This window comes from Nocardia sp. AB354 (genome assembly GCF_049538315.1).
GTDB lineage: Bacteria > Actinomycetota > Actinomycetes > Mycobacteriales > Mycobacteriaceae > Nocardia > Nocardia nova.
In genome coordinates this window covers 56,570-171,912 of sequence record NZ_JBMVFU010000013.1, presented here as the reverse complement: position 1 = coordinate 171,912, position 115,343 = coordinate 56,570, and the positions used below count along the sequence as shown (strand labels likewise).

The following is a 115,343-nucleotide window of genomic DNA, read 5'->3' as shown; positions in this document are numbered from 1 at the left end:
CATCGTGCCCAGCACCGCGGGCGTGATGATGGTGTGGGTGACCTGCTCGGTGCGCAGCAGTTCCGCCAGCTCCGGGCCACCGATGATCTGCGGCGGCGTGATCACCAGCGTGGCGCCGATGTAGAACGCGCACACCCACTCCAGCACCGACGGGTCGAAGCTGGGCGAGCAGATGTGCAGGAACCGATGCTGCGGCTCCAGGCCGTACAGGCTCGTCGCCACATCCGCCAGGCCGCCGAGACCGGCGTGGGTCACGGTGACACCCTTGGGCTTACCGGTCGAGCCCGAGGTGTAGATGACATAGGCCGGATGCGCCATCTGCAACGGAGTGCGCCGATCGGCGTCGGTCACCGGCGCCGCCGACTGCGCGGCGCACAGCTCGTCGGTCGCGGGGTCGTCGAGGACCAGCCATTCCACGTCGCCGGGCAGGTCGCCGACATACGCCGAACCGGTGATGCCCAGCAGCGCACCGGAATCGGTGAGCATATGCCGCACCCGATCCTCGGGATAGTTCGGATCCACCGGCACGTGCGCGCCACCGGCCTTGGTGACGGCCAGGACGGCCAGCACCATCTCGTAGGAACGCGGGAAGGAGACCGCGACCAGTTGCTCGGGTCCGACACCGCGTTCGATCAGCACCCGCGCCAGGCGCGAGGACCGGTCGTCGAGTTCGCCGTAGGTGATCGATTCACCGTTGTAGCGCACCGCGATTCGATCGCGGCCGAGCCGGACGCCGTGGCTCATCAGATCCGGCAGCAGTCCGGTGGCCATCACCTCGTCGCCGTGGACGTGAGTGAGCAGCTCGTACTCCTCGGCGGCCAGCAGCGACAGATCGCCGACCGGGGTCTGCGGCTGCCCGACGATCGCCTCGAGCAGGCGGGTGAACCGCTGCGCGAAGACCTCCACCGTGGCGTCGTCGAAAAGGTCACGCGCGTAGGAGAATTCGGCGTACATGCCGTTGCGATCGTCGTCGGATTCGCGAACCGTCAGCGACAGATCGAATTTCGCGGTGTCGACGTCGAAATCGAGCGCCGAGACGTGCAATCCGGGCAATTCGAACGTGCTCTCGGGCAGGTTCTCGAACGACAGCGCCACCTGGAACAGCGGATGCCGCGCGGTGGAGCGCTCCGGATTGAGCAGTTCGACCAACCGCTCGAACGGGATGTCCGCGTGCGCGAAGGCCTGCAGGTCCGCGTCCTTGGCGTGGCTCAGCAGCTCACCGAAGGTCAGCTCGCCGCGCACGTGGGTGCGTAGCACCAGCGTGTTGACGAACATGCCGATCAGATCGTCGAGTTCGGCCTCGCCGCGGCCCGCGATCGGGGTGCCGATCGCGATGTCGTCGGTCCCCGACATCCGCGCCAGGAACAGTGCGAGTGCGGTGTGCACGACCATGAACAGCGTCGCGTTCTGCTCGCGCGCGGTGCGCTGCAGTCCCTCGTAGAGCTCGGTACCGATCGGGAACAGCACCCGCCCGCCCTGGAACGACTGCACGGTCGGCCGCGGCCGGTCCGCGGGCAGGTTCAGCTCGTCCGGAATTCCGGCCAGCGCCTGCCGCCAGTAGTCGGCCTGGGCGCTGAGCAGGCTCTCCGGATCGTCCTCGGAGCCGAGCAGATTGCGCTGCCAGATGCTGAAGTCGGCGTACTGCACCGGCATCGGCGCCCACGCCGGTGCCGCACCCTCGGCGCGCGAGGCGTAGGCCACCATCAGATCCCGGGTCAGCGGGCCCATCGACCAGCCGTCGGCCGCGATGTGGTGCGCGACGAAGACCAGCACGAAGTCGGTGTCGGTGACCTGGAACAGACGGATGTGGAACGGAATCTGCGTGGTCACGTCGAAGCCGGTCGTCACCGCGGCGGTGACGGCCTCGACCACGCCGGACTCCTCGATCCGCACCGGCTCGAGATCGATCGCCACCTCGGCCGGCGACAGCACCCGCTGCACCGGACCGGCGGCGGTCTCGGGGTAGACCGTCCGCAGGATCTCGTGGCGTGCGATGAGATCGGCGACCGCCTCGCGCAGCGCGGACACATCCAGCGCGCCGGAGAGCCGGATCGCTACCGGGATGTTGTCCACCGACGAGGTGGTGTCGAACTGGTTGAGGAACCACATGCGGTTTTGCGCCAGCGACAGCGGGATGTGGTCGGGGCGCGGTCCCGCCGTCAGCGGCGGGCGACCGCCGGCACCGGCCTGCTGTTCGACCTTGGCGGCCAGCCCGGCCACCGTCGAGGATTCGAACAGCGCCCGCACCGGCACCCGGGTGTCGAGCAGCGCACCGAGGCGCGCGGCGACCTGAGTGGCCAGCAGCGAGTTACCGCCGAGGGCGAAGAAGTCGTCGTCGGCGCCGACGCGCTCGACCGACAGCACATCGGCGTACACCGAGGCGACCGCCTCTTCGATCGGCGTCGAGGGCGCCCGGAAGGCGGTGGTCTCGAATTCCGGTTCGGGCAGTGCGCGCCGGTCGAGTTTGCCGTTGATGTTCAGCGGCAACGCGTCCAGTTCGACGAAGGCCGAGGGCACCATGTACGACGGCAGCGCCGCGTTCAGCGCCGCCTTCACCGCGTCGATGTCCAGGCTGTCGCCGGCCGGGACCAGATACGCCACCAGCCGGTCGCCGATGCGCGGGTCCGACTTCGCCAGCACCGCGACCTGCGCGACCTCGTCCAGGCCGAGCAGCGCCGACTCGATCTCGCCGAGTTCGATGCGGAAGCCGCGGATCTTGACCTGGAAGTCGGTGCGGCCCTGGTATTCCAGTTCGCCCCGGGCATTCCAGCTCACCAGGTCACCGGTGCGGTACATCCGGGCGCCCGGCTGGAAGGGGTTGGCCACGAACCGGTCCGCGGTCAGATCCGGCCGCGCGAAGTAGCCGCGGGCCAGCTGCGCACCGGCCAGATACAGCTCACCGGAGACGCCGTCCGGCACCGGGTGCAGACGTGAATCCAGCACGTAGACCTGGCTGTTCCACTCCGGCGCACCGATCGACACCGACTGCTGTTCGTCCGCGGTGACGCGATGGCTCGTGATCGAGACCGCGGCCTCGGTCGGGCCGTACAGGTTGAACAGTTCGGCGGCGTTGTCGCGGCGGAACCGCTGCGCGGTCGCACCCGGCAGCGCCTCACCGATCGCCAGCACGCGACGCAGCGAATTCGTCAGCATCCCATCGGATTCGGTGAGCAACGCGTCCAGCATAGAGGGCACCACGTGCAGCGTGGTGACCGTTTCGCGGGCCATCAGCTCGTTGAGGTAGGCCGGATCGCGGTGGCCGTCCGGCGCCGCGATCACCAGGCGTCCACCGGAGACGGCCGCGGACCAGAACTCCCAGACCGACAGGTCGAAGGTGGCCGCGGTCTTCAGCAGCACCGAATCCTCGGCGCCCAGGCCGAATTCGGCGATCTTCCACAGCAGCTGGTTGACCACCGCGGCGTGCGGAACCGCCACACCCTTCGGCCGCCCGGTGGAACCGGAGGTGAAGATGACGTAGGCGGTGTGCTGCGGCAGCAGCGGCGCGACCCGCTCGTCGTCCTCGATCGGCGAATCGTCACCCGCGGTGTCGATGTCGTCGACCCGGACCACCGGTGCGACATCGGTCTCGAATCCGGCGTCGGCATCGGTGAGGACACACACCACGTCGGCGGTGTCGAGGATGTAGCCGGTGCGTTCGGCCGGCTGATCCGGATCCACCGGCACATAGGCGCCGCCGGCCACCGTGACCGCGTACATCGCGAGCACCAGATCGACCGAGCGGCGCATCGCCAGCGCGACCCGCGACTCCGGTCCCACACCGAGCGAAATCAGGTGCCGTGCCAGCACATTCACCCGCCGGTCGAGTTCGGCGTAGGTCACCCGGGTGCCGTCGGCGCCGACCAGGGCGTCGCGCTCGGAGTAGGTCTCGACCGTCGCGTCCAGCAGCGACGCCAGCGTCGCCGACCGGTCCACCGGGTGCTCGGTGGCGTTGCGAACGGAGATCAGCGCACCGCGTTCGGCGGCGTCGAGCAGATCGATATCGCCGACCGCGGTATGCGGTGCGGCCACGAACGCGCCCAGCATCCGCACGAACCGATCCACGAAGCCCGCCACCGTGTCGTGGTCGAACAGGTCGGTCGCGTAGGTGAAGAATCCGGTGATGCCCTCGGGCGCACCGGTCTCGCTGTAGCGGTCGGTGGCGATCAGGTGCAGGTCGAACTGCGAGAGCTGGGTATCGAAGTCCAGTCCGCTGACCCGCAGGCCCGGCAGCTCCAGCGTGGCCTGCGCCAGGTTCTGGAACGACAGACCCACCTGGAACAGCGGATGCCGCGCGGTGGAGCGTACCGGGTTGAGCACCTCGACCAGCCGCTCGAACGGCACGTCGGCGTTGGCGAAGGCCTGGATGTCGATATCGCGCTGCCGTCCCAGCAGTTCGGTGAAGCCGGCACCGGCGTCGACCTGGGTCCGGAACACCAGGGTGTTGACGAACATGCCGATCAGATCGTCGAGCACGGCCTCGCCACGACCGGCCATCGGGGTGCCGATGGCGATGTCGTCGGAGCCCGACAGCCGCGACAGCAGGACCGCCAGCGCGGTGTGCACGACCATGAACAGCGTCGCGCCCTCGGTGCGGGCCAGGTCGATCAGCGCCCTATGCAGTTCGGCATCGATGCGCACCTCGACCTTGCCGCCGGCGAAGCTCTGTACGGCCGGACGCGGGCGGTCCGATGGGAGATCGAGCTGATCGGGCAGCTCGGCCAGCGCCTGCTTCCAGTACGCGACCTGCTTGGAGGCCAGCGAATCCGGATCGTCCTCACTGCCCAGCAGTTCGCGCTGCCAGATGCTGTAGTCGGCGTACTGAACCTCCAGCGGGGCCCAGTTCGGCGCCAGCCCGGCCGCGCGGGCGGCGTAGGCGGTCATCAGATCGCGAGTCAGCGGGCCCACCGACGAACCGTCGCCGGAGATGTGGTGCACGACCATGGCCAGCACGTATTCAGCGGTGCCGCTTGCGGTTTCGGTGTCGGGACGGACCTCGAACAGCGCGACCCGTACCGGCACCTCGGTGGTGACGTCGAAGCTGGTGTTGATCAGCGCGACCACCTCGGACTCGACCGCGGCGGCATCGACCACGCGCAGTTCGAGCTCCGGAATCGCCTGGGCCGCGGGCAGGATCACCTGCACCGGGCCCTGGTCGGTCTGCGGGTACACGGTCCGCAGAATCTCGTGGCGCGCCACCAGATCCGCCATCGCGGCCCGCAGCGCCGAGACGTCCAGCGCACCGCTCAGCCGCACCGCGATCGGCACGTTGTAGGCGGCCGAGGCGGTGTCGAAGCGGTTGAGGAACCACATCCGCTGCTGCGCCAGCGACAGCGGGATCCGCGACGGTCGCGGCGCGGCGGTCAGCGCGCGGCGGCCGCCGGCGTCGGCATGGTGCTCCACGCGGGTGGCGAGCGCGGCGACCGTGGAGGCCTCGAACAGCAGGCGCACCGGCACCCGGGTGTTCAGCGCCTCGCCCAGGCGCGCGGCGACCTGTGTGGCGAGCAGCGAGTTGCCGCCCCACGCGAAGAAGTCGTCGTCGCGGCCCATCGTGCCGGATTCCTTGCGCAGCACATCGGCGAAGGTATTGGCCACGATCTGTTCGATCGGGGTCACCGGCGCGCGGAAGACGGCCTTCTCGAAGACCGGTTCGGGCAGTGCGGCGCGGTCCAGTTTGCCGTTGGCGTTCAGCGGCAGCGCGTCCAGCTGCATGAACACCGACGGCACCATGTAGGACGGCAGCTGTTCGGCGAGTGCGGCCTGCAGCGCCTGCTTGTCCAGTTCGGCGGCGCCGACCACGTAGGCGACCAGGCGATCGCCCAGATTCGGATCCGCGTGCGCGACAACAGCGGTCGCGGTCACGACCGGCTGCCGCAGCAGCACCGCCTCGATCTCGCCGAGTTCGATACGGAACCCGCGGATCTTCACCTGGAAGTCGGTGCGACCCCGGTAGTCCAGTTCACCCCGGTCGGTCCATGCCACCAGGTCACCGGTGCGGTACATCCGCGTGCCCGGCGCCCCGAACGGATCGGCGACGAACCGGTCCGCGGTGAGATCCGCGCGCCCGAAGTAGCCGCGCGCGAGCTGCGCACCGGCCAGGTACAGCTCACCCGGCACACCCACCGGAACGGGCCGCAGCCGCGAATCCAGCACGTACACCCGGCTGTTCCACTCCGGCGCGCCGATCGACACCGACTGGCGGTCGGCGGTGGTGACGCGATGGCTGGTGATCGAGACCGCGGCCTCGGTCGGGCCGTACAGGTTGAACAGCGCGGCCTCGGCGGTCTCCAGGAAGCGCTGCGCGGTCGCGGCCGGCAGCGCCTCACCGATGGCGAGCACCCGCTTCAGCGACGAGCTGAGCATGCCTTCGCTCTCGGTGAGCAGGGCGTCCAGCATCGACGGCACCACATGCAGCGTGGTGACGGCGGTCCCGAGCATCAGCTCGTTGAGGTAGGCCGGATCGCGATGCCCCTCGGGCGCGGCCACCACGAGGCGGCCACCGCAGGCGGCGGCGGTCCAGAACTCCCACACCGACAGGTCGAACGTCGCCGCGGTCTTGAGCAGCACCGAATCACCGGTGCCGAGGCCGAATTCGCCGATCTCCCAGCGCAACTGGTTGACGATCGCGCCGTGCGACACCACCACGCCCTTGGGGCGGCCGGTGGAGCCGGAGGTGAAGATCACGTACGCGGCGTTGGCCGCGGTGAGCTCCCGCAACCGCTCCCCCGCGGTGATCGGCGCCGCCGAATAACCGGAGAGTTCGAGTCCGTCGAGTTCGATCACCGGGCGCTGCGGAGTCCAGCGCAGCGCGCTCTCCCCGTCCTCGTCGGCGGTCGCCGCGACGGTGGCCGAGGTGGTCAGCACACAGGCGGGGGCCGCGGTCTCGAGGATGTAGTCGATGCGTTCGGCGGGCTGGCCCGGGTCGATCGGCACGTAGGCCGCACCGGCCTTGGCCACCGCGTACATCGCGACGATCAGCTCCACCGAGCGGCCCAGTGCCAGCGCCACCCGGTCCTCGGTGCCGATCCCGCATTCGACGAGATAGCGCGTCAGGCGATTCACCCGCGCGTCGAGGTCGCCGTAGGTCAGCACCTGCTGCGCCGTCCCGGTGGCCTCGGTGTCGACCACCAGCGCGACCGCGGTCGGGTCGGCGGCGACGGTCGCATCGAGCAGCGACACCAGGGTCGCCTCGGTGTCGATCGGGTGGGCGGTCTCGTTCCACCGCCGCAGGATGCGCTCGTTCTCCGCGGGATCGAGCAGGTCGATATCACCGACCGGGCCGGACACGTCCGCGATCACGGCGTCGAGGACCCGGACGAACCGGTCCGCGAAGCCCTGCACCGTCGACTCGTCGAAAAGGTCGATGGCATAACCGAATTCGGTGATGATCTCGGCCGGCGAACCGTCCTCGGCGTAGCGGTCGTAGAGCGTCACGTGCAGATCGGTCTTGGCCAGCTGGGAATCGAAATTCACCGCGCTCACCGACAGACCGGGCAGCTCCAGCGCGGTCTCGGCCAGGTTCTGGAACGACAGGCCCACCTGGAACAGCGGGTTGCGCGCCGTGGACCGCACCGGGTTGAGCACCTCGACCAGCCGCTCGAACGGCACGTCGGCGTTGGTGAAGGCCTCGAGGTCGCGCTCGCGCACATCGGCGAGCAATTCGGCGAAGCTCGCGTTGCCGTCGATGCGGGTGCGGAACACCAGCGTGTTGACGAACATGCCGATCAGATCGTCGAGTTCGCGCTCGCCACGCCCGGCGATCGGGGTGCCGACGGCGATGTCGTCGGTGCCCGACAGGCGCGAGAGCAGCACGGCCAGCGCCGCGTGCACGACCATGAACAGCGAGGCGTTGTTGGCGCGCGCCAGCTCGTGCAGGCGGGCGTGGCGCTGCGGGTCGATCTCGAAGCGAATCGCCTTGCCCTGGAACGACTGGGCCGGCGGACGCGGGCGGTCGGTCGGCAGTTCCAGCTGATCCGGCAGCCCGCCGAGGGCGGCGGTCCAGTAGGCGACCTGCTGGGCGGCAATCGATTCCGGATCCTCCTCGGATCCGAGCACCTCGCGCTGCCACAGCGCGTAGTCGGCGTACTGCACCGGCAGCGGCGTCCACTGCGGCGCCTCGCCCTGCACGCGTGCGGCGTAGGCCGCCATCAGATCCCGGGCCAGCGGTCCCATCGAGGAGCCGTCGGCGGCGACGTGATGGACGGTGAAGGCGAGGACGTGTTCCTCGGCCGACTGGTCCCCGCCGGTGATCCGGAACAGCGCGACCTTCAGCGGCACCTCGGCGGTGACGTCGAAGGTGGTCATCGCGAATTCGATGATGCGGTCGAGCAATTCGTCCTCGGCCACCGCCACCGGCTCCAGCGGGGGCGCGGTTTCGGTCGCGGGCAGGATCACCTGGTGCGGGCCGTCCGCCGAGCGCGGGTAGGTGGTGCGCAGCACCTCGTGCCGGGCCAGGACGTCGCCGAGCGCGCGTTCCATGGCCGCGACATCGAGCGCGCCCGACAGCCGCACCGCGAGCGGAATGTTGTCCACCGCGGAGGTGGTGGTGTCGAACTGGTTGAGGAACCAGTAGCGCTGCTGCGCCGGCGAGAGCGGAATCCGTTGCGGCCGTTGCCCGGCCACCAGCTTCGGCCGCGTCCGGCCGGATCCGGCGCCCTGCTCCAGGCGCGCGGCCAGGGCGGCGACGGTCGACGCCTCGAACAGGTCGCGCACCGCCAGCTGGGTGTCGAGCGCGGCGCCCAGGCGCGCGGTCACCTGGGTGGCGATCAGCGAGTTGCCGCCCAGTTCGAAGAAGTCGTCGTCGAGACCGACCCGGGGCACACCCAGCACATCGCTGAACGTGCCGGCCACGATCTCCTCGATCGGGGTGGCCGGGGCGCGGAACTGCCGGGCCTCGAACACCGGCGCCGGCAGCGCCTTGCGGTCGAGCTTCCCGGAGGCGTTGAGCGGGAAGGCGTCCAGCACCACGAAGGCCGAGGGCACCATGTAGCCGGGCAGCGCCTCGCCGAGTTCGGTGCGCACCGCGTCGGGGTCGACGACGGCGCCGGTCGCGGGCACCACGTAGGCGACCAGCTGATCGCCGAGCCGGTCGTCGGAGCGCACGACCACCACGGCCTGCGCGACGGCGTCGACCGCCACCAGTGCCGATTCGATCTCGCCGAGCTCGATGCGCAGACCGCGCAACTTCACCTGGAAGTCGGTGCGGCCCAGGTACTCCAGTTCGCCGCCGGCACTCCAGCGCACCAGGTCACCGGTGCGGTACATCCGCTCACCGTCGCCGAACGGGTTGGCCACGAACCGATCCGAGGTCAGATCGGCGCGCGCGACATAGCCGCGGGCCAGCTGATCACCGGCCAGGTACAGCTCACCCGCGACGCCGGTCGCGACCGGGTGCAGCCGCGAATCCAGCACGTAGACACGGGTGTTCCAGACCGGACGGCCGATCGGCACCGCGACCGTGTCGGCCTCGGTCACCTCGTGATAGGTGACGTCGACGGCGGCCTCGGTCGGGCCGTAGAGGTTGTGCAGCCGGGAGCCGGTCAGCTCGATCAGGCGCTGGGCGGTGACCGCCGGCAGCGCCTCACCCGAGGCGAAGACCCGGCGCAGCGTGGTGCAGTCGGCGCCGGAGGCGTCCAGCGCGGCGACGAAGACCGACAGCATCGACGGCACGAAGTGCACGGTGGTGATGCGCTCGGCGTCGATCAGTTCCGCCAGATAGGCCGGATCGCGGTGGCCGTCGGGCTTGGCGACGACCAGGCGCGCACCGACCTGCAGCGGCCAGAAGAACTCCCACACCGACACGTCGAAGGTGGCGGGCGTCTTCTGCAGCACGACATCGTCGAGGTAGAGGTCGTACTCGTCCTGCATCCAGGCCAGGCGGTTCACGATCGCGGCATGGCTGACGGCCACGCCCTTCGGCCGCCCGGTGGAACCGGAGGTGAAGATCACGTAGGCGGTGTTCGCGGGACGCAGCGGGGCGATGCGGTCGGCATCGGCCACCGGATCGTCGGCGTACTCGGTCAACTCCAGACCGTCGATCGCGACGACCGGTACGTCCGGCCGCGCCGCGAGCGGGCTGTCCGCGGTGGTCAGCACGCAGACCGGGTTCGCGGTCGCCAGCACGTATTCGGTGCGCTCGGCCGGATGGTCGGGGTCCAGCGGCACATAGCCGCCGCCCGCGACCGTCACCGCGTACATGCCGATCACCAGTTCCAGCGAACGCCGCATATGCAGCGCCACCAGCGAATCCGGGCCCACGCCCTGCTCGATCAGGTAGCGGGCGAGCCGGTTCACCCGGGCCGCCAACTCGCCGTAGGACAGAGTTGTCCCCTCGAACGTCAGCGCCGGCTCGTCGGGATCGAGTTCGACCTGCCGATCGAACATCGAGGCCAGCGTCAGCGCGACGGTACCGGCCGCCCGGCCGAGAACGACGCGGTCGACGTCGTAGGCGGTGGCGTTCCAGTTGTCGACGATGGTGCGCCGCTCGACGGTGTCGAGCAGGTCGATATCGCCGAGCGCGGCGGCGGGGTCCGCGGTCACCGCGTCCAGCATCCGGACCAGGCGATCGGCGAAGGCCGCGACCGTCCGAGCATCGAACATGTCGGTGGCGTAGGCCAATTCGGCCGACATGCCTTCGGCGGAACCGTCGGCGGCGAAGCGCTCGGTGAGGTTCAGGTGCAGATCGAATTTCGCGGTCAGCACATCCAGTGGCAGGCCGCTGACCTCCAGATCCGGCAGCGCGAACGAGGCCTCGCCGGTGTTCTGGAACGACAGCATCACCTGGAACAGCGGATGCCGCGCCTGCGAACGCGCCGGGTTCAGAATCTCCACCAGCCGCTCGAACGGCAGATCCGCATGTCCGAACGCGGCGAGATCGGATTCCTTGGTGCGCGCGAGCAATTCGGTGAACGACATCGCCGGATCGACACTGCTGCGCAGCACCAGCGTGTTGACGAACATGCCGATGGCATCGTCGAGCGCGGCCTCGCCACGGCCCGCGACCGCGGTGCCGATGGCCAGATCGTCACTGCCGGACAACCGCGCCAGCAGTGCCGCGAAGGCCGCGTGCGTGACCATGAACAGGCTGGCGCCGTGGGTGCGGGCCAGCGCGTTGAGCCGGTGTACCAACTCGGCGTCGAGCGAGAATTCGTGCACGCCACCGCGATACGTGGCGACCGCGGGTCGCGGACGGTCGGTGGGCAGATCCAGCTGGTCTGGCAGACCGGCCAGATGCTGCGACCAGTACGACACCTGCTGGGCGATCAACGATTCCGGATCGTCCTCGGAACCGAGCGTTTCGCGCTGCCACAGGGCGTAATCGGCGTACTGCACCGGCAGCGGCGCCCAGCCCGGCGCGGCGCCCTGCGAGCGCGCCGCGTAGGCGAGCATCACATCGCGGGCCAGCGGCCGCACCGACCAGCCGTCACCGGAGATGTGGTGGACGACGAAGACCAGCACGTAGTCCGGCGCCGGTTCACCCGCGCCGTTGCCGCTCGCATGTTCGACGCGGAACAGCTTGGCGCGCACCGGAACCGCGGCGGTGACGTCGAAGCCGGTGAGGACCAGTTCGCGCACCCGCTCGGGCAGTTGCGCCTCGGTCACCGGTTCGGCGTCCAGTTCCACCGCGTCGCGGTCGGCGGGCAGGATCACCTGCACGCCCTGGCCCTCGGAGGTTTCCGGGTAGACCGTGCGCAGCACCTCGTGGCGTTCGATCACATCCGCGACGGCCTCGCGCAGGGCGTCGACGTCGAGCGCGCCGGTGAGCCGGACCGCCATCGGGATGTTGTTGACCGCGCTGGCGGTGTCGAAGCGGTTGAGGAACCACATCCGCTGCTGTGCCAGCGAGAGCGGAATCTCCTCCGGTCGCGGTCCCGCCACCAGGGCGCGGCGGCCACCGGACCCGGCGTGGGTCTCCAGCCGGGCGGCGAGCGCCGCCACGGTCGGCGCCTCGAACAGCGTCCGCACCGGGATGCGGGTATTCAGCGCCTGGCCCAGGCGGGCCACCACCTGGGTGGCGATCAGCGAATTGCCGCCCAGTTCGAAGAAGTCGTCGTCGAGACCGACCGGCCGGGCCTCGGTGTCGATGCCCAGCACCTCGGCGATGGTGGCGGCGACGATCTCCTCGACCGGTGTGGTCGGGGCGCGGAATTCCCGTGCCTCGAATTCCGGTGCGGGCAGCGCGCGCCGGTCCAGCTTGCCGTTCGCGCTCAGCGGCAGGGCGTCGAGCACGACGATCGCGGCCGGAACCATATAGGAGGGCAGCCGCGCCGCCAGTTGCGCGCGGATCGCGTCGAGATCGAGTTCTCCGGCGCCGGCAGCGGGCACGACATAGCCGACCAGCTGCTCGCCGATCCGCTCGTCGGAGCGCACCACGGCCACCGCCTGCGCGACCGAATCCTGTGCGGTGAGCGCGGATTCGATCTCGCCGAGCTCGATGCGCAGACCGCGCAACTTCACCTGGAAGTCGGTGCGGCCCAGATATTCGATGGCCCCGTCGGCGCCGCGGCGCACCAGGTCACCGGTGCGGTACATGCGGGAACCGCTGCCGCCGAACGGATTCGCGACGAAGCGGTCCGCGGTCAGGTCGGTGCGGCCGAAGTAGCCGCGCGCCAGCTGAGCGCCGGCCAGATACAGCTCACCGGCGACGCCGGCCGGAACCGGATGCAGCCGCGCGTCCAGGATGTAGGCCTGTGCGTTCCACACCGGCAGGCCGATCGGCACGGCTCCCGCGATATCCGCGGCGACCGGCATGGCGGTGGCGTGCACGGTGAACTCGGTGGGGCCGTACAGGTTGTGCAGTTCGGCGGTGCCGATGCGGCGGTAGGCCTGCGCGGCGTCGGCGGTGAACGCCTCACCCGCGATGAGCAGGGTGCGCAGCGAGGACACCTCGGCGGCGGTCCCGGCGTGCACGCTGTCGGAGAACACCGACAGCATCGACGGCACGAACGAGGTCATCGTGACCTGCTGGGCCGCGATCACCTCGGCGAGATAGCCGGGATCGCGATGGCCGTCCGGCGCGGCGATCACCAGGCGCGCGCCCGTGGCGGTCGCGCCGAACAGCTCCCACACCGACACGTCGAAGGTCGGCGGCGTCTTGAACAGCACCACCTCACCCGCGCCGATGCCGTATTCGGTGGTGATCCAGCGAATCTGGTTCACCACCGCGGCCTGCGAGACCGCCACACCCTTCGGCCGTCCGGTGGAACCGGAGGTGAAGATCACGTAGGCGAGGTGCTCCGGCCGCAGCGGGGCACGCCGTTCGGTGTCGTCGAGTTCGCCGTCGGCGTAGCCGGACAGATCCAGCTCGTCGATGCGCACGGCGGTCGCCGCACCCTCGAGCGCGCGGTCGATGTCCGCGCCGTCGCGTGCTGTGGTGAGCACGGCGATCGGTGCGGCGGTGTCGACCACGTAGCGAATGCGCTCACCCGGCTGTTCCAGATCCAGCGGCACGTAGGCGCCACCGGCCTCCAGCACCGCGTAGGCGGCCACCACGAGGTCGAGCGAACGCCGCATGCCCAATGCCACCCGGGTATCCGGGCCCACACCGGCCTCGACCAGATACCGGCCGAGTCGCTGGGCCCGCGCCGCGAATTCGGCGTAGGTCAGCGTGACGCCGGCCTCGGGGTCGACCACCGCGACCGCGCCGGGGGTCTGTTCGACCTGGGCGTGGAAATCGGCCAGCAGGGTGGTGGCGCCTTCACGGCGCACCGGCAGATGACGTGCCGTGTTGTTCCAGCCACGCAGTTCGCGCGCCGCCTCGGCGGGAGCGAGCAGATCGATGTCGCCCACCCGGGCCGCCGGTTCGGCGACCACGGCGGTCAGCACCCGCACCAGGCGATCGGCGAAGCCGGCGATCGTCTCGTCGTCGAAAAGGTCGGTGGCGTAGACGAATTCGGCACTGATACCGCCCGCCGCGGTGGTGCCGTCGGCCGTCTCGGCGGTCTCCTCGGTGAGCACCAGCTGCAGATCGAACTTCGCGGTATCGATCGGCAGTTCCACACCACTGACCGTCAGTCCCGGCAGTTCCAGGGCGCTGCGGCCGGTGTTCTGGAACGACAGCATCACCTGGAACAGCGGATGACGCGCCTGCGAACGCGCCGGGTTCAAAATCTCCACCAGCCGCTCGAACGGCAGATCCGCATGCCCGAAGGCGGCGATGTCGGTGCTGCGCACCGACTGCAGCAGATCGGTGAAGCTCGCACCGCCATCGATCTCGGTCCGCAACACCAGGGTGTTGACGAACATGCCGATCAGATCGTCGAGCGCGCGCTCACCGCGGCCGGCCACCGGCGTGCCGATGGCGATATCGGCCTCCCCGCTCAGCCGCGACAGCACCAGTGCCAGCGCCGCGTGGGTGACCATGAACATGGTCGCCCCGCGGGTGCGGGCCAGTTCGGCGAGGCGGGCGTGCACGTCGGTGTCGATGTGGAAGGTGTGCGTCGCGCCGCGGCCGGAGGCGACCGCCGGACGCGGCCGGTCGGCGGGCAGATCGAGCTGTTCGGGCAGTCCGCGCAGCGCGTCGCGCCAGTAGTCGATCTGGTCGGCGATCACCGATTGGGGATCGTCCTCGCGGCCGAGCACCTCGCGCTGCCAGAGCGCGAAGTCGGCGTACTGCACCGGCAGCGGCGCCCAGGCCGGTTCGCCGCCCTCGACGCGCGCACCGTAGGCGGTCATCACGTCGCGGGTCAGCGGGCCCATCGAGAAGCCGTCGGCGGAGATGTGGTGCACCACCAGGGCCAGCACGTGTTCGGTCGGGCTGACCTCGAACAGCCGGGCCCGGAACGGCACCTCGACGGTGACATCGAAGCCGGTGCCGACCAGCTCCGAAATCCGTTGCGGCAGTTCGGCTTCGGTGACGTCGATCGGAGTGAGATCGGGGATGACCTTCGAGGTCGGCACGATCTCCTGGTACGCGGTCCCGTCCACCTCGGGGTAGCGGGTGCGCAGCGATTCGTGGCGCGCCAGCACATCGGCGACCGCGATCTGCAGTGCCTGCCGGTCCAGCAGGCCCGACAGCCGCACCGCGGCCGGGATGTTGTCCACCGCGGATTCGGGATCGAAGCGGTTGAGGAACCACATCCGTTGCTGCGCCAGCGACAGCGGCACCAGCTCGGGCCGGTGCTGCGGCACCAGCGTCGCGCGACCACCGGCGCCGGAACGGGTTTCGGCCCGCGCCGCCAGGCCGGCGACGGTGGAGGCCTCGAAGATCTCGCGCACACCCAGCTGGGTGTCCAGGGCCGAGGACAACCGGGCCGCCACCTGGGTGGCGATCAGCGAGTTGCCGCCGAGGGCGAAGAAGTCGTCGTCCAGGCCGACCCGGTCCACGCCGAGCACCTCGGCGAAGGTGCCCGCGACGATCTGCTCCACCGGGGTGACCGGGGCGCGGAACACCGCCGCCTCGAACACCGGGGCGGGCAGCGCCTTGCGGTCCAGCTTGCCGGACGCGTTGAGCGGGAATTCGTCGAGCACCATCACCAGCGCGGGCACCATGTAGCCCGGCAGCTGCCGGCCCAGTTCCTCGCGCACCGCTTCGGCGTCGACCGGAAGTCCCGGCGTGGCAACGACATACGCCACCAGCTGGTCACCGGTGTGCTGGTCGCCGCGGACCACGACGACGGCCCGGTCGATCTCGTCGAGCCCGGTCAGCGCCGTCTCGATCTCGCCGAGCTCGATGCGCAGGCCGCGCAACTTCACCTGGAAGTCGGTGCGGCCCAGGTAATCCAGTTCTCCCTGTTCGTTCCAGGCCACCAGGTCACCGGTGCGGTACATCCGCTCGCCGGCCGGAGCACGACCGGCGGGCCCGGAGGCGGTAGCGGAGCGTGACCCCGCAGGGCCCTCGGGAGTGCCCCCATCCGACACAGCGAACGGGTTGGCCACGAACCGGTCCGAAGTCAGATCCGGACGCGTCACATAGCCGTGCGCGAGCTGGGCGCCCGCCAGATACAGCTCACCCGCGACACCCACCGGAACCGGCCGCAGGCGCGAATCCAGCACGTAGACACGGGTATTGAAGACCGGGCGGCCGATCGGCACGGAATCGACATCGGCATCGGTCACCTCGTGATAGGTGACGTCGACCGCGGCCTCGGTGGGGCCGTACAGGTTGTGCAGCGCGGCGCCGGTGAGCTCGCGCAGACGCTGCGCCGACTTGGGCGCCAGCGCCTCGCCGGAGGCGAACACCAGGCGCAGGGTGGTGCATTGCGCGGCCGCCGCCTCGGCGACGAAGACCGCCAGCATCGACGGCACGAAGTGCGTGACGGTGACGCCTTCGCCGACGATCACCTCGGCCAGGTAGGCCGGATCGCGATGGCCGTCGGGCCGGGCCACCACCAGCCGCGCGCCGATCTGCAAGGGCCAGAAGAACTCCCACACCGACACGTCGAAGGTCGCGGGCGTCTTCTGCAGCACCACGTCGGCGGGCGTGAGACCGTATTCGGCCTGCATCCACGCCAGCCGGTTGACGATCGCCGCGTGCGGCACCGCGACGCCTTTGGGGCGGCCGGTGGAACCGGAGGTGAAGATCACGTACGCGGTGTTGGCCGGGCGCAGCGGGCCGCGGCGCTCGGCGTCGGCGATCGGGTCGATCGAGTAGCCCGACAGGTCCAGCAGATCGATGCGCACCTGCGCGGTGTCGATCTCGAGGTCGTCGCCGGAGGTCAGCACGCAGACCGGGTCCGCGGTGGCCAGGATGTATTCGGTGCGCTCGGCCGGATGGTCCGGATCCAGCGGCACGTAGGCGCCACCGGCGGCGGTCACGGCGTACATGCCGACCACCAAGTCGAGCGAACGCCGCATACCGAGTGCCACGAAGGTGTCCGGGCCGACGCCGCGCTCGATCAGCCAGCGGGCCAGTGCGTGCACCCGGGCCGCGAAGTCGGCGTAGGACAGACCTGTCCCCTCGAAGCTCACCGCGGTGGCGTCGGGCGTGCGCTCCACCTGCGCCTCGAACAGCGAGACCAGGGTGGCCGAGCCGTCGACCTCGTGGTCGGTCGAATTCCATTGCGACACCACGAGTTCGCGTTCGGCGGGCTCGAGCAGTTCGATATCGCCGGCGCCGATCGCGGGCTCGCCCACGATGGTGGTGAGCACCCGCAGCAGCCGGTCGGCGATGCGGCGCACCGCGTTCTCGTCGAACAGATCGCGCAGATAACCGGCCCGGATCCGGAGCGTGGAACCCAGCGAGGCGATCAGGCTCAGCGGATAGTGGGTGGCGTCGGTGGCCTCGAGTCCGGCCACCGCCATACCGTCGATATCGGCGGCCTGACGCTGAATGCCCTCGGCATCCACCGGATAGGACTCGAACACCACCAGGGTGTCGAACAGCCCGCCGACGCCGATCGCGTCCTGGATATCGGCCAGGCCGAGGTAGTGGTGGTCGAGCAGATCCGCCTGCTCGCCCTGCACCCGGGTGAGCAGCTGCTCGGCGGATTCGGCGGCATCCAGGCGCACCCGCACCGGCACGGTGTTGATGAACAGGCCGACCATGGATTCGACCCCGGCCAGCTCCGGCGGGCGGCCCGAGACGGTGGTGCCGAACACCACGTCGTCGCGGCCGGTCATGCGACCCAGCACGATGCCCCAGGCCGTCTGCAGCACCGTGTTGGCCGTGACGCCGAGGCGCGCGGCGAATTCGGTCAGCCGCGCGGTCTGCGCGGAGTCGAGTTCGAAGACGTACTCGTCCGACAGCGCCGTGATCTCGCGACCGGCGTCGGGGCGCGCCAGCAGGGTCGGTTCGGAGATGCCGTCGAGGGCATCGGTCCATGCCGCCAGCGAGCCCGAATGATCCTGCTGGGCAACCCATTCCAGGAAGTGCCGGTAGGAGCGCACCGCCGGCAGCGCGCCGGAGTCGGCGTGCGTGGCGTAGAGCACCAGCAGATCCCGCATGAGCAGCGGCATCGACCAGCCGTCGAGCAGGATGTGGTGGTTCGAGACGACCAGCGACCAGCGCTGCTCGGCCACCCGGATCAGGGTGAACCGGATCAGCGGCGGCGCGGCCAGGTCGAAGCGGCGGGTCCGGTCGGCCTCGATCAGATCGGCGGCCTCGCCGGTCTCGCGGCGGTCGTGTTCGGCCCAGGTCGCCCGCACGCCGTCCAGCACGACCTGCACCGGATGGCCCTGTGCGTCGGTGACGAAGGCCGTGCGCAGCGTCTCGTACCGATCGATCAGAGCCTGTGCGGCACTGCGCAACCGGGCCGGATCGACGCGGCCGGTGAGGTCGAGGACGGCCTGACCGGTGTAGACGTCGACGGAGGCGGCGGCCAGTTCGGCGTGGAACAGCAGACCGGCCTGCAGCGAGGACAGCGGCCACACCTGCGAGATCTCGCCGAAGCGCCGCTCCCAGCCGTCGATATCGCTCTGGCCGACGCGCACCAGCGGGAAGTCCGACGGGGTGTGCCCACCCGCACCGGCCGATTCCGCGTGCCGCGCAACGGCTTCCAGCGCCCGCGTCCAGAGTTCGCCGAATTCGCGTATGGCGTCGGCGTCGAGCAGCGTGGTCGGATAGCCGATCCGCGCGGTCAGCCGGTCGCCGACCACGATGGCGTTGATGTCCAGCGGTGCCATCGCCGGCATATCGGCGTCGTAGTCGCCGGCCAGTTCGCCGAGTTCCGGGGCGGGAATCCAGCCGAAGCCGCGCAGCGCCTCGGGCACCGCGTTGTCGGAGACCCGGCCCAGATAGTTGAAGCTCACCTGGCCCGGCATCTGCTCGGGCAGCCGGTCGGCGGTGCGCGGGTTCAGGTAGCGCAGCATGCCGTAGCCGAGGCCCTTGTCGGGCACGGCCAGCAGCTGTTCCTTGACCGCCTTCACGACCCGGCCCATCGCCGGGCCACCGGTCAGCGCCGCGTCGATGTCGAGACCCGACAGGTCGAAGCGGACCGGGAAGATCGCGGTGAACCAGCCGACCGTGCGGGACAGATCCGCGCCCGGGACGACGTCCTCTTCGCGGCCGTGGCCCTCGAGGCGCACCAGCGCACTGTCGGCCCGCTCGTCCGAACCGGCGTGCGCGGCACGCCATTTCGCGACGGCCAGCACCAGCGCGGCCAGCAGGCCGTCGTTGATTCCACCGTGGTAGAGCGCCGGCACGGCGGTCAGCAGGGCCTTGGTGACCTCGGGCGAGACCTCCACCTCGACCTTGCCCGCGACCCCGGCCACATCGACGGCGGGATCGAACGGCCGCTCGGTGAGCAGCGGATCCGGACCGTCGACGACCGCACGCCACCAGTCGAGTTCGTCGTCGCGCTCGGCGGCCGCCCGCTCGAGCGCATGCGACCAGGTGCGCATGCTGGTCGGCGGTGCGGCCAGCTCCGGCGTCTGTCCGGCCGAGAGCTGTCCCCAGGCGGTGACGAAGTCGGGCACCAGGATGCGCCAGGACACACCGTCGATGACGAGGTGGTGGGCGACCACGATCAGGCGTCCGGTCCGGTCGGCGGCCGAGGGCTCCAGCCAGGCGAAGCGCACGACCACGCCGGCCTCCGGATCGAGCCGGTCCAGGCTCGCGTCCAGGGCCGCGGTCGCGATCTCGAACAGCTCCGAATCGGTTGCGGCGGGGTCGAACTCGGTGCGATCGAGCAGTGATGCGATATCGACGGTGCCCGGCGCGGCGGTCTCCACGATCCATTCCGCACCCGCGTGCCGGCGCAGCCGCGCCCGCAGCATGTCGTGGCGGTCCACGACGGCGGCGACGGTGGCGAGCAATCCGGCCCGGTCGATGCCGATCGGCAGTTCCAGGGCCAGCGCCTGATGGAACCGGCCGAACGAACCGGACCGCTCCACCATGAACCGGGCCACCGGAGTCAGCGGCATGGTGCCGACGCCGCCACCCGGCAGCTCGGCCAGCACAGGCACCGAATCACCCTGTCCGGCAGCGGATTCGGCGACCATCGCCAGTCCGGACACGGTGCGCTGTTCGAACACGTCGCGCGGGCTGAACACCACACCGCGCGCCTTGGCCCGCGACACCAGCTGAATGGAGACGATCGAGTCACCACCCAGTGCGAAGAACGAATCGTCGATGCCGACGCGCTCGATGCCCAGCACCTCGGCGAACACCTCGGCGATGGCCTGCTCGACCGGTGTCCGCGGGGCGCGGAAGGCGGTATCGGTGGCGAACTCCGGCTCCGGCAGCGCCTTGCGATCCAGCTTGCCGGCCGGGGTCAGCGGCACCCGGTCGATGACCATGATCGACGAGGGCACCATGTAGCCGGGCAGCCGCTGTTCCAGATGGGCCGTCACATCGGCGACATCGATCGGCTCACCCGGGACCGCGACGACATACGACACCAGCGAGGTGGCGCCCGCGCCGCGGGTGTGGCCCACGGTCACCGCGAAATCCACGGCGTCGTGGGCGGTGAGCGCCGCGTCGATCTCGCCGAGTTCGATGCGGAAGCCGCGCACCTTGACCTGGAAGTCGGAGCGGCCGACGTATTCGACCTCACCCGTGTGGTTCCACCGCACCACGTCACCGGTGCGGTACATCCGCTGTCCGGGCTCGTAGGGGTTGGCCACGAAGCGCTCGGCGGTCAGGCTCGCCCGCGCGTGATAGCCGCGGGCCAGCTGCACACCGGACAGATACAGCTCACCCGCGACACCCACCGGAACCGGCCGCAACCGGGCGTCGAGGACCAGCGACTGCATACCGCGGATCGGACCGCCGATGGTGACCGGATCGCCCGCGGCCAGCGGATCGCTGATGTTGGTGGCGATGGTCGCCTCGGTCGGACCGTAGGCGTTGTGGAACCGGCGCGGCGACCCGTCGGGGGTCACCGACCACTTGGCGACCTGTTCGGCGGTGACCGCCTCACCACCGGCGATGACGACCCGCATCCCGGCCAGATCGGCGGGATCGAGGGTGGCCAGCACCGACGGGGTGATCAGGGCGTGGGTGACGCCCTCGCGGGCGATCAGCTCACCGAGTTCGCTGCCGCCGTAGGTACCCGGCGGCACCACGACCAGCGCACCGCCCGCACCGACGGCGAGCAGGAATTCCAGGATCGAGGCGTCGAAGCTGGGCGAGGCGAAATGCAGTGCGCGCGAATCGGAGTCGAGCCGGTAGCGCTCGTTCTGCTCGGCGCGGAAGTTCGCCAGACCGGCATGGGTGACCACCACGCCCTTGGGCACACCGGTGGAACCGGAGGTGTAGATGACGTAGGCCGGATGGTCGACGCGCAGCGGGCGGACCCGGTCGGCGTCGGTGATCGCGGCGGCGTCGTAGCCGTCGAGTTCGATCTCGTCGAGAACCAGCCAGTCCACCGACTCCGGCAGATCGTCGCGCACCGCGGCCACGGTCAGGCCGACGGGCGAACCCGAATCGGTGACCATGTGATCGATGCGGTCGGCCGGGTACGCGGGGTCGATCGGCACGAACGCCGCACCCGACTTGGTCACCGCCCATTCGGCCAGATAGCTCTCGGCCGAGCGCGGCACGGCCACCGCGACCAAGTCCTCGGTCCCGATCCCGCGCTCGATCAGCAAGCGCGCCAGGCGATTCGACCGCTCGTCGAGTTCGCGGTAGGTGAGGGTGCGCCCGTCGGCGATCACCGCGGGAGCCTGCGGGTCGCGCGTCGCGGCCTCGGCCAGCATCTGCGGCAGGGTCGACGCCGCGACCGCCGGACCGCCCGTGCGCGCGAGCAGGTCGGCGCGCTCGGAGGCCTCGAGGATGTCGACCGCGCCGACGGCGATGCGCGGATCGGTGGCGACCGCGCGCAGCACCCGGATCCAGCGATCGGCGATCTCGGAGGCGGTCTGCTCGTCGAACAGATCGGTGGCGTAGACGAGGTTCAACGCCATGCCGTTGGCGGCCGCGCCGTCGGCGTCGCCGACCCGTTCCGACAGCGTGAACTGCAGGTCGAAGCGGGCGATGTTCTCCTCCCGCTCGACCGTGGACACGGTCAGGCCCGGCAGCTCGAGGCTCGCGCGGTCGAGGTTCTGGAAGGCCAGCATCACCTGGAACAGCGGGTTGCGGGCCTGCGAGCGCTCCGGCGCCAGCAGTTCCACCAGCCGCTCGAACGGCACGTCGGCATTGCCGAAGGCCTCGAGGTCGGTGTGGCGGACCCGCTCCAGCAGTCCGGTGAACGACTCGTCGGGGTCGATGCCTGTCCGCAACACCAGGGTGTTGACGAACATGCCGACCAGATCGTCGAGCGCGGCCTCACCGCGGCCGGCGATCGGGGTGCCGACGGCGATGTCGTCGGTGCCCGACAGATGTCCCAGCAGCACCGCCAGGGCCGCGTGCATCACCATGAACAGCGACGAACCCTGTTCGCGCGCAACGCCTTCCAGCGCGCTGATGAGTTCCGGCGTCAGGGTGCGATGCAGTTCGGCGCCGCGCAGCGAGGCGATCGCCGGGCGCGGACGGTCGGCGGGCAGGGCCAGCTCTTCCGGAATTCCGGACAGCGAGCGCTGCCAGTAGTCGACCTGGCGGGCCAGCAGCGACTGCGGATCGTCCTCCGAGCCCAGCACCTCGCGCTGCCAGATCGCGAAATCGGCGTACTGCACCTCGAGCGGCGCCCAGCCGGGGGCGCTGCCCTGCGTGCGGGCGGTGTAGGCGGTCATCACGTCGCGCGCCAGCGGGGTCATCGAGAACCCGTCCGCGGCGATATGGTGCACGACCACGACCAGCACGTGTTCGTCGCTGTGCACCTGGAACAGCCGGGCGCGCAGCGGAACCTGTTCGGCGACATCGAATCCCGCGGAGGCGAAATCCGTCACCGCGGTGGTCAGATCGGCGTCCGAGACCGGGTAGGCGCGCAGATCCAGCACGATCTGCTCGGCCGGCACCACCAGCTGCATCGGCGTGCCGCCGTGCTCCGGATAGCGAGTGCGCAGCGACTCGTGCCGGCGCACCACGTCGAAGACGGCCAATTCCAGTGCGGCCGTGTCGAGTTCACCGGACAGCCGGACCACCAGCGGCAGGTTGTAGGCCGCCGAGGAGGTGTCGTACTGGTTCAGGAACCACATGCGCTGCTGCGCGAACGACAGCGGCACCGGTTCCGCGGCGGCGCGCGGACGCGCGATCAGGCGCGGGCGCGCCTCGCCGCCGGTGTGGGTTTCCAGCCGTGCGGCCAGCGACTCCACGGTCGAGGCCTCGAACAGCGCGCGCACACCCACCGTCGTCCCCAGCGCCGCCCCGACGCGGGAGACGACGCGGGTGGCGATGAGCGAGTTGCCGCCGAGCTCGAAGAAGTCGTCGTCGAGCCCGACCCGTTCCACGTCGAGCACCTCGGCGAAGACCGCGGCCACGATCTCCTGCACCGGGGTCTCCGCGGCGCGGAAGGCGCGCGACTGCACCGCGGGGGCGGGCAGGGCGCGGCGGTCCAATTTGCCGTTGACGGTCAGCGGAATGCGGTCCAGCACCACGAATGCCGAGGGCACCATGTACGCGGGCAGCCGTTCGGCCGCACCGTCGCGCACGACGTCCAGCGCCGGTTCGGTCCGACCGGCCGGGGGCACCACATAGGCGACGATGCGCTGGTCGCCCGGCTGGTCCTCGCGCACGACGACGGCGGCCTGCGCGATCCCGGGCTGCGCCAGCACCGCGGCCTCGATCTCGCCGAGTTCGATGCGGAAGCCGCGCACCTTGACCTGGTCGTCGGCGCGGCCCAGATATTCCAGTTCCCCGAAGCGGTTCCAGCGCGCCACGTCACCGGAGCGGTACAGCAGCGTGCCGGGCTCGCCCAGCGGATCGGCGACGAAGCGGGCGGCGGTCAGATCCGGGCGGCCCAGGTAGCCGCGCGCCAATTGCGGACCGGCGACATACATCTCGCCGGCGACGCCGACCGGAACCGGATGCAGCCGGTCGTCGAGGACGTACACCCGCAGTCCGGCGATGGCCCGGCCGACCACCGAACCCGTTGCCGCGGCGATGGTTTCGGCGTCGAGCACCCGGTGCGAGACATGCACCGTGGTCTCGGTGATGCCGTACATGTTGACCAGGCGCGGCGCGGTGTCGCCGTGGCGGGCCACCCAGTCCGCGAGCCGGCGCAGCTCCAGCGCCTCACCGCCGAAGACCACGTAGCGCAGGGCCAGCGGCTGCCCACCGGCCAGGCGATCGGCCTCGGCCAGCTGATAGAACGCCGACGGGGTCTGGTTGAGCACCGTCACACGTTCGCGGCGCAGCAGTTCCAGGAACTGCTCGGGCGAGCGCGAGGTGTAGTAGTCGACCACGACCAGCGTGCCGCCGAACAGCAGCGGGCCCCAGATCTCCCACACCGAGAAGTCGAAGGCGAAGGAGTGGAACATCGTCCACACGTCCTCGGCGCCGAAGCCGAATTCGCGATCGGTATTGGCGAACAGCCGCACGACGTTGCGGTGCGCGACCGCCACGCCCTTGGGGCGTCCGGTCGAGCCGGAGGTGTAGATGACGTAGGCGATATTGCTCGCCGACAGCGGGGCGTTGCGATCGGCATCGGTGATCGGGCCCTCACCCGCGTCCACCAATTCCGGTGTCTCCGCGCCGAATCCGTCCATCAGGACGGTCGGCAGGCCGGCCGGCAGCTCCACCTCGGTGCTGCCGTCCACGATCACCCCGGCCGGACGCGAATCCGCGAGCACGTAAGCGATGCGTTCGGCCGGATAGCTCGGATCGATCGGCACATAACCCGCGCCGGACTTCACGACCGCCAGCAGAGCCACGACCAGATCCAGCGAGCGCGGCAGCACCACCGCGACCAATGTCTCGGGGCCGGCGCCGTCGGCGATCAGCCTGCGCGCCAACTGGTTCGCGCGCCGATCCAGCTCCTCGTAGGTGAGCTGATCGGCGCCGAACTTCGCCGCCACCCGGTCGCCGTGCTCGGCGACCGCGGCGTCGAACAGATCCGACAGCGTCACGGCCCGGTCCGCGAACCGTCCGGTGCCACCGTCCGCACCCGCCGAGACCCAGCGCTGCGAGACGTCCAGCCGTTCGCCCTCGCCGAGCAGATCGATATCGCCCACCACCGTGGCGGCGGCGGTCTCGGTGACACTGGCCGCGGTGGAGCTGCCCTCGGTGACGCTGCGCAGGATCCGCAGCAGGCGGTCGGAGAAAGCGGCGACGGTCTCGGGATCGAACAGATCGGTGGCGTAGGTCCACGACAGCGCCAGCCCGGCGCCGTCGGCGGCGTCGCCGACGGTCAGCTGGATATCGAATTTCGCCATTCCCGGATCGGCGTCGACGACCGCGAGATCCAGGCCGGGCAGGGCGGCCGTGGTGGCGTCGCGCTGTCCGGTGGCCTCGAAGGTCAACGCCACCTGGAACAGCGGGTGATGCGCCTGGGAACGCACCGGGCTGAGCACGTCGACCAGCCGCTCGAACGGCACGTCGGCGTTGGCGAAGGCCGCCAGGTCGGTCCGGCGCACCTCGGTGAGCAGTTCGGCGAACGTCGCGTCCGGGCGCACCGGAGTGCGCAGCACCAACGTGTTGACGAACATGCCGATCAGATCGTCGAGCGCGCGTTCACCGCGGCCCGCGATCGGCGTGCCGATGGCGATGTCGGTACTGCCCGACAACCGCGCCGCCCAGGTGGCCAGGGCCGCGTGCATCAGCATGAACAGCGTCACGCCGTGGGCGCGCGCGTAGTCGGTGAGCCGCGCGTGCAGATCGGCGTCGATCGAGAACTCATGTGTCGCACCGGCATTGGTGGCGATCTCCGGGCGCGGACGATCGGCCGGCAGTTCGATCTGCTCGGGCAGATCGCGCAATTGCTCGGACCAGTAGGCGATCTGGCGGGCGGCGACCGATTCCGGATCGTCCTCGGCGCCGAGCACCTCGCGCTGCCACAGCGCGTAGTCGGCGTACTGCACCGGCAGCGGCGCCCACTGCGGGGCCTCGCCGCGCGAGCGCTCGGAGTAGGCGGCGACCACATCGCGCAGCAGCGGGCGCAGCGAGAAGCCGTCCCCGGCGATGTGGTGCATGACCAGCACGACCACGTGGTCGCGCGGGCCGAGCTCGAGCAGGGTGGCCCGGAACGGGACCTCGGCGGTCACGTCGAAGAAGACGTTGACCAATTCCGCCACGCGCGAGGGCAATTCGCCGGCGTCCACCGATTCGACGGAGAGTTCGACACCGGCGGCGTGCGCGGATAGCACCCGCTGGTAACCGTCACCGGCCACCTCCGGGTACACGGTGCGCAGCGATTCGTGCCGCGCGACCACGTCACGCACGGCCGCGGCGAAAGCCTCGCGGTCCAGCGCGCCGGTCAGCCGGATCGCGACCGGGATGTTGTTCACCGCGGTGCGGTTGTCGAACCGGTTGAGGAACCACATACGCTGCTGGGCCGGGGAGAGCGGCACCAGCTGCGCGGTCTCACCGTCCGGCAGCGCGACGGGCTCGGGCCGCGGCTGGGCGGTCAGCGCGAGCCGCCCGCCCTGTCCCGCTTGGGTTTCCAGGCGCGCGGCCAGGGCCGCCACCGTGGAGGCCTCGAACAGGGTGCGGACCCCGACCTCGGTGTCGAGCGCCGCGCCCAGCCGGGCCGCGACCTGGGTGGCGAGCAGCGAGTTGCCGCCCAGTTCGAAGAAGTCGTCGTCCAGGCCCACCCGGTCCAGGCCGAGAATCTCAGCGATCACATCGGCGACGGACTGTTCCACCGAGGTGCTGGGCGCGCGGAACACCTTGGCCGCGAACGTCGGCGCCGGCAGCGCCTTGCGATCCAACTTGCCGGAGGCGTTGAGCGGGAAGCTGTCGAGCACCACGAAGGCCGCCGGCACCATGTACGCCGGAAGCTGTTCGGCCAGTGCGGATTTCACGGCATCCACCGCGATCTCGGCGCCCGGCGCGGCGATCAGGTAGGCGACCAGCTGATCGCCCGTGCGATCATCGGAGCGCACCACCACCACGGCCTGACCCACCGATGCGACGGCGGTCAGCGCGGATTCGATCTCACCCAGCTCGATACGCAGGCCGCGCACCTTCACCTGGAAGTCGGTGCGGCCCAGATACTCGAGCTCACCGGCCTCGGTCCAGACCACCAGGTCGCCGGTGCGGTACATGCGCGCACCGCCGCCGAAGGGATTGGCCACGAAGCGGTCCGCGGACAGATCCGGCCGGGCCACATATCCGCGCGCCAGCTGGGCGCCCGCGAGATACAGCTCACCCGCGACACCCACCGGAACCGGCTGCAGCCGCGCGTCCAGGACGTAGACCTGGGTGTTGAACACCGGCGCACCGATCGGCACCGACGCCACGTCCGCGTCGACGACCTCGTGATAGGTCACGTCGACCGCGGCTTCGGTCGGGCCGTAGAGATTGTGCAGGCGAGCGCCGGTCAGGCGGCGCAACTGCTGCGCGGTGGTGCCGGGCAGCGCCTCACCCGAGGCGAAGACGTTGCGCAGACCGGTGCATCCGGCCGCGGCCGGCTCGGCGACGAAGACCGCGAGCATGGACGGCACGAAGTGGGTGACCGTCACGCCCTCGCGCACGATGACCTCGGCGAGATAGGCCGGATCGCGATGGCCGTCCGGCCGGGCCACCACGAGGCGCGCGCCGACCTGCAAGGGCCAGAAGAACTCCCACACCGACACGTCGAAGGTGGCCGGGGTCTTCTGCAGCACCACATCGTCGGCGGCCAGGCCGTACTGGGCGTGCATCCACACCAGGCGGTTCACGATCGCGGTGTGCGGAACGGCCACGCCCTTCGGGCGGCCGGTGGAGCCGGAGGTGAAGATCACGTAGGCGGTATTGCCCGGACGCAGCGGCGCGGTCCGGTCGGCATCGGTGAGCGGCGCGTCCGAATATCCGGACAGCTCGAGCCGGTCGATACGCACCTCGGGCGCGATATCGCTTGCGGTGGAGACGTTTTCGCGCAGACCGGCACCCGAGGTCAAGACGCAGACCGGGCGGGCGGTGTCGAGGATGTAGTCGGTGCGCTCGGCCGGATGATCCGGATCCAGCGGCACGTAGGCGCCACCGGCGGCGGCCACGGCGTACATGCCGACCACCAGATCGATCGAGCGTCGCATACCGAGGGCGACCAGCGACTCGGGTCCGACGCCCTGGTCGACGAGCCAGCGGGCGAGCCGGCGCACACGGGCGGCGAACTCGGCGTAGGACAGACTCGTCCCCTCGAAGATCACCGCGGTCGCGTCCGGGGTGCGCGCGACCTGGGCCTCGAACAGCGAGACCAGCGTCGCGGCGGCATCGTCGGACACCGTCGGCAGGGCAGCGTCGATGGGGAATTCGGTGTCGTTCCAATGCCGCAGCACCAGAGCGTGTTCGGTGGCGTCGAGAATCGGCAGGGCGCCCACGGCGACCGACGGATCGGCGGCCACGGCCTGCAGCACGCGCAGGAAGCGACGGGCGAGCGATTCGGCGAACGCCTCGTCGAACAGATCGGTCGCGAAGACCAGCTCGGCGTCCATCGCGGCGTCCGCACCGGCACCGCCGGCGGCCCCGGCGCCGACCGGCCCCTCGCTCAACGTCAGCTGCAGGTCGAATTTCGCCGTCTGCGCGTCGATTCCGAGTTCGGCGACCGTCAGCCCGGGCAGTTCCAGGGCGGTGCGGCCGAGGTTCTGGAAGGACAGCATCACCTGGAACAGCGGGTGCCGGGCCTGCGAACGGGCCGGGTTGAGCACCTCGACCAGGCGCTCGAACGGCACGTCGGCGTGGGCGAAGGCCGACAGGTCGCGCTCGCGGACCTGGGCCAGCAGTTCGGTGAACCGCGCGCCCGGGTCGACCTGAGCGCGCAGGACCAGGGTGTTGACGAACATGCCGACCAGGTCGTCGAGGGCTCGCTCACCGCGACCGGCGACCGGAATACCGACAGCGATGTCGTCGGTGCCGCTCAACCGCGCCAACAGCGCGGCGAAGGCGCCGTGCACCACCATGAACAGCGTGCTCTGCTGTCCCTGGGCGACCCGGCTCAGCCCGTGGACGAGCTCACCCGGCACCCGGAAGCGGTAGGTCCCGGCCTCGTAGGTGGCCACGGCCGGCCGCGGGCGGGTCGACAGCCGCAATTCGTCGGGCAGGCCGTTGAGCGCGTTGTGCCAGTAACCGAGTTGTTCGGAGATGACCGACCGCGGATCGTCCTCCGAGCCGAGCGATTCCCGTTGCCACAGCGCGTAATCCGCGTACTGCACGGGCAGCGGCGCCCAGCCGGGCTCCGATCCCGCGGTGCGGGCCAGGTAGGCGGTCATCAGATCGCGCACCAGCGGAGTCATCGAGAAGCCGTCGGTGGCGATGTGGTGGACCACCACGACCAGCACGTGATCGGCCTCGCCGAGGCGGTACAGCCGCAACCGGGTCGGCGGCACCGCGGTCACGTCGAAACCGCGGCCGACGAATTCGGTCAGCGCGTCGAGCAGATCCGCCTCGGTCGTATCGACCACGTCGAGGTCGGGCACGGCGCGGGTCGAGGGCAGGATCTGCTGGTAGGCCAGGCCCTCGTGGGAGGGGTAGATCGTGCGCAGCGATTCGTGCCGGGCCACCACGTCCGCGATCGCGGTACGCAGCGCGTCGATATCGAGTTCGCCGGTCAGCCGCACGGCGGCCGGGATGTTGTTGGTCGCCGAATCGGTGTCGAAGCGGTTGAGGAACCACATCCGCTGCTGTGCCAGCGACAGCGGCGGGAACTCCGGGCGCGTGCGAGGCGTCAGCGCCTGGCGCACACCGGATCCCACCTGGGATTCGACGCGCGCGGCCAAGCCGGCCACCGTGGGCGCCTCGAAGACCGTGCGCACCCCGACCTCGGCGTTCAGGGCGGCGCTCAGCCGCGCCACCACCTGGGTGGCGATCAGCGAGTTGCCGCCCAGATCGAAGAAGTCGTCGTCCACACCGACCGGACGCTCGCTGGTGTCCAGGCCGAGCACGTCGGCGAAGGTCGCCGCGACGATCTCCTCGACCGGCGTGGACGGCGCCCGGAATTCGCGGGCCGCGAACACCGGCTCCGGCAGCGCGCGCCGGTCCAATTTGCCGTTCGGGTTCAGCGGCATCGCGTCGAGCGTGACGATCGCGGACGGAATCATGTACGACGGCAGCAGCTGCGCCAGATGTGCGCGCAGCCCCTCGAGGTCCACCACGCCGCCGGCCGGCACCACATAGGCGACGAGCTGATCGCCCAGGCGCGCGTCCGAACGCACCACCGCGACCGCCTGGGCCACGGATTCGTGTGCGACGAGGGCGGATTCGATCTCCCCGAGCTCGATGCGCAGACCGCGCACCTTCACCTGGAAGTCGGTGCGGCCCAGGTACACGATCGCACCGTCGGCGCCGCGGCGCACCAGGTCACCGGTGCGGTACATCCGGGAGCCGTAGTCGGCGAACGGATTCGCGACGAAGCGGTCGGCGGTCAGGTCGGCACGGCCGACATAACCGCGGGCCAGCTGATCGCCGGCCAGATACAGCTCACCCGCGACACCCGGCGGCACCGGATGCAGTCGCGCGTCCAGCACGTAGGCCTGCGCGTTCCACACCGGCAAACCGATCGGCACCGCGCCGCGGACGCCGTCGGCCACCCCGGCGTGGGTGGCGTGCACGGTGAATTCGGTGGGGCCGTACAGGTTGTACAGCTGTGCCGTGCCGACCCGCCGGAACGCCTCGACGGCATCGGAGGTGAAGGCCTCACCGGCGACGAACAACGCCCGCAGCGACGCCAGCGCGGAACTGTCGACCGCACCGGAGAAGACGGTGAGCATCGAGGGCACGAACGAGGTCATGGTGACCTGTTCGGCGGCGATCACATCGGCGAGATAGCGCGGATCGCGATGCCCGTCGGGGGTGGCCACGACCATCCGGCCACCGACCGACAGCGGGGCGAACAACTCCCACACCGAGACGTCGAAGGTGGCGGGCGTCTTGAACAGCACCGCATCGTCGGCGCCGATGCCGTATTCGCCGGTGATCCAGCGGATCTGGTTCACCACCGCGGAATGCGGGACGGTCACGCCCTTCGGGCGGCCGGTCGAGCCGGAGGTGAAGATCGTGTACGCCGGATTCGACGGACGCAACGGGGCGAGACGGTCCGCATCGGTCAGCGGCTCGTCGGAGTAGTCCGCGAGGTCGAGCTCGTCCAGGCACAGGACCGTACGATCACCGGCCTCGACGTCGGCCGCGTTCGCCGAGGTGGTCAGTACGCAGACCGGTTCGGCGGTTGCGAGGACGTAGCCGATGCGGTCGGCGGGCTGATCCAGGTCCAGCGGCACATAGCCGCCACCGGCCTCGAGCACCGCGTACATGGCGACCACCAGGTCCGTCGAGCGGCGCAGTCCCAGCGCCACCCGCGCCTCGGGGCCCACGCCCGCCTCGACCAGCCGCCGCGCCAACCGGCGCACGCGGGCCCCGAATTCGGCGTAGGTCAGGGTCTCGCCGGCCTCGCGGTCCACCACCGCGACCGCCTCCGCGTGGGTGCGGGCGGCCTCGGCGAACAGCTCGGGAAGCAGTGTCGCGGAACCGATCTCGCGCGAGGTGTAGTTCCACTCGCGCAGTTCCCGATCGGCCTCGAGCGCGTCGATCAGCGCGATGTCACCGATGGGGCGGTCCGGATCGGCCACCACCGCGGCCAGCACCCGGTCCAGGCGCTTGGCGAATCCGGCGATCGTCGGCTCGTCGAAAAGGTCGAGCGCATAGGAGAACTCGGCGGACATACCCGCCGCCGCCCCTTCGGCGTCCGGCGCCTCCTGCAGGGTGAGCTGCAGGTCGAATTTCGCCAGCCGGGCGTCGTAGTCGATGCCGTTGACCGACAGGCCGGGCAACTCCAGGCTGGCGTGGCGGATGTTCTGGAAGGCCAGCATCACCTGGAACAGCGGATGCCGGGCCTGCGAACGGGCCGGGTTGAGCACCTCGACCAGCCGCTCGAACGGCACGTCGGCATGGGCGAAGGCCTGCAGATCGGTATTGCGGGCCTGGGCCAGCAGTTCGGCGAAGGTCATTGCGCCGTCGACGTTCGTGCGCAACACCAGCGTGTTGACGAACATGCCGATCAGATCGTCGAGCGCGGCCTCACCGCGCCCGGCGACCGGGGTGCCGATCGCGATATCGGAGGTACCCGACAGCCGCGCCAGCAGGATCGCCAGCGCGCCGTGCACCACCATGAACGGCGAGGCGTTGTACCTGCGGCCGAGGTCGGCCAGTCGCCGCTGGGTTTCCGGCGAGATGACGAACGAATAGGTGCCACCGCGATACGTCGCGACCGCCGGGCGCGGCCGGTCGGCGGGCAGCACCAGTTCGTCGGGCAGATCGGCGAGTTCGCGGGTCCAGTACCGAATCTGGTTGGAGATCAACGAGTTCGGATCGTCCTCGGAACCCAGCACCTCGCGCTGCCACAGCGCGTAGTCGGCGTACTGCACCGGCAGTTCGGTCCAGGCCGGCTGCTCCCAGTTGGTACGCGCGGCGTAGGCGACCATCACGTCGCGGGCCAGCGGATGCATCGACCAGCCGTCGGCGGAGATGTGGTGCACCACCATGCCCAGCACGTACTCGGTCTCGCTGATCTCGAAGAGCCGGGCGTGCAACGGCACTTCGTTGGTCACGTCGAACGACATGGAGGCCAGTTCGACCAGGTGGTCGATGAGATTGTGCTCGGTCACCGGCACCGGGGTCAGGTCCGGCACGATCTGCGCGGCGTCGAGCACCACCTGCACCGGCGCACTGCCGGTCTCCGGGAACACCGTGCGCAGCGATTCGTGACGGTCGATCACGTCGATGACCGCGACCTGCAGCGCGGCCACGTCCAGTTCACCCGACAGCCGCATGGCGACCGGGATGTTGTTGACCGCCGAGGAGGTGTCGTAGCGGTTGAGGAACCACAGCCGCTGCTGTGCGAGCGACAACGGCACTTGTTCGGGGCGTTCCCGTGCCACCAGCGACTTGCGCGCACCGTCGCCCGCATGCGATTCCACTCGCGCGGCCAGCGCGGCCACGGTGCTCGCCTCGAACAGCATGCGCAACGGGACGCGAGTGTCGAGCGCGTTGCCCAAGCGCGAGGCCACCTGGGTGGCGATCAGCGAATTGCCGCCGAGGTCGAAGAAGTCGTCGTCCGCGCCGACCCGGGCCACGCCCAGAACCTCGCCGAAGGTCTGGGCGACGATCTCCTCGATCGGCGTTGCCGGAGTGCGGAATTCGCGCACCTCGAACACCGGCGCGGGCAACGCTTTGCGGTCCAGCTTGCCGGACGGGTTCAGCGGCAGCGCGTCGAGCACCACGATCGCCGAGGGCACCATGTACGCCGGCAGTCGCCGGTGCAGCGAAGCCTTGATGTTGTCGATGTCGACCGGGCCGGCCGGTGTGACCGCGTAACCGACGAGCTGATCACCGGCGACGGTGTCCAGGACGAGGACCACGGCCTGGTTCACCGCCGGATGCTCGGTGAGCGCGGCCTCGATCTCCCCGAGTTCGATGCGCTGACCGCGGAACTTCACCTGGAAGTCGGTGCGGCCGATGTATTCCAGCACGCCCGCGCGACCGACCTCGGGTGCGTCCGGTTCGGTCCAGCGGACCAGGTCACCGGTCCGGTACAGCCGTGATCCGGGCGGGCCGAACGGGTCGGCTACGAATCGATCGGCGGTCAGGTCGGGGCGGCCGTGATAGCCGCGCGCGACCTGCACCCCGCCGAGGTACAGCTCACCGGGCACCCCGACCGGAACGGGAGACAGACCCTGGTCGAGTACGTAGGCGCGCGTGTTCCACACCGGGCGGCCGATGGGCACCGTGGCGGGGGCGACGGTGTCCAGGTGCCATGCGGTCGCGTGCACGGTGAATTCGGTCGGGCCGTACAGGTTGTGCAGCGCGGCGGTGGAGAACTGCCGGAACGCGGTCACCGTCGCCGGCGGCAGCGCCTCTCCGGCGACGAGAACGGCACGCAGCGAGGCACATTCGGCCGGAACCGCGGCACCGACGAAGACCGACAGCATCGACGGCACGAACGACGTCATGGTGACCCGATGACGACCGATGATCTCCGACAGATACACCGGATCGCGATGCCCGTCCGGTGCCGCGATGAGCATCTTCGCACCGACCGCCAGCGTGCCGAACAACTCCCAGACCGACACGTCGAAGGTCACCGGGGTCTTCTGCAGCACCACATCGGCCGGCCCCATGCGGTATTGCGCGGTGATCCAGGCGATCTGGTTCACCACGGCGGCATGTGCGACCGCGACACCCTTCGGACGGCCGGTGGAGCCGGAGGTATAGAGCACGTATGCGGTATTGCTCGCCCGCAGCGGGGCGAGTCGATCGGCATCGCCGACCGGGGTCGGCGGATAGTCGTCCAGGTCGACGGTGTCGACCGCGATCACCGGGATGTCGCTCGCGGCGACCCCGTCGTCGGTGGTCGTCAGCAGGCAGACCGGGCCCGAGGAGGCCAGCACGTAGTCGGTGCGCTCGGCCGGATGGTCGGGGTCCAGGGGCACATACCCACCACCGGCGGTCATCACCGCGTAGATCGCGACGAGCATATCCACCGAACGCCGGATACCGACGCCGACCAGCGACTCCGGTCCCACGCCGAGGTCGATCAGCTTGCGAGCCAAACGATTGACGCGCGCGTCGAATTCGGCGTAGGTGAGCTCGATCTGCTCCCCGCCGTCCTCGCGCATGCCGCCGTCGAACAGCACGGCGAGCTCGTCGGGCCGCTGCCGAACCTGCTCGGCGAACAGATCCAGCACCGTCGGAGCCGAAACTCCGTGCGCGGTCTCGTTCCAGCCCGAGAGCACCGTGACCCGTTCGGCATCGTCGAGCAGATCGATCTCACGCACCGCCGTATCCGGGTGCGCGGCAACAGATTTCAGGATCCGCAGATAGCGTTCGGTGAATTCGGCGACGGTCGGCGCGTCGAACAGATCGGTGGCGTAGGAGACCTCCGCAACCATCCCGGCGGGCGCACCGGAGCCGGAACGCTCCTCGGTGATGGTCCACTGCAGGTCGAATTTGGCGATGTCGACGTCCAGTTCGTCGGCGGTCACCGACAATCCGGGCAGTTCCAACGTGGCGTGCGACATCTCCTGGAACGACAGCATCACCTGGAACAACGGATGCCGCGCCTGCGAGCGGGTCGGGTTCAGCACCTCGACCAGTCGTTCGAACGGCACGTTGACGTGCGCGAATCCGGCGAGGTCGACTTCCCGGGTCTGCGCCAGGAATTCGCTGAACGCGATGCTGCCCTCGACCTCGGAACGCAACACCAGCGTGTTGACGAACATGCCGATCAGGTCGTCGAGCGCCTGTTCACCGCGACCGGCGACCGGCGTGCCGACAGCGATATCGCTGGTACCCGACAACCGGGCCAGCAGAACGGCCAACGAGGCGTGCATGACCATGAACAAGCTGACGCCGTGGGCACGCGCCAGTTCGACCAATTGCCCATGCAATTCGGCGTCGATGGCGAAATCGACCCGGCGGCCGCGGAAGCTCTGCACCGGCGGCCGCGGGCGATCGGCGGGCAATTCCAGCTGATCCGGCAGACCGGCCAAAGCCTCTCGCCAGTACCCGATTTCGCGGGCGGCGATGGAATCCGGATCGGCCTCCGAACCGAGCAGTTCCCGCTGCCAGAGGCTGTAGTCCTGGTACTGGACCGGAAGCGGTGACCACGCGGGCGCCGAACCGGCCGCACGCGCCAGATATGCGGCCGCGACGTCGCGAGCCAGGGGACCGAAGGAGAATCCGTCCGCGGCGATGTGGTGAACGACGAAAGCGACCGCGAAGTCCCGCGTGCCATTGTCGTGGCCGGCGGAGATCTCGAATATCCGCACGCGGATCGGCAGTTCCCGAGACACATCGAATCCGGCGGACGCGAAGGCCGCCAGCGCATCGTGCAGATCCGCCGCGTCGATCGGCTCCACCTCGATACCGAGGTCGACCTGTTCGGCCGGAATAACGAACTGATAGCCGCCCGCGCCGGACTCGGGGAAGATGGTGCGCAGCGATTCCTGCCGCTCCACCACGTCGCGCAGCGCGGTCTGCAGCGCGTCGATGTCGACGGTGCCACTCAGCCGCACCACGAAGGGCAGGTTGTAGGTGGGTGCGGCGGGGTCGAACTGGTTGATGAACCACATCCGCTGCTGTGCCAGCGACAGCGGAACCCGGTCCGGGCGATGCTGCGCGACCAGCGGCGGACGCGCCGCGAATTCGCCGTCGGCGCCGTGTTCGGCCGCAGCGTCGGCCCGGGCCGCGATACCCGCCACGGTGGGCGTCTCGAACAGCGCGCGCACACCCAGCTGCACGCCGAAGGCGGCGGAGATGCGCGCGACGACCTGGGTCGCCACCAGCGAGTTGCCGCCGAGGTCGAAGAAGTTGTCGTCCACGCCGACCCGGGGCTGGCTCAGTACGTCGGCGAAGACGCCGGCGACGATCTCCTCGGCCTGCGTGCGGGGGGCGCGGTAACCGGTCGCATCGGCGCTGAACACGGGTTCGGGCAGCGCTTTGCGATCCAGCTTGCCGGAGGTGTTGAGCGGGAACGCGTCCAGCACCATGATCGCGGCGGGCACCATGTAGCTGGGCAGCTTCTCGGCCACGAACCGGGTGAGATCCGCCGAATCGATCGAATATCCCGGCGCCGGAACGACATACGCGACCAGCTGCTGACCGGTCGCGGTGTCGACCACCAGGACGACGGCCTGGCTGACCGCCGGATGGGCGAGCAGATCGGTTTCGATCTCGCCGAGCTCGATGCGCTGGCCGCGGAACTTGACCTGGAAGTCGGTACGGCCGATGTACTCCAGCACACCGGTCCCGTCGGCCTGCCGGCCCCAGCGCACCAGGTCACCGGTGCGGTACATGCGCTCGCCGGTGCTCGAGAAGGGATTGGCGACGAACCGATCCGAGGTCAGATCGGGCCGGCCGCGGTAGCCGCGGGCCAGCTGCCGTCCACCCAGATACAGCTCACCCGGGGCGCCGATCGCAGCCGGACGCAACCGCGAATCCAGCACGTAGACATCGACATTCCATTCCGGGATACCGATCGGGACCGTGGTGGTGTCGGCGGCGGTGGCCTCCCAGTAGGTCACCGAGACCGCAGCCTCGGTGGGGCCGTAGAGGTTGTGCAGGCCGGCGTCCGGGTTGATCGCCCGGAACATCGCGGCGGTCTCCGGCGGCAGCGCCTCACCGATGACGAAAACCGCACGCAGCGAATCACATTGACCCGCGCTGGCGTGCGAGGCGAAGACCGTCAGCATCGACGGCACGAAGTCGGTGACGGTCACCGCGTGCCGCTCGATCATCTGCGCGACGTAGACCGGATCGCGATGCCCGTCCGGATCGGCGACCACCAGTTTCGCGCCGACCATCAGCGGCAGGAAGTAACCCCACAGCGAGACGTCGAAGGTGGTGGCGGTCTTCTGGAGATAGACGTCGGCCTCGGTCAGGCCGTATTCGTGCAGCATCCACAGCTGCTGATTGACGATGGCGTGGTGGGTGACCGCGACGCCCTTGGGCCGGCCGGTCGAACCGGAGGTGTAGATGACGTAGGCGGTGTTGTCCGCGCGCAGCGGCGCGAGCCGGTCGGCGTCGGTGATCGGCGCATCGGACACACCGGTGGTGTCGAGCGTGTCGATCTGCACCTGCCGCACCGAATCCGGCAGGTCCACCTCGTCGGTGGAACTGGTCAGCACGCACACCGGGCCCGCGCTGTCGAGGATGTAGGCGGTGCGCTCGGCCGGATGATCCGGATCGATCGGCACGTACGCGCCACCGGCCTTCAGCACCGCGTGCATGCCGACGACCAGATCCAGCGAACGCCGCATGCCCAGTGCCACCAGCGATTCCGGGCCCACACCGTCGGCGATCAGGGTCCGCGCCAGGCGGTTGACCCGGGCGCCGAATTCGGCGTAGGTCAGCGTCTGCCCCTGGAAGTCGATGGCGGTCCGGCCGGGCGTGCGCGCGATCGCGGCGTCCAGCAGGGCCGGCAGCGTGGTGGTCGGCACCTCGTGGACGGAGCGGTTCCAGCCGGTGACGGTTTCGGCCCGCTCGACGGCCGTGGTGATCGGCAGACCCCACAGCCGCTCCTGCGCATCCGCCTGCAGGAACCGGTCGAAGAATTCGAGGAAGCGCGAATGATGGTGGCGCGCTTCGTCTTCGGTGTAGAGGTTCGGGTTGGTCTCGAAGTCGATCCGAGACCGCGCGCCGCCCTCGGTCTGATAGAAGTTGACGCCGAGATCCTCGATGGAACCGGTGGAGAGCACATGCAAGCGGCCCGGCGTGCTGCCGAGTACCAGCTCGTCCTGGAACAACATGATGTTGACCCAGGGGCCGAAGAACTCCTTGGTCACCACTCCGTCGCCGCTGCCCGATTCCCGGCCGGCGGCGGCACTGTCACGGCGAATGTCCTCGTGCCGGTACCGCTGGTGACGCAGCGCGCCCGACACCTCCACCTGCACCGACTTCAGCAGGTCGGTGACGGTGGTGTCGTGGCCGACGCGCAGGCGCAGCGGGACGATGTTCGAGGTGGCCCCGCCGGAACGCCGCATCACCGCGGTGGTGCGCGCAGTGACCGGAAGGCTCAGAATGACGTCCTCGGCGTCGGTCCACTGCGCCAGATAGGCGGCGAAACCCGCGATCAGCAGGGCGGCCGGCGAGGAGTCGTGGCGACGAACGGCCTCGGCGAGCAGGTCGTTGCGATCGTCGGACAGAGCGGCGCCGACCACGTCGTTCAGCGGGGCCGGGGCGGCATTGCGGCCGGTGAGGCTGGTGCCCTCCTCCAGACCGGCCACCCGCTCGGCCCAGTACTGCTTATCGCTCTCGAAGCGGGTGCTGTCGCGGTAGGCGAATTCGGATTCGACCAGGTCGCGCAGGTCGGAGGCCTTCAACGCGGCGGGCTCGACGCCGTTGCGATAGGCGGTGTAGCGCTCGGCGATCCGGTTGACCTGGTTCACCGCGCCGAAGCCGTCGAGCACGATGTGATGGGCACGCGAGTACCAGAACCAGCGGTCGTCGGTGAGCTGCAGGGCGGCCGAGCGGACCAGGCGGTCGGTGATGATGTTCAGCGGGCGGCCGTAGTCGGCGCGCATCCACTCGTGCGCGGCCGCTTCCGGATCGGCGGCATCGCGCAGATCGATGTGCTCGACGCCGTCGGTGTCGCCGAGGGTGTGATCGACGTACTGCAGCGGCTCGCCGTCGCGTTCGACGATGCGCACGAAACCGGAGCCCAGCTCGTGGGACGCATCCAGGCTGGCGCGCGAGAGCACCTCGACGTCGACGTCACCGTCCAGGTCGACGTACTGGGCGATCGTGATCGGCACCTGGGGGTCCAGGTGCTGGGCATACCAGATTCCGAGCTGCGCCGGCGACAGCGGGAACAGTTGATCCCCGGATACTGCCGCGGGCGTTACCTCGCCGCCAGCTTCGCCGTTTCCGCCGAAATCCAGCCGGTCCAACCCGTAACCTCGCTTCCGGAACGCCACGCAGCGCTCCCCGATGGCACACCGATGCCGACGCTCACCTCATCCGAGCGTGGCGTCCGGCATTCGGGGCTCACTTCGATTGCAATCAGACAAAAATGTTCATAGGACCTATCCGTCCGTCGGGCCGATCTTGTTACATGGGCCCGACCACACCCACCGGCCACGGATCGGCCTCGTTTCGAGATTCGCTGATGAACACCGAACCAATCTACCGCCAGGTACCGACAATCAGCCAAGAAGGGCGATAGCGCTCCGACATCACCACTGCACTCCGTTGTCCCCGCCACCTCGACGTTCGATCCGCTGCTGGGAACCTACCGGGAATCGCCCGTCCCGAGTGACCGAAATCGCGGTGCGCGAGGGGGTCACGCGCCGGGCCCGGATACCGGGTGCCGCTCCCGTCCGGGGTCGTACAGATGGGATTGCGCACAGTCGAGCGCCGGAGTCAGGGCGCGCCCGACCAGGACCACCGCGGCCTGCCGCAGTCCGGCCGCCTCGACCTGGCCGGCGATATCGGCGAGCGTCCCGCGCAGAATCCGCTGCTGCGGCTGACTGGCCCGGTAGACCACCACGGCCGGGCAATCGGCGCCGTACTCCTGCGCCAGCTCAGCGGCCAGCTCGCGAATCCGCGTGATCGCCAGATGCAGCACCAGACTGGCCCGGGTCCGCGCGAAATTCGCCAGCGCCTCGGACTCGGGCATCGCGGTCGAGCGCGCCTGCGTCCGCGTCAGCACCACCGACTGCGCCACCTCCGGCACCGTCAGCTCGCTGCCCAGGACCGCGGCCGCCGCCGCATACGCCGGGACCCCGGGCGTCACATCCCAGGAGATACCCAGCCCGTCGAGCCGCCGCGCCTGCTCGGTCAGCGCCGAATAGATCGACGGATCCCCCGAACACAGCCGGGCCACATCCTTACCCTCGGCGTCGGCCCGCGCACAGTGCGCGACGATCTCGTCCAGATCCAGCCCCTGGGTATCGATCAACTCCGCCTCCGGCGCGCAATGCGCCAGCACCTCGGGATCCAGATACGTCCCGGCATACAGGCACACCGGAGATTCCCGCAGCAGCGCCACCGCCCGCAGCGTGAGTAGATCGGCCGCCCCGGGACCCGCTCCGATGAAATGCACGGTCATGCCCGGAGTCTAGGTGCCCGCCCGATCCCGCAACCCTCAGCCCAGCCGCCCGAGCTCGATGGTGAGCGGGCAGGGCGACGTGGTCCGGAACGTTCCGGTCGCTTCGCCTTCGTCCACATACCCGAGTTCTTCGGTGAGCCGGAATACCAACAGGCTCAGCGGCTCGTTGAGGTCGATGATCCAGTAGTGCGCGATGCCGGCTTCGGCGTATTCGCTGCGCTTGGTCACCGTATCGGTGCGATGCGAGCCCGGGGAAACGATTTCGACGACGAGCACCGCTTCCGACGTGCGAAGAATGCCGCCGGAGGTACGGACTCGTTCCAGTTCGGCACGCGTCACGACGATCAGATCCGGTCGCCTGACGGTGGCGGGTTCGTCCGGCGGGACCAACCCCAGATCGACGTCGACGTCCGGCACGGCCACCAGATCGTCCGGCAGCTGCGCGAACAACTGCATATACAGTTGCGCGCCGGCGATATTGTGCGCCGGTGTCGGTGACGGCGACACGACGAGTGCCCCCTCCTGCAACTCCCAGCGATGCCGGTCGTCTTCGGGGAGCGCCACGAAATCGGAGAGCGTCAGCAGCCGTTGCGGATACGAAAAGGCTGTCACCTCAGCTCCTCACCTCGTCTTCATGGTCGCCCCATTGTCCCACGGCGTGCATTCGAAACGGTGGAACCGAAGGATGGGTGGTCCTCGCGCCACACACCCACAGTGGAGGTGCGGAGCGAGCAGCTGCGCCGCGTGTAGAACTTGTTGCAGTGCAAGCTTTTTCAACGACGCGGCCGTCCTGCTCGACGGCGGTGTTCGGTAGCCCGCGGGCGGTCTCGGTGCCGTTCGCAGGGACAGCTCCCGCGCTCGATTCGCCGGTTCTTCCCCGCCCCCGGCCGGCTATCCGGTCATGTTCAGCCCCCCGAGGATCTTGTCCGGGCGTACCCGCACGACCAGCTCACCGGGGACGGCGTTGCGGGTGCCGAATTCCTCGGCGCGGTCCGGGCCCATGTACCGCGCGGCGATGGCGGTCGCGGTGCGCAGGAGTTCGGCAGGATCCTCGGAGAGGGTGGCGACGCCCTGCACCTGGAAATAGGCGTACGGCGGTTCGTCCAGGTCCACGCAGAGGGCGACGCGGGGGTCGCGAGCCAGCGCCTTGCCCTTGGCGGTGGTTTTGCCGGTGTTGAAGACCAGGTCGTCGCCGTCGAGGATGAACCACACCGGATTGACGATCGGGCGGCCGTCGGAGGCGACCAGAGCCAGTTTGCCGGTACGGGTTCCGGCGGCGAGGAATTCCCGCACTTCGGGATCGGTAATGGAAGGCATGAGCTCACCCTAGGAAGCGGCGGCGTGTGCGCGGGCCCCGACACGCGCCGAGCGACACGGCCGCGATCAGCGAGCCCCGCACGGTTCAGATGGCCCCGCGCTCGCGCGCTCGCGCCACCGCCGACGTCCGCGATTTCACGCCCAGCTTCGAATAGATGTGCACCAGATGGGATTTCACCGTCGTCTCGCTGAGGAACAGGTGTTTGCCGATATCGCGGTTGGAATGACCGTCGGCGACCAGGCGCAGCACCTCGATCTCGCGGGCGCTCAGGGTGGTGTCCGGTTTGCGGACGCGGGTCATCAGTTTGGAGGCGACCGAGGGCGAGAGCACGCTCTCCCCCGCCGCCGCGGCGCGCACGGCGGCGAGGAGTTCGGGCGGCGGGGTGTCCTTGAGGATGTAACCGCAGGCACCCGCCTCGATGGCGCCGAGGATATCGGCGTCGGTGTCGTAGTTGGTCACGACCAGGGCGTTCGGCGGATCGGGCAGGGCGCGCAGGGCCAGGGTCGCGTCCACCCCGGATTTGCCGGGACCGAAGCGCAGATCCATCAGCACCAGATCGACGTGCGTGGTGGCGCAGAAGGCCACGGCCTCCTCGGCGGTGGCGGCCTCCCCGACCACCGTGATGTCCTCGCCGGAATCCAGCAGGGCCCGCAATCCGGCGCGGACGATGGCGTGGTCGTCGGCCAGCAGGAGACGGATCACGGCAGCTCCTCCCGCGAGATGAGCTCGGCCGCAGCGGTTTCCGAGTCGTGCAGCGGAAACGACACGGTGACGGCGGTATGCCCCGGCTCGGATTCGACGTCCATGACACCACCCTGCTGTTCGACGCGGCTGCGCATGGCGTTGAGGCCGAAGGTGCCGCCGCCGAAGACCGCCGGATCGATACCGACGCCGTCGTCGACCACATCGAGATGGACGGCGTCGTCACCGTAGGTGAGCGTGATCCGCATCCGATCGGCGTGCGCGTGCCGGACCACATTCGACACCGCGCCCTGTGCCACCCGCACCAGCGCGGCCTCGACGGGCATCGGCAGCCGCATCGGCGTCCCCTCGACCACCGTGCGGGCGCTCAGCCCGGGGCCCTCGGCGCGCCGGGCGATCCGCTCGAGCGCATCACTCAGCGATTGCCCCTCGAGCACCGCCGGGGTGAGGTCGCCGATCAACTGCCGGGTCTCGACCAGATTGTCCGCGGCGGTCTCGCGGGCGAGCCGGATCTGTTGCAGCGCGGGATGATCCGGTGCGTCGCGTTCGGCGGCATGCAGCAGCATCTGGATGCTGGACAACCCCTGGGCGACGGTGTCGTGGATCTCCTGCGCGAGCCGTTCACGTTCGGCGAGTTTGCCGGCGGTGCGTTCGCGTTCGGCGAGAGTGGCACGGGTGGAGAGCAATTCGTCGATCAACTGCTGGCGATCGGCCGCCTCGCGGAACAGCGCCCGATAGCCCAGGCCGATCGCGATCGCCACGATCGCGCCCAGGACCGGCCCGGCGATTCCGGGAACCGTCCACCCCTCGTGCAATCCCCAGCCGACCACCGAGACGGTCGTGGCGGCGACGACCGCGGCCAGTCCCCACAGTCGCGGTAGCAGATGCAGATACAGGAAGAACAGTCCGAACACCAGGTAGACGGCCTCCGGAACCAGCACGATCAACGCCAGCCACAGCGCCGTGAGCCCGCCCAGCCACACCCGCGCGGCGACCGGACGCCCGCGCAGCAGCCCACCCGCGAAATAGACGAGCAGGAACAGCGCCGCGAGCACGATCACCGCGACGGTGGGCCGGGGGCCGTCGTCACCGGGCACGGCCGCGCGCACCATCACCACGACCACCAGCGCCGTCATCAACACATGCAGTCCGACCTGCAGTGCGGCGAAGACGGGGGTGAGTGGAGAGCGGTGCACGCTGCCAGCTTATGCGCGGTTACCGGGTCGGCATCCATCGAAAGGTGGATTCGGCACCCCATCGTCGGGCGGTCGCGAAGTGTCCGCGCAGGCGATGTCCACCGGCGGATTCATCGCGAAGGTGGAGATATGTTCGTCGCACTGAGAGATCTGCGGGCCGCCCGCGGCCGATTCCTGCTCATCACCCTGGTCGTCACCATGGTGGCCCTGCTGGTGAGCTTTCTGAGCGGACTCACGGCCGGCCTGGCGCATCAGAATATTTCCGCACTCGAGCGGCTGGCCGGCGGCAGCGTCGTATTCGCCGATACCGGCGCCGATCCGTCCTTCGATTCCTCGGCGCTGACCAGCGAACAGGTCGAGCGCTGGCAGCGAGCCGGAGGAAGCGTCGATCCGGTCGGCATCAGCCGTAGCCAGGCCGTCCGGGAGGGATCCGCACCGGCCCAGGTGGCGATATTCGGCGTCGACGGCAAGGCGTTCGGCAACGAGGTGGCTACCGGCCCCGGCACCGTCGTGCTGAGTCAGGCCGCCGCCGAAGACCTCTCGGCCGGCGCCGGTGATCGCGTGTCGATCGGCGGCGGTACCTTCACGGTCGCGGCAGTCGGCGACGACGACTGGTACGCGCACACCCCGGTGGTCTGGACGACGCTGTCCGACTGGCAGCAACTCGATCCGCGCGGCGGGGCCGCCACGATTCTGGTCGCCTCCGGGGTGCCCGATACCGGTGCGGTGAACAGCGCCGCGCACACCCGCACGACGAGTGTCGACGGCGCATTGCAGGCGATCGGGTCGTATCGGGCCGAGAACGGTTCGCTCACGCTGATGACCGTGATGCTGTTCGTGATCTCCGCCCTGGTGATCGGCGCCTTCTTCACCGTCTGGACCATCCAGCGCACCGCGGATATCGCGACGCTGAAAGCGCTGGGCGCCACCACGACCGCAATGGTTCGCGACGCCCTGGGCCAGGCGCTGATCGTGCTGCTCCTCGGAGTCGGCGTCGGTGTCGGGGTGACCGCACTGGCCGGGGCTTTCATCGGCGGGACGGTGCCGTTCGTGCTCAGCGCGGCCACGACCGTGGTGCCCGCCCTCGCCCTGATCGGGCTAGGTCTGCTCGGCGCCGTGTTCGCCCTGCGCTTCCTGGCCACCACCGACCCGCTCACCGCGCTCAACCAATCTCGCTGATTCGATTACCGCACAGGAGCTTTCGATGACCACCACCCTGACCGTCTCCGATCTCACCCTCACCTTCCCCGACGGCGCCGGCCGCATCACCGCCCTCGACAAGGTGTCATTGACCGTGCGCGGCGGCGAGATCGCGGCCATCACCGGTCCGTCGGGATCGGGCAAATCGAGTCTGCTGGCCACGGTGTCGACATTGGTCCGCCCGGATTCGGGCCGGATCCTGCTCGATACCGACGACGGCAGCGTCGACCTCGCCCGAGCGTCCCGGCGCGAGGCCACCACCCTGCGCCGCGAACGCGTCGGGATCGTCTTCCAGCAGCCCAACCTCATCCCCGCCCTCACCGCGGTCGAACAACTCGAGGTGATGCAGCACCTGGGTGGCCACACCGTCGTCTCACCGCGCCTGCGACGCCGAACCAGGGACAAGGCGATGGATCTGCTCGACGCGGTGGGGCTGCGCGGCCACGAGAAGAAGCGCCCGGCTCAGCTGTCCGGCGGTCAACGGCAACGCGTCGACATCGCCCGCGCGCTCATGCACGACCCCGCCCTGCTGGTCGTCGACGAGCCCACCAGCGCCCTCGACCAGGAACGCGGGGCCGCCGTCATCGACCTGATTCTCGGGGTCGTCCACACCCACGCCGCCGCCACCCTGCTGGTGACCCACGACCGCACCCACCTGCACCGCATGAACGCGGTCTACCGCATGGTCGACGGCCGGTTGTCGATGGAGGAGGCCGGAGAGCTCGCCGCCTGATCACCCGCGGCCCGGATGCGGTGTGCCGCGCGTACTCGGCGGCCACCGAGCGGCAGCGCACCGCTTCCGCGGCTCGGCCTACTTCGCCCGTTTCCGGGCCGGCACCTCGGCGTACCAGGTGAGCAGATCCGCATTGTCGACCGCGCTGCGTTCGACCACCCGATCCGGGTCCGCACCCTGGAACAGTTTCTTGATCGGCACCTCGAGCTTCTTGCCGGTGCGGGTGTGCGGAATGCCCGGGGCGGCGATGATTTCGTCGGGGACGTGGCGCGGTGAGACCTCGGCGCGGATCGTCGCGTTGATGCGCTGTTTCAGCTCGTCGGTCAGTTCGGCGCCCGGGGCGAGGGTGACGAACAGCGGCATCCAGTAACCGCCGTCGGGCTGTTCGGCGCCGATCACCAGGGCCTCGGCGATCTCCGGAAGTTGTTCCACCGCTTGGTAGATATCGGCCGAGCCCATCCGGATGCCGTGCCGGTTCAGCGTCGAATCGGAGCGGCCGTGCACGACGATGCTGCCGTGATCGGTGACGGTGATCCAGTCGCCGTGCCGCCAGACGCCGGGGAACATCTCGAAATACGCTGCGCGATAGCGTGTTCCGTCGGGATCGTTCCAGAACGACACCGGCATGGAGGGCATCGGGGCGGTGATCACCAACTCCCCGACCTCGCCGCGCACCGGCCGGCCCGATTCGTCCCAGGCATCCACCGCGGCGCCGAGAAACGGCACCGACAGCTCGCCCGGCCACACCGGCACCGTGCGCACGCCGCCGATGAACGCGGACACCACATCGGTGCCGCCGCTGATCGAGTTCACCTGCACTCGCTCACCGACGTTGTCGCGCAACCACAGTGCCGACGACGGCGGCAGGGACGACCCGGTGATGCCGATCGTGCGCAGCGCCGAGAGATCGTGGTCGCGTCGCGGCACCACACCGGCCTTGATGCACGCGAGCACGTAGCCGGGGCTGGTGCCGAGCACGGTGGTGCCCGTGCGCGCGGCCAGGTCGAACAGCGAATCGGCGTGCGGATAGGTCGGACTGCCGTCGTAACAGATGATCGTCGCACCCACCAGCAGGCCGGCGACCTGGAAGTTCCACATCATCCAGCTGGGGCTGGTGTACCAGAAGAAGACGTCGCCGCGGCCGATATCCGATTGCAGCGCAGCGGCTTTCAGATGTTCGAGCAGGACGCCGCCGTGCCCGTGCACGATCCCCTTCGGCAGCCCCGTGGTGCCGGAGGAGAACAGGATCCAGAGTGGATGCGCGAAACCGACGGGCTCCGTGGACAATTCAGCGCCCTCCGGCGGAGCAACCGCATTCCAGTCCAGGGCGTCGGGCACCGCACCGCCGAGGCGCGGCACCACGACGGTGGCGCGAACGGTCGGCAGCCCGGCCCGCAGGGCGGCGATATCGTCACGTTTGTCGTGCGTTTTCCCACCGAAGTGGTAACCGTCGGCGGTGACCAGCACGGCCGGCTCCAACTGCCCCAGCCGATCGAGCGCCGCCTTGGCCGAATAGTCCTGCCCACAGGCACTCCACACCGCGCCGATGCTGGCCGCGCCGAGGAAGGCGATCACGGCCTCGGGGATGTTGGGCAGATAGCCGACGACTCGATCGCCGAGTCCCACCCCGAGTTCGCGGAGCGTCGCCGCGAAGGAGGCGGTGCGGCCCAGCAGTTCCGCCCAGGAGATCTCGGTCAGGCCGCCCTGTTCGCCGGCGTAGACGATGGCGGGCCGGTCGGTGCGGGCGTGGCGGGCGATCTGATCGACGTAGTTCAGCAGCTGCCCCGGAAACCATTGCGCGCCTGGCATTTCGGTACTCGCCAGCACGGTGGCCGGCGCGCCGCCGAGTTCGAAGTACTCCCACAGCGCGCCCCAGAACCCGGCCAGATCGGTGATCGACCATTCCCACAGCGAGTGATAGTCATCGAATTCTCGTCCGGTCCGGGCCCCGACGAATCGGGCGAAATCGGCGACCCGCGCCGTTTCCAGGTCCCCGGCGTCGGGCTCCCACTGCGGTTGCGTCATGACTCTCCTAGATCTACCGGGCCCCGGCACGCTGCAGAATGCGCTCGGCGTGCCGGATCACCGGGCCGTCCACCATGCGTCCCTCGAAACTGAACACACCGCGATTGTTGGGCACCTCCGCGAGCACCCGGCGGGCCCAGTCCACTTCCTCGTCCGCCGGCGCGTAGGCGGCCCGGATCACCGCGAGCTGCTTGGGATGGATGGCGACCTTGACGTCGTAGCCGACCGCCACCGCCTCGCCGGATTCCGCGCGCAACCCGTCGAGGTCGGCGATATCGAGGTACACCGAGTCCAGCGCGATCTTGCCGTACGCCTTCGCCGCCAGCAACGCGGTCGAGCGCAGCTGCCGTGCCACATCGCGATAACCGCCGTCGGCGCGGCGGCTGGAATTGCCGCCGAGTCCGGCGACCAGATCCTCCGCCCCCGCCATCGAGGCGATCGCATTAGGCGCGGCCATGACCTCTTCGGTGCGCAGCGCGCCCAGCGGCGATTCGAACAGCGCGAGCACCTCGTAGTCCGACAGCAGTGAGAGCTGTTGTGCCGATTCGCATTTCGGCAACATGATGCGACGGTAGGAGGTCGAGGCCAGCGCGGTCAGGTCCGCGTCGAAATCGTGCGTACCGGCCGCGTTGACCCGGACCACCGTCCGCTCCGGATCGAGCGGCGTGGCCATCAGCACCTCGCGCGCGGCCTCCTTGTCCCCGGCCGCGACGCCGTCCTCCAGATCGATGATCACGACGTCGGCCGCGGCGGCGGCCTTCTCGTAGCGTTCGCCCCGGTCGGCGGGGCAGAACAGCCAGGCCGGGCCCGGGATTTCCCAGTTCATCCGCTCTCCTACTCGCCGTCCGGGCGCATCCGCATCAGGGTTTTGCGGACCGCGGTGGCCACCACGTCGCCGTGCTGGTTGCGCCCGGTGTGCGCGAAGGTCGCGATCCCTTCGCCCGGACGGCTTTTCGACTCACGCTTGGCGGTCACCAGGGTTTCGGCGTACAGGGTGTCGCCGTGGAACATCGGCTTCGGGAAGGCGACCTCCGAGAAGCCCAGATTGCCCACGATGGTGCCTTGCGTCAGCTGCGCCACCGACAGGCCGACCAGCGTCGACAGCGTGAGCATCGAATTGACGAGTCGCTGATTGAACGGGGGCAGACCGTCGGCGAAGGCCGCGTCCAGATGCAGCGCCTGGGTATTCATCGTCTGCGTGGTGAACGCGACGTTGTCCGCCTCGGTGATGGTGCGCCCGGGCCGATGTTCGTACAGCACACCGATTTCCAGCTCCTCGAACCACAGCCCGCGCTGCACCACCCGGCGCACCGGCTCCATCGGCTCGCTCACAGTCCCAGCTCCCGTCCGATCAGCATCAACTGCACCTCGGTCGTGCCCTCGCCGATTTCCAGAATCTTGGAATCGCGATAGTGCCGGGCCACAGCATATTCGTTCATGAAGCCGTAGCCGCCGAAAATCTGGGTGGCATCGCGGGCGTTGTCCATCGCGGCCTCGCTGGCGACCAGCTTCGCGATCGCGGCCTGCTTCTTGAACGGCTTGCCCGCCAGCATCAAGGCCGCCGCGTCGTAGTACGCGGTGCGCGCGGCGTGCGCCCGCGCCTCCATCCGGGCGATCTTGAACGCCACCGCCTGGTTGCGGCCGATGGTGCGGCCGAACGCCTCCCGCTCACCGGCGTAGCGCACGCTCTCGTCGACACAGCCCTGTGCCGCGCCGACCGACAGCGCCGCGATCGCGATCCGGCCCTCGTCCAGGATCCGCAGGAAGTTGGCGTAGCCGCGGCCGAGTTCACCGAGCAGATTCGACTGCGGCACCCGGACGTCGGTGAAGCTCAGCGGATGGGTGTCCGAGGCGTGCCAGCCGACCTTGTTGTAGGCCGGTTCGGCGACGAAGCCGGGGGTGTCGGTCGGCACCAGGATGGTGGAGATCTCCTTCTTGCCCTCCGACTCACCGGTCACCGCGGTCACGGTCACCAGCCGGGTGATATCCGTGCCCGAATTGGTGATGAACTGCTTGCTGCCGTTGATGATCCAGTCGTCGCCGTCGCGGACGGCGGTGGTCCGGGTGCCGCCGGCATCGCTGCCCGCACCGGGTTCGGTGAGTCCGAAACCCGCGAGGGCGCGCCCGGAGGTCAATTGCGGCAACCACTGCTGCTTCTGCGCCTCGTTGCCGAACCGGTAGATCGGCATGGCGCCCAGCGACACCCCGGCCTCGAGCGTGATCGCCACGCTCTGGTCGATCTTGCCGAGTTCCTCGAGCGCCAGGCACAGCGCGAAGTAGTCGCCGCCCATACCGCCGTACTCCTCCGGGAACGGCAGGCCGAACAGACCCATATCCGCCATGCCGGAAACGACCTCGTACGGGAAGGTATGGGCCGCATCGTGTTTCGCCGCCACCGGCGCGACGACCTGATTCGCGAAATCGCGAACGGTCAGCGCCAGATCTCGGTACTCCTCCGGCAGCGTGCCGGTGGACAGGAAATCGCTCATGCCTGTGCCTCTTTCTGCTCGGTGTCCGCCTGCTCGGTGTCCGATTCCTCGGTGTCCACGACGGGCTCGGCGGCGATCCGCGCCAGGACCTGTTCGACCTGCACCTGGTCGCCCGCCGCGACCAGCAGCTCCACCTTTCCGGCGACCGGCGCGGTCAGGGTGTGTTCCATCTTCATCGCCTCGACCACCACCACCGGGGTGCCGGCGGCGACCTCGGCGCCCGGGGCCACGTGCACCGCGATCACCGAACCCGGCATGGGGCTGAGTATTTCGGCGTCGGTGAGCTGTTCGTCGCCACCGCGCACACTCGGTTCGGCCACCTCGCGCACCGCCGCGACGCCGTCGGCGCCGGCCACCCAGATCGGGCCGCCGTGTTCGGCGACCCGGTAGCGCAGCCGGATCCCGTCGAGGTCGATCGTCAGCACCGCGTCGTCGCGCGCGGCGGTCAGCGAGCGCGGCTCCCCGGCGTCGACCGCCACCCACGCGTCGGCGGGGGTGCCCGTGATCGCCACGTGCACGACGCGGTCGCCGCCCTCGAGCCGCAACACCGTGGGCGCGGCGGTGCCGATGCGCCAGCCGTTCGGGATGTCCCACGGGCCGCGCGGCGCATCCGGCCACGCCCGCAGCCAGCGCGCCACCGCCGCCGCGACGAACTGGTCGTCCGTGGCCGGTGCGGGGCGGAAGTCCCCGGCGCGCCGGTCCAGCAGTCCGGTGTCGAGATCACCGCGCAGCACATCGGGATCGGCCAGCAGGAAGCGCAGGAAGTCGGTGTTGGTCCGCACGCCGAGCACCTGGGTGTCGGCCAGTGCCTGATCGAGCCGGGCGATCGCGGTCGCGCGATCGGGGCCGTGCGCGATCACCTTCGACAGCATCGGGTCGTAGTCGCTGCCGATCACACTGCCGGTGCGCAGCCCGGAATCCACCCGCACGCCCGGCCCCTGCGGCTCGGCCAGCGCCAGCACGGTTCCGCCGGTGGGCAGGAAGTCGCGGCCGGGATCCTCGGCGTAGACGCGAGCCTCGACGGCGTGACCGGTGAGCTGGATATCGTCCTGTTCGGCGACGATCTTCTGCCCGGCCGCCACGCGGACCTGGCATTCCACCAGATCGACCCCGGTCACCAGTTCGGTCACCGGATGTTCGACCTGCAGCCGGGTGTTCATCTCCATGAAGAAGAACTCGTCCGGCCGGTCGGCGGAGACGATGAATTCGACGGTGCCCGCGCCCACGTAGTCGACGCTGCGCGCGGTGTTGCAGGCGGCGGCGCCGATCCGGGCCCGCGTCTGCGGGTCCAGCAACGGCGAGGGCGCCTCCTCGATGACCTTCTGATGCCGGCGCTGCAGGCTGCATTCCCGCTCGCCCAGATGCAGCACGTTGCCGAATTGGTCGGCGAGGATCTGCACCTCGATATGCCGCGGTGTGGCGACGAACCGCTCCAGGAACAACGTGTCGTCACCGAACGCCGCGGCGGCCTCCCGGCGCGCGCTCACCAGCGCCGCGGGCAGATCGGCGGGAACGTCGACCCGGCGCATCCCCTTGCCACCACCGCCCGCCGACGGCTTGACCAGCACCGGATAGCCGATTTCGGTTGCGGCCGAGATCAATTCGTCGTCGGTGAGACCGGGCCGGGCGATACCGGGCACGACCGGCACCCCGAAGTCGGCGACCGCGGTCTTGGCCGCGATCTTGTCGCCCATGATCTCGATCGCCCGCACGGGCGGACCGAGGAAGACGATGCCGGCCTTCTCCAGTGCGGCGGCGAACGCCGAATTCTCCGACAGGAAGCCGTAACCGGGATGGACGGCTTGTGCACCGGAGCGCACGGCCGCGTCGACCACCCGCTCGATATCGAGATAGCTCTGCCGCGCCGGGGCCGGTCCCAGCCGCACCGCGACATCGGCCTCGGCCACGTGCCGGGCGGCGACATCGGCGTCGCTGTAGACCGCCACCGAGCGAATACCCATGGCGCGCAACGTGCGGATCACGCGCACGGCGATCTCGCCGCGGTTGGCGACCAGCACGGTGTCGAAGGGCACCGGGTGAGATTTGTTCAGCATAGTGATCACATCCGGAATACGCCGTAGGAGACAGGTTCGAGAGGCGCCTGCGCACAGACCGACAGCGCCAGGCCGAGCACGGTTCTGGTATCGGCGGGATCGATGACCCCGTCGTCCCACAGCCGGGCGGTGGAGTAGTACGGATTGCCCTGGTGCTCGTACTGTTCCCGGATCGGCGCCTTGAACTGCTCCTCCTGTTCGGCGCTCCAGGAATCACCGAGCTGATCGCCGCGAACGGTGGCCAGCACCGAGGCGGCCTGCTCACCGCCCATCACCGAGATGCGGGCGTTCGGCCACATCCACAGGAAGCGCGGCGAATACGCCCGCCCGCACATCGAATAGTTGCCGGCGCCGTACGAACCGCCGATCACGACCGTCAGCTTCGGCACCCGCGCGCACGCGACCGCGGTCACCATCTTCGCGCCGTGCTTGGCGATACCGCTCGCCTCGTAGTCGCGCCCGACCATGAAACCGGTGATGTTCTGCAGGAACACCAGCGGAATGACCCGCTTGTCGCACAATTCGATGAAATGCGCGCCCTTCTGGGCGGATTCACCGAACAGCACACCGTTGTTGGCGACGATGCCGACCGGATGGCCGTGGATGCGCGCGAAGCCCGTGACCAGGGTGCGGCCGTACTCGGCCTTGAATTCCTGGAATTCACCGCCGTCGACGATCCGCTCGATCACCTCGTGCACATCGTAGGGCGTGCGCAGGTCCACCGGAACCACGTCGTAGAGCTCCGACTGCGGGGCGATCGCGTCGACCGGCGCGGTGATCTCCCACGGACTCGGCGACTTCGGCGCGAAGGTGCCGACGATGCGGCGCACGATGCGCAGCGCGTCCTCGTCGCTGTCGGCCAGATGGTCGGTGACACCCGAGGTGCGCGAATGCAATTCGCCGCCGCCGAGTTCCTCCGCGGTGACCACCTCGCCGGTGGCCGCCTTCACCAGCGGCGGCCCACCGAGGAAGATCGTGCCCTGATTGCGCACGATCACCGCCTCGTCGCTCATCGCGGGGACATAGGCGCCGCCCGCGGTGCAGGACCCGAGGACCGCGGCGATCTGCGGGATTCCCTTGGCGCTCATGGTCGCCTGGTTGTAGAAGATCCGGCCGAAATGTTCGCGGTCGGGGAAGACCTCGTCCTGATGCGGCAGATGCGCGCCGCCGGAGTCCACGAGGTAGATGCACGGCAGATGGTTCTGCAGCGCCACCTCCTGGGCGCGCAGATGTTTCTTGACCGTCATCGGGTAATAGGTGCCGCCCTTGACCGTCGCGTCGTTGGCGACGATCACGCATTCCCGGCCGGACACTCGTCCGATACCGCCGATCACCCCCGCGCCCGGGCAGTCGTCGCCGTACATGCCGTCGGCCGCCAGCGGCGACAGTTCCAGGAACGGACTGCCGGGATCCAGCAGCCGGTCCACCCGCTGGCGCGGCAGCAGTTTGCCGCGCGCCAGATGCCGCTCGCGGGCCCGCTCGGGTCCGCCGAGCGCACTCGCCGCCAGCTTCGCGCGCAGCTCGTCGAGCAGCGCCAGATGTGCGGCACGATTGCCGGCCTGCACGTCCTGCGTCAGGGTCATCACGCCATCCTGCCCATTCGGTTAGTGGCCAATAACTGGAAACTAAGATAATCTTCGTTAACTGAAATGTCCAGGCGTGCCGGAAACCGGACCCGCCGAACGCCGCCGACCTGCGGAGGGGAGCCCGATGAGCAGCAGTGAGGCCATCGCTCCCACGCGCCGGGAGCAGCTCAAGGCGCAGCGGCGGCAACAGTTACTGGAGGCCGGGGCGCGGCTCATCGCCGACCGCGGCTTCCCCGGGGTGCGGCTCGACGACCTCGGCGCGGCGGCCGGTATCAGCGGGCCGGCGGTCTACCGGCACTTCCCCAACAAGGAAGCCGTCCTGGTCGAATTGCTGGTCGGAATCAGCACCCGGCTGTTCGAGGGCGGCAAGGCCGTCGCCGAACAGGCCGAATCCCCGCGCACGGCACTGGCGGGATTGATCGAGTTCCATCTCGACTTCGCCCTCGGCGAGCCCGAACTCATCCGTATTCAGGATCGGGACCTGGAAAGCCTGCCCGAATCCGCGCGGCGGCAGGTGCGCCGCCTGCAGCGGCAGTACGTGGAGATCTGGGTCGGGGTGCTACGCGGCCTGCACCCGGAACTGGACGAGACCGCCGCGCGGGTCAAGGCGCACGCCACCTTCGGCCTGATCAACTCCACACCGCACAGCGCCTCCCCCACGCTGGCCGGACGGGCCCGGCCCATTCTGCGCGAGATGGCCTGGGCCGCGCTGAGCTGAGGGCCGAGGGCCCGAGCCCGAGCGGCCTAGTCGCGACGGAGTTCTGCCTCGGCGGTCGAGAGGACGGCGCTGACGCCCAGATAGACGGCGGGGATCAGCGCGAGGGTCCAGGCGGCGGCGAAAAGTGGTGTGGCGACCTCGAATTGGGAGTGCCAGCGCACCCGGGTGCCGGACGGATGGTCGTCGAAGGTCACGGTTCCGTCCTGACGTCGCAGCGGCGGGAGCGATTTCAATATGCGATAACGAAACAGTCGCGGCGGGTCGTAGTCGACGACCTCCTCCGTCAAGCGCAGCAGCGGCGTCACCAGCAGCCGCACCGCCCCCACCCCGTGTTCGGAGACATTGCCCGGACGGACCGGAGTGACCCGCCGGATCGCCGGAACGCGCTGGTAGTTGGTGGCGTCGGTGATCCAGTCGAAGACGTCGGCGCGGGGTGCCCGGATGATCCGTTCCAGGTCCAGCGTGCGCATCGAGAGTCCCTTCGCTACCGCGGTGTCGTATGAATTCCCGACCGGCGGGGATGCCGGATCGGTGCCGAGTGCCAGCGCAGCGTACGGCGGGGCGGGCACCCGCTGCCAGTGACGAGAGTCGAAACGATGCTATTTCGATACGAGCAAGCGATCTGGTCATTCGCCCAAGCTGAGTGGTATCCGAGAAAAGATGAATCCGGTCGGTATTTGCTTGCGACAGAATGCTTTTCATTCGCGCCGGGATACCCCGGTGGCCCGGGCGCCGGCGGCGATAGGACACAATTGTCGAGACCCGGTCCGAGCTCGGCCTTCGCCACCGCGGCGATCCCCCGCAGGTCTCCCGGAACCGGCGGTAACACCGGACAGCCGGAAATCGTCCGGTGACTACCATGGCATTCATGAGTGCCGAGGAGTGCCGCCGCACCACAGACAGGCCGGAACCGTGAGCGTAGAGCGCGGCACCGCGAGCCCCGCAGAACAGCCGGCAACAAAGCCACAGGAGCGGGTGATTCGCCGTCGCCCGAAGAATCGGCGTGCCCAGATCGCCGCGACCTCGGCGGCGGCGTTCGGCTCACTGGGCTATCACGGGGTCAGCATGGAGGACATCGCCTCCCGCCTCGGCATTTCCTCGGCGGCCCTGTACCGGCACTATCCCAGCAAGTACGCCCTGTTCCGGGAGGAACTGCTGCGGCTCGGCGCGCTGACGGTGGAATCGACCACGGTGGATCCGGAGGCCGCGGACCTTCCGGTGCGGCAGCGGCTGGCCGGCGTGCTCGACGCCATGATCGCCGCGACCATCGCCAACCGCCCGACCGTGACGTTGGCGCGGTGGGAGGGCCGCTATCTCGACGACACCGATCGCGCGACGCTGGACGAGCAGTTCACCACCTCGATCCGCGCCCTCGCCGACCTGCTCGGTGAATTGCGCCCGGAACTGCCCCGGCGCGACCGGCTGGTGCGCGCGGTGGCGCTGCTCAGCATCGTCAGCAGCATCGGCGACCACCACGCCACGCTTCCGGTGAAATCGCTTACCGCGGTGCTCAATTCGGCCGCATGGGCGATCATCGGCGCCGAACTACCGGACGCCGCGCCGGCGGCGGCCACACCGCGGTCGGTCGAGATACCGCAGTCGTTCAAACACGAACTGCTGCTGAAGAAATCGGTGGAGCTGTTCCACCAGCGCGGCTATCCCAATGTGAGCGTGGAGGATATCGCGACGGCCGCGGATCTGTCCGCGGCCTCGGCCGTCTACCGGTATTACCGCAGCAAGAGCGATCTGCTCGCGGCCGCGTTCCGGCGGGCGGCGGATCGGGTGTCGGGCGCGATCGGCCCGGCCACCGCCTCGTCGAAATCTCCCGCCGAGGCACTGTCGAAGCTGATCGACCTGTATGTCACCGGGTCGTTCGAAGAACGCGAATTGACCTTCGTCTATTACGCCGAGTTCAGCCACGTTCCGCCCGAGGAACGCACGGTGCTGCGCAATATTCAGCGGTTGATCGTGGCCGAATGGGTGAAACTGCTGGTCGCGGTGCGGCCGGAACTGTCCGAGGCACAGGCGCGCATTCTGGTGCAGGCCGGATTCGGGCTCGTGGTGGATCTGGGCCGGGTCTTCGGCGACGACGAGAACCTCTGCCCGCCCGAGCGCGTCATGGCCCTGATGGAGGTCGTGCTGTTCGGGTCGCCGCGCCGGGAGTGACCCGTCAGCCGGTCACGCGCGGCCACGGGTAGAGCGCGAGGTGGATGAGCAGGATCGCCAGCAGTCCGAGCAGCAGCGCGGCGACGAACCCCGCGCGATGCTCGAGGTAGCCGATCGTGCGAAACAGGGTGGGAAACGGCACTTCCCGCGCGAAGAACATCGACAGCACGCTCGGCAGGATCACCCACATCACCGCGATGGTTCCGTAGAGCACATAGGCGCCGGTGAAGGTCCCCGGATCGACCGCGCGGGCTCCCCCGGCGAAGGCGACCGCGGCGGCCAGCGCAGCGCAGGCCAGCACCAGATAGCCACCCATCCCCTCGGTGCGCACGGCATCGGGGTCGGGCGTGAGCCGGCCGTTGGCCGTGGTCTGCCGGCCCGCGACCGTGGCCGGTTGCTGCGGCGGCATCGCCAGCTGCGGTAGCGAGTAGTAGGCCAGCACCACGATCACGAAGACGACCACGAGCCGCACCCACGAATGCCCGTCCTCGAGGTGGCCGATCGTCGCCGAAATCGTCGGCCAGTCGGCCAGATCGAAAACCGCGGCCAACTCCGGGACCGCGATGACGATGCCCGCGAGCCCCCACATCAAATATCCCCAGAACTCCGCCGAGCGCCCGGCGACCGTCGGCGCGCTCGGGGTTGCGGTAGTGACCTCCGTCATACTCCTGGTGTACCACCGCGCGGGCACGCGGGGGCAACGACGGGGAATCAGCTGGGCCGCAACATCGGCGGGTGCAGAACCTGCGCGGGCCCGGCGCGATAGAGCTTGGCCGGACGACCGCCGTCGCGGGTGGTGGTGGCGCCGGTAGCCAGGACGAAACCCGGTGTGGTGGTGACCTTGCGGTGGAAATTGCGCGGATCGATATCGGTGCCCCACATCACCTCGTAGACCCGGCGCAGTTCGGCCACCGTGAATTCGCGGGCGCAGAAGGCGGTGGCCAGCGGTGTGTATTCCAGTTTGGCGCGGGCCCGCTCGACACCGTCGGTGAGAATGCGGCGATGGTCGAAGGCGATGCGGCCGCGCTCGGCGAGCAGTTGCTCCACCGACCAGATGCCGGCCGCCGTGGCCTGCGAACCCGCTTGCGGCGCGGGCAGATTCGGCGCCAGCGCCAGATACGCGGTACTGATGACCCGGCCGCGCGGATCACGGCCGGGTTCACCGTAGGTCGCCAGTTGCTCCAGATGCATGCGGTCGCCGCGAATTCCGGTCTCCTCGCGTAGCTCCCGTACCGCGGCCGCGGAGAGGCTTTCCTCGGGACGGACGAACCCTCCCGGCAGCGCCCATCTTCCGCGATAGGGTGCGTAGAGGCGCTGGACCAGCAGCGCGCACAGCGTGTCGTTGGCAGTGTGGCGGGCGCCCAGGGTCAGAACCACCAAATCGACCGCGACCGCTGCATTGAGGCGAAAACCACTGCCCATGACGGGCATTGTAATCGTCAGTCTGACGATAAAAACGCGGCGGTGAATTCCTCAGCTCGCGGCGACGAAAGTGAACGGGCCGAATTCCCCGACATGTCCGAGGATCCAGTCCCAATGTGAAACCGGGTCGACGACCACACCGGCCTGCAGCAGTAACCGCCAGCCGAGCTCGTCGTGCTCCCAGACGTCACCGTCGGCGTCGACATAGAGCCCACGGGTGACCGGCTCCGGTTCCGTGACGGAATTCTCGCCCGTGTGCGCGAAGGCGCCCAGCGTCCCCTCGTCCGGGCGGTCCGCATGAATTCCGCCGCCGACCAGGGCGTGATCGGCCAGTTGCGCGACGGCGCGGGCCATGGCCACGAATTGGCCCGCCGGCACCGCGATCACCTCGTCGGTCCGCATGAACAGTTCTCCCGCCTGATCGTCGTCGTGAAAGAGGGCCACGATGTCCGGCACGGTGGGCCGGGGACGGATCCTGTTCTGACTCATGATTTCTCCTGCCCTGCGCCACCGAATTCCGTTACCGCGTTCTGTGACGTTCGAACCATTCGAAACCTCCCCATCCATCAGGTTTGTGAGCGTCAGCCTCGTCCATCCCACTTCTGGTTCACTTCCGGTCGAATCGGGCGGCAAGCAATTGACCGATATCGAGAGCAATTCCGAAGTTGCGATGAAATATACGAGCCGAGGATGGTCATCCGACCGCGAAACAGCGGTTCGCCGACAAAGTCACAATTGCATTACAAGCCGCTCACCTCGCCACTCAGTATCGAACCACGTGTGGCACAACCTGGAACAGCCGGAACGTGATGCACAACACACGGACGCCGGAAGTACCACACGGAATGGATATAACGATTTGGCAACCATGAAGCTAACCACAGACAGCGCCGAAAATTTAGAGTAGAGATTCTGATTTAAATCAGATGCCCAGCGTAATGGCCGTCCGTCGGCTACTGAACGGGACGGGCCATGGGGAAGGTGTCCGGATGTCACGGTTGCAGGGGGCATGGCATGGCTGATCGGCGCATCCATGTCCTCGGGCCGATGCACATCGCACTCGACGGAACACCCATCCGCCTCGCGGGCCGGCTCACCCGAGCCCTCCTGGCGCGCTTGGTGATCGCGCAGGGCCGCGCCGTGTCGACCGATCGGCTGGTCGACGAGTTGTGGGACGGGGAACCCCCACCCAAGGCGACGTCGGTGCTGCAGGTGCACATCCACAACCTGCGGCGGGTGTTCGAACCCGAACGTCCCGCCCGCGCGCCGGCGACGGTGGTGGTGTCGGAGGGACTCGGCTACGCGCTGCGGTTGCGCGACACCGAAGTCGACGCCTGGCAGTTCGAATCGCTCCTGCACGAATATCTGCAGGTGAGCAGCGGCGCCCATGCCCCCGAGGCGGCCACCCGCACCCGCATGCTGGATATCGCGCTGGCCTGCTGGAACGGACGCGCGCTGGAGAGTTTCGCCGATTGCGGCTGGGCGGCGGCCGAGGCGGCGCGGCTGACCGATCTGTATCTGACCGCCGGTGAATTGCGCGCACAGGCCGCGCTGGAACTCGGCCGCACCACCGAGGTGATCAGCGGCCTGCGGCGCACCGTCGAGGACCGGCCCGACCGCGAGGAGAGCGTGCGGCTGCTCGCCCTCGCGCAATACCGGCTGGGACAGCAGACCGAAGCGCTGGCGACGCTGCGGCGCACGGCGGAATTCCTCACCCGGGAAATGGGACTGGATCCGGGGCGTCGCATCCAGGAATTGGAGACCGCGATCCTCAACCAGGCGGTTCCGGTGCTCGAATCCACGCTGCCGACCGCGCCCATCGCGGTGCGCGCCGACCTCGTGCGCGACATCGAGCGATCGCCCGAGCCGAATGAGCGAGCCGACAGCGCGACCGCACTCGGATACCCGGTGCAGCGCAAGGTCGTTCTGGAGGCGGCGTGCGAGGCGATCGAACACGGCGCCCGGGTGGTGTGGATCTGCGGCGGCGCGGGATTCGGCAAATCGGCGCTGGCCGAGGCGGTCGCCACCGAACTGCGCCGCCGCGACTGGGTGGTCGCGCCCGGACGCTGCCCGGAAGTGGACGGGGCGCCGCAAGCGTGGGTCTGGGCCGAGGTCGCCGCGAGGTTCGGCGCCGATCTGACCTCGCGGCCGGTTCTCGGTGGGGCGTTCGAGATCTCCCGGGTGATCGCCGACCGCTGCCGCAAGGCCGTCGCCGACGGTCCGGTCGCCCTGGTGCTCGAGGATCTGCACCGCGCCGACGAGGCCACCCTGCAGATCCTGCGCCAGGCCGTGGCCTGGCTGCACGACCAGCCGCTGCTGATCATCGCCACACTGCGCGAGGTGGAGGCGCCGCCGGCGGTGCGGGCCGCCGTGGCCGCTCTCGCCGATCCGACCGCCGCGCATATCGAGCTCACCGGTGTCGATCTGGACGGGACGTGTGCCATCGCACGGGCCGCCGGACTCTCCGGTCTGGATACCGATCTGCTCGCGCTGTTGCACGAACGCACCGGCGGTAACCCGCTGTTCCTGCGTGAGCTCACCGCCGCGATGGCCGTCGGTGGCGATGTCCACGATCTGCCGCCGAGTGTGCGAGGGGTGATCGAACTGCAACTGGCGCGGATGCCGGATGCGGTCCGCGAGGTGCTCGAGTACGCCGCCGTCTGCGGGGAGCGGGTGGAACCAGCGACGCTGGTGGCGCTGACCGAACGGACCGAGGACGAGATCATCGGACTCGTCGGCACCGCCGAACTGGCACGGCTGGTGATCATCGATCCCGCGGGGCGAATCATGTTCGCGCACGCGCTGATCCGCGACACGGTCTACGCCGGGATTCCGCAGCTGCGACGGACGCGGATGCATCAGGGGGTGCTCACCCTGTTGGGCGGCTGCCGGCCCGACGACGTCCGTGCGGTCGAGGTGCTGGCCCATCACGCGGTGCGGGCGGCCACCGCGAGTACCGCCGATTCCGCGGTCGACTACATCACGACGGCGGCACGACACTGTGTCGAGCGCGGTATGCGCGCGGACGCGGCACCGCTGTGGCGCACGGTGATCGAATTGCGGCGGCTGGCCGGGCACGAGGATCCCGATGCCTCGCCCGCGGATCGGGTCGCCTGCGTGGACGCCTACTGCGAACTGGTCACCGCCTCCGCGTACGCGGGGCGCATCGCCGCGGCCCGCGACGCCCGGGAGCAGGCGCTGCGGCTGGCCACCGAATTGGGCGACGGGGAGTTGGTGGTGCGGGCGCTGACCAGTTGGCGCGCCCCGGTGGTGTGGGCGATGCGGGACTGGAGATGGTCGAATCCGCGGCTACGGCGGGCACTCGCCGTGGCCTCCGCCCGCGACCAGCCGGTGGCCACCCAGGTTCGTCTGCTCACCACCGCCGTCTTCGAATCGAGCCCGGCCGCGCACCGGCTCGCCCACACCCGTGCCCACGCGGCACTCAAGCTGGCCCGCAGTACCGGCGACGCCGAATTGCAGTGCCTGGCACTGAACGCGCTGACTCATCTGGTGCTCGACGGCCATTCGGGCGACGACCTGGGACACCGGGCCGCCGAGCTGGAGCGTCTCGCCACGTCGGCTGATCTGCCCCAATACCGCGCTCTCGCACACTATCTGCGCTTCCGCACCGCTTGCCAGAACGTCGACCTGGCCGAGGCGGGACGCCAAGCGGCCCTCGCCCTGGACTTCGCGGGCACGGCACAGGTGCGGCCGTTGGCGACCATCCTCGGATACTTCCGCGCGGCCACCGAGATCCTGCGCGGCGATATCGGCCGGGCGGCGCACTATTTCGACGAATGCAGCTCGGCGGGAAAGGATTCCGGCTTCCCCGAGGGCGACGAGGCAGCCCTGATCGCGTTGCTGCCCCTCGGCTGGGCGCGCCGCGATCTGTCGCCCGCAGTGGACTGCCTCGCCGAAATCGAGGCCGCCCTCCCCGGGATGCTCACCCAGATCTACATCGTCGCGCTCCTCGACGCCGGCGAGCGCGCCGAAGCCGCCGCGCTCTTCCACCACGGCCCCGAGGTCGACGAGCACTTCTATCCGGTCATGATGCGGGCCCACCGCGCCCGCGCGGCGATCGCCCTCGGTTCCACCGCCGACTGCGCCGAACTCTATCGCCGGCTCCTGCCCGCCGCCGGAACCGTCGCCGGCCTCGAAACCGGTTTCACGCCATTGGATCCCGTGGACGAGATCCTCGCCGAACTGGCGACCGCGTGCGGCGACGGGGTCACCGCGGCCAAGCACCGGGCCGCCGCCACGCGGCTGCGCGAACGGATTCGCAGGCAGCTCGCCAAGAACAGCGGTCTGTTGTGAATCACCCGGCGGCGTAACCGCTTTCGTGCGCCCCCGGTGGGGCGACGGCGTCTCCCGCGCGCCGCTCCCGTTTTCCGCGGGCGATCTCGGTGGCGAGGGCGTCGAGGGGATTCGCCAGCCGGTGCAGCGGGTCGAGCAAGGTGGTCAGCCAGGTTCTGGCGATCTCCACGCCGTCCGCGTCGAGGCGGTAGTACCGCCGGGTGCCCTCGGCGCGGACGGTGACCAATCCGGTGTCGCGCAATATCTTCAGGTGCTGCGACACCGCGGGCTGGGAGATCGTCGTGGTGGCGCGGACCGCCTCGACCAGCGCGCCGGCGGAGTGCTCGCCGGCGGCCAGCAGTTCGAGAATGTGACGGCGCACAGGGTCGCCCAGCGCATCGAAGATGCGGGCGGGTGGGACGGTCATCGAGCTTCCGGGGTGTCCTCTGGTTCGGTGGTGTAGAAGGCGAAGGTCTGTTCGGCGGCGGTCCGGGCCGCGGCAGGGTCGTCGCCGTCGGCGATCGCGGCCTCACCCCACGCAGTGGCGGCGGTGCGGATGAATGTACGGCCTTCCGCGGTGGTGTGCAGCGTGAGCGCCACGGTCTGATCCACCGGCTCACCGCTGTCCACATGCATCCCCAGACCCAGCAGGGCGAGGTCCCAGCCCACCCCGACCGCACCGGGCCCGAACTGCGTCCACATAGCCGGATCGATCGGCGCCTCGTGCTCGAGCTTCAGTTCGGTACCGTCGTCGGCGGGGCCGAGGGTGACCTCCAGCCAGGAGATCTGCGGGCCCATCTCCCAGGTGACGGCGAAATGCTTCGGCGCGTCACAGCGTTCGACCACGCCGTTGGCGTTGCCCTCGAGCTGATAGCGGCCGCCGACCTCCAGCGAGCCGCTGATCGGCAGGAACCAGCGCGGAATGCGTTCGGCGTTGGTCAGCGCGTCCCACAGATCCGCCTGATCGGTGGGATAGCTGCGGCGGGCGACCGCGATCCTGGTGGCGGCGCCGTCGCGAGAGCCGGTGCGGACCTCGCGCGTGACCAGACCCGCGAGGGCGGCGGGATCGGAGAGCAAGGGCATGACATACCTCCTTCTATAAGTTACAACTTATATTAGCAGGCGGGCCGCGCCGATGCGAGGAGAACGTGAACGCCGCGACGTGCCGGTGCAGGGGAGGTTCGGATGGCACGCCGCGGCGCGACGCATTCAGTTGGCTTGTAGGCGCATGGCCTCGATCAGCGACTTCGGGCGCATATCGGTCCAATGCGATTCGACATAGTCGAGGCAGAGCTGACGCAGACAAGGGCCGTGAGCGATCGTCCATCCGCTCGGCACGGCCGCGAACACCGGCCACAACGAGTGCTCGCCTTCATCGTTGGTCAGGACGTAGAACTCGGCGTCGTCATCGTCGAATGGGTTGCTCATTCGATTACCTTTCGTGCGGAACTGTGTCCGGCGCGGTGACTCCACCACCGCACCGGGTGATGGTGCGGGCCCGCGATGTCCGGGCCCGCACCGCGATCAAGCGCCCGGTGTCACCGACACCGCCGATCCGGTGGAGAGCAGGTTCGCGAGGGCGGTGAAGATGCTGCCGAGGCCGGAGCTTCCGGTATCCATCAGTCGATAATCCTTTCCGGGGCGATTTACTTCGGGGTGTAGGCGAGGCTGGAACCGGAGCTGAGGAAGCTCAGGATCTGGGTGAGGATCGCGGTGTAGTCGGTGCCTGTCATACTTTCTTCCTTCTTCCTTTCACGGTCGCGAACCGCGAACGCCGGACCGGCGCCCGAGGGCCGCACGGAACTTGATCGGTTCCGGGCTGATGAGGCGAAAAGCGATGCGGATCAGTCTGTTTCGCCGTTGTTCAGGTGTTCGCTCAGCACCGCGCCGATGCGTCGCAACGGTTCCGCGGACGTCATGCGCCAGTGGGTGGTGGGCAGGCGGTGGCGCCGCACCGCGCCGCTGACCGCCGATATCCACCCGTCGGCGCCCGGCTCGCTCGAGGCGTCGCGGGCGGCGACGAAGTACGTCAGATCGCCTCGATAGATCCGAGGCCGATAGGCGGCGGCCAGATCGACCGATTCCAGCGCCGCCTCGAGGACGGCGGTGATCCGATCCCGGCCCAGCGACGCGAACGGTTCGGGCAGCATGTCGAGGAGCGCGCCTCGATCCTCCGGCAGGGCGTCGCCGAAGTCCTCGATCCGCTCGCCCAGCAACCCGCCCAGCAGTTCCGGCAGCGCCACCGGCTCGAACTCGTCGGCATCGGGCTCGCCGAGCCGGCTGTCCATCACGGCCAGCAGTTCGACCCGCTCACCCTCGTCCTGCAACTGCACCGCGACGGCATGGGCGAGCACGCCGCCGAGCGACCAGCCCAGCAGGTGATACGGACCGTCCGGCTGCACCGAGCGGATCGCCTCGACATAGCGCCGCGCCCACTGCTCGACGGTGCCGGGCAGGTCCTCCCCGCTCAGCGCCGGCGATTGCAGACCGTAGAGCGGCCGCTCCACCGAGGCGGCCAGGCCGGCGAACGACCAGGCGACACCACCGACGGGATGCACACAGAACAGCGGCTCGCCGATACCGCTGCGCCGCAACGGAAGCAGCACGTCGAAGGCGGCAGCGAGATCGATATCGCCTGCGGCCCGGTCGAGTTCGGCCAGCACGGCCGCAGGCGTCGGCGCGGTGAACAGCGTCAGCACCGGAACCTGTTGCCCGAGTGCGGCAGTCAACCGGGCCGCGAGCGTGGTCGCCGAGAGCGACGTGCCGCCGAGTTCGAAGAAGTTGTCCTCCAGGCCGAATCGCTGCACACCCAGCACCTGCGCGAAGCTCTCACAGACCAGCGTCTCGGCCGCGGTCCGCGGAGCGCGGAATTCGCGCACCGCGCGCGGCGGCGCCGGGAGGGCACGGCGTTCGAGTTTGCCGGACGCGCTCACCGGAAGTTCGTCGAGCACGACCACGACCGCCGGAACCATGTACGCGGGCAGATGCCGCGCGAGTCCGGCACGCAACCGATCGGTGTCGACGGTGTGCCCGGCCTCGGCGACCACATAGGCCACCAACTGCTGGTCCATGCCGTTGGCGCCGCGGACCAGTGCGACGGCCTGGGCGACCTCGGGCTGTGCGACCAGCGCCGCCTCGATCTCCCCGGGCTCGATCCGCAGCCCGCGCAACTTCACCTGGAAGTCCGAGCGGCCGCGGTACTCCAACTCGCCGTCGGCAGTCCACACCACCAGATCGCCCGTGCGGTACATGCGTTGCCCGCCCGCTGCGCCCATGCCCCCTGACCCACCCGCTGGGCCCATGCCCCCTGACCCGCCCGCAAAGGGGTCGGCCACGAACCGGTCCGCGGTCAGATCGGGGCGTGCGAGATATCCGCGCGCCAGCTGGGTCCCGGCCAGGTACAGCTCGCCGGTGACACCCGCCGGCACCGGGCGCAATCGTGAATCCAGCACGTAGACACGGGTATTGAAGACCGGGCGGCCGATCGGCACCGTGGCGGTATCGGCATCGGTGACCTCGTGGTAGGTCACGTCCACCGCGGCCTCGGTGGGCCCGTAGAGGTTGTGCAACCGGGCGCCGGTCAGGGTCCGCAACCGCTGCGCGACCGCCGGCGGCAGCGCCTCGCCGGAGGCGAAGACCCGCCGCAGCGAGGTACCCGCACCGGCCCCCGATCCCGCGACGAACGCCGCGAGCATCGACGGCACGAAGTGCGCCGTGGTGACCGATTCGGCCGCCACCAGGCGGGCCAGATATTCCGGATCGCGATGCCCCTGGGGTGCGGCCAGCACCAGCCGGGCACCGATCTGCAACGGCCAGAACAACTCCCACACCGACACGTCGAAGGTGACGGGCGTCTTCTGCAGCACCACGTCGTCGGTCTGGAGCCGGTATTCCGACTGCATCCACACCAACCGGTTCACGATCGCCCGGTGGCTGACCGCCACGCCCTTCGGGCGCCCGGTCGACCCGGAGGTGAAGATCACGTAGGCGATGCCGTCCGGCCGCAACGGACACACCCGGTCCGCATCGGTCACCGCGGCGTCACTGTAGTTCGCGAGGTGCAGCCGATCCAGCGCGATCGCGCCGTCGATCGTCGAATCATGCAGTCCCAGCACGCATTCCGGCGCCGCGGTGTCGAGGATGTGACGAATCCGCTCGTCCGGCTGATCCGGGTCGATCGGCACATAGGCGGCGCCGGCCTTGATCACCGCGTAGACGGCGACCAGCAGTTCGACCGAGCGCGGCAGTGCCACCGCCACCCGCTGCTCCGGGCCGATCCCCCGGCCGATCAGATACCGGGCCAGCCGGTTGCTCCGCGCATCGAATTCCGCATAGGTCAGAACTCGTTGTGCGGCACCGGTTCCCGCGCGATCCTCGGCGAGCGCCACCGCCTCGGGATGCACGGCCACCGCGGCCGCGAACCGGGCGGTCAGCGTGTGCGGATGGTCGCTGCCGAAGACCGGCGGCAGATCCCGGGAAGTGTCGTTGTAGTCGACCAGCATGCGGGTGCGTTCGGCGTCGTCCAGCAGGTCGATATCGCCGATCGCCACCTCGGCGTCGGCGGCGACCCGGTCGATCACCCGCAGGAACCGCCGCACGAACCGCTGCACCGTGGCCGCGTCGAACAGGTCGGTGGCGTAGGTAACGGCGGCCGAGATGCCCGCCGGGGCGCCCTGCTCGTCGTAGGTGTCCGTCAGATACCAGTGCAGATCGAATTGCGATGTGCGCGTGTCGACATCGAGTTCGCTCACCGTCACGCCGGGCAACCGCACCTCGGCCCGAGTCAGGTTCTGGAACGACAGGCCCACCTGGAACAGCGGATGCCGCGCCGTCGACCGGACCGGGTCGAGCAGTTCCACCAGTCGTTCGAACGGCACATCGCTGTTGGCGAAGGCCGCCAGATCCGTCTCTCGAACCTGGTCGAGCAGCTCGGCGAACGACGCCTGCGGCGCGACCCGGGCGCGCAGCACCAGCGTGTTGACGAACATGCCGACCAGGTCGTCGAGTTCCGCCTCACCCCGGCCGGCGATCGGCGCGCCGACCGCGACGTCGTCGGTGGCGGCGAGCCGGGCCAGCAGGACCGACAGCGCGGCGCGGACCACCATGAACAGCGAGGCGTGGCGGGTGCGGGCCAGCCGGTGCAGGGCCGCATGCCGCTCGGCGCCGATCTCGAACGTCAGCGCCCGGCCGCGCAGCGACTGCACCTTCGGGCGCGGTCGATCCGCCGGCAGCGCCAGCTGTTCGGGCAGGTCCGCGAGGGCGGTCCGCCAATGCGCGAGCTGACCCGCGACCAAGGATCGCGGATCGTCCTCCGCGCCGAGCAGCTCGCGCTGCCACAGTGCGTAGTCGGCGTACTGCACCGACAGCGGGGACCACTGCGGCGCCGCACCGGCCGTGCGCGCGGCATAGGCGGTCAGCAGATCCCGGACCAGCGGCGCGGCCGAGGCGCCGTCGGCACAGATGTGGTGCATCGACAGCACGACGATGTGCTCGGACGTATCCGTCACCCGCAGCAGCGCGGCTCGCACCGGAATGTCGGAGGTGACATCGAATGGGCGCGAAAGCATCTGCGCGACTTCGGCTTCCACCTCGGTGGCGATCACCGAACCGACCGTGAACTCGGCGTCGGCGCCGGCCAGGATCTGCTGGAACGGTCCGTCGTCACCCTGCGGATAGACGGTCCGCAACACCTCGTGCCGTTCGACCACATCGGCGAAGGCGAGCTCCAGTGCGGCGGCGTCCACCGCACCGGTCAGGCGCACCGCGAACGGCACGTTGTAGGCCGCGGAGGTCGGGTCCATGCGATTGAGCAACCACATCCGCTGTTGTGCCGGTGACAGCGGGATCCGTTGCGGCCGAGTCCGTGCGGTGAGCTCGACCCTCGTCGTCCCGGCATGGGCGGCGAGCCGTTCGGCCAGGGCACGCACCGTCGGCGCCTCGAACACCGTGCGCACGGGGATCCGGGTCGCGGTCCGAGCGCCCAGGCGCGCGACCACCTGGGTGGCGATGAGCGAGTTGCCGCCGAGTTCGAAGAAGTCGTCGTCGGCGCCGACCCGTGGCACCCCGAGCACCTCGGCCAGGACCGCGGCGACCAGTCGCTGTTGCGGTGTGGCCGGTTCGCGGTAGGGCCGCGCCCGGAACTGTGGTTCCGGCAACGCCTTCCGATCCAATTTGCCCACCGGGGTGAGCGGCACGCGGTCGAGGACGACGATCGCGGCCGGCACCATATGCGACGGCAGACCGCGCGCGGCATAGGCGGTCAGCTGCTGCGGATCGACCGAACGTCCCTGCACCGCACGCACATACGACACCAGCGCGGTGGCGCCGGCCGGAGTCTCGCGACCCAGGGTGACCGCGAAATCGATATCGTCGTGGCCGGTGAGCACCGCGTCGATCTCGCCGAGTTCGATGCGGAAGCCGCGCACCTTGACCTGGAAATCGGTGCGGCCCAGATATTCCAGCTCCCACTCGCCCTCGCCGCCGACGATCCAGCGGACCAGGTCGCCGGTGCGATACATCCGGGTTCCCGGCGTGCCCCACGGGCAGGCGACGAAACGTTCGGCGCTCAGCCCCGCCCGGGCGTGGTACCCGCGGGCCAGGGCGTCGCCCACCACGTACAGCTCACCCGCGACACCGGGCGGCACCGGCTGCATCCGCGCGTCGAGTACCAGCGTCGTCGTGCCCGGCACCGGGGTGCCGATGGTGATCGGCACGCCCGCGACCAGGACCGCGTAGGCCGAGGAGATGGTGGCCTCGGTCGGCCCGTAGCTGTTGACGAAGCGGCGGCCGGGCTGCCACTTGGCCAGCAGTTCCGGCGTGGTCGCGTCACCGCCGGCGCCGACGACCTCGAGGTCCGGCAGTCCGGACGGATCGACGGTGGCCAGCATGGCCGGGGTGATCATGGTGTGGGTGACCCGCTCGGCGCGCAGCAGCTCGGCGAGTTCCTGTCCGCCCAGCACCGACGGCGGCGCGATGACCAGGGTGGCTCCGCTGCCGAAGGTCAGCAGCCACTCCTCCAGCGACTGATCGAAACTCGGCGAGCAGACGTGCAGGAAACGGTGCCGCGGCTCCACCCGGCACAGGCGGGTGGCATGGGCGGCGAGATTGGCGACCCGTCGGTGCGTGACCGTGACGCCCTTGGGCAGGCCGGTCGAACCCGAGGTGTAGATGGTGTAGGCGGCGTTGTCCGGGCGCAGCGGACGGATGCGATCGGCATCGGTGATCGGATCGTGGGAACGGGCCGCGCAGGCCGCGGCGGTGGTCTCGTCGTCGAGCGCCAGCCAGGTGGTGGCCGTGGGCAGGTCGGCAGCGAATTCCCGTGTGGTGATGCCGATTACGGCAGCCGAGTCGACCACCATATGCCGGACTCGATCCGGCGGGTAGCTCGGATCGACCGGCACGTACGCGCCGCCCGCCTTCGCGACCGCCCAGACCGCGGCGATCATCTCGTAGGAGCGCGGCAGCGCGATCGCGACCGCGCGCTCCGGCCCGACGCCCGCGTCGATCAGCATCCGGGCCAGCTGCGAGGACTGCCGATCCAGCTCCCCGTAGGTCACCGATCGACCGTCGATGCGCACCGCGATCCGGTCGGCGCCGTGCCGCAGGCCGCGAGTGAAGATCTCCGGCAGCAGGCCGTCCGCGAGCACCGGGCCGCCGTCCATCCGGGTGAACTGCTCGTATTCGGGTGCCGACAGCAGCGGCAGGCTGCCGACGGCCCGCTCCGGGGTGGCGGCCACGGCCGTGAGCAGTCCGGTGAAGCGCCGGGCGAACGATTCGACCGTGGTGTGGTCGAACAGATCACGCGCGTACGACAGGTCGGCGAGCAGTCCCTCTCCGGTCTCCTGCACGGTCAGCGACAGATCGAATTGTTCGGCGTCGAAATCGAAATCGACGGCCTCGACCCGCAGGCCGGGCAGTTCGAAATCGCGCTGCGGCAGGTTCTGGAAGGTCAGCATCACCTGGAACAGCGGATGGCGGGCCGTGGAGCGCTCCGGATTCACCAGCTCGACCAGTCGCTCGAAGGGCAGATCGGCGTGTCCGAACGCCTGCACATCGGTATCGCGTGCGCTGCGGAGTAATTCGGCGAAGGTCGCCTCGCCCGGAACCCGGGTGCGCAGCACGAGGGTGTTGACGAACATGCCGACCACATCGTCGAGTTCGGCCTCGCCGCGGCCCGCGATCGGGGTGCCGACCGCGACGTCGTCGGTCCCGGCCATGCGTGCCACGAACAGCGCCCACGCGGCATGCACCACCATGAACAACGTCGCATTGTGGGCGCGGCCCAGCTCGGCCAGATCCGCGCGCAGCTGCTCCGAGATGGGGAACACCACCCGTCCGCCGCGTGCGGACTGCACCGCCGGACGCGGGCGATCGGCGGGCAGATTCACCTCGTCCGGCAGACCGGCCAGGGCCTCGCGCCAGTAGCGCGCCTGCGTCGAGATCAGGCTCCGCGCATCGTCTTCCGAGCCCAGCACCTGCCGCTGCCACAGCGCGTAATCCGCGTACTGCACCGGTAGCGGCGTCCAGTGCGGAGCCTGGCCGGCGCTGCGCGCGGCGTAGGCGAGCATGACATCGCGGGTCAGTGGCCGCATGGACCAGCCGTCGGCGGCGATGTGATGCACCACGAACACCAGTACGTGTTCGTCTGCCGAAAGGCGCAGCAGCGCAATGCGAATCGGCACCTCGGTGCTCACGTCGAAGCCGGCCGAGGCCAGTTCGGCGATGCACGCCGCGACCTCGTCGGCGCCGACCGGCCGCGGGGTGAGGTCCGCGCCCGCCTGCGCGGCGGGCAGGATGTGCTGCACGACACCGTGGGCCGTCTGCGGATACACGGTGCGCAACACCTCGTGCCGGCCCAGGACGTCGAGCACCGCCTGCTGCAACGCGTCGACCCGCAGCTCACCGCGCAGCCGCACGGCGGCGGGCACGTTGTAGGCCGCGGATTCGGGTTCGAACTGGTTGAGGAACCACATCCGCTGCTGTGCCAGCGACAGCGGCAGCGCCTCGGGCCGCGGTCCGGCGGTCAGCGCCGTGCGACCACCGGAGCCGATGTGGCCGTCCACGCGCACCGCGAGCGCGGCCACCGTCGAGGCCTCGAACAGCAGCCGCACCGGAATCCGGGCGTCCAGGGCCGCGCCGAGGCGGGCGGATACCTGGGTGGCCAGCAGCGAGTTGCCGCCGAGGGCGAAGAAGTCGTCGTCGGCGCCGACCCGGGGCGCCCCCAGCACGTCGGCGTAGATATCGGCGATCGTCTGTTCCACCGGGCCGGCGGGAGCGCGGTAGGCCGTCGCCTCGAAGACGGGGCGGGGCAGCGCGGCCCGGTCCAGTTTGCCGTTCACCGTCAGCGGCAGCGCCTCGAGGACGACGAACGCCTCGGGCACCATGTAGGACGGAAGTGTCCGGGCCAGAGCCGCTTTCACCTCGGCGATATCGACATCACCGGCGGACGGGACGAGATACGCGACCAGTCGATCGGCGGTGCGCGGATCCGATACGGCCAGCACGGCGGCCTGCGCGAGCGCCGGCAGCGCGAGCAGCGCTGCCTCGATTTCCCCGAGTTCGATGCGGAAGCCTCGCACCTTCACCTGGAAATCGGTGCGGCCCCGATATTCGAGTTCGCCGGCCGCGTTCCAGGCCACCACGTCGCCGGTGCGATACATGCGTGCTCCGGATTCGAACGGGTCGGCCACGAACCGTTCCGCGGTCAGATCGGCGCGTCCGTCGTAGCCGCGCGCCAGCTGCGCACCGGCCAGATATAGCTCACCGGGCACGCCCACCGGCACCGGCAACAGCCGCGAATCCAGCACGTACACCCTGCTGTTGGCCTCCGGACGACCGATCGGAACGGTCACCGTGTCGGCGTCGTCGACCGCGTGGGCGGTAATCGAGACCGCGGCCTCGGTCGGGCCGTAGAGGTTGTACAGGCGGGCGGAACCGGCGCGGCGCACGCGCTGCGCGGTGGTCGCGGGCAGGGCCTCGCCGATGGCGAGGATGCGGCGCAGCGAGGCCGGCAGGCGTCCGCCGGAGGCGGTGAGCAGCGCGTCGAGCATCGACGGGACGACATGCAGCGTGGTCACCCGCTCGCGCCGCATCAGCTCGTCGAGGTATGCGGGATCGCGATGGCCGTCCGGGGCGGCGACCACGAGCCGGCCACCACAGACGGCGGCGGACCAGAACTCCCACACCGAGAGGTCGAAGGTGGCGGCGGTCTTCAACAACACCGCGTCGTCGGCACCCAATTCGAATGCCGCCGTCTTCCAGCGCAATTGGTTGACGATCGCCTCGTGCGCGACGGTGACGCCCTTGGGCCGGCCCGTCGATCCGGAGGTGAAGATGACGTAGGCCGGATGCTGCGGCAGCAGCGGGGCACGGCGGTCCCGATCGGTCACCGGGGCGGCGGACAGCTCCGGCACCTCGTCGACGTCCACCACGCGGAACTGCCCGTCCGGCAGCGTCGGTGCGATATCCGAGGTGGTCAGCACACACAGCGGAGCCGCGGTCGAGAGGATGTAGTCGACGCGTTCGGCCGGCTGGTCCGGATCGACCGGCACGTACGCGCCACCGGCGACGCCGACCGCGTACATGGCGACGATCAGTTCCCGGGAACGGCGCACGGCCAGCGCCACGCGGGTCTCCGGGCCGACGCCCAATGCGATGAGATGCCGGGCGAGACGGTTGACCTGCGCCGACAATTCGGCATAGCTCACCGGTTCACCGGCGCCGTCGCGATCGACGATCAGCGCGGGCGCGGTACCGGCGGTTTCCACCGTCGCGTTCCACAGCACGGGAAGCGTTGTCGCACAATAGGGTTCGGCGGTGTCGTTCCAGGTCTGCAGAATCCGCGCCCGCTCCTGCGGCGCGAGCAGATCCACCGAGCCGAGCGCCCGAGCCGGATCGGCACACACCGCTTCCAGCAGCCGCAGCAGCCGCTCGCCGAAGCCGGCCACAGTGGGGGCATCGAAGAGAGCGGTGGCGTAGGTGAGGGAGGCGGCCATGCCGAGCGGCGCACCGGATGCGTCGTAGCGGTCGGTGATCACCAGATGCAGGTCGAACTGCGAGACCGCGGTATCGAAATCCGCCGCGCTCACCGTCAGGCCGTCCAGCGCGAATTCGGCGGCGGCCTGGTTGTGGAAGGAGAAGCCGACCTGGAACAGCGGATGCCGGGCGGTCGACCGGACCGGGTTCAGCACCTCCACCAGCCGCTCGAAAGGAATGTCGGCGTGGGAGAAGGCGGCCAGGTCGCCGTCGCGCACGCCCGTGAGCAGTTCGGCGAAGCCGAAGCCCGGATCGACCTCGGTGCGCAGCACCAGGGTGTTGACGAACATGCCGACCAGTTCGTCGAGGGCCCTGTCACCGCGGCCGGCGATGGGAGTACCGATCGCGATATCCGTCGAGGCCGACAGCCGCGACAGCAGGGTCGCGAAGGCGGCGTGCATCACCATGAACAGCGTCGCGCCGTGGGTGCGCCCGATCTCGGCCAGCCGGGAGTGGGTCGAGGCGTCCACGGTGAAATCGACGGTGCCGCCGGCGGTGGAGACCGTCGCCGGACGCGGCCGGTCGGTGGGCAGCGCCAGCTGGTCCGGCAGCCCCGCCAGCGTGCGGGTCCAGTACCCGATCTGCCGGGCGGCCGGCGATTCCGGATCCTCCTCGGAGCCGAGCACCTCGCGCTGCCAGAGCGCGAAGTCGGCGTACTGGACCGGCAGCGGCGTCCAGTCCGGCGCTGTCCCGCCGCGGCGGGCGGCGTAGGCGGTCATCACGTCCCGGGCCAGCGGTACCAGCGAGGACCCGTCGGCGGCGATGTGATGCATGGCCACGACCAGGACGTACTCGCTGCCGGGTGCGTCGGTGACGACGAACAGCCGGGCCCGCAGCGGCACCGCGGCCGTCACATCGAACGGCTCGGTGACGAAGTGCGATACGGCATCGAGCATGTCGGCGCCGCGCAGCGGCACGGGCGCCAAGTGCGGTGCAGGGGCGTCGGCGACCGGGAGGATCACCTGCACCGGTCCCGCGTCGGTCTGCGGATACACCGTGCGCAGCACCTCGTGCCGGGCCACCACATCGGCGAACGCGGCATTCAGCGCGGGCACGTCGAGTGCACCGCTCAACCGCATGGCGAGCGGGATCGTGTAGGCGGCGGAGTGCTCGTCCATCCGGTTGAGCAGCCACATGCGCTGCTGCGCGAGCGACAGCGGCACCGGCCCGTCGACGGCGCGCGGGGTGAGCGCCACCCGGGCCGGCGCGCCCTCCGGCGCCGCGGCGACGGCCGCCAGGGCGGCCACGGTGGGATGTTCGAAGACGGCGCGCACCGGCACTGTCGTGTCGAATGCCGATCCGAGCCGCGCGGCCAACCGGGTTGCGGTGAGCGAGTTGCCACCGAGTGCGAAGAAGTCGTCGTCGAGGCCGATGCGGCGGGCTTCGCCGAGGCCGAGCACCCCGGCCACGATGTCGGCGACCGTGGATTCGGCGGCCGTGCGCGGGGCGCGGAATTCGGCTACCCGGAAAACCGGCTCCGGCAACGCCTTCCGATCCAATTTTCCGGTCGGTGTCAGCGGAATCTCGTCGATGACCATGATCGCGGCCGGGACCATGTACGCGGTGAGGCTGCGGGAGGCGTGGGCCACCAGTTCGTCCACGTCGACCACGTGCCCGGCTGCGGCGACCACATAGGCGACCAGCGAGGTCTCCCCCGCCGCATCGAGATGGCCGAGGGTGGCGGCGAATGCGACCGACTCGTGCGCCGCGAGCACCGCGTCGATCTCGCCGAGTTCGATGCGCAGGCCGCGCACCTTCACCTGATGGTCGGAGCGGCCCACGTATTCGACGACGTAGTCCTCGCCGCGCGCCACCCAGCGCACCAAATCGCCGGTGCGGTAGAGCCGCTCGCCCGGCGCACCGTACGGATCGGCGACGAAGCGCTCGGCCGTCAGCGCCGCCCGCGCGTGATAACCGCGCGCGAGCCCGGGGCCGCGCAGATACAACTCACCGGTGACGCCGAGTGGCACCGGGCGCAGCCGCCCGTCGAGTACCACCGCCGACATTCCGGCGATCGGGGCGCCCATGTCCAGCGGGTCGCCCGGACGCTTCACCGCGCTCACGGTGGCGAACACGGTCGTCTCGGTCGGGCCGTAGGTGTTGTGGAATTCGCGGCCCGCGGCCCAGTGAGCCATCAGGTCCGGACCGTAGGCCTCACCACCGACCGTCAGCCGTCGCAGCCGAGGCAGCGCGGCGGGGTCGAGGGTCCGCAGCACGGCGGGTGTGATGAAGGCGTGCGAAACACGCTGCGCTGCCAGCAGTTCCGTCAGCTCGTCGCCGCCGTACACGCCGACCGGTGCGATGACGGCGGTCGCCGACCCCGCGAAGGCCATCAGCAGTTCCAGCATCGACGCGTCGAAGCTCGGGGAGGAGGCGTGCAGCACCCGCGCGCCCGAATCGACCCGATAGTGCCGGCGATGCGCGGCCACGATGGCCCCGATACCGCCGTGGGTCACCACGACGCCCTTCGGCTTACCGGTCGTGCCGGAGGTGTAGATCATCCATGCCGGATTCTGCAACCGGACCGGGCGCAGCAGTTCGCGCGCCTCGATCGGCTCGGGAGAGGTATTCCGCAGGCGCGCAGCGAATTCCGGCGCGTCGACAGTGAGCGCGCGCAGCGTCGCCGGGAGCACGGCGGCGTCCGCGACGGTGGTGATGCCCACGGCCGCACCGGAATCGGCGAGCATATGGGCGATCCGCTCCGCCGGATAGTCCGGATCGACGGGCAGGAAGGCGGCACCCGCCTTCGCCACCGCCCACCAGGCCACCACCCACCGCACCGAGCGGGTGATCGCGATCGCGACGAAATCCTCCGCGCCGACGCCGGATTCGATCAGGACCCGCGCCAATCGGCTCGATTCGGCATCCAGTTCCGCGTAGGTCACATCCCGGCCGTCGCCACACAGCGCGATACCGGTGGGATTGCGGCGCGCCGCCTCCGCCAGGAAATCCGCGAGTGTGCGGGCGGCGACGAACGGCGTGGGCCGAGCGTCGAGCAGGGCCGCGTGTTCGGCCGGGGACAGCAGGTCGATATCGCCGACGGCGCGCCGCGGTTCGGCGACGGCGGCACCGATCACCCGGCCCAGCCGCCGCAGCAGTCCCGCCGCGGTGGCCGGGTCGTACAGGTCGGTGGCATAGGTGAGTTCGAGCGGCAAGTGCCCGTCGGCGTCCAGTTCGTCCGACACGGTGAACTGCAGGTCGAATTTGGCCACGGGATTGTCGAATTCGACCGGTTCGAGGATCAGCCCCGGCACGGCGTGGGTGTGCGAGCCGAGGTTGAGATAGCTCAGCGACACCGTGAACAGTGGGTTGCGATCCGCGGTGCGTGCCACGCCCAGGGCGTCGACCACGCGATCGAAAGGCAGTGCCGCATGAGCGAATGCGGCCAGGTCCACGGCGCGGGTGTGCGCGAGCACCGCATCGAAACTGTCGCCGATCCGAGGTCTCGTCCGCAGCGTCATGGTGTTGACGAACATGCCGATCAGCTCGTCGAGTGCACTGGCGCCGCGTCCGGCGACAGGGGTGCCGATCGCGATGTCGTCACCGCCGGACAGCCGGCCCAGCAGCACGGTCAGGGCGGCATGCCAGACCATGAACGGGGTCGCGCCGTGCGCCTTGGCGAGGCGGTGGACCGCACCGGCGACGGCGCCGTCGATACGACCGCGCACGACCGCACCCCGGCGCGAGGCCACGGCGGGGCGCGGCCGGTCGGCGGGCAGGGCGAGTTCGCCGGGCAGATCCGCCAGCGTCCGGGTCCAGAAGTCCAGATGTTCGGCCTCGGCGGCAGCCAGCGACTGTCGTTGCCACAGTGCGTAATCCGCATACTGCACGGGCAGCGCGGGCCAGTTCGGCGCGGTCCGCGTCCGGCGGGCCAGATAGGCGGCGATCAGATCCCGCAGCAGCGGATTCAGCGAATAGCCGTCCGCGGCGATGTGGTGGACGACCACGACGAAGACGTGGCTGGTGTCGGATTCGCGGATGAGCAGGGCCCGTACCGGCGGTGCGGCGGTGACGTCGAAACCGCGTCCGGCGAAGTCGGCGATCGGCTGCGCCGCGGCGCCCGTTCGGCTCTCGAACTCGATATGCGCCTGTTCCGGAGGCAGCACTGCCTGGCAGCCCTCGCCCTCGGCATCGAGCGGATAGTAGGTGCGCAGCGCCTCGTGGCGGGCGACCACATCGGTGAAGGCGCCGTACATGGTCGCCTCGTCCAGATCGCCCAGGATGCGGACCGCGACCGCGATATTGTCGGCCGCGGAATCCGGAGCCAGACGGTTGAGGAACCACATGCCCTGCTGCACCGGCGCCAGCGGAACGACCTCGGGCCGTTCGGCGGCGACGGGCCCGGGCAGATCCGTTGCACTGCCGTCGATGTCGCTCATGGCGGCGGCCAGACCGGCGACGGTCGGATGTTCGAACAGCAGGCGCACCGGAACGCGACGGCCGTGGCGCTCGCCGAGCCGGGCCAGTACCCGCGTGGCGACCAGCGAATTACCGCCGAGGGCGAAGAAGTCGTCGTCGGCGCCGACCCGTTCGATGCCGAGTACCTGCGCGAAGGTTTCGGCGACCAGCCGTTGAGCCGGTGTGCTCGGCTCCCGGTACTCGCGACCGCCGAAGACCGCCGCGACCCGCGGATCACCGGCATCGGGCAGCGCAGTGCGATCGAGCTTGCCGGAGGCATTGAGCGGGAACGCGTCCAGGACGACTACGGCCGACGGGACCATGTACCCGGGCAGTTGCGCGACGGCGGCGTCGCGCGCCCGCTCGCCGAGGCCGGGTGCGACGGAGCCGTCGCCGGCCGGGGTGACGAAACCGATGAGGTGATCGCCACCCGGAGCCGTCACGATCCGCACGGCCGCCGCGGCGACACCGGGCACCGCCGCGAGCACCGCCTCGATCTCGCCGAGTTCGATGCGCTGACCCCGGAACTTCACCTGGAAGTCGGTGCGGCCGAGGTAGATCAGTTCCGGTGCGCCGCCGCCGACGTCCCAGCGCACCAGATCACCGGTGCGATACATCCGGGAGCCGGGTTCGCCGGCGCCGTTCGACGCCGCGAACGGATCGGCGACGAACCGGTCGGCGGTGAGGTCGGCGCGGCCGTAGTAACCGCGCGCCAGTTGGGCGCCGGCCAGATACAACTCGCCCGCGACACCCGGCGGGGCCGGCCGCAGCCGCGAATCCAGCACGTAGACGCGGCTGTTCCATTCGGGCCGGCCGATCGGCAGGGCCGGGCGGTCGGTCACCCCGGTGACATCCCGGTGGGTGATCGAGACTGCCGCCTCGGTGGGCCCGTACAGGTTGTGCAGCCGCGCCGAGCTGATCGCGCCGAACGCCCGCACCGTCTCGGCGGGCAGCGCCTCACCGATCACGAACACCTGTCGCAGCGACCGCACCTGCGCCGAGCCGACCTGCGCGGCGAAGACACTGAGCATCGAGGGCACGAAATCGGTGACGGTGACGCCGTATTCGGCGATGGTCTCGGCGAGGTAGCCCGGATCGCGGTGGCCGTCCGGAGCGGCCAGCACCAGGGTGGCGCCGATCCGCAACGGCAGGAAGTAGCCCCACAGCGAGACGTCGAAGGTGGTCGCGGTCTTCTGCAAGTACACATCGGCGGCGGTGAGCCGGTATTCGGCCTGCATCCACGTCATCTGATTGACGATCGCCGCGTGAGTGACGGTGACGCCCTTGGGCTTTCCGGTCGAACCGGAGGTGAAGATCACGTAGGCCGGATGGTTCGCGTACATCGGGCTGTGGCGTTCGTTCACCGCGATCGGGTCGTCGCGGTAGGCGTCGAGGGCGACGGAGTCGACCGCGACGGTCGGGCCGTCGAAGTCCACCTCGGCACCGGCGGTGGTGAGCAGGACCGCGGGCCGGGCCGTCTCCAGGATGTGGGCGATGCGCTGGGCCGGATGGTCGGGATCGATGGGAACGTAGGCCCCGCCGGCCTTGAGCACGGCGTACATCGCCACCACCAACGCCGGCGAACGCCGAATCGACAGGGCGACCAGCGATTCCGGGCCCACCCCGGCGGCGATGAGGTGGCGGGCGAGCCGGTTGCTGCGGCTGTCCAGCTCGCCGTAGGTGAGGACGGTCGGCGCCGAGCCGTCGTCCGGGATGTAGCGCACCGCGGGCAGTTGCGGCGCGGTCGCGGCCTGGGCTTCGAATTCGTCGAGCAGCAGTTCCGCGCCGAAACCGATATGCGCCGAATCGTTCCACTCGGTGAGGACGCGCTCGCGCTCACCGGCGGCGAACAGGTCGATATCGCCGACGACACGCTGCGGCTCGACGACGACCGACTCGAGCACCCGCAGGAACCGCGCGGCCAGCCCCTCGACCGTCGCCGCGTCGAAAAGCGCTGTCGCATAGGTGAACCCGATCTCGCGATCGGTGACGGTGACCTGCAGGTCGAACGGATTCACCGCGGTGTCGAGACGCACCTCGCCGACGGTCAGCTCACCCAGTTCGACCGTCACCGGATTCAGGTTCTGGAAGAACAACGCCACCTGGAACAGCGGGTGGTGGGCTTGCGATCGAGGCGGGTCGAGCACCTCCACGAGCCGCTCGAAGGGGATGTCGGCGTGGGCGAAGGCGGCGAGATCACTCTCGCGCACCTGCCGCAGCACGGCCGAGAACGGCTGCGCCGCCTGGATATCGGAGCGCAGTACGAGGGTGTTGACGAACATGCCGACCAGATCGTCGAGCACCGCCGCACCACGTCCGGCGACCGGTGCGCCGATGGCGATATCGGCCGTACCCGACATCCGGGCGAGCAGTACCGCGAGCGCGGCGTGCACCACCATGAAGGGCGTGCTCTCATAGCGTCCGGCCAGGTCGTCCAGGCCGGCGCGCAGCCGCGCGTCGAAGTCGACGGTGATCGTGGCCGCCGCGTGATCGGCCACCGCCGGGCGTGGCCGGTCGGTGGGCAGGTCCAGCCGGGCCGGAAGTCCGCGCAACCGGTCGCGCCAGAACTCCAGTTGGCGCGCGGCCGAGGACTCGGGATCGGATTCCGCGCCGAGTACTTCGCGCTGCCACAGCGCGTAGTCGGCGTACTGGATCGCCAGCTCGTGCCACTGCGGGGCGGTCCCGGCACTGCGGGCCGCGTAGGCCGTGGCGATATCGCGCGCGAGCGGTCCCATCGAGAAGCCGTCCGCGGCGATGTGGTGAACGACGAGAACCAGAATATGTTCGGGCGCAGCGCTTTCCGATCGCAACGGCAACAGGGCCCCGCGCAGCGGAACCTCGGTGGTCACATCGAAGGGTTCGGCGACGAATGCCCCGACGACCGCGGCGATGTCGTCGCCGTGCAGCCGCGACAACACCGGTACGTGGTCGGCGGGTCGAATCTGCTGGTAGCCGATGCCACCGATATCCGGGTACACCGTGCGCAGCGTCTCGTGGCGCGCGACGATATCGGCGAGTGCGGATTCCAGCGCCGCCGTATCCAGCGCACCGGTGAGGCGCAGCGCGACTGGGATGTTGTGCACGCTCTGCCCGGGGTCGAACCGGTTGAGGAACCACATCCGCTGCTGCGCCGGCGAGAGCGGCACCAGGTCCGGGCGCGGGCGCGCGATCAGCGGCACGGCGGCGCCGCGGCCCGCGAATTCCGCGGCGCGGGCGGCCAAGGCACCGACGGCCGGCGCATCGAAGATCAGGCGTACCGGTAGTTCGGCGTCGAGTTCGGCGCCCAGCCGGGCGGCCACACGGGTGGCGGTCAGCGAATTGCCGCCGAGGGCGAAGAAGTCGTCGTCCAGTCCGACGCGGTCCAGACCCAGCAGCTCCGCGTAGACGGCGGCGACGGCGAGTTCGGCCCGCGTGCCGGGAGCGCGGTAGGCGCGCGCCCGGAAAGCCGGCTCCGGCAGGGCTTTCCGGTCCAGTTTGCCCGAGGCGTTCAGGGGCAGGGCGTCCATCGTCATGATCACCGCGGGGACCATGTATTCGGGCAGCCGCCGGGCACAGTCGGCGCGCAGCCGCTCGGCATCCAGGTCACGGCCGGACGCGGCGACCACGTAGGCGACGATCCGATCGCCGGTGTCGCGGTCGTCGCGCACCACGGCCACGGCCTGGGTGACGCCCTCGGATTCGCGCAGGGCGGCCTCGATCTCACCGAGTTCGATGCGCAGGCCGCGCACCTTCACCTGGAAATCGGCGCGGCCCACGTATTCCAGTTCGCCCGTGGCCTGCCAGCGTGCGATATCACCGGTGCGATACATGCGTTCACCGGCGCGGAACGGATCGGCCACGAAGCGGTCCGCGGTCAGGTCGGGCCGGGCGACATACCCCTCGGCCAATTGTGCTCCGGCAAGGTACAGCTCGCCGGTGACACCGGCGGGGACGGGACGCAACGCCGAATCCAGCACGTAGACACGGGTATTGGCGACAGGACGGCCGATCGGCACGGTCACCGCGTCCGCCTCGGTCACCTCGTGGAAGGTGACGTCGACCGCGGCCTCGGTCGGACCGTACAAATTGTGCAGCGGCGCACCACCGAGCTCACGCCAGCGCGCTGCCGTATCCGCGGGCAACGCCTCACCCGAGGTGAACACGCGACGCAGGCGCGCGGGAACCATCGCGGCGGCATCGGCCGCCGCGTCGACGAAGACCGACAGCATCGAGGGCACGAAGTGCGCGGTCGTGATCGCCTCGTCGTCCATCACGCGCGCGAGGTAGGCCGGGTCGCGGTGGCCGTCCGGACGCGCCACCACCAGCCGCGCACCCACCTGCAACGGCCAGAAGAACTCCCATACCGACACATCGAAGGTCGCCGGAGTCTTCTGCAACACCGCATCATCCGCACCGAGGCGATACTCCGACTGCATCCACACCAGACGATTCACGATCGCCCCGTGACTCACCGCCACACCCTTGGGACGACCCGTCGACCCCGACGTGAAAATCACATACGCGACATGCTCCGGCCGCAGCTTGCCCAGCCGATCCACATCGGTCAGCGGACCTTCGGCGTAGCCGGACACGTCCAGCCGATCGAGGTCGAGCACCGGCGGCGCCGACTCCGCGCGCATCGGCGCATCCGTGGTCGCGAGTACACAGGCCGGACGCGCGGTGTCGAGGAGGTACCGGATGCGTTCGGCGGGGTGGTCGGGGTCCAGCGGCAGATAGCCGGCCCCCGCGGCGACGGTCGCGTACATGCCGACCACGAGTTCCAGCGATCGGCGCATATGCAGCGCCACCAGCGATCCGGGGCCCACGCCCTGCGCGATCAGGTGGCGGGCGAGCCGGTTCACGCGGGCGCCGAATTCGGCGTAGGTCAGCGTCGTCTCCGCGTAGGTGAGCGCGGGCGCCTTGGGCGTGCGCGCGGCCTGCACATCGAACAGCACGGGAAGTGTTGCGGTGCGGTCGATTTCGGCAGCGGTCGCATTCCAGATGTCGAGGACCTGCAACCGTTCGGACAGTTCCAGCAGGTCGATGTCGCGGATGCGGACGTCGGGGTCCGCCGTCACCGCGGTGAGCACCCGCAGCAGCCGGCGACCGAGTGCGGTCACCGTCGACGCGTCGAACAGATCGGTGGCATACCGCAGCACCGCCTGGAGTTCGCGGCCCTGCGCGCCGTCGACCTCGGCCAGCGACAGCGCGAGATCGAATTGCGCCACGGGATTGGCGAGCGGGTAATCGGTCACCTCCAGCCCGGGTAGCCGCAGGTCGGTGCCGGAGCGCTGCTCGAACGACAGCAGCACCTGCACGATCGGCGCATAGGCCTGGGAGCGTTCGGGATTCACCTCCTCGACCAGCCGGTCGAACGGCAGGTCGGCGTGGGCGAAGGCCCGCACGTCGGCGTCGCGGACCTGGGCGAGCAGCTCACCGAACCGTTCGTGCGCGCCGATCCGGGTGCGCAGGACCAGCGTGTTGACGAACATGCCGACCAGGTCGTCCAGCGCCTGCGCCGATCGGCCCGCGATCGGTGTGCCGACGGCCAGGTCCTCGGTACCGGACAGCTTGGCGAGCAGGGTGGCGTAGGCGGCGTGCAGCACCATGAAGGTGGACACGCCCGCGCGCCGGGCCAGGGTCTCGACGGCGGCGGTCAGCTCGGCCGGAATGCGGAATTCGATCGCCGCGCCCGCGCCCGACGCCACCGCCGGCCGCGGCCGGTCGCCCGGCAGGTCGACGACCGCGGGCAGGTCGGCCAGCTCGGCGCGCCAGAATTCGAGGTGGCGGGCCAGGCGGGATTCGGGGTCGTCGGCGCGACCCAGGACCGCGTGCTGCCACAGCGCGAAATCGGCGTACTGCACCGGCAGCGGCTGCCAGTCGGGTACCGCCGCGGCCCTGCGGGCGGCGTAAGCGGTCACCAGATCGCGAGCCAGCGGCGCGGTGGACACGCCGTCGGCCGCGATGTGGTGCACGACCACCAGCAGGATGTGTTCGTCGGGCGCTACCCGGAAAGCGCTGATCCGCAACGGAATGTCGTGCCGCAGATCGAAGCCGCGCGCCGCCGCGGCGGCGAGTTCGGCATCCACCTCGCCGGCATTCACGGTATGTAGCGTGAGGGCCGTGGCGGCGCAGTCCTCGACGGCGCGAATGTCCTGGCGCGGGCCTTCGGCATCCTCGGGGAAGACCGTGCGCAGCGACTCGTGCCGAGCCAGGACATCGGTGACCGCCTCGGAGAGGGCGAATTCGTCCAGATCGCCGCGCAGGCGCAGGGCGAACGGGATGTTGTACATCGCCGAATCCGGTTCGATGCGGTTCAGCAGCCAGATGCGAGTTTGGGCGAGCGACAACGGAATTCGGTCGGGACGCGGCCCGGCGATCAGCGGCGGGACGGTCGCGCCCGGTGCGTCGTCGACGAGGCGGGCGAGCAGAGCGGCGGTGGGTGCGCCGAAGATCTCGGCGACGTTGAGGTCGCAGCCCAGCGCCTCGTTGACCCGGGCGACCACCCGCATGGCGAGCAGGGAGTTACCGCCCGCGGCGAAGAAGTCGTCGTCGGCACCGAAGCGATCGACACCGGCCGGGTCGAGGCCCAGCAGTTCGGCCATCACGGCGGCGACCACGGCCTCGGCCCCTTCGGCCGGGGCGCGGTAGACGGACTTCTCCCCCGGGTCCACGGCCGGCAGTGCGGCGCGGTCGAGCTTTCCGGAGCTGTTCACCGGTAGTTGCGCCAGCACCGTGACCCCGGCCGGGACCATGTACGCCGGCAGGGCGCGGCCCGCGGCGGCCAGGACGGCAGCGGAATCGACGGAGGCACCCGCCGCCGGCACCACGTAGGCGTGCAGCCGGGCCCGCTCGCCCGCTCCCGTCACCACCACCGCCGCCTGGGCGACGCCGGCCCGGCCGGTCAGCGCGGCCTCGATCTCGCCGAGTTCGATGCGCAGTCCGCGCAACTTCACCTGGAAGTCGTTGCGGCCCAAGTATTCCAGCTCACCGGTGCGGTTCCATCGGACCAGATCGCCGGTGCGGTACATCCGTGCTCCGGCGTCGAACGGGTCGGCGACGAAGCGATCGGAGGTCAGGTCGGGCCGGCCGACGTACCCGCACGCAAGCTGATCGCCCGCAAGGTACAGCTCGCCGGTGACACCGACGGGGACGGGACACAACGCCGAATCCAGCACGTAGACACGGGTATTGGCCACGGGACGGCCGATCGGCACGGTCACGGTGTCGGCATCGGTCACCTCGTGGAAGGTGACGTCGACCGCGGCCTCGGTCGGACCGTACAAATTGTGCAGCGGCGCACCACCGAGCTCACGCCAGCGCGCTGCCGTATCCGCGGGCAACGCCTCACCCGAGGTGAACACGCGACGCAACGACGCCGGGGCCGCCGCCACCGAGCTGACGAATACGGCCAGCATCGAGGGGACGAAGTGCGCCGTGGTCACGGCCTCCTCGTCCATCGACCGCGCGAGATACGCCGGATCGCGGTGCCCGTCGGGGCGCGCCACCACCAGCCGCGCACCCACCTGCAACGGCCAGAAGAACTCCCACACCGACACATCGAACGTCGCCGGAGTCTTCTGCAACACCACATCGTCGGAGCTCAACCCGTACTCGGCCTGCATCCACGCCAGACGATTCACGATCGCCCCGTGACTCACCGCCACACCCTTGGGACGACCCGTCGACCCCGACGTGAAAATCACATACGCCATATGCTCCGGCCGCAGTGGCGACACCCGGTCGGCATCGGTCACCGCGTCGTCGGCACAGCCGGACAAATCCAGCCGGTCCAGCCGCACCGCATCCACACCGGCCGGTAATTCGGGTGCGTCGGTGGTGGTCAGCACACACGCGGGTCGCGCGGTGTCGAGGACGTGGCGCACCCGATCGGCGGGGTGGTCGGGGTCCAGCGGTACGTAGGCCGCCCCGGCGGTGACGATCGCGTGAATGGCGACGACCAACTCCAGCGAGCGCGGAATGCGCACGGCCACAGCAGTATCCGGTCCCACGCCGCGGGCGATCAGATAGCGCGCGAGCCGGTGCACCCGCCGGTCGAATTCGCGATAGGACAGACTGGTGCCCTCGAAGGTCACCGCCTGCGCGGCCGGGCGCTGCGGCCGGGCGGCGAGAAGTTCGGGCAGGGTGCGGGGGCCGACCGGGTAGGCGGTGGCATTGTGCCCGCCGATCAGCCGCTCGCGTTCGGCCGGCGACATCAGCTCGACGTCGGCGACCCGGGTGGTCCCGTCGGCCGCCATCGCCGCCACGATCCGCTCGAAGCCGTCGAGCAGCGCCGCGACGGTCTCCGGATCGAACAGGTCGGCGGCATAGTGCACGTGCAGGTCGATACCCTCGGCCGTACCGTCCGGCGCGTAGGTCTCGTTCGCGGTCCAGTGCTGGTCGACCTGGATCGGCGCCGCCGCGGGTTCGACCGCGGCGATCTCCAGCCCGTCGAGCCGCAGCTGCGCGCGGGTCTGGTTCTGCAGCGTCAACGACACCTGGTACAGCGGCGAATGTGCCCGGGAGCGAGCCGGATTCAGGACGTCGACGAGCTGTTCGAACGGCACCGCGGCATGGTCGAAGGCCGCGAGGTCGACGGCCCGCACGTGGTCGAGATGTTCGGCGAGACTGTCCCCGCCGTGCACCGGCGTCCGCAGCACCAGGGTGTTGACGAACATGCCGACCAGATCGTCGAGCGCCTGATCACCGCGCCCGGCGACCGGGGCGCCGATCACGATGTCGTCGCTGCCTCCGAATCGGGACAGCAGCACCGACAGCGCGGCGTGCAGCACCATGAACGGTGTCACCCGATGCGCGGCCGCGAGATCGTGAATGCGCTGGTGCAGGGCGGGACTCAGCCGCGCGGTGCGGGCACCGCCCCGCTGGGAGGCGATCGCGGGGCGCGGGCGGTCGGTCGGCAGCGCCGACAGCTCCGGCGCCCCGGACAGTTGCGTACGCCAGAATTCCAGCTGCCGAGCGGATTCCGAGTCCGGATCGGCGATCGACCCGAGCGTGCGCTGCTGCCACAGCGCGTAATCGGCGTACTGGATCGGCAGCGGCGACCACTGCGGCGCAGCGCCCGCGGTGCGGGCCTGGTAGGCGACGGCGAGGTCTCTGGTCAGCGGGGCGAAGGACCAGCCGTCGGCCGCGATGTGGTGGACGACGAACAGCAGCACGTGGGTCTGCGCGGCGCGATCGGCGTCGGGGGCGCGGCGCACACGCAACAGCCGGATCCGCACGGGCACCTCGTCCGCCACGTCGAAACGACTGTGCGCCAGGGTTTCCGCCATGGCGGCGACCTCGGTGGCATCGATATCGGTGACCGCGAGATCCGGGACGGCGGCGGGTAGAACGCATTGGGTCGCCGCCCCGTCCCGCTCGGGGTAGCGGGTACGCAGGGTTTCGTGCCGCTCGATCACATCGGCGATCGCGGCGCGCAGGGCGGCGATGTGCAGATTGCCGGTCAGCCGCAGCGCGAACGCGATGTTGTAGCTGCCGCCGCCGGTGTCCAGGCGGTTGAGCATCCACATGCGCTGCTGAGCGATCGACAGCGGCACGATCTCCGGGCGCGGGACCACGGCACTCGGCCCGGTGTCACGGGAACCGTTGTCCGACAGTGTGATCCGTGCCGCCAGCGCCCGTACGGTCGGCGCGTCGAAGACCGCGCGCACCGGCACCGTGTCCCCGGTCGCCTTGTTCAGGCGTGCGGCGAGCTGCGTGGCGACGAGCGAGTTGCCGCCCAGGGCGAAGAAGTCGTCGTCCGCACCCACCTGTTCGACGCCGAGCAGGGCGGCGAATGTGTTCGCGACCAGCACCTCGGCGGCGCCGACCGGCGCCCGGAACCGCGCCGGCGCCAGCACCGGTTCGGGCAGCGCCTTGCGGTCCACCTTGCCGACCGGTGTCAGCGGAATCTTGTCCAGGACGACCAGTGCGGCCGGCACCATATGCGAGGGCAACCGGCGGGCCGCGAAATCGGTGAGGCCGGCGGGGTCGATCGCGCGTCCCGGCTTCGGCAGGACGTAGGACACCAGCATGGTGCCGCGGGTGTCGTGGTCGCGACCCAGGGTGGTCGCGTAATCGACGTCGGGGTGGGCGCCGAGCACCGCGTCGATCTCGCCGAGTTCGACCCGGAAGCCGCGGATCTTCACCTGGAAATCCGAGCGCCCGACGTACTCCAGCTCCCATTCCGGCTGTGCCTGCCGCACGGTCGGCGCGATCGCCCGCCAGCGCACGACGTCGCCGGTGCGATACATCCGGCTGCCCGGCGCACCCCAGGGGTTGGGCACGAACCGCTCGGCGGTGCCTCCCGATCGGTTGCGGTATCCCCGCGCCAGGCCACCACCCGCCAGGTACAACTCACCGGCCACTCCGGGCGCCACGGGCCGCAGCCGCCGGTCCAGCACGAGCGCCGACATGCCGTGCACCGGAGTTCCGATGGTGACCGGCCGACCGGCGGTCAGGCGCGCGTAGGAGGAGATGATGGTGGTTTCGGTCGGACCGTAGCCGTTGAAATAGCGGCGGCCGGGCTCCCAGGTCGCCAGCAGTTCGTCGGTGGTGACATCGCCGCCGACCGAAAGTACCTGCAGCTGCGGCTGTTCCGCGGCATCCAGGGTGCCCAGCACGGCGGGCGTGATGATCGCGTGCGTCACCACCTCCGTGCGCAGCAACGCGCCCAGCTCGGGGCCGCCGATGACGCGCGCCGGCACGATCACCAGCGTCGCGCCGGTGGCGAAGGCGCAGATCCATTCCAGGACCGAGGGGTCGAAGCTCGGCGAGCAGATGTGCAGCATGCGATGTTCGGGCCGCAACCCGTACCGCTCGATCGCGTACTGGGCCAGCCCGCCCAGGCCGGCGTGCGTCACGGTGACGCCCTTGGGCATACCCGTCGAGCCCGACGTGTAGATCACATACGCCGGATGGGACATCCGCAGCGTGGCGATCCGTTCGGCGTCGCCGATCGGCCCGGCGGGCAGGGCGGCGAGTTCGGCCTCCGTCGCCGGTGCGTCGAGGACCAGCCAGCGCACGCCCTCGGGCAGTGCGTCGGCGTACGCGGCGACCGTGATGCCGACCCGCGCCGCCGAGTCGGTGACCATGTAGCGCACCCGCTCCGCGGGATAGGTGGGGTCGACCGGCACGTGTGCGCCGCCGGCCTTGGCCACCGCCACGGCCGCGGCGACCATCTCGAAGGACCGCGGAAGCGCCACGGCCACCAGCTGTTCCGGGCCGACGCCCGCTGCGATCAACCGGCGGGCCAGCCGGGAGGAGTAGTCGTCGAGGTCGCCGTAGGTGATCGAACGGCCCTCGTAACGCACCGCGATCCGGTCGCGCCCCAGACTCAGCCCGGCGGTGAGCAGTTCCGGCAGCAGCGCGGTCGCCATCACCTCGTCGGGCCGCACCCGGGTAAACCGGACGTATTCGTCGGCACTGAGCAGCGACGTATCACCGACCGCGGCCTCCGGATCGGCGACCAGCTGCCGCAGCAGACCGAGGAAGCGGCTCGCGAAGCCCTCGATCGTGGCGTGGTCGAAAAGGTCGCGGGCATAGGCGAATTCCGCGGCCATCCCGTCGGCCGTCTCCCGGATGTTCAGGGCCAGATCGAATTTCGCGGTTCCGGCGTCCGGCTCGACCGTGCCGACCCGCAGCCCCGGCAGCTCCAGCTCACCGGTGGGCAGATTCTCGAAGGCCAGCGCCACCTGGAACAACGGATGCCGCGCGGTGGACCGTTCCGGATCGAGCAGTTCCACCAGTCGCTCGAACGGCAGGTCGGCGTGTGCGAAGGCACGCAGGTCGGCCTCGCGGGTGCGGTCGAGCAGTTCGGTGAAGCTCGCGCCGCCGGGCACCGGGGTCCGCAACACGACGGTGTTGACGAACATGCCGATCAGATCGTCGAGTTCGCGCTCGCCGCGCCCGGCGATCGGCGAGCCGATCGCCACGTCGTCGGTACCGGCCATGCGGGCCAGGAAGATCGCCAGCGCGGTGTGCACGGCCATGAAGGTGGTGGCCTGCCGCCGCTGGGCGAGTTCGCGCAGGCCGTCGCGGATGTCGCCGCCGATATCGAATCGCACCCGGCCACCGGCGTAGGAGGGGCGCATCGGGCGCGGCCGGTCGGTGGGCAGATTCAGCTCGTCGGCCAGCCCGGCGAGCGTCGCCCGCCAGTAGGCCGCCTGGGCGCCCAGGACACTGTCCGGATCCGATTCCGAACCCAGCACCGCGTGCTGCCAGATGCTGAAATCCGCGTACTGCACGGGCAGCGGTTCCCACTGCGGTGCGGTCCCGGCCGCGCGGTGGCCGTAGGCGGTCATGAGGTCGCGGGTCAGCGGGGCGATCGACCAGCCGTCGGCCGCGATGTGGTGGGCCACGAAGACGAGGATGTGCTCGGGCTCCGCGCCGTCCGGGCGGGCGGCGCCGATGTCGCCGCCGTCGTCGGCGCGGCTGCGCAGCAACGCGATGCGCAGTGGCGGTTCGGCGGTGACGTCGAATCCCCGCGCGGTGAGCGCGGCGATGCGGCCCGCGATCTCCGCCGCCGGCACATCGACCGGTGTCAGGTCCACGCGCACATCGGCGGCGGGCAGCACCTCCTGGGCGGGGCCGTCCTCGTGTTCGGGATAGCGCGTGCGCAGGGTCTCGTGGCGTTCCAGCACATCCGCGACGGCGGCGGCCAGCGCCGCGACATCCAGGGCGCCGGTCAGCCGGACCGCGACCGGAATGTTGTGGACACCGGACTCGGGATCGAACCGGTTGAGGAACCACATCCGCTGCTGCGCCGGCGAAAGCGGAATGCGCTGCGGCCGTTGCTGTTTCACCAGCGCGGGCCGGGCCCGCTCGGCCACGTCACCGCCGACGGCGGCCGCGAACGCGGCGACGGTCGAGGCCTCGAACAGGGTGCGCACCGGTACCCGGGCATCCACGATCCGGCCGACGCGGGCACTGACCTGGGTGGCGTCGAGCGAACTACCGCCGAGGGCGAAGAAGTCGTCGTCGCGGCCGACCCGCTCCAGCCCGAGCACGTCGGCGAACACCGCGGCCACCCGCTCCTCGAGCGGGGTGCGCGGGGCGTGGAATTCGGCGGCCGCCAGCACCGGTAACGGTAACGCCGCGCGGTCCAATTTGCCGCTGCTGTTGAGCGGGAATTCGGTCAGTTCGACGACGGCGGTGGGAATCATGTAGGCGGGCAGCACCGCGCCGAGACCGTCCCGCACGGCCTGCACGTCGAGTTCGGCCCCCGGCGTGCGGATCACGTATCCGGCGAGGTAGTCGCCGCTCTCGCCGGTGATCAGGCGCACCGCCGCCTGGCCGACACCCGGTGCGGCCAGCAGGGCGGTTTCGATCTCCGGCAGTTCGATGCGCTGGCCACGGAACTTCACCTGGAAGTCGATGCGGCCCAGATAGTCGAGCTCGCCCTCGGGGGTCCAGCGCACCAGATCACCGGTGCGATACATCCGTTCGCCGCCCGGGGCACGACCGGCGGGCCCGGAGGCGGTAGCGGAGCGTGACCCCGCAGGGCCCTCGGGAGCGCCCCTTTTGGACACAGCGAAGGGATTGGCGACGAACCGGTCCGCGGTCAGGTCGGCGCGTCCGCAGTAGCCGCGCGCGAGCTGGGTGCCGGCCAGGTACAACTCGCCCGGCACGCCGATCGGCACCGGATGCAGCCGGGCGTCCAGCACGAAGACCTGCGAATTCCATTCCGGCTCGCCGATCGGCACGCTGCGCACGTCGTCCGGGGTGACCTCGTGGCAGGTGATCGACACCGCCGCCTCGGTCGGGCCGTACAGATTGTGCAGGGCGCCGTCGCACTTCTCGGCGAACAGCGCCGCGGTTTCGGCGGGCAGCGCCTCACCGACGACGAAGGCGGCCCGCAGGGTGGCCAGCTCCCGCGCCTCGGCATGGTTGAGGAAGACGGTGAGCATCGACGGCACGAAGTCGGTCAGCGTAACCCGCTGCGCGGCAATGGTTTCGGCGAGATAGCGGGCGTCGCGGTGGCCGTCGGGGGTGGCCAGGATCAGGGCGGCGCCGGCCCGCAGCGGAAGGAAATAGCCCCACAGCGACACGTCGAAGGTGGTCGCGGTCTTCTGCAGGTAGATGTCGCCGGCCCGCACCCCGTACTCGGCGTGCATCCATTCGAGCTGGTTGGCGATGGCGCGATGGCTGACCGCGACTCCCTTGGGCCGCCCGGTCGAGCCGGAGGTGAACAGCACATAGGCCGGGTGGTCCGGATGCAGCGTGCCGCGGCGCTCCCGATCGCCGATCTTGGCGGCGGAGTACTCGGAGAGGTCCAGTTCGTCGAGGTGAACCACCGCCGTATCGGAGGCCGTCGGCGGCAGTTCGAAGCCGGCGGCCCGCGTGGTCAGCACCGTATGCGGCCGCGCGGTGGCGAGGATGTGGCCGATGCGTTCGATCGGATGGGACGGGTCCACCGGAACGTAGGCGCCGCCCGCGTGCAGCACCGCGTACATGCCGAGCACCAGTTCGATCGACCTCGGCATGGCCAGCACGACCAGCGTCTCCGGACCGACGCCGGATTCGATCAGCTTGCGGGCGAGGCGGTTCACCCGGTCCGACATCTCGCCGTAGGTCAGTTCGGCGTCCTCGAAGACGAGCGCGCGATTGTTCGGCGTGCGGCGCGACTGCCGGTCGAACCCCTCGTGCAGGAAGTGGTCGGCCACCTTGTGGCCGCTGGCATTCCAGCTGGAGGTCACATAGTCGAGTTCGCCGGCGTCGAGCAGTTCCAGATCGCCGACCGGCAGGTGCGGGTCGGCCGTGGCGCCGCCGAGCAGGCGCAGGAATTTGGCGGCGAATTCCTCGACCGTCGGCGCATCGAAAAGATCGGTGGCATAGGTGAATTCGGCGCGGTATCCGCCCTCGGGCGGTGTGGAAACGGTGAGCTGGAGGTCGAATTTCGCGAAGCCGGGATCGAAATCCACGAGCTCGGTCTCGAGGCCCGGCAGTTCCGGCGTGCCGACCCCGATGTTCTGCATGAACAGGCCGACCTGGAACAGCGGATGCCGCGCCTGCGACCGCGCCGGATTCAACACCTCCACCAGGCGTTCGAACGGAATCTCGGCATGGGCGAAGGCATCGAGATCGACGGCGCGGGTGCGGCGGACCAGTTCGGCGAAATCGGCGTCGCCCGCCACCCGGGTCCGAAGGACGAGCGTGTTGACGAACATGCCGACCAGATCGTCGAGTGCGCGCTCGCCCCGGCCCGCGACGGGGGTGCCGATCGCGATATCGCTCGTCCCGGACAACCGGGCGAGCAGCAGCGACAGGGCCGCGTGCAGCACCATGAACGGCGTGGCCCGCAGTTGTTCGGCCAGTTCGTCGATGGCGGCACGCAGACCGGCGTCGATGGCGAATTCGACGGTCGCGCCCCGATACGAGGCCGCGGCCGGGCGCGGCCGATCGGCGGGCAGATCCAATTGCGCCGGGAGCTCGGCCAATTCGTGCTGCCAGAACGTGAGCTGGCGGGCCGCCTCGGAGTCCGGATCGGTGTCGTCGCCGAGTACTCGCTGCTGCCACAGCGTGTAGTCGGCGTACTGCAGCGGCAGCGGTGACCATTGCGGGGCGGTGCCGCGGCTGCGCGCGGTGTAGGCCTGGATCAGGTCGCGCAGCAGCGGTCCCATCGACACGCCGTCGGCGGCGATGTGGTGGACCACCAGCACCAGGGTGTGATCGTCGGCGCCCGTACGCAGCAACCGCACCCGCACCGGAATCTCGGCGGCGACGTCGAAGCCGGTGGCGGCGACCTCTCGCACCGCCGCGACCAGATCGGCCTCGGCGACCTCGACCGGCGCCAGCTGCGGCTCGGCGACGGGCCGCACGACCTGCACGGCCCCCGCGGCGGTCTGGGGATACACCGTGCGCAGCACCTCGTGACGCGCGGTCACATCGGCGACGGCCGCACGCAATGCCGCGGTGTCGAGCCGGCCCCGCAGGCGCAGCGCGACCGGAATGTTGTCCACCGCGGCCGCGGCGTTGCCGGTGACGTCACTGTTGGCCAGGCGGTTGAGGAACCACATCCGGCGCTGCGCCGCCGAGAGCGGGACGGTAGCCGGGCGCGGGCCGGCGACCAGCGGCGGACGCATGCGCGCGGTGGTGGCCAGGGCGGCGAGCCCGGCCGGGGTGGGACGGTCGAAGAAGTCCCGCACGTCGACCGCGATGTCGAGAGCGGCCGAGATGCGCGCGATCGCGCGGGTGGCCAGCAGCGAATTGCCGCCGCGGGCGAAGAAGTCGTCGTCGGCGCCCACTGCGTCGATGCCGAGCAGTTCGGCGAAGATCTCCGCCACCGCCCGCTCGCCCGGGGTCGCGGGTTCGCGGAATTCGCCTGCGGTGTCGCCGAATTCGGGTTCCGGCAGCGCCCTGCGATCCAGTTTGCCGTTGGCGTTGACCGGCATGCGGTCCATGGCGACGAGCAAGGACGGCACCATGTATTCCGGCAGTCGCCGCGCGGCGTCGCCGAGAATCACGCCGGAATCGAGTTCGCATCCGCCGGCCGCCACGACGTAGCCGATCAGGTGGTCGCCCGTGCTGTGCCGGTACAGCACCACCGCGGCCTGTGCCACCGATTCGTGCGCCAGCAGCGCCGCCTCGACCTCACCCAGTTCGATCCGCAGACCGCGCAGCTTCACCTGGAAGTCGCTGCGGCCCAAGTATTCCAATTCGCGCGGGCCGCCGTCGATACCGCTGTTCCAGCGCACCAGGTCGCCGGTGCGGTACATGCGGTCACCGGGCGCGCCGTGCGGGTTGGCGACGAACCTCTCGGCGGTCAGCCCCGCGCGGCCGAGGTAGCCGCGGGCCAGCTGCACACCGGACAGGTAGAGCTCGCCCACCACACCGTCGGGGACGGGTTGCAGATTGTCGTCGAGGACGTGCAGATCGGTGTCGTCGGCCGCGGCGCCGATCGGGACCGAGACCGTATCGGCCGCGGTCACCTCGTGGGCGGTCACGTCGACCGCGGCCTCGGTAGGCCCGTACAGATTGTGCAGGCTCGCCCCGCTCACGTCGCGGAAGGCGGCGCCGGTCGCGGCGGGCAGCGCCTCACCGGAGGCGAAAACCGCACGCAGGGAGTCGATATCGCTCATCGCCTCGGCATCCGCGACGGCGGCGGCGAACACCGCCAGCATGGACGGCACGAAATGCGCGATGGTGATGTGCTTGCCGGCGATGGTCCGGATCAGATACGCCGGATCGCGATGGCCGTCCGGCGCGGCGATCACCAGCCGGGCACCGACCTGCAGGGGCCAGAAGAACTCCCACACCGACACGTCGAAGGTGAACGGCGTCTTCTGCAGCACCACATCCGCGGCGTGCATGCGGTAGCACCGCTGCCGCCAGCGCAGATTCGCCACGATGGCGCGGTGCGAGACCGCGACCCCCTTGGGCCGGCCGGTCGAACCCGAGGTGAAGATGACGTAGGCGGTGTTGTCCGGGCGTGCCGGCACCACCTCGCCGGACTCCAGCACCGAGGTCGAAGCCTCTGTCTCCCAGTCGAATTCGTCCACCCGCAGCACGGGCACACCGTCGAACGAGGGACTGCCGGCATGGGTGAGGACCACGACGGGCGCGGCGATCTCCAGCACGTACGCGATGCGATCGGCGGGATGTTCCGGGTCGATCGGCACGTAGGCGCCACCGGCCTTGTGGATGGCGTACATACCGATCACCAGTTCCAGCGACCGGTGCATGGACACGCCCACCCGCGCATCCGGGCCCACTCCCAGCCGGACCAGCTGCCAGGCCAGTGCGTTCGCCCGGGCGTCGAGTTCGGCGTAGGTGAGGGTGCTGCCGTCGAATTCCACCGCGACCAGACCGGGCGTGCGCCGCACCTGCTCGGCGAACAGCGTGGCGAGCGTATCGGCGGGAGCCAGGCCGGGGTCGAGCACATCGGCGGCCGCGGTGAGCGCGTCGTCGAGCAGATCGGAGACGGCGGCGGCCAGTGCGCCCTCCCCCGATTCCAGCAGTGCCGGCAGCCGGCCCGAGATCACCACCTGCACGAGCGCATCGGGGGTCAGCGCATCACCCATCGCCGCGGCCAGCGTGGTCAGCTCCGCGCCCAGCTCGGCATAGGTGATCGCGACGTCCGCGTGCCGGACCGCGACGCGCCGCGGTTCCAGGTCGGCGACGACCTCGATCAGGTACGGCAGATCCGCGATGCCGTAGGCGCCGCGCAGCGCGGGGTGCGCGGTGGACCGGACGGGTGTAACCGACTCTGCATGCGTCATCAGTGGGTTCCTTCCGTGGTGATCACGCCCTGTGCGCGCAGATGCAGGGCCTCGAGCATGGTGGTGAGTCCGCCGGCGCCGGCGGCGAGAACGCCGGGCAGCAGGCCGGCCAGCGCGACGTTGACCAGCGCGTCGGGAGTTGCGTTCGCGCCCATGGCCCGGCCGACGGTGACCAGTTTGTGGTGCAGTTCCGCGAATCCGATGCCGCGCCCGCCGAATTCGACGGCCAGCGAATCGGGCGCCGTTCCGGCCGCGGCGGCGATGAGATCGACCAGATCATCGGGCAGCCGGGTGGTTGCCGCGCGGCCGGTGCGGCGGTCGCGCTCCTCGGCGGTGCGAATGTCGATCGCGCGCACGGTGATCGACGGATCCGCCGCCACCGCCCGCACGATCAGCTGTAGTCGTTCGGCGAACAATCGCACCGTGCGCTCGTCGAAGATGTCGGTGGGATAGCAGAATTGCATCCGCAGCCGCTGCAGTTCACCGTCGGCGCCGAATTCCTCCAGCGCGGTGAGCTGCAGATCGAATTTCGCCTCCGGCAGCGCCGGTTCGAGCGTCTCGACCCGCAGACCGGGCAGTGTGACCGCCGTGGCCGGCAGGTTCTGGAAGGTGAACAGCACCTGGAAGATCGGCGTGTACGCGCTGGTGCGGGTGCGGCCCAGCGCCTCCACCACCCGTTCGAACGGCACCTCGGTGCGGCCGAGCGCCGCCAGGTCGGCTTCCCGCACACCCCGCAGCAGCTCGGCGAAACTCGTTCGGGCGTCGATCTCGGTGCGCAACGCCACCGTGTTGACGAACATGCCGACCAGATCGTCGAGTTCACGTTCCCCGCGCCCGGCCACCGGCGCGCCGACGACGATGTCGGACTGTCCGGACAGCTTCGCCAGCAGCACCGCGAAGGCGGCGTGCATCGTGGAGAACAGGGTCGTCCCGTGTGCTCGCGCGACACCGGCCAGCTGCGCGACCAGCGGCTGATCGAAGGCGAAGTCGACCGTCGCACCGCGCATCTCGCGGCGGGCGGGACGCGGCCGGTCGGTGGGCAGCGCCAGCTGCTCGGGCGCGCCGGCCAGGCGGTCGCGCCAGTAGCCGAGCTGTTCGGACAGCACGCTGTCCGGGTCGGTCTCGGCGCCGAGTACGGTCCGCATCCATTCGCTGTAGTCGGCGTACTGGATCGGCAGCGGACTCCACTGGGGCGCGGTTCCGGCCAACCGGCTGGTGTAGGCCGCGATCAGATCGCGGGTCAGCGGAGCCATCGAATAGCCGTCGGCACTGATGTGGTGGACCACCACGACGAGGATGTGCTCGTCGTCGGCCACCCGCAGCAGACGCACCCGCACCGGTGGGGCGGCCGTGACGTCGAAGCCGACGGCGACGATCTCGGCGATGCGCTCGTCGATCTCGTCGCGCCGCACCGGCATCGGCTCGAGGCCGACCGGCGTGGCGGGCAGCACCTCCTGCACCGGTTCCGGTTCGCCGGAGGTGGTGCGGGCTTCCGGATACCGGGTGCGCAGGATGTCGTGGCGCTGCACCAGATCCGCGAGCGCGGCCCGAAGGGCGTCGAGTTCCAGCGTCCCGGTCAGGCGCAACGCGACCGGCACGTGATAGGCGGCCGAATCCGGGGCGAGCCGGTTCAGCACCCACATCCGCTGCTGGGCGAGCGACAGCGGTACCGGCGCGCCGGTGGTCCGGGGCCGCAGCGGTGGACGGACATCCCGCTCGGCCGCATCGATCCAGGCGGCCAGCGCCGCGACGGTCGGCGCGGTGAAGACCGCGGCGACCGGCACCCGCACGCCCGAGGCCGCACCCAGCCGCGCGGCCAGGCGGGCGGCCGCGAGCGAGTTGCCGCCGAGTTCGAAGAAGTCGGTGTCGGCGCCGATGGGCGACTCGCCGTCGGCGGACCGCCCGACGATATCGGCGAATTCCGCCGCCACCAGGCGTTCGGTCTCGGTATCGGGCGCCCGGAACTCGGCCTCGGACAGCACCGGGGCGGGCAGCCGGTCGCGGTCGACCTTGCCGTTGGCGTTGAGCGGCAGCGCGTCCAGCACCACCACGGCCGCGGGCACCATGTATTTCGGCAGCTCGCTGCCGAGCGCCGCGCGCAGCGCGCCCGCGTCGACATCGGCGCCGGGCACCGCCGCGTAGGCGATCAGGCGCGGTCCCGCGTTGCCGTCGGTGCGGGCCACCGCGACCGCGGCCTCGACGCCGGGCCGGCGCAGCAGGGCCGCCTCCACGTCGCCGAGTTCGATCCGGAAACCACCGATCTTGACCTGGAAGTCGGCCCGCTCCAGATACTCGAGCAGCCCGTCGGCGCGGCGGCGCACGATATCGCCCGTGCGGTACATGCGGCCGCCGTGGAAGGGATCGGCGACGAAACGGCCCGCCGTGAGCGCCGGTTGTTCCGCATAACCGCGGGCCAGCTGGTCGCCGGCCAGATACAGCTCGCCGGGCACGCCCGCCGGCACCGGCCGCAGCCGCCGATCGAGCACATAGGTCCGGCTGTTCCACACCGGCGCGCCGATCGGCACCACCGGCTCCGGATCGGCGCCGACCCGGTGCGAGGTGATCGAGACGGCGGTTTCGGTGGGACCGTAAAGGTTGAACAGCGTTGCGTCGCAGCGGGTTCCGAACTGGCGCGCCGTCGACTGCGGCAGCGCCTCACCGATCGCGAGGACGGCCCGCACCGTCTGCGGCAAGCCGGTCTCGTCGGCCAGCAGCATGCCCAGCAGCGAGGGCACGGTGAACAGGATGCTCACCCGGTGCCGCCGCATGAGCTCGCGCAGGTGGTCGGGATCGCGTTCGCTGCCCGGCTCGCTGATCACCAGGGCTCCGCCGCTGACCAGCAGCGACCAGAACTCCCATACCGACAGGTCGAAGGTCGCGGGCGTCTTGAGCAGCGCGCGGTCGGCACTGTCGATGCCGAATTCGCTACGCAGCCACAGCAATTGGTTGACGATCGCACCGTGCGAGATCGCCACGCCCTTGGGACGTCCGGTGGAGCCGGAGGTGAACACGACGTAGGCGGTATTCGACGGCCGCAGCGGCGCGAGCCGATCGGCGGCGGTGATCGGCGTGCCCGGATACGCGGACAGATCCGTACCGGGATCCACCATCGCGATGTCGCCACCCACGCCCGGCACCGCACCGCCGCCCAGGACGCACACCGGCCGCGCGGTCTCGACGATCTGCGCGATCCGATCGGCCGGATGGTCGGGATCGATCGGCACATAGACGCCGCCGGCCTTGGCCACCGCGAACATGGCGATCACCAGATCGACCGAACGGCGCAGCGCCAGCACCACAGTCGTCTCCGGGCGCACGCCGAGGCCGATGAGGTGACGGGCCAGGCGGTTGACCCGGACGTCGAAGTCGCGATAGCTCAGTTCGGCGCCGGCCGCGTCGATCAGCGCCACCGCCGCGGGATTCGCGGCGACCCGGGCATCGAACAGATCCACCAGCGTCGCCTCGGGAACCTCCCGCGCGGTCCGATTGCCGTCCTCGATCACGAACCGGTACTGCTGCTCACCGAGCAGGTCGAGATCGCGAATCCGGGTCGCGGGCGCGGCGGCCACCGCATGCAGGACGCGGTTCACCTGCGCGGCGATCCGCTCGGCGGTCTCGGCGGTGAACAGATCGGTCGCATAGCCGAGAGCCAGCTCGATGCCGGCCGGGACTCCGGACTCGGTGTGGTGGTCGACGGCGAACAGATGCAGATCGAATTGCGCTGTCGTGCTGTCGGATTCGACCTCGGTGACGGTCAGGCCGGGTAGTCGCAGGGTGGCGCGATCGTGGTTCTGGAACGACAGACCCACCTGCACCAGCGGATGCCGAGCGGTCGAGCGGCGCGGATTCAACACCTCGACGAGGCGTTCGAACGGCACATCGGTATGCGAGAGCGCGGCGATATCGGTGGCGCGCACGCCGTCGAGCAGCGTGTCGAAGCGCGCGTCCACATCGACCGCGGTCCGCAACACCACGGTGTTGACGAACATGCCGATGACCTCGTCCAGCGCGGCGTCGTTACGCCCCGCGACGGGCGTGCCCACCGCGATGTCGCCGGTATCGCAGAGCCGGGCCAGCACCGCCGCGAACGCCGCGTGCACGACCATGAACACCGTGGCGCCGGCGCCGCGGCCCACGCCGGCCAGCCGCCGGTGCACCGCGGCGTCGACGGCGAATTCGACGCGGCGGCCGTGCAGGCTCTGCCGGGCCGGGCGAGGCCGGTCGGTCGGCAGGTCGAGCTGATCCGGCAGCCCGGCCAGCGTCTCGCGCCAGAACGCGATCTGCCGGGCGGCCACCGATTCCGCGTCGTCCTCGGCGCCCAGCAGACGCTTCTGCCACAGCGCGTAGTCGGCGTACTGGATCGGCAGCGGCGACCAGCCGGGGCCGTCGGACCGGACCCGTGCCTCGTAGGCGCGCATCAGATCGGCGACGAACGGCACGATCGAGGATCCGTCGGCGCAGATGTGATGCAGCACCGCCGCGAGCACATGCTCGTCGGGGGCGAGTTCGAACACCCGCACCCGCACGGGCACGTCGGCGGTGACGTCGAATCCGGTGCCGAACAACTCCCGGATTCGTTGCGGCAGTGCGTCTTCGGCGACCGGCACGGCCGTCGTGTCGATGTGGACCCGCTCGACCGGCAAGATCACCTGCGCCGGTTCGCCGCCGATCTCGGGGTAGACGGTACGCAGCGATTCGTGCCGCGCCACGACATCACGCAGTGCCGCGGCGAGGGCCTGCTCGTCCAGGTCGCCGGACAGGCGCAGCGCGAGCGGAATGTTGTAGGCGGCCGAGGTGCGGTCGAACCGGTTGAGGAACCACATCCGCTGCTGCGCCGGCGAGAGCGGCAGCCGGGCCGGGCGCGCACCGGCGACCAGGGCCGGCCGGTCACCGCCCGTCAGTGCCGCCACCGCGAGATCGGCGACCCGCGGATTCTCGAACAGCGTGCGCACCGGGACGCTCACACCCAGGGCCGCGCCGATGCGGGCGACGGCCTTGGCCGCCGAGAGCGAGCTGCCGCCGAGGGCGAAGAAGTCGTCGTCGGCGCCCACCGCCCGGTCGGTGCCGAGTTCGCCGAGCACCTCGGTGAACACATCGGCCACGATCTGCTCGGCGGCGGTCGCCGGCCGACGGTAACCGACCGACTCGAACACCGGCGCCGGAAGGGCGCGCACGTCGAGCTTTCCGTTGACGGTCAACGGAATTCGGTCCACCGCGACCACGGCGGCCGGAACCATGTGCTCGGGCAGCCGCTCGGCGACCGCGCGGCGCACCGACGCCACGTCGAGGTCGGCGCCCACCACATATCCGACGATCCGGGCTTCGGCTCCGTCGTCCGCGCGGACCACGACCGCGGCCTGTGCCACCGCGTCCACCGCCAGCAGCGCTGCCTCGATCTCGCCGAGTTCCACCCGGAAGCCGCGCAGGTTGATCTGGTGGTCGGCGCGACCCAGATATTCGAGGTCACCGGTCGCGGTCCACCGCGCGAGGTCCCCGGAGCGGTAGGCGAGTGAACCCGCCGTCCCGTAGGGGTCGGCCACGAAGCGCCCCGCGGTCAAGGCGGGCCGCCGCAGATATCCGCGGGCGAGTTGTCCGCCGGAGACGTAGATTTCGCCCGGCACACCCACCGGCACCGGCCGCAGCCGCGAATCGAGCAACCGCACGGTCAGACCCGGCAGGGCGCCTCCGATCACCCCGGCCGCACCGGTGCGCGCGTCGATCGGCCGGAACGACACGTGCACCGTCGTCTCGGTGATGCCGTACATATTGATCAGCCGCGGTGTGTGCGGATACCGCGCGAACCAGTCCCGCAGCCGCGCCGGCTCCAGCGCTTCGCCGCCGAAGATCACACTGCGCAGCCGGTAGTCGGCCGGAGCGTCGGCCAGGTCCGCGCTCATCAGCTGATAGAACGCCGAGGGCGTCTGGTTGAGGACCGTCACGCCCTCATCGATCAGCAGCTCCCGGAATTGCTGCGGCGACCGGGAGGTGAAGTAGTCGACGACCACGATCCGGCCGCCGTGCAGCAGCGCACCCCACAGTTCCCACACCGAGAAGTCGAAGGCGTAGGAGTGGAACAGCGTCCACACATCGGAGTGGTCGAAACCGAATCGCTCGCGGGAATTGTCCAGCAGCCGAATCACATTGGCGTGCGGAATCTGCACACCCTTGGGTCGGCCGGTGGAACCGGAGGTGTAGATGACGTAGGCGGTGTTGTCCGGGCGCAGCGGCGAGCGGCGGTCGGCATCGGTGATCGGCGCGGTGTCCAGCTGCTGCCAGGACACGGTGTCCAGGTCGATTACCGGGCCGTCGAACCAGCCGCGGGCCGGGCCGTCCGCACCGGTGATCGCGCACACCGGCCGGGCGTCGGAGAGGATGTATTCGATCCGGTCGGCGGGGTAATCCGGATCGATCGGCAGATAACCGGCGCCGGATTCGACGACCGCGAGCAGTGCGACGATCAGGTCGGCCGAGCGTGGCAGCGCCACGGCGACAAGTGTTTCCGGACCGGCGCCGGCCGCGATCAGGCGTCGGGCGAGGCCGTGGGCCCGGTCCTCGAGTTCGCCGTAGGTGAGGGTCGCGCCGCCGGCCCGCACCGCGACGGCCGTTCGGTCCGCCCGCGCGGCCGCCGCGAAACGCGCTGCGATGGTGGTCGTTTCGGAACGATCGTCGCCGCTGACTGACCATTCGTACAGCGCGCGATGCTGTTCCTCGGCGCTGAGCAACTGGATGTCGCCGACCACGACGGTGTGGTCGTGGCTGACCGCGGCCAGCACCTGCTCGAAGCGCCGGGCCAGCTCCGCGATCGTCGACGCGTCGAAAAGATCGGCGGCATAGGTGATCTCGACCGACATCCCGCCCGCACGACCGTCGTCGTCGATGGACTCGACCAGCGTGAACTGCAGGTCGAACGCGACGGCGGCCGCGTCGACCGCCTCGGGCGTGACGTGCAGCCCCGCCAACTCGACCTCCGGCAGGGTGAAGTTCTGGAAGGTCAGCGCCACCTGGAACAGCGGATGACGGCTCGCCGTGCGGGCCGGCGCCAGCATCTCCACCACCTGCTCGAACGGCACGTCCACCTGCGACAGGGCCGAAATATCCTGCGCGCGAACGGTATCGAGCACGGTGTGGAAGTGCTCACGACTGTCGATCTCGCTGCGCAACACGATGGTGTTGACGAACATGCCGACCATCGGGTCCAGCGCGGCCTCGCCGCGCCCGGCCACCGGGGTGCCGATCGCGATATCGGAGGTGCCCGACATGCGCGACAGCAACACCGCCAGCGCGGCATGCACCGTGCTGAACAGGGTGGTCTCGTGTTTGCGGGCCAGTTCGCCCAGTTCGCTGTGCAGATCGGAGTCGATCTGGAAGCGGTGGCTGCCACCGCGGTACGACGGTGTCGCGGGACGCGGCCGATCGGTGGGCAGTTCCAGCTGTTCCGGCAGCCCGGCCAGGCGGGTGCGCCAGAATTCGCGCTGGCGGGACAGTTCGGATTCCGGATCGGCCGGATCGCCGAGGACTTCCGCCTGCCACAGCGTGTAGTCGCGGTAGCGCACCGGCAGGTCCTGCCAGCCGGGCGCGCGTCCGTCGCGGCGCGCGGCGTACGCGGCCGTCACATCCGCGGCCAAGGGGCCCAGGGAAAGGCCGTCCGCGCAGATGTGATGCAGGACCAGCAGCAGTACGTGATGATCAGCGGACAGCGCGAAAAGCTCGGCGCGCAAGCCGGTTTCGACGGTGAGGTCGAATTCGGTGGCGCAGATCCCGGCGATGCGCTCGGCCAGCGTCTGCTCGCTCACCGCGGCCACGCGCAACGCCGGGATGTGCGTCGCGGCGGGCTCGACGACCTGCACCGGCCCGTCCGCGGTATCGGGGTAGCGGGTGCGCAACGTCTCGTGCCGCTCCACCACATCGGCCAGGGCCGCGCGCAGGGCGTCGATATCCAGTGCTCCGCGCAATCGCAGCGCCAGCGGGATGACGTCGACCGCGGCGGCCGCCCGCTCGTCGGCGCGGAAGCGGTTGAGGAACCAGATCCGCCGCTGCGCCGCCGAGAGCGGCACCTGCTCCGGCAGCGTGCGCGCGGTCAGCGGCGCGCGCGCACCGGTGCCGGCCAGCAGCTCGGCCCGCGCCGCCAGCTCGGTCACCGTGGTGGCCTCGAACAGCAGGCGAACCGGCAGCTGCGTGTCCAGAGCGGCGCCGATGCGGGCCAGCACCTGGGTGGCGAGCAGCGAATTGCCGCCGAGGTCGAAGAAATCGTCGTCGCGCCCTACGCGCTCGGCGCCCAGCACCTCCGCGAAGACCTCGGCGACCACGGCTTCGGCCGCCGTCGCCGGCGCGTGATATTCGCGCGCCTGCCAGACCGGATCGGGCAGGGCGCCGCGGTCCAGCTTGCCCGAGCCGTTGAGCGGGAGCGCGTCGAGTACGACGTAGGCCGCGGGGAGCATGTAGGCCGGTAGTCGCTGCGCCAGTGTGGCTTTCACCGCGTCGATATCGATGCCTGCGCCGTCGGCGGGCAGCAGATACGCGACCAGCCGGTCACCGGTCTGCGGATCGTGGCGAACGATCACCACGGCCTGTGCGATCTCGGGCACGGCGGTGAGCGCCGCTTCGATCTCGCCCAATTCGATGCGCAGGCCGCGCACCTTGACCTGAAAGTCGGTGCGGCCCAGATACTCCAGTTCACCACGCGGGTTCCACACCACCAGATCGCCGGTGCGGTAGAGCCGCTCCCCGGTACCGAACGGATCGGCCACGAACCGTTCGGCGGTGATGTCGGGGCGCCCGACGTACCCTTCGGCCAGTTGCGTGCCGGCCAGGTACAGCTCACCGGCGACGCCCACCGGCACCGGCCGCAGCCGCGCGTCCAGCACGTACAGCCGGGTGTTGAACACCGGGCGGCCGATCGGCACGGTCGCGGTGTCGGTGTCGACGACCTCGTGGCCAGTGACGTCGACCGCGGCCTCGGTCGGCCCGTAGAGGTTGTGCAGTCGCGCACCGGTGACCGCCCGCAGGCGCTGCGCGACCTCCGCGGGTAGCGCCTCACCGGAGGCGAATACCGTCCGCAGCGAACCCGGCCGCGCGTGCGCGAGGAACACCGCGAGCATCGAGGGCACGAAATGCGCCACCGAAACGTGTTCGGCGCGAATCAGTTCGGCGAGGTAGGCGGGGTCGCGATGGCCGTCGGGCCGGGCCACCACGAGCCGGGCGCCGACCTGCAACGGCCAGAAGAACTCCCACACCGACACGTCGAAGGTCGCCGGAGTCTTCTGCAGTACGACGTCGGCGGCGGCCAGTTCGTACTCGGCCTGCATCCACACCAGCCGGTTCACGATCGCCCGGTGGCTCACCGCCACACCCTTGGGTTTGCCCGTCGAGCCCGAGGTGAAGATGACATAGGCGGGATGGCCCGGCCGCAGCGGTCGCAGCCGGTCGGCGTCGGTGAGCGGAGCCGACGAGTAGTCGCCGGTGTCGAACAGGTCGATATCGAGGACCGCGCAGTGACTGACCAGACCGCTCGTATCGAGATCGAGCCCATCGGTGGAGCGGGTCAGCACGCACACCGGCCGCGCGGTGCGCAGTACGTCACCGATGCGCCGGGCGGGATGGTCGGGGTCGAGCGGTACGTAGGCGGCGCCCGCGGCGACCACCGCGTACATGGCGACCACCAGATCGTCGCTGCGGCGGACGCCCAGGGCCACCGTGCGGCCGGGGCCGACGCCGATCGAAACCAGCAGCCGCGCCAGTCGATTCACCCGCGCCGAGAAGCCGGCATAGGTCCATTCGGCGCCCTCGAAGCGCAGAGCGACGGCATTCGGGCTGCGCCGCGCCTGCTCGGCGAACAGGTCGGCCAGTGTGGTCGCCGGCACCTCGTGGGCGGTGTCGTTCCATGCGCCGAGGATTTCTTCGCGTTCGGCGGCCGACATCGGTTCGATATCGCCGATGGGCCGTTCCGGCTGTGCGAGGAGGGCTTCCAGTACCAGGCGGAACCGGCGCGCGAATCCCGCGACGGTCGGCTCGTCGAACAGGTCCGTCGCATATTCGAAGACCGCCGCCAGGCTGCCGTCGGCCGCTTCCTCGGCCGTCAGGTGCAGGTCGAATTTGGCGGTGCCGGAATCGAGTTCGAGCGTCGTCGCGCGCAGCCCCGGCAGTCGCGGTTCGCCGGCGGCGGCCTGGCGCAGATCCAGCATCACCTGGAACAGCGGGTGCCGGGCCGCCGAGCGCATCGGATTCAGCACCTCGACCAGACGCTCGAACGGAACGTCGCGGTGGGCGAAGGCGCGCAGGTCGCCCTCGCGCACGGCGTCGAGCAGTGCGGTGAACGAGGACTCGGGCGCGACGTCGGCGCGCAGCACCAGCGTATTGACGAACATGCCGACCAGATCGTCGAGCGCGGCCTCACCCCGGCCGGCGATCGGCGTGCCGATCGCGATATCGCGCTGCCCGGACAGTTTCGCCAGCACCACCGCGAAGGCGGCGTGCAGCGCCATGAAGAAGGTGGCGCCGGTCCGCTCGGCCCGCTCACGCAGCGCGGAGACGGTCTCGGCGGGCACCGCGAAGCGGTATCGGGCGCCGCGGCCCGTCGCCGTCGCCGGCCGCGGCCGATCGCCCGGCAGGGCCAGCACGTCGGGCAGGCCCGCCAGTTCGCCTGCCCAGAACCGGATCTGCTCGGCGATGGGTGAATTCGGATCGTCCTCGGAGCCGAGCACGGCCCGTTGCCAAAGCGCGAAGTCGGCGTACTGCACGGGCAGCGGCAGCCACTGCGGCGCCCGGCCGGCCGTGCGCGCGGCATAGGCCTGCATCAGATCCCGCGTCAGCGGCGCGATCGACCAGCCGTCCGCGGCGATGTGGTGAATGGAGACGACGAGCACGTGCACATCGGCGGCGCTACGCAGCAGCGCCGTCCGGATCGGCGCCTGGTCGCGCACCGCGAAGGCGACGGCCGCCTCGGCCCGCAGGCGCTGCGCCAACTCGTCCTCGGACACCGGCTGCGGCGCCAGGTCGACCACCACGTCCGCCGGGTCGAGTACCTGCTGGAAGGGCACGCCGTCGACGGCGGGATACCGGGTACGCAGGGCCTCGTGCCGCGCCAGCACATCGCGCACCGCCGCGGCGAGGGCGGTGACGTCCAGCTCGCCCCGCAGCCGGATGGCGGTGGTCAGATTGTCGACCGCCGATTCGGTGTCGAACTGGTTGCGGAACCACATCCGCTGCTGCGCGTAGGACAGCGGCAGCCGCTCCGGCCGTGGTCCGGCGGTCAACGCGCGATGCCGGCGGGGAGACGAATCCCGCAGTCGCCGGGCAAGATTCGCGACCACCGGGTTCTCGAACAGCAGGCGCACCGCGACCTCGCGGTCCAGCGCCTCGGCCAGCCGGGCCGACACCCGGGTCGCCACCAGCGAATTGCCGCCGAGGGCGAAGAAGTCGTCGTCGAGCCCGACCTGTTCGGCACCCAGCACAGCGGCGAAGACCGCCGCCACGGCCTTCTCCTCGGCGCTCTCCGGCGCACGGAACCGTTCGGTGGCCAGTACCGGATCGGGAAGGGCGGCGCGATCGAGTTTGCCGGAGGCCGTCAGCGGCATGGCCGCCAGCGCGACGTAGGCGCTGGGCACCATGTACGACGGCAGCCGATCCCGCAGCCGGCTTTCGGCGAGGGTCCGCGGATCGCCGTCGCACACCGCATAGGCCACCAGCAGATCGCCGGCCCGATGCCGGTACACCCGCACCGCCGCCGCCTCGATGCCGGGCGTGGCCAGCAGCGCCGCCTCGATCTCGCCCAGTTCGATGCGCTGGCCCCGCACCTTCACCTGGAAGTCGCTGCGCCCCAGATATTCCAGATCCCCGTTGCGGAGGCGGCGCACGAGGTCACCGGTGCGGTACATGCGAGCACCCGCGGGGCCGAACGGATCGGCCACGAATCGCTGGGCGGTCGCGCCGGTCCGGCGGTGGTACCCCCGGGCGACCTGCGCACCGGACAGGTACAGCTCGCCGATCACCAGATCGGGGACGGGCCGCAGCTGCCGGTCGAGCACCAGAATGTGGCTGTCGCGCACCGGCTTACCGATCGGCGCGGGACCGATGCGGTCCGGCGCAACCGGCGCGTGGGTGGCGTGCACGGTGAATTCCGTGGGCCCGTACAGATTGTGCACGGCGGCATCGCTCACCGCGGCGAACGCCCGCACGGCCTCTCCGTTGAGGGCCTCGCCGGCGACGAGAACACACCGCAGCGTGCGGATATCGGCCGGGGTCACGGTGTTCGCGAAAGTCGCCAGCAGCGACGGTACGAACGAGATCATGGTCACGGCGTGCCGGGCGATGGTCGCGGCCAGATACGCGGTGTCGCGATGCCCGTCGGGCGTGGCGACCACCAGCCGCGCTCCGCTGCCGAGCGGCGCGAACAGCTCCCATACCGAAACGTCGAAGGTCGCCGGGGTCTTGAACAGCACCACGTCCCGCTCACCGATCCCGTACTCAGCGGCGATCCAGGCGATCTGGTTGTCGAGCGAACCGCGCTGGACGGCAACGCCTTTCGGCGTTCCGGTGGAGCCGGAGGTGAAGATGACGTACGCGGTGTCGGCCGACCGCGCCGGGGCGAGCCGGTCGGCGTCGGTGAGCGGGCGATCGGACAGGACGTCGAGCTCGAGCGCATCGATCGCGATCCGCGGAATGCCCAGATCGGGCGCATCCCCGGCGGTCAGCATGCATACCGGCGCGGCGGTCTCGGCCATCTGCCGCAACCGGGCCGTCGGCTGATCCGGGTCGACCGGTACGTACGCCCCGCCGGCGGCCAGCACGGCGTAGGCGGCGATCACCAGCTCGGCCGACCGGCGCATCCCCAGGACGACCAGCGATTCCGGGCCGACGCCCGCGCCGACGAGATGGCGGGCCAGGCGGTTGATCCGCGCCGACAGCTCGGCGTACGTGTATTGCCGCTCGCCGTCGACCACGGCCACCGCATCGGGCCGCAGGAGGGTCTGCCGCTCGAACGCGGTGAGCACGTCGGGAGCCGTTTCCCCCGCGCCGCGGCGGCCGGCGTCGATCGTGCGCCGCAACTCGGCGGCGTCGAGCAGCGGCAGCCGGCCCACCGCACGAGTGGGCTCGGCGACCACATGGACGAGCAGTTGCCGCCACCACCGCGCATACGCCGCGATGGTGTCCGACTCGAAAAGATCTGTGGCGTAGGTGAACTCCGCCGTGATCCCCGCCGGTGCCGGACCTTCCCCGGGACCGGCACCGGCGAAGCTTTCGGTGACCGTCAGTTGAAGGTCGAACTTGGTCACCGCCGTGTCCAGGGTACTCGTCCGCACGGACAATCCGGGTAACTCGACGGCGATGTCCTGAGTGTCGGCCACACCCAGCATCACCTGGAACAACGGGTGGCGGGCCTGCGAACGGACCGGGTTCAGCGCCTCCACCAACTGTTCGAACGGCAGATCGGCGTGCGCGAAGGCGCCCAGGTCCACCGCCCGGACCCGTTGCAGCAGAGCGGTGAACGGTTCGTCGGCCGCCACTCGGGTGCGCAGCACCAGCGTGTTGACGAACATGCCGATCAGATCGTCGAGTTCGCGGTGACCACGCCCGGCCACCGGAGTGCCGATCACGATGTCGTCGCCGCCCGAGATCCGCGCGAGCAGCGCGGCCAGCGCGCCGTGCAGCACCATGAAGGTCGAAACACCTTGGGCACGGGCGAGTTCGGAGATCGCCGCGTGCAGGTCCGCGGGTAGGTCGAAGCGATAGGTGGCGCCCCGGCCGGCGGCCACCGCGGGCCGCGGCCGATCGGCGGGCAGGTCCAGCTGGTCGGGAATACCCGCCAGCGTGTGCGCCCAGTAGCCGAGCTGCTGGGCGGCCAGGGATTCGGGATCTTCGGAGATACCGAGCCGATCCCGTTGCCACAGCGCGTAATCGGCGTACTGCACCGTCGGCAGCGCCTCGGGGGCGTCGATACCCGACCGGCGGCGGGTATAGGCCGCGGCCACATCCCGCGCCAGCACCGGCAGCGAGAGTCCGTCCGCGGCGATGTGGTGCAGCACGATCGCCAGCGCGACATCATCGGCGGCGAGTTCGAAAATCGTCGCTCGCAACGGGATTTCGGCGGTCAGATCGAACCCGCGTGCCGCCAGCCGCGTCAACTCCGCGTCGAGGCCCTCCGCCGCAACGGTTTCCACCGCGAAGGACTCCGGCCCGACCTGCCCGGCGGGGAGAATATGCTGCCGGGCCACGAGCTCGTCGTCCGCCGGAAAGACGGTGCGCAACACCTCGTGGCGGGCCACCACATCGGCCAGGGCCGCTCGCAGGGCCTCGGTGTCCACCGCGCCGGTCATCCGGACCACGAACGGCATGTTGTAGCCGGCGCTGTCCTCCTCGAACCGGTTGAGGAACCAGATGCGCTGCTGCGCGGGCGAGAGCGGCAGCACCTGCGGTCGCGGCCCGGCGACCGGCCCGGCGCTCTCGTACATGTCCTCGGTTTCGAAGGCGCGGTCGATCAGCTCGGCCAGCGCCTCGACCGTGGTGGCCTCGAACAGTTCCCGCACGGTCAGCGCGCAGCCGAGGTCGGCGTTCAATCGTGCCGCCACCTGCGTCGCGACCAGCGAATTACCGCCCAGGGCGAAGAAGTCGTCGTCGAGTCCGAGGCGCTCACGGCCGAGCACCTCACCGAACACCTCGGCGACCGCCCGCTCCGAGACCGACTGCGGGCGGCGGTACTGTCCGGCCGTCCGCTCGGGCGCGGGAAGCGCGGCCCGATCGAGTTTGCCGGAGGCGTTGACCGGCAGCGATGCCAGCATCACATATGCCGCCGGCACCATATAGCCGGGCAACTCGCGCGCGGCCGCGCCGCGCACGCGCGCCACGTCGACCGCGCCGGCGGTGGTCTCGACCAGATAGGCCACCAGTTGCGCACCGGTGCCGGCATCGTCGCGCACCACGACCACCGCGCGCGCGACCCCGGGCACCGCGCCGAGCACCGCTTCGATCTCGCCGAGTTCGATCCGCAGCCCGCGCAGTTTGACCTGAAAATCGGTGCGGCCCAGATACTCGAGCTCACCGTCGGCCGTCCAGCGGACCAGATCCCCGGTGCGATACATCCGCGCCCCGGGGCCGGCCTCCGTCTCACTGTCCGCGAACGGATCGGCGACGAACCGTTCGGCGGTCAGCTCCGGCCTCCCGACGTAGCCCCGGGCGAGCTGAACCCCCGACAGATACAGCTCACCCGGAACGCCGACGGGCACCGGCTGCAACCGTGCGTCGAGCACGTACAGCCGGGTGTTGAAAACCGGTGCGCCGATCGGCACACCGGTGGTATCGAGCGGGCCCACCTGATGCGCGGTGACATCGACCGCTGCCTCGGTGGGTCCGTACAGATTGTGCAGCCGCGCGCGCGGCGCCGCGGCCCGCAGTCGCTGCGCCAGCGGTCCGGGCAACGCCTCACCGGACGCGAACACCGCACGCAGCGAACTCAATTCGGAGGCGTCGACCACGCCGCCGAGGAAGGCCGCCAGCATCGAAGGCACGAAATGCGCGATGGTGACACCGAATTCGGCGATCACCGCGCGCAGGTAGGCCGGGTCGCGATGCCCGTCGGGCGTCGCCAGCACCAGGCTCGCGCCGACCTGCAACGGCCAGAAGAACTCCCACACCGACACGTCGAACGTGGCGGGGGTCTTCTGCAGGACGACGTCCGTGGCGGTGAGCCGGTAGGCACTCTGCATCCAGACCAGCCGGTTGACGATCGCGGCATGGGTGACCGCGACGCCCTTCGGCCGCCCGGTGGAGCCGGAGGTGAAGATGACGTACGCGGGATGCTGCGGCCGCAGCGGCGAGATCCGCTCGGCGTCGGTTACCGGCCCCGCGGACAGCGCCGAGAGGTCCAGTTCGTCGATGTCGATCCACCGGGTGTCACCGTCGCCGTGATCTCCGGCGGTGGTCAGCACGCAGACCGGCTTCGCGGTCTCGAGCACGTAGCCGATGCGTTCGGCGGGATGGTCGGGGTCCAGCGGCACATACGCCGCACCCGCCGCCAGTACCGCGTACATCGCGACCACGAGCTCCGGGGAACGCCGAATATGCAGTGCCACCGTGGTTTCCGGTCCGGCGCCGCGCGCGATCAGATAGCGCGCGAGCCGGTTGACCTCGGCCGCGAACCCGGCGTAGCCGAGGGTCCGCGATCCGCGCAGCGCGACGGCCTCCGGGGTCCGCGCCGCCTGGCGCTCGAACATCGACACCAGGGTCGCGTCCGCACCCGCAAGCGCGGCGATATCCACCTCGGTGGCATTCCAGATCCGGAGGCTGACCTCACGCTCCAGATCGGTCGTGACCGCGACCGACGACAGCGGCCGCTCGGGATCGAGGTCGACCAGCCGCTCCAGGAACCGCACGAAGCGGGCGTGATGGCGGGCGATGTCGTCGGCGCGGTACAGATTCGGGTTGGCCTCGAAGTCGACGTGCACCCGGTCGCTGTCGCCGTAGTAGACGTTGAGGCTCATATCCTCGACCGGCCCGGTCGAGAGCACGTGGTAGCGGCCGGTGGTATCGCCCAGGGTCAGGTCGCTGCGGAACAGCATGATGTTGGCCAGTGGCCCGAACAGCGCGCGGCGGGTGGCCAGGCCTTCCATGCCGGCGTCGCGGCGGATGTCCTCGTGCCGGTAGCGCTGATGCCGCAGGGCACCGGCGACCTCGACCCGGGTCTGCTGCAACAGCTGCGCCCAGGTGGCCTGTCCGACCCGCAACCGCAGCGGGACGATATTGGAGAGCATGCCGGCCGAGCGCCGCATCACGGCCGTCGTGCGGGCGGTCACCGGCAGGCTCAGCACCGCCTCGTCGCGTCCGGTCAGCCGGGCCAGATAGGCCGCGAAGGCCGCGAGCAACACCACGGCCGCAGTCGAATCATGCGCTGTCGCAAGGTCGTTCATTCGGGTGGCGATCTTGTCCGGCAGCCGGCGGCCGTAGACCAGGTTTCCGGCCGCGCGGGGTGCGCTGCGGCCGTTGAGCGTGGTCGCGCCGTCCAGATCGCGGACCCGCTCGCCCCAGTACCCGCGATCGGAGCCGAACCGGGTGCTGTCGCGGTAGCCGCGTTCACCCTCGACCAGCGATTCGAGGCTGCCGGCCTTGGCGGGTTCGGGTTCGATGCCGCGCAGCTCGGCGGTGTAGCGCTCGGCGACGCGCATGGTGTTGGTCAGGGCGCCGAATCCGTCGAGAACGATGTGGTGGGCGCGCAGATACCAGAACCAGCGCCGTTCACCGACCCGCAGCACGGCGCCGGCGAACAGCCGGTCCGTCAGCAGATCCACCGGCCGCGTGTAGTCCGCGCGCATCCAGTCGTGGGCCGCCGCGACCGGATCGGGGGCGTCGCGCAGATCGACCGGCACGATGTCGACGGGAAGCCGCGGGTCCACGCACTGATACGGCTCGCCGTCGACTTCGCCGAGCCGCACCACCGTGGACCCGAACTCCCGGGCCGCCTCGACCGAGACCTTTTGCAGCACTTCGACATCGAGGTCTCCGTGCACGTCGACGTACTGGGCGATGTTGATCGGAGTCCGCGGATCGAGCAGCTGGGCGTACCAGACGCCGAGCTGCGCCGGCGTCAACGGGAACGGCGACGGATCCGATGTGATCTCGGCGCCGTGACCTTCACCCGGACCGAAACCGCTCAACTCCGAACTCTGCACCAGAGCCTCCTCGTTTGACGAAATACCCAGCGACCGAACGCTTTTCGGGCAGCACGAAATAAGCCCCGGGCCCCGCGCGACGGCGCGGACCCTGGCTTTGCCACGGATGGTTCGGCGAATACACCTCACGCGATCGCGTAGGTGTGAAAGAGCGAAATGGTTTGTGTCTCAGTAATTTCGGTGAACCGGTGCGGTCACCAACTCATCCTCGAACTCGACTTCCTCCAACATCGCGGCCCCGAGCTCCCGCGGCCTCATCTCCTGCATCGGCCGGTGGCGACCCGCGCCACCGTTCATGCAGCGAACACTAGGCCGAAGACTAATAAAAAGGAATCAGTTCCTTCAAAAAAACTCGGACTAGCGTCCAATTCGGTCGATCTCGGGGCAGAGATGTGCCCGAAACCACACTGTGACCTGTTTGTGTGAGTCAGGACACTTTCAGACGCGGAGCCTACGAGCCGAAACGTTGCATCTGCGTTGCATCGGCGCCCATCCGCCGGTCGAGCACCCGAATTTTGGCCTCGATCTGGGCATACAGAGCGGAATCGCGATCGGCGGTGGCTCGATAGGCCACCCATGCGGCGGCATCGTCACGCCCCTCGGCTCCCGAGGTCCAACGGCTCAGCACGGCCGCGTCACCGGAACGTAACACTGCGGTTCGCAGCCGCACCCGCAATTCATCGCGAATGTCTATAACTCCGGGAGCGGTCGAACGGGGCAGCACCGGTCCGGTGTAATGACGGACCGCACTGTGCACATCACCGGAGTCCAGTGCCGCGCGCAGCGCCTCCACATCCGTGGACACCGGCACCCGCAACCGATACGGCCGCGAGCCGAAGACGTCCGGGCCGACCACCGAGCGCAGCCGCGACATGGCGGCGCGGATGGTGGCGTTGTCGAGGTCGGTGTCGTCGAGCAGCAACGCCAGATGATCGGCGGACAGACCTTCGGCGTGTTCGGCCAGCAGCAGCAGGATCTCGGCATGCCGCTGCGACAACGCGATGCGCTCGCCGTCGACCGACAACTGCGGCTGGCCCAGCCCCAGCACCTCCAGCGCCAGCCGGCCGGCGGTCCGCGGCGGCGTCGAATGCCCCACGGACGCACGGCGATCCGCGCCTCGTTGTTCGGTGCGCACGGCCGCGAGGACCAGATCCATTTCCGCCGCGGTCGCGGCCGCCTTCACCAATGCCAGAATCTCCGGGCGCGCGACGCGCACGCCGCCGGCGATCATCAGCACGCCGACCAACCGGCCGTCCGGATCGTGGACGGGCGCGGCCGCCCCGGTGAGCTGATGCATCCGGTGCAGAAAGTGTTCGGGGCCGTGGATCCAGGTGGCGCGCCCGGTGCGGACCACCAGTCCGACCGCGTTCGTGCCGATGCGGCGTTCGGACAGGTCGTCGCCCTCGCGCAGGCCGACCTCGGCGGCGGCCTCGACCCGGTCGGGATTGCCGTGCACCGACAGCACCCGGCCGAACTGGTCGGCGACGACCACGATCAGGCCGATGCCGGTGGCGTCCTGCAGCAGCAGCTTGTCGACCAGTGGCATCACCGCGGCAATCGGATGGTTGTCGCGGTAGCGCTGCAGATCGGCGCCGCGCAGACCGCGGCCGTCGAGTACGTCCATGGGGTCGACCCCGCCGCGCAGACTGCGCAGCCAGGACTCCAGAACCAGCGGACGCAGCAATCCGGGCAGCTGATTGAGCTGATCACCCCCGACGCTGAGGTAACCGT

The 115,343-nt window shown here is 70.0% G+C and carries 27 protein-coding genes (2 of these 27 running past the window's edge); 5 read left to right on the top strand and 22 right to left on the bottom strand.

Annotated elements, in window-relative coordinates:
- From ACPCUW_RS20070 to ACPCUW_RS20045, 6 genes are all read right to left on the bottom strand, one after another.
- Positions 1 to 39,264, bottom strand: partial view of a non-ribosomal peptide synthase/polyketide synthase gene (locus tag ACPCUW_RS20070; protein WP_423426426.1) — the 5' portion only. It extends 4,698 nt beyond the left edge of the window; only the first 39,264 of its 43,962 coding nucleotides appear in the window; its start codon is at positions 39,262 to 39,264; its stop codon lies off the left edge, out of view.
- Between the two features lie 392 nt (positions 39,265 to 39,656).
- Entirely contained in the window at positions 39,657 to 40,424 is a 768-nt protein-coding gene (gene cobM, locus ACPCUW_RS20065) for a precorrin-4 C(11)-methyltransferase (RefSeq protein ID WP_104363675.1), read from the bottom strand.
- A 36-nt stretch (positions 40,425 to 40,460) separates the two neighbouring features.
- The gene (locus ACPCUW_RS20060) at positions 40,461 to 41,036 is read right to left on the bottom strand and encodes a Uma2 family endonuclease (RefSeq protein WP_423426411.1); all 576 of its coding nucleotides are present in this window, start codon (positions 41,034 to 41,036) and stop codon (positions 40,461 to 40,463) included.
- 279 nt (positions 41,037 to 41,315) lie between these two features.
- Positions 41,316 to 41,741, bottom strand: a complete 426-nt coding sequence (locus tag ACPCUW_RS20055; RefSeq protein WP_030517156.1) for a PPOX class F420-dependent oxidoreductase — start codon at positions 41,739 to 41,741, stop codon at positions 41,316 to 41,318.
- An 85-nt stretch (positions 41,742 to 41,826) separates the two neighbouring features.
- Positions 41,827 to 42,444, bottom strand: a complete 618-nt coding sequence (locus ACPCUW_RS20050; protein WP_423426409.1) for a response regulator — start codon at positions 42,442 to 42,444, stop codon at positions 41,827 to 41,829.
- Positions 42,441 to 43,640: a sensor histidine kinase gene (locus ACPCUW_RS20045; protein ID WP_423426408.1), complete on the bottom strand. Its 1,200-nt coding sequence runs from the start codon at positions 43,638 to 43,640 to the stop codon at positions 42,441 to 42,443. The genes ACPCUW_RS20050 and ACPCUW_RS20045 overlap by 4 nt, the downstream gene beginning before the upstream one ends.
- 129 nt (positions 43,641 to 43,769) lie before the next feature.
- Here ACPCUW_RS20045 and ACPCUW_RS20040 point away from each other — a divergent pair, with 129 nt between their 5' ends.
- Together ACPCUW_RS20040 and ACPCUW_RS20035 are read left to right on the top strand one after the other, a co-directional pair.
- The gene (locus ACPCUW_RS20040; protein ID WP_423426406.1) at positions 43,770 to 44,819 is read left to right on the top strand and encodes an ABC transporter permease; all 1,050 of its coding nucleotides are present in this window, start codon (positions 43,770 to 43,772) and stop codon (positions 44,817 to 44,819) included.
- Between the two features lie 25 nt (positions 44,820 to 44,844).
- Positions 44,845 to 45,573, top strand: a complete 729-nt coding sequence (locus ACPCUW_RS20035) for an ABC transporter ATP-binding protein (protein ID WP_423426404.1) — start codon at positions 44,845 to 44,847, stop codon at positions 45,571 to 45,573.
- Between the two features lie 78 nt (positions 45,574 to 45,651).
- Here ACPCUW_RS20035 and ACPCUW_RS20030 read toward each other — a convergent pair whose 3' ends face one another.
- From ACPCUW_RS20030 to ACPCUW_RS20005, 6 genes are read right to left on the bottom strand one after another with little or no spacing between them, the layout of a single operon-like run.
- A complete protein-coding gene (locus tag ACPCUW_RS20030) occupies positions 45,652 to 47,598 on the bottom strand; it encodes an acetoacetate--CoA ligase (RefSeq protein WP_423426403.1) in 1,947 nt (648 codons plus the stop codon).
- A 13-nt stretch (positions 47,599 to 47,611) separates the two neighbouring features.
- Positions 47,612 to 48,424: an HpcH/HpaI aldolase/citrate lyase family protein gene (locus tag ACPCUW_RS20025; RefSeq protein WP_423426402.1), complete on the bottom strand. Its 813-nt coding sequence runs from the start codon at positions 48,422 to 48,424 to the stop codon at positions 47,612 to 47,614.
- A gap of 8 nt (positions 48,425 to 48,432) precedes the next feature.
- A complete protein-coding gene (locus ACPCUW_RS20020) occupies positions 48,433 to 48,918 on the bottom strand; it encodes a MaoC family dehydratase (RefSeq protein ID WP_063031832.1) in 486 nt (161 codons plus the stop codon).
- Positions 48,919 to 48,926: 8 nt separating this feature from the next.
- Positions 48,927 to 50,087 (bottom strand): acyl-CoA dehydrogenase family protein, encoded by a 1,161-nt coding sequence (locus ACPCUW_RS20015; RefSeq protein WP_063015708.1) that lies wholly within the window; start codon positions 50,085 to 50,087, stop codon positions 48,927 to 48,929.
- The gene (locus tag ACPCUW_RS20010) at positions 50,084 to 52,141 is read right to left on the bottom strand and encodes a biotin carboxylase N-terminal domain-containing protein (protein ID WP_423426400.1); all 2,058 of its coding nucleotides are present in this window, start codon (positions 52,139 to 52,141) and stop codon (positions 50,084 to 50,086) included. Before ACPCUW_RS20010 ends, ACPCUW_RS20015 begins: the two co-directional genes overlap by 4 nt.
- Positions 52,142 to 52,146: 5 nt before the next feature.
- On the bottom strand, positions 52,147 to 53,724 hold the full coding sequence (locus tag ACPCUW_RS20005) for a carboxyl transferase domain-containing protein (protein ID WP_030517146.1): 1,578 nt from the start codon (positions 53,722 to 53,724) through the stop codon (positions 52,147 to 52,149).
- Between the two features lie 127 nt (positions 53,725 to 53,851).
- On the opposite strand from ACPCUW_RS20005, the gene ACPCUW_RS20000 reads away from it, so the two are divergent.
- Complete coding sequence (locus ACPCUW_RS20000; protein ID WP_030517145.1) at positions 53,852 to 54,445, top strand: TetR/AcrR family transcriptional regulator; 594 nt, start codon at positions 53,852 to 53,854, stop codon at positions 54,443 to 54,445.
- 26 nt (positions 54,446 to 54,471) lie between these two features.
- Here ACPCUW_RS20000 and ACPCUW_RS19995 read toward each other — a convergent pair whose 3' ends face one another.
- Entirely contained in the window at positions 54,472 to 54,915 is a 444-nt protein-coding gene (locus ACPCUW_RS19995; RefSeq protein WP_030517144.1) for an SRPBCC family protein, read from the bottom strand.
- A 442-nt stretch (positions 54,916 to 55,357) separates the two neighbouring features.
- Here ACPCUW_RS19995 and ACPCUW_RS19990 point away from each other — a divergent pair, with 442 nt between their 5' ends.
- Positions 55,358 to 56,611 (top strand): TetR/AcrR family transcriptional regulator, encoded by a 1,254-nt coding sequence (locus ACPCUW_RS19990; RefSeq protein ID WP_423426398.1) that lies wholly within the window; start codon positions 55,358 to 55,360, stop codon positions 56,609 to 56,611.
- A 4-nt stretch (positions 56,612 to 56,615) separates the two neighbouring features.
- On the opposite strand, the gene ACPCUW_RS19985 is transcribed toward ACPCUW_RS19990, so the two are convergent.
- From ACPCUW_RS19985 to ACPCUW_RS19975, 3 genes are read right to left on the bottom strand one after another with little or no spacing between them, the layout of a single operon-like run.
- Positions 56,616 to 57,275 carry a hypothetical protein gene (locus ACPCUW_RS19985; RefSeq protein ID WP_030517142.1) on the bottom strand — a complete coding sequence of 220 codons (660 nt, stop codon included), beginning with the start codon at positions 57,273 to 57,275 and terminating at the stop codon, positions 56,616 to 56,618.
- A 47-nt stretch (positions 57,276 to 57,322) separates the two neighbouring features.
- Positions 57,323 to 58,033: an NUDIX hydrolase gene (locus ACPCUW_RS19980; protein WP_036505725.1), complete on the bottom strand. Its 711-nt coding sequence runs from the start codon at positions 58,031 to 58,033 to the stop codon at positions 57,323 to 57,325.
- Between the two features lie 51 nt (positions 58,034 to 58,084).
- Complete coding sequence (locus ACPCUW_RS19975; RefSeq protein WP_063015709.1) at positions 58,085 to 58,522, bottom strand: hypothetical protein; 438 nt, start codon at positions 58,520 to 58,522, stop codon at positions 58,085 to 58,087.
- Positions 58,523 to 59,047: 525 nt separating this feature from the next.
- Between ACPCUW_RS19975 and ACPCUW_RS19970 the strand changes: the two genes are divergently transcribed.
- Positions 59,048 to 62,347, top strand: a complete 3,300-nt coding sequence (locus ACPCUW_RS19970; RefSeq protein ID WP_181064101.1) for a BTAD domain-containing putative transcriptional regulator — start codon at positions 59,048 to 59,050, stop codon at positions 62,345 to 62,347.
- Between the two features lies 1 nt (position 62,348).
- Here the strand turns inward: ACPCUW_RS19970 and ACPCUW_RS19965 are convergent, their stop codons facing one another.
- From ACPCUW_RS19965 to ACPCUW_RS19940, 6 genes are all read right to left on the bottom strand, one after another.
- On the bottom strand, positions 62,349 to 62,753 hold the full coding sequence (locus ACPCUW_RS19965) for an ArsR/SmtB family transcription factor (RefSeq protein WP_423426396.1): 405 nt from the start codon (positions 62,751 to 62,753) through the stop codon (positions 62,349 to 62,351).
- Complete coding sequence (locus tag ACPCUW_RS19960; protein WP_423426394.1) at positions 62,750 to 63,409, bottom strand: SRPBCC family protein; 660 nt, start codon at positions 63,407 to 63,409, stop codon at positions 62,750 to 62,752. Before ACPCUW_RS19960 ends, ACPCUW_RS19965 begins: the two co-directional genes overlap by 4 nt.
- A gap of 126 nt (positions 63,410 to 63,535) precedes the next feature.
- Complete coding sequence (locus ACPCUW_RS19955; protein ID WP_030517136.1) at positions 63,536 to 63,754, bottom strand: MbtH family protein; 219 nt, start codon at positions 63,752 to 63,754, stop codon at positions 63,536 to 63,538.
- A 416-nt stretch (positions 63,755 to 64,170) separates the two neighbouring features.
- On the bottom strand, positions 64,171 to 95,955 hold the full coding sequence (locus tag ACPCUW_RS19950) for a non-ribosomal peptide synthase/polyketide synthase (RefSeq protein ID WP_423426393.1): 31,785 nt from the start codon (positions 95,953 to 95,955) through the stop codon (positions 64,171 to 64,173).
- Positions 95,955 to 113,612 carry a non-ribosomal peptide synthase/polyketide synthase gene (locus ACPCUW_RS19945; protein WP_423426391.1) on the bottom strand — a complete coding sequence of 5,886 codons (17,658 nt, stop codon included), beginning with the start codon at positions 113,610 to 113,612 and terminating at the stop codon, positions 95,955 to 95,957. Before ACPCUW_RS19945 ends, ACPCUW_RS19950 begins: the two co-directional genes overlap by 1 nt.
- A gap of 451 nt (positions 113,613 to 114,063) precedes the next feature.
- Positions 114,064 to 115,343 carry the 3' portion of a GAF domain-containing protein gene (locus ACPCUW_RS19940; protein WP_423426390.1) on the bottom strand. The gene runs 94 nt beyond the window's last position, so the window shows 1,280 of its 1,374 coding nt (coding positions 95–1,374); its start codon lies off the right edge, out of view; it ends in the stop codon at positions 114,064 to 114,066.

Excerpts from the sequence above, each read along its gene's own strand:
- ACPCUW_RS19960 (WP_423426394.1), bottom strand. The coding sequence starts at position 63,409 with ATGCCCTTGCTCTCCGATCCCGCCGCCCTCGCGGGTCTGGTCACGCGC.
- ACPCUW_RS20040 (WP_423426406.1), top strand. The coding sequence starts at position 43,770 with ATGTTCGTCGCACTGAGAGATCTGCGGGCCGCCCGCGGCCGATTCCTG.
- ACPCUW_RS20055 (WP_030517156.1), bottom strand. The coding sequence starts at position 41,741 with ATGCCTTCCATTACCGATCCCGAAGTGCGGGAATTCCTCGCCGCCGGA.
- ACPCUW_RS20035 (WP_423426404.1), top strand. The coding sequence starts at position 44,845 with ATGACCACCACCCTGACCGTCTCCGATCTCACCCTCACCTTCCCCGAC.
- ACPCUW_RS19950 (WP_423426393.1), bottom strand. The coding sequence starts at position 95,955 with ATGACGCATGCAGAGTCGGTTACACCCGTCCGGTCCACCGCGCACCCC.
- ACPCUW_RS20010 (WP_423426400.1), bottom strand. The coding sequence starts at position 52,141 with ATGCTGAACAAATCTCACCCGGTGCCCTTCGACACCGTGCTGGTCGCC.
- ACPCUW_RS19955 (WP_030517136.1), bottom strand. The coding sequence starts at position 63,754 with ATGAGCAACCCATTCGACGATGACGACGCCGAGTTCTACGTCCTGACC.
- ACPCUW_RS20025 (WP_423426402.1), bottom strand. The coding sequence starts at position 48,424 with ATGAACTGGGAAATCCCGGGCCCGGCCTGGCTGTTCTGCCCCGCCGAC.
- ACPCUW_RS20020 (WP_063031832.1), bottom strand. The coding sequence starts at position 48,918 with ATGGAGCCGGTGCGCCGGGTGGTGCAGCGCGGGCTGTGGTTCGAGGAG.
- ACPCUW_RS19980 (WP_036505725.1), bottom strand. The coding sequence starts at position 58,033 with ATGGGCAGTGGTTTTCGCCTCAATGCAGCGGTCGCGGTCGATTTGGTG.
- ACPCUW_RS19985 (WP_030517142.1), bottom strand. The coding sequence starts at position 57,275 with ATGACGGAGGTCACTACCGCAACCCCGAGCGCGCCGACGGTCGCCGGG.
- ACPCUW_RS19970 (WP_181064101.1), top strand. The coding sequence starts at position 59,048 with ATGGCTGATCGGCGCATCCATGTCCTCGGGCCGATGCACATCGCACTC.
- ACPCUW_RS20000 (WP_030517145.1), top strand. The coding sequence starts at position 53,852 with ATGAGCAGCAGTGAGGCCATCGCTCCCACGCGCCGGGAGCAGCTCAAG.
- ACPCUW_RS19975 (WP_063015709.1), bottom strand. The coding sequence starts at position 58,522 with ATGAGTCAGAACAGGATCCGTCCCCGGCCCACCGTGCCGGACATCGTG.
- ACPCUW_RS20005 (WP_030517146.1), bottom strand. The coding sequence starts at position 53,724 with ATGACCCTGACGCAGGACGTGCAGGCCGGCAATCGTGCCGCACATCTG.
- ACPCUW_RS19995 (WP_030517144.1), bottom strand. The coding sequence starts at position 54,915 with ATGCGCACGCTGGACCTGGAACGGATCATCCGGGCACCCCGCGCCGAC.
- ACPCUW_RS20015 (WP_063015708.1), bottom strand. The coding sequence starts at position 50,087 with ATGAGCGATTTCCTGTCCACCGGCACGCTGCCGGAGGAGTACCGAGAT.
- cobM (WP_104363675.1), bottom strand. The coding sequence starts at position 40,424 with ATGACCGTGCATTTCATCGGAGCGGGTCCCGGGGCGGCCGATCTACTC.
- ACPCUW_RS20030 (WP_423426403.1), bottom strand. The coding sequence starts at position 47,598 with ATGACGCAACCGCAGTGGGAGCCCGACGCCGGGGACCTGGAAACGGCG.
- ACPCUW_RS19965 (WP_423426396.1), bottom strand. The coding sequence starts at position 62,753 with ATGACCGTCCCACCCGCCCGCATCTTCGATGCGCTGGGCGACCCTGTG.